The 115,343-nt window shown below is 34.1% G+C and carries 125 protein-coding genes and 4 pseudogenes (2 of these 129 only partly in view); 85 read left to right on the forward strand and 44 right to left on the reverse strand.

All coding sequences use genetic code 11. The annotated features are described in order from the left end of the window. From rsgA to PQF83_RS04520, 4 genes are all read left to right on the forward strand, one after another. A protein-coding gene (rsgA, locus tag PQF83_RS04505; protein ID WP_001073059.1) for a ribosome small subunit-dependent GTPase A crosses the window boundary here: on the forward strand, positions 1–830 show its 3' portion. It extends 220 nt beyond the left edge of the window; 830 of the gene's 1,050 nt are visible here — the last part of the coding sequence; its start codon lies beyond the left edge, outside the window; it ends in the stop codon at positions 828–830. Positions 831–1,033: 203 nt separating this feature from the next. Then, positions 1,034–3,016, forward strand: coding sequence for a HAMP domain-containing methyl-accepting chemotaxis protein (locus tag PQF83_RS04510; protein ID WP_000533111.1), 1,983 nt, complete (start codon positions 1,034–1,036; stop codon positions 3,014–3,016). 194 nt (positions 3,017–3,210) lie between these two features. Next, positions 3,211–3,516 carry a hypothetical protein gene (locus PQF83_RS04515; protein ID WP_000539566.1) on the forward strand — a complete coding sequence of 102 codons (306 nt, stop codon included), beginning with the start codon at positions 3,211–3,213 and terminating at the stop codon, positions 3,514–3,516. A 251-nt stretch (positions 3,517–3,767) separates the two neighbouring features. Further along, a complete protein-coding gene (locus PQF83_RS04520) occupies positions 3,768–4,136 on the forward strand; it encodes a DUF3979 family protein (RefSeq protein ID WP_000965072.1) in 369 nt (122 codons plus the stop codon). Positions 4,137–4,172: 36 nt separating this feature from the next. Here PQF83_RS04520 and PQF83_RS04525 read toward each other — a convergent pair whose 3' ends face one another. Then, entirely contained in the window at positions 4,173–5,213 is a 1,041-nt protein-coding gene (locus PQF83_RS04525) for a YkvI family membrane protein (protein ID WP_001990330.1), read from the reverse strand. Between the two features lie 241 nt (positions 5,214–5,454). On the opposite strand from PQF83_RS04525, the gene PQF83_RS04530 reads away from it, so the two are divergent. The 3 genes from PQF83_RS04530 to PQF83_RS04540 all read left to right on the forward strand — a co-directional run bounded on the left by PQF83_RS04530 (position 5,455) and on the right by PQF83_RS04540 (position 7,679). After that, a complete protein-coding gene (locus PQF83_RS04530) occupies positions 5,455–5,898 on the forward strand; it encodes a Dps family protein (protein WP_000105198.1) in 444 nt (147 codons plus the stop codon). A 155-nt stretch (positions 5,899–6,053) separates the two neighbouring features. After that, the gene (locus tag PQF83_RS04535) at positions 6,054–6,509 is read left to right on the forward strand and encodes a DUF3939 domain-containing protein (RefSeq protein ID WP_000488187.1); all 456 of its coding nucleotides are present in this window, start codon (positions 6,054–6,056) and stop codon (positions 6,507–6,509) included. A gap of 225 nt (positions 6,510–6,734) precedes the next feature. Continuing rightward, on the forward strand, positions 6,735–7,679 hold the full coding sequence (locus PQF83_RS04540; protein ID WP_000788436.1) for an alpha/beta hydrolase: 945 nt from the start codon (positions 6,735–6,737) through the stop codon (positions 7,677–7,679). A gap of 45 nt (positions 7,680–7,724) precedes the next feature. Here PQF83_RS04540 and PQF83_RS04545 read toward each other — a convergent pair whose 3' ends face one another. After that, positions 7,725–8,726: an LLM class flavin-dependent oxidoreductase gene (locus tag PQF83_RS04545; protein WP_000594065.1), complete on the reverse strand. Its 1,002-nt coding sequence runs from the start codon at positions 8,724–8,726 to the stop codon at positions 7,725–7,727. Between the two features lie 105 nt (positions 8,727–8,831). Further along, the gene (locus PQF83_RS04550) at positions 8,832–9,023 is read right to left on the reverse strand and encodes a DUF3896 domain-containing protein (RefSeq protein ID WP_000805515.1); all 192 of its coding nucleotides are present in this window, start codon (positions 9,021–9,023) and stop codon (positions 8,832–8,834) included. Positions 9,024–9,200: 177 nt separating this feature from the next. Between PQF83_RS04550 and PQF83_RS04555 the strand changes: the two genes are divergently transcribed. Beyond that, positions 9,201–10,673 carry a flavin monoamine oxidase family protein gene (locus tag PQF83_RS04555; RefSeq protein ID WP_001168144.1) on the forward strand — a complete coding sequence of 491 codons (1,473 nt, stop codon included), beginning with the start codon at positions 9,201–9,203 and terminating at the stop codon, positions 10,671–10,673. 75 nt (positions 10,674–10,748) lie between these two features. Then, positions 10,749–11,333 carry a GNAT family N-acetyltransferase gene (locus tag PQF83_RS04560; RefSeq protein WP_061184784.1) on the forward strand — a complete coding sequence of 195 codons (585 nt, stop codon included), beginning with the start codon at positions 10,749–10,751 and terminating at the stop codon, positions 11,331–11,333. A 24-nt stretch (positions 11,334–11,357) separates the two neighbouring features. Here the strand turns inward: PQF83_RS04560 and PQF83_RS04565 are convergent, their stop codons facing one another. After that, complete coding sequence (locus tag PQF83_RS04565; RefSeq protein WP_000442825.1) at positions 11,358–12,260, reverse strand: aldo/keto reductase; 903 nt, start codon at positions 12,258–12,260, stop codon at positions 11,358–11,360. A gap of 163 nt (positions 12,261–12,423) precedes the next feature. Here PQF83_RS04565 and PQF83_RS04570 point away from each other — a divergent pair. Further along, a pseudogene (locus PQF83_RS04570) lies at positions 12,424–13,374 on the forward strand (CobW family GTP-binding protein). 96 nt (positions 13,375–13,470) lie between these two features. Here PQF83_RS04570 and PQF83_RS04575 read toward each other — a convergent pair. The 5 genes from PQF83_RS04575 to PQF83_RS04595 form a co-directional block, all read right to left on the reverse strand. Next, positions 13,471–13,941: a GNAT family N-acetyltransferase gene (locus tag PQF83_RS04575; protein WP_000172420.1), complete on the reverse strand. Its 471-nt coding sequence runs from the start codon at positions 13,939–13,941 to the stop codon at positions 13,471–13,473. A gap of 373 nt (positions 13,942–14,314) precedes the next feature. Beyond that, positions 14,315–14,719 carry a hypothetical protein gene (locus tag PQF83_RS04580; protein ID WP_000617398.1) on the reverse strand — a complete coding sequence of 135 codons (405 nt, stop codon included), beginning with the start codon at positions 14,717–14,719 and terminating at the stop codon, positions 14,315–14,317. An 87-nt stretch (positions 14,720–14,806) separates the two neighbouring features. Further along, positions 14,807–15,217, reverse strand: coding sequence for a hypothetical protein (locus tag PQF83_RS04585; RefSeq protein WP_000621152.1), 411 nt, complete (start codon positions 15,215–15,217; stop codon positions 14,807–14,809). A gap of 16 nt (positions 15,218–15,233) precedes the next feature. Further along, the gene (locus PQF83_RS04590) at positions 15,234–16,775 is read right to left on the reverse strand and encodes a WXG100 family type VII secretion target (protein WP_000249913.1); all 1,542 of its coding nucleotides are present in this window, start codon (positions 16,773–16,775) and stop codon (positions 15,234–15,236) included. Positions 16,776–17,079: 304 nt separating this feature from the next. Beyond that, positions 17,080–18,030, reverse strand: coding sequence for a metal ABC transporter substrate-binding protein (locus tag PQF83_RS04595; protein WP_001126173.1), 951 nt, complete (start codon positions 18,028–18,030; stop codon positions 17,080–17,082). Between the two features lie 267 nt (positions 18,031–18,297). On the opposite strand from PQF83_RS04595, the gene PQF83_RS04600 reads away from it, so the two are divergent. Both PQF83_RS04600 and PQF83_RS04605 read left to right on the forward strand, forming a co-directional pair. Next, complete coding sequence (locus PQF83_RS04600) at positions 18,298–18,447, forward strand: hypothetical protein (RefSeq protein WP_000540927.1); 150 nt, start codon at positions 18,298–18,300, stop codon at positions 18,445–18,447. 115 nt (positions 18,448–18,562) lie between these two features. After that, on the forward strand, positions 18,563–19,222 hold the full coding sequence (locus PQF83_RS04605; RefSeq protein WP_001042754.1) for an oxidoreductase: 660 nt from the start codon (positions 18,563–18,565) through the stop codon (positions 19,220–19,222). Between the two features lie 29 nt (positions 19,223–19,251). Here PQF83_RS04605 and namA read toward each other — a convergent pair whose 3' ends face one another. Continuing rightward, a complete protein-coding gene (gene namA / locus PQF83_RS04610) occupies positions 19,252–20,289 on the reverse strand; it encodes an NADPH dehydrogenase NamA (RefSeq protein WP_001107026.1) in 1,038 nt (345 codons plus the stop codon). Between the two features lie 133 nt (positions 20,290–20,422). On the opposite strand from namA, the gene PQF83_RS04615 reads away from it, so the two are divergent. The 6 genes from PQF83_RS04615 to PQF83_RS04640 all read left to right on the forward strand — a co-directional run bounded on the left by PQF83_RS04615 (position 20,423) and on the right by PQF83_RS04640 (position 25,288). After that, complete coding sequence (locus PQF83_RS04615; protein WP_000283894.1) at positions 20,423–20,875, forward strand: methylated-DNA--[protein]-cysteine S-methyltransferase; 453 nt, start codon at positions 20,423–20,425, stop codon at positions 20,873–20,875. Positions 20,876–20,900: 25 nt separating this feature from the next. Further along, on the forward strand, positions 20,901–21,884 hold the full coding sequence (locus PQF83_RS04620; RefSeq protein WP_002163686.1) for a DUF2628 domain-containing protein: 984 nt from the start codon (positions 20,901–20,903) through the stop codon (positions 21,882–21,884). Between the two features lie 83 nt (positions 21,885–21,967). After that, a complete protein-coding gene (locus PQF83_RS04625) occupies positions 21,968–23,629 on the forward strand; it encodes a peptide ABC transporter substrate-binding protein (RefSeq protein WP_000824541.1) in 1,662 nt (553 codons plus the stop codon). Positions 23,630–23,687: 58 nt separating this feature from the next. Continuing rightward, complete coding sequence (gene fosB, locus PQF83_RS04630; protein WP_000911688.1) at positions 23,688–24,104, forward strand: FosBx1 family fosfomycin resistance bacillithiol transferase; 417 nt, start codon at positions 23,688–23,690, stop codon at positions 24,102–24,104. 14 nt (positions 24,105–24,118) lie between these two features. After that, positions 24,119–24,664, forward strand: a complete 546-nt coding sequence (locus PQF83_RS04635) for a short-chain dehydrogenase (protein WP_000543147.1) — start codon at positions 24,119–24,121, stop codon at positions 24,662–24,664. Between the two features lie 12 nt (positions 24,665–24,676). Further along, positions 24,677–25,288 (forward strand): phosphoserine phosphatase 1, encoded by a 612-nt coding sequence (locus tag PQF83_RS04640; protein ID WP_000859181.1) that lies wholly within the window; start codon positions 24,677–24,679, stop codon positions 25,286–25,288. A 55-nt stretch (positions 25,289–25,343) separates the two neighbouring features. On the opposite strand, the gene exsB is transcribed toward PQF83_RS04640, so the two are convergent. Beyond that, on the reverse strand, positions 25,344–25,922 hold the full coding sequence (gene exsB / locus PQF83_RS04645) for an exosporium protein ExsB (protein WP_000817501.1): 579 nt from the start codon (positions 25,920–25,922) through the stop codon (positions 25,344–25,346). A 181-nt stretch (positions 25,923–26,103) separates the two neighbouring features. Here exsB and cotH point away from each other — a divergent pair, with 181 nt between their 5' ends. The 8 genes from cotH to PQF83_RS04685 all read left to right on the forward strand — a co-directional run bounded on the left by cotH (position 26,104) and on the right by PQF83_RS04685 (position 33,957). Continuing rightward, positions 26,104–27,180: a spore coat protein CotH gene (gene cotH, locus PQF83_RS04650; protein ID WP_000937982.1), complete on the forward strand. Its 1,077-nt coding sequence runs from the start codon at positions 26,104–26,106 to the stop codon at positions 27,178–27,180. Between the two features lie 105 nt (positions 27,181–27,285). Next, a complete protein-coding gene (locus PQF83_RS04655) occupies positions 27,286–27,903 on the forward strand; it encodes an NUDIX hydrolase N-terminal domain-containing protein (protein WP_000216914.1) in 618 nt (205 codons plus the stop codon). Positions 27,904–28,007: 104 nt separating this feature from the next. Continuing rightward, positions 28,008–28,610: a DedA family protein gene (locus PQF83_RS04660; RefSeq protein WP_000881208.1), complete on the forward strand. Its 603-nt coding sequence runs from the start codon at positions 28,008–28,010 to the stop codon at positions 28,608–28,610. A gap of 96 nt (positions 28,611–28,706) precedes the next feature. Further along, the gene (locus tag PQF83_RS04665; RefSeq protein WP_000678833.1) at positions 28,707–30,086 is read left to right on the forward strand and encodes a putative polysaccharide biosynthesis protein; all 1,380 of its coding nucleotides are present in this window, start codon (positions 28,707–28,709) and stop codon (positions 30,084–30,086) included. A 335-nt stretch (positions 30,087–30,421) separates the two neighbouring features. Further along, a complete protein-coding gene (locus tag PQF83_RS04670; protein ID WP_000932396.1) occupies positions 30,422–31,363 on the forward strand; it encodes a magnesium transporter CorA family protein in 942 nt (313 codons plus the stop codon). A 198-nt stretch (positions 31,364–31,561) separates the two neighbouring features. Beyond that, the gene (locus PQF83_RS04675) at positions 31,562–32,458 is read left to right on the forward strand and encodes a permease (RefSeq protein ID WP_000418725.1); all 897 of its coding nucleotides are present in this window, start codon (positions 31,562–31,564) and stop codon (positions 32,456–32,458) included. Between the two features lie 3 nt (positions 32,459–32,461). After that, positions 32,462–33,331: a TIGR03943 family putative permease subunit gene (locus PQF83_RS04680; RefSeq protein ID WP_000488047.1), complete on the forward strand. Its 870-nt coding sequence runs from the start codon at positions 32,462–32,464 to the stop codon at positions 33,329–33,331. 119 nt (positions 33,332–33,450) lie between these two features. Continuing rightward, the gene (locus PQF83_RS04685) at positions 33,451–33,957 is read left to right on the forward strand and encodes an acyl-CoA thioesterase (RefSeq protein ID WP_000141167.1); all 507 of its coding nucleotides are present in this window, start codon (positions 33,451–33,453) and stop codon (positions 33,955–33,957) included. Between the two features lie 126 nt (positions 33,958–34,083). On the opposite strand, the gene PQF83_RS04690 is transcribed toward PQF83_RS04685, so the two are convergent. Next, entirely contained in the window at positions 34,084–34,170 is an 87-nt protein-coding gene (locus PQF83_RS04690) for a YjcZ family sporulation protein (RefSeq protein WP_000505094.1), read from the reverse strand. 160 nt (positions 34,171–34,330) lie between these two features. Between PQF83_RS04690 and cls the strand changes: the two genes are divergently transcribed. From cls to PQF83_RS04710, 4 genes are all read left to right on the forward strand, one after another. Then, on the forward strand, positions 34,331–35,515 hold the full coding sequence (gene cls, locus PQF83_RS04695; protein ID WP_000680141.1) for a cardiolipin synthase: 1,185 nt from the start codon (positions 34,331–34,333) through the stop codon (positions 35,513–35,515). A 30-nt stretch (positions 35,516–35,545) separates the two neighbouring features. Further along, a complete protein-coding gene (locus PQF83_RS04700; RefSeq protein WP_000340560.1) occupies positions 35,546–36,004 on the forward strand; it encodes a spore coat protein in 459 nt (152 codons plus the stop codon). 186 nt (positions 36,005–36,190) lie between these two features. Beyond that, complete coding sequence (locus PQF83_RS04705; protein WP_001045960.1) at positions 36,191–36,370, forward strand: hypothetical protein; 180 nt, start codon at positions 36,191–36,193, stop codon at positions 36,368–36,370. Positions 36,371–36,471: 101 nt separating this feature from the next. Beyond that, positions 36,472–37,092, forward strand: a complete 621-nt coding sequence (locus PQF83_RS04710) for an NAD(P)-dependent oxidoreductase (protein WP_000861632.1) — start codon at positions 36,472–36,474, stop codon at positions 37,090–37,092. Between the two features lie 24 nt (positions 37,093–37,116). Here PQF83_RS04710 and PQF83_RS04715 read toward each other — a convergent pair whose 3' ends face one another. From PQF83_RS04715 to PQF83_RS04725, 3 genes are all read right to left on the reverse strand, one after another. Next, entirely contained in the window at positions 37,117–37,599 is a 483-nt protein-coding gene (locus tag PQF83_RS04715; RefSeq protein WP_000215659.1) for a DUF456 domain-containing protein, read from the reverse strand. A gap of 1 nt (position 37,600) precedes the next feature. Continuing rightward, the gene (locus tag PQF83_RS04720) at positions 37,601–38,908 is read right to left on the reverse strand and encodes a hemolysin family protein (protein WP_000353728.1); all 1,308 of its coding nucleotides are present in this window, start codon (positions 38,906–38,908) and stop codon (positions 37,601–37,603) included. 208 nt (positions 38,909–39,116) lie between these two features. Next, positions 39,117–39,986, reverse strand: a complete 870-nt coding sequence (locus tag PQF83_RS04725; protein WP_000055301.1) for a hypothetical protein — start codon at positions 39,984–39,986, stop codon at positions 39,117–39,119. Positions 39,987–40,230: 244 nt separating this feature from the next. Here PQF83_RS04725 and cbpA point away from each other — a divergent pair, with 244 nt between their 5' ends. The 4 genes from cbpA (at position 40,231) to PQF83_RS04745 (ending at position 43,600) form a co-directional block, all read left to right on the forward strand. After that, the gene (gene cbpA, locus PQF83_RS04730) at positions 40,231–40,878 is read left to right on the forward strand and encodes a cyclic di-AMP binding protein CbpA (RefSeq protein WP_001220513.1); all 648 of its coding nucleotides are present in this window, start codon (positions 40,231–40,233) and stop codon (positions 40,876–40,878) included. Between the two features lie 443 nt (positions 40,879–41,321). Next, complete coding sequence (gene brnQ4, locus PQF83_RS04735; protein ID WP_406644238.1) at positions 41,322–42,659, forward strand: branched-chain amino acid transport system II carrier protein BrnQ4; 1,338 nt, start codon at positions 41,322–41,324, stop codon at positions 42,657–42,659. Positions 42,660–42,725: 66 nt separating this feature from the next. Next, complete coding sequence (gene csaA, locus PQF83_RS04740) at positions 42,726–43,055, forward strand: chaperone CsaA (RefSeq protein ID WP_001263033.1); 330 nt, start codon at positions 42,726–42,728, stop codon at positions 43,053–43,055. Positions 43,056–43,072: 17 nt separating this feature from the next. Beyond that, positions 43,073–43,600: a DUF1572 domain-containing protein gene (locus PQF83_RS04745; RefSeq protein ID WP_000351110.1), complete on the forward strand. Its 528-nt coding sequence runs from the start codon at positions 43,073–43,075 to the stop codon at positions 43,598–43,600. Here the strand turns inward: PQF83_RS04745 and PQF83_RS04750 are convergent. Beyond that, entirely contained in the window at positions 43,573–43,878 is a 306-nt protein-coding gene (locus PQF83_RS04750) for a hypothetical protein (protein WP_002091944.1), read from the reverse strand. The two genes, PQF83_RS04745 and PQF83_RS04750, sit on opposite strands and share 28 nt — an antisense overlap. Position 43,879: 1 nt before the next feature. Further along, positions 43,880–44,179, reverse strand: a complete 300-nt coding sequence (locus tag PQF83_RS04755; protein WP_000770755.1) for a hypothetical protein — start codon at positions 44,177–44,179, stop codon at positions 43,880–43,882. An 88-nt stretch (positions 44,180–44,267) separates the two neighbouring features. Between PQF83_RS04755 and spoIIP the strand changes: the two genes are divergently transcribed. From spoIIP to PQF83_RS04780, 5 genes are all read left to right on the forward strand, one after another. After that, positions 44,268–45,422 (forward strand): stage II sporulation protein SpoIIP, encoded by a 1,155-nt coding sequence (gene spoIIP, locus PQF83_RS04760; protein WP_001079296.1) that lies wholly within the window; start codon positions 44,268–44,270, stop codon positions 45,420–45,422. A 229-nt stretch (positions 45,423–45,651) separates the two neighbouring features. Next, a complete protein-coding gene (locus PQF83_RS04765) occupies positions 45,652–46,149 on the forward strand; it encodes a GNAT family N-acetyltransferase (protein WP_000617586.1) in 498 nt (165 codons plus the stop codon). An 11-nt stretch (positions 46,150–46,160) separates the two neighbouring features. Next, positions 46,161–46,901 (forward strand): M15 family metallopeptidase, encoded by a 741-nt coding sequence (locus PQF83_RS04770; RefSeq protein ID WP_000747656.1) that lies wholly within the window; start codon positions 46,161–46,163, stop codon positions 46,899–46,901. Between the two features lie 23 nt (positions 46,902–46,924). After that, positions 46,925–47,371, forward strand: a complete 447-nt coding sequence (locus tag PQF83_RS04775) for an NUDIX hydrolase (protein ID WP_000217581.1) — start codon at positions 46,925–46,927, stop codon at positions 47,369–47,371. 184 nt (positions 47,372–47,555) lie between these two features. Continuing rightward, positions 47,556–49,031, forward strand: coding sequence for an amidase family protein (locus PQF83_RS04780; protein ID WP_000405427.1), 1,476 nt, complete (start codon positions 47,556–47,558; stop codon positions 49,029–49,031). 45 nt (positions 49,032–49,076) lie between these two features. On the opposite strand, the gene PQF83_RS04785 is transcribed toward PQF83_RS04780, so the two are convergent. Then, the gene (locus tag PQF83_RS04785; RefSeq protein ID WP_001172138.1) at positions 49,077–50,294 is read right to left on the reverse strand and encodes an MFS transporter; all 1,218 of its coding nucleotides are present in this window, start codon (positions 50,292–50,294) and stop codon (positions 49,077–49,079) included. A 273-nt stretch (positions 50,295–50,567) separates the two neighbouring features. Here PQF83_RS04785 and PQF83_RS04790 point away from each other — a divergent pair, with 273 nt between their 5' ends. The 6 genes and pseudogenes from PQF83_RS04790 to PQF83_RS04815 all read left to right on the forward strand — a co-directional run bounded on the left by PQF83_RS04790 (position 50,568) and on the right by PQF83_RS04815 (position 58,009). Continuing rightward, a complete protein-coding gene (locus tag PQF83_RS04790) occupies positions 50,568–50,996 on the forward strand; it encodes an NfeD family protein (RefSeq protein WP_000741985.1) in 429 nt (142 codons plus the stop codon). A 2-nt stretch (positions 50,997–50,998) separates the two neighbouring features. Continuing rightward, positions 50,999–51,523: pseudogene (locus PQF83_RS04795) on the forward strand (SPFH domain-containing protein); the annotation flags it as partial. A gap of 168 nt (positions 51,524–51,691) precedes the next feature. Continuing rightward, positions 51,692–52,906: a tyrosine-type recombinase/integrase gene (locus tag PQF83_RS04800; protein ID WP_048540258.1), complete on the forward strand. Its 1,215-nt coding sequence runs from the start codon at positions 51,692–51,694 to the stop codon at positions 52,904–52,906. A gap of 14 nt (positions 52,907–52,920) precedes the next feature. Then, positions 52,921–55,596 (forward strand): hypothetical protein, encoded by a 2,676-nt coding sequence (locus PQF83_RS04805; RefSeq protein WP_048540260.1) that lies wholly within the window; start codon positions 52,921–52,923, stop codon positions 55,594–55,596. Between the two features lie 5 nt (positions 55,597–55,601). Further along, a complete protein-coding gene (locus PQF83_RS04810) occupies positions 55,602–57,323 on the forward strand; it encodes a site-specific integrase (protein ID WP_073531289.1) in 1,722 nt (573 codons plus the stop codon). Then, entirely contained in the window at positions 57,305–58,009 is a 705-nt protein-coding gene (locus PQF83_RS04815) for a hypothetical protein (RefSeq protein ID WP_048540266.1), read from the forward strand. The genes PQF83_RS04810 and PQF83_RS04815 overlap by 19 nt, the downstream gene beginning before the upstream one ends. Positions 58,010–58,111: 102 nt before the next feature. On the opposite strand, the gene PQF83_RS04820 is transcribed toward PQF83_RS04815, so the two are convergent. The 3 genes from PQF83_RS04820 to arsB all read right to left on the reverse strand — a co-directional run bounded on the left by PQF83_RS04820 (position 58,112) and on the right by arsB (position 60,751). Beyond that, positions 58,112–58,870: an adenylate/guanylate cyclase domain-containing protein gene (locus PQF83_RS04820; RefSeq protein WP_048540268.1), complete on the reverse strand. Its 759-nt coding sequence runs from the start codon at positions 58,868–58,870 to the stop codon at positions 58,112–58,114. After that, the gene (locus tag PQF83_RS04825) at positions 58,870–59,445 is read right to left on the reverse strand and encodes a Pycsar system effector family protein (RefSeq protein WP_048540270.1); all 576 of its coding nucleotides are present in this window, start codon (positions 59,443–59,445) and stop codon (positions 58,870–58,872) included. Before PQF83_RS04825 ends, PQF83_RS04820 begins: the two co-directional genes overlap by 1 nt. A 253-nt stretch (positions 59,446–59,698) precedes the next feature. After that, positions 59,699–60,751, reverse strand: a complete 1,053-nt coding sequence (arsB, locus tag PQF83_RS04830) for an ACR3 family arsenite efflux transporter (protein WP_048540272.1) — start codon at positions 60,749–60,751, stop codon at positions 59,699–59,701. A 218-nt stretch (positions 60,752–60,969) separates the two neighbouring features. On the opposite strand from arsB, the gene PQF83_RS04835 reads away from it, so the two are divergent. From PQF83_RS04835 to PQF83_RS04865, 7 genes are all read left to right on the forward strand, one after another. Continuing rightward, positions 60,970–61,614 (forward strand): hypothetical protein, encoded by a 645-nt coding sequence (locus PQF83_RS04835; RefSeq protein ID WP_048540273.1) that lies wholly within the window; start codon positions 60,970–60,972, stop codon positions 61,612–61,614. Between the two features lie 425 nt (positions 61,615–62,039). After that, the gene (locus PQF83_RS04840; RefSeq protein WP_048540277.1) at positions 62,040–62,369 is read left to right on the forward strand and encodes an ArsR/SmtB family transcription factor; all 330 of its coding nucleotides are present in this window, start codon (positions 62,040–62,042) and stop codon (positions 62,367–62,369) included. Between the two features lie 25 nt (positions 62,370–62,394). Next, the gene (gene arsC, locus PQF83_RS04845) at positions 62,395–62,796 is read left to right on the forward strand and encodes an arsenate reductase (thioredoxin) (protein ID WP_048540279.1); all 402 of its coding nucleotides are present in this window, start codon (positions 62,395–62,397) and stop codon (positions 62,794–62,796) included. A gap of 56 nt (positions 62,797–62,852) precedes the next feature. Next, positions 62,853–63,212, forward strand: coding sequence for an arsenite efflux transporter metallochaperone ArsD (gene arsD / locus PQF83_RS04850; protein ID WP_048540281.1), 360 nt, complete (start codon positions 62,853–62,855; stop codon positions 63,210–63,212). Between the two features lie 19 nt (positions 63,213–63,231). Continuing rightward, positions 63,232–64,998, forward strand: a complete 1,767-nt coding sequence (arsA, locus tag PQF83_RS04855; protein ID WP_048540300.1) for an arsenical pump-driving ATPase — start codon at positions 63,232–63,234, stop codon at positions 64,996–64,998. A gap of 27 nt (positions 64,999–65,025) precedes the next feature. Further along, a complete protein-coding gene (locus PQF83_RS04860) occupies positions 65,026–65,307 on the forward strand; it encodes a HesB/IscA family protein (protein WP_048540283.1) in 282 nt (93 codons plus the stop codon). 278 nt (positions 65,308–65,585) lie between these two features. Continuing rightward, entirely contained in the window at positions 65,586–66,038 is a 453-nt protein-coding gene (locus PQF83_RS04865) for a DUF4362 domain-containing protein (RefSeq protein WP_048540285.1), read from the forward strand. A gap of 78 nt (positions 66,039–66,116) precedes the next feature. Here the strand turns inward: PQF83_RS04865 and PQF83_RS04870 are convergent, their stop codons facing one another. The 3 genes from PQF83_RS04870 to PQF83_RS04880 form a co-directional block, all read right to left on the reverse strand. Then, complete coding sequence (locus PQF83_RS04870) at positions 66,117–66,248, reverse strand: hypothetical protein (RefSeq protein ID WP_095209521.1); 132 nt, start codon at positions 66,246–66,248, stop codon at positions 66,117–66,119. A gap of 18 nt (positions 66,249–66,266) precedes the next feature. After that, the gene (locus tag PQF83_RS04875) at positions 66,267–67,133 is read right to left on the reverse strand and encodes a permease (RefSeq protein ID WP_048540287.1); all 867 of its coding nucleotides are present in this window, start codon (positions 67,131–67,133) and stop codon (positions 66,267–66,269) included. Between the two features lie 70 nt (positions 67,134–67,203). Further along, on the reverse strand, positions 67,204–67,650 hold the full coding sequence (locus PQF83_RS04880; protein WP_048540290.1) for a MarR family winged helix-turn-helix transcriptional regulator: 447 nt from the start codon (positions 67,648–67,650) through the stop codon (positions 67,204–67,206). A gap of 97 nt (positions 67,651–67,747) precedes the next feature. Here PQF83_RS04880 and PQF83_RS04885 point away from each other — a divergent pair, with 97 nt between their 5' ends. After that, the gene (locus PQF83_RS04885) at positions 67,748–68,245 is read left to right on the forward strand and encodes an arsinothricin resistance N-acetyltransferase ArsN1 family A (protein ID WP_048540292.1); all 498 of its coding nucleotides are present in this window, start codon (positions 67,748–67,750) and stop codon (positions 68,243–68,245) included. Positions 68,246–68,291: 46 nt separating this feature from the next. Here PQF83_RS04885 and PQF83_RS04890 read toward each other — a convergent pair whose 3' ends face one another. Further along, complete coding sequence (locus tag PQF83_RS04890) at positions 68,292–68,480, reverse strand: hypothetical protein (RefSeq protein WP_048540294.1); 189 nt, start codon at positions 68,478–68,480, stop codon at positions 68,292–68,294. A 419-nt stretch (positions 68,481–68,899) separates the two neighbouring features. Between PQF83_RS04890 and PQF83_RS04895 the strand changes: the two are divergent. The 4 genes and pseudogenes from PQF83_RS04895 to PQF83_RS04910 all read left to right on the forward strand — a co-directional run. After that, positions 68,900–69,349: pseudogene (locus PQF83_RS04895) on the forward strand (SPFH domain-containing protein); the annotation flags it as partial. A 313-nt stretch (positions 69,350–69,662) separates the two neighbouring features. Further along, the gene (locus PQF83_RS04900; protein ID WP_000715294.1) at positions 69,663–70,967 is read left to right on the forward strand and encodes a hypothetical protein; all 1,305 of its coding nucleotides are present in this window, start codon (positions 69,663–69,665) and stop codon (positions 70,965–70,967) included. Between the two features lie 210 nt (positions 70,968–71,177). Then, complete coding sequence (locus tag PQF83_RS04905; protein ID WP_001166460.1) at positions 71,178–71,768, forward strand: histidine phosphatase family protein; 591 nt, start codon at positions 71,178–71,180, stop codon at positions 71,766–71,768. A gap of 6 nt (positions 71,769–71,774) precedes the next feature. Then, a complete protein-coding gene (locus PQF83_RS04910) occupies positions 71,775–72,551 on the forward strand; it encodes a Cof-type HAD-IIB family hydrolase (RefSeq protein WP_000278955.1) in 777 nt (258 codons plus the stop codon). A gap of 7 nt (positions 72,552–72,558) precedes the next feature. Here the strand turns inward: PQF83_RS04910 and PQF83_RS04915 are convergent, their stop codons facing one another. Continuing rightward, positions 72,559–73,020, reverse strand: coding sequence for a DinB family protein (locus PQF83_RS04915; RefSeq protein ID WP_000498029.1), 462 nt, complete (start codon positions 73,018–73,020; stop codon positions 72,559–72,561). A gap of 171 nt (positions 73,021–73,191) precedes the next feature. Here PQF83_RS04915 and alr point away from each other — a divergent pair, with 171 nt between their 5' ends. Continuing rightward, on the forward strand, positions 73,192–74,367 hold the full coding sequence (gene alr, locus PQF83_RS04920; protein ID WP_000054188.1) for an alanine racemase: 1,176 nt from the start codon (positions 73,192–73,194) through the stop codon (positions 74,365–74,367). A gap of 20 nt (positions 74,368–74,387) precedes the next feature. On the opposite strand, the gene PQF83_RS04925 is transcribed toward alr, so the two are convergent. The 3 genes from PQF83_RS04925 to PQF83_RS04935 are packed head-to-tail and all read right to left on the reverse strand — an operon-like array spanning position 74,388 to position 76,883. Continuing rightward, complete coding sequence (locus tag PQF83_RS04925; RefSeq protein ID WP_000038489.1) at positions 74,388–75,101, reverse strand: class I SAM-dependent DNA methyltransferase; 714 nt, start codon at positions 75,099–75,101, stop codon at positions 74,388–74,390. Beyond that, positions 75,094–75,981, reverse strand: coding sequence for a GNAT family N-acetyltransferase (locus PQF83_RS04930; RefSeq protein ID WP_000405441.1), 888 nt, complete (start codon positions 75,979–75,981; stop codon positions 75,094–75,096). Before PQF83_RS04930 ends, PQF83_RS04925 begins: the two co-directional genes overlap by 8 nt. A gap of 23 nt (positions 75,982–76,004) precedes the next feature. Continuing rightward, the gene (locus PQF83_RS04935; protein WP_000941346.1) at positions 76,005–76,883 is read right to left on the reverse strand and encodes a hypothetical protein; all 879 of its coding nucleotides are present in this window, start codon (positions 76,881–76,883) and stop codon (positions 76,005–76,007) included. 386 nt (positions 76,884–77,269) lie between these two features. Between PQF83_RS04935 and PQF83_RS04940 the strand changes: the two genes are divergently transcribed. Both PQF83_RS04940 and PQF83_RS04945 read left to right on the forward strand, forming a co-directional pair. After that, positions 77,270–78,478, forward strand: coding sequence for a macrolide family glycosyltransferase (locus PQF83_RS04940; protein WP_000024477.1), 1,209 nt, complete (start codon positions 77,270–77,272; stop codon positions 78,476–78,478). Between the two features lie 167 nt (positions 78,479–78,645). After that, entirely contained in the window at positions 78,646–79,491 is an 846-nt protein-coding gene (locus PQF83_RS04945) for a YitT family protein (protein WP_000755132.1), read from the forward strand. 46 nt (positions 79,492–79,537) lie between these two features. Here PQF83_RS04945 and pdxR read toward each other — a convergent pair whose 3' ends face one another. Next, on the reverse strand, positions 79,538–80,938 hold the full coding sequence (gene pdxR / locus PQF83_RS04950; RefSeq protein WP_000366296.1) for a MocR-like pyridoxine biosynthesis transcription factor PdxR: 1,401 nt from the start codon (positions 80,936–80,938) through the stop codon (positions 79,538–79,540). 130 nt (positions 80,939–81,068) lie between these two features. On the opposite strand from pdxR, the gene PQF83_RS04955 reads away from it, so the two are divergent. Beyond that, positions 81,069–81,491, forward strand: a complete 423-nt coding sequence (locus PQF83_RS04955; protein WP_001021919.1) for a GNAT family N-acetyltransferase — start codon at positions 81,069–81,071, stop codon at positions 81,489–81,491. A 147-nt stretch (positions 81,492–81,638) separates the two neighbouring features. Further along, on the forward strand, positions 81,639–82,766 hold the full coding sequence (locus PQF83_RS04960; RefSeq protein ID WP_000411328.1) for a metallophosphoesterase: 1,128 nt from the start codon (positions 81,639–81,641) through the stop codon (positions 82,764–82,766). A 29-nt stretch (positions 82,767–82,795) separates the two neighbouring features. Here PQF83_RS04960 and PQF83_RS04965 read toward each other — a convergent pair whose 3' ends face one another. Continuing rightward, positions 82,796–83,413 (reverse strand): DUF1648 domain-containing protein, encoded by a 618-nt coding sequence (locus tag PQF83_RS04965; RefSeq protein WP_001065180.1) that lies wholly within the window; start codon positions 83,411–83,413, stop codon positions 82,796–82,798. Between the two features lie 136 nt (positions 83,414–83,549). On the opposite strand from PQF83_RS04965, the gene PQF83_RS04970 reads away from it, so the two are divergent. The 6 genes and pseudogenes from PQF83_RS04970 (at position 83,550) to PQF83_RS04995 (ending at position 86,855) form a co-directional block, all read left to right on the forward strand. Next, positions 83,550–84,116, forward strand: coding sequence for a GNAT family N-acetyltransferase (locus PQF83_RS04970; protein ID WP_000843679.1), 567 nt, complete (start codon positions 83,550–83,552; stop codon positions 84,114–84,116). 6 nt (positions 84,117–84,122) lie between these two features. Beyond that, the gene (locus PQF83_RS04975; RefSeq protein ID WP_000270871.1) at positions 84,123–84,683 is read left to right on the forward strand and encodes a 2'-5' RNA ligase family protein; all 561 of its coding nucleotides are present in this window, start codon (positions 84,123–84,125) and stop codon (positions 84,681–84,683) included. After that, positions 84,680–85,165: a GNAT family N-acetyltransferase gene (locus PQF83_RS04980; RefSeq protein ID WP_000222822.1), complete on the forward strand. Its 486-nt coding sequence runs from the start codon at positions 84,680–84,682 to the stop codon at positions 85,163–85,165. Before PQF83_RS04975 ends, PQF83_RS04980 begins: the two co-directional genes overlap by 4 nt. Positions 85,166–85,177: 12 nt before the next feature. After that, a pseudogene (locus tag PQF83_RS04985) lies at positions 85,178–85,517 on the forward strand (cupin). Next, complete coding sequence (locus PQF83_RS04990; RefSeq protein ID WP_000570290.1) at positions 85,514–85,942, forward strand: GNAT family N-acetyltransferase; 429 nt, start codon at positions 85,514–85,516, stop codon at positions 85,940–85,942. Before PQF83_RS04985 ends, PQF83_RS04990 begins: the two are co-directional and overlap by 4 nt. A gap of 31 nt (positions 85,943–85,973) precedes the next feature. Further along, entirely contained in the window at positions 85,974–86,855 is an 882-nt protein-coding gene (locus PQF83_RS04995) for a phosphotransferase family protein (protein ID WP_001224479.1), read from the forward strand. A gap of 28 nt (positions 86,856–86,883) precedes the next feature. Here the strand turns inward: PQF83_RS04995 and PQF83_RS05000 are convergent, their stop codons facing one another. Next, complete coding sequence (locus PQF83_RS05000; RefSeq protein WP_000984765.1) at positions 86,884–87,669, reverse strand: GNAT family N-acetyltransferase; 786 nt, start codon at positions 87,667–87,669, stop codon at positions 86,884–86,886. Between the two features lie 132 nt (positions 87,670–87,801). On the opposite strand from PQF83_RS05000, the gene ytfJ reads away from it, so the two are divergent. The 4 genes from ytfJ to PQF83_RS05020 all read left to right on the forward strand — a co-directional run bounded on the left by ytfJ (position 87,802) and on the right by PQF83_RS05020 (position 89,818). Next, positions 87,802–88,227 (forward strand): GerW family sporulation protein, encoded by a 426-nt coding sequence (gene ytfJ, locus PQF83_RS05005; RefSeq protein WP_000349987.1) that lies wholly within the window; start codon positions 87,802–87,804, stop codon positions 88,225–88,227. A gap of 160 nt (positions 88,228–88,387) precedes the next feature. Continuing rightward, entirely contained in the window at positions 88,388–89,164 is a 777-nt protein-coding gene (locus PQF83_RS05010) for an oxalate:formate antiporter (RefSeq protein ID WP_000014090.1), read from the forward strand. A 51-nt stretch (positions 89,165–89,215) separates the two neighbouring features. Beyond that, positions 89,216–89,536, forward strand: coding sequence for a hypothetical protein (locus tag PQF83_RS05015; protein ID WP_000761169.1), 321 nt, complete (start codon positions 89,216–89,218; stop codon positions 89,534–89,536). Positions 89,537–89,605: 69 nt separating this feature from the next. Then, positions 89,606–89,818 (forward strand): hypothetical protein, encoded by a 213-nt coding sequence (locus PQF83_RS05020; RefSeq protein ID WP_000711202.1) that lies wholly within the window; start codon positions 89,606–89,608, stop codon positions 89,816–89,818. Positions 89,819–89,847: 29 nt separating this feature from the next. Here the strand turns inward: PQF83_RS05020 and PQF83_RS05025 are convergent, their stop codons facing one another. Then, complete coding sequence (locus tag PQF83_RS05025) at positions 89,848–90,186, reverse strand: hypothetical protein (RefSeq protein WP_001253203.1); 339 nt, start codon at positions 90,184–90,186, stop codon at positions 89,848–89,850. Positions 90,187–90,391: 205 nt separating this feature from the next. Between PQF83_RS05025 and PQF83_RS05030 the strand changes: the two genes are divergently transcribed. The 6 genes from PQF83_RS05030 (at position 90,392) to PQF83_RS05055 (ending at position 96,128) form a co-directional block, all read left to right on the forward strand. Beyond that, positions 90,392–91,102, forward strand: a complete 711-nt coding sequence (locus tag PQF83_RS05030) for a class I SAM-dependent methyltransferase (RefSeq protein ID WP_000160036.1) — start codon at positions 90,392–90,394, stop codon at positions 91,100–91,102. 63 nt (positions 91,103–91,165) lie between these two features. Beyond that, on the forward strand, positions 91,166–92,854 hold the full coding sequence (locus tag PQF83_RS05035; RefSeq protein ID WP_033671992.1) for a formate--tetrahydrofolate ligase: 1,689 nt from the start codon (positions 91,166–91,168) through the stop codon (positions 92,852–92,854). A gap of 90 nt (positions 92,855–92,944) precedes the next feature. Beyond that, entirely contained in the window at positions 92,945–93,472 is a 528-nt protein-coding gene (locus PQF83_RS05040; RefSeq protein WP_000460208.1) for a hypothetical protein, read from the forward strand. 19 nt (positions 93,473–93,491) lie between these two features. Next, positions 93,492–94,661 (forward strand): DEAD/DEAH box helicase, encoded by a 1,170-nt coding sequence (locus tag PQF83_RS05045; protein WP_000588613.1) that lies wholly within the window; start codon positions 93,492–93,494, stop codon positions 94,659–94,661. A gap of 218 nt (positions 94,662–94,879) precedes the next feature. Further along, entirely contained in the window at positions 94,880–95,689 is an 810-nt protein-coding gene (locus tag PQF83_RS05050) for a sugar phosphate isomerase/epimerase family protein (protein WP_000375197.1), read from the forward strand. Positions 95,690–95,744: 55 nt separating this feature from the next. Continuing rightward, positions 95,745–96,128: a VOC family protein gene (locus PQF83_RS05055; RefSeq protein ID WP_000581474.1), complete on the forward strand. Its 384-nt coding sequence runs from the start codon at positions 95,745–95,747 to the stop codon at positions 96,126–96,128. 44 nt (positions 96,129–96,172) lie between these two features. Here PQF83_RS05055 and PQF83_RS05060 read toward each other — a convergent pair whose 3' ends face one another. Together PQF83_RS05060 and PQF83_RS05065 are read right to left on the reverse strand one after the other, a co-directional pair. After that, entirely contained in the window at positions 96,173–96,811 is a 639-nt protein-coding gene (locus tag PQF83_RS05060; RefSeq protein ID WP_000535596.1) for a zinc dependent phospholipase C family protein, read from the reverse strand. Positions 96,812–96,840: 29 nt separating this feature from the next. Beyond that, positions 96,841–97,827, reverse strand: a complete 987-nt coding sequence (locus PQF83_RS05065) for a quinone oxidoreductase family protein (RefSeq protein WP_000644145.1) — start codon at positions 97,825–97,827, stop codon at positions 96,841–96,843. Positions 97,828–98,033: 206 nt separating this feature from the next. Between PQF83_RS05065 and PQF83_RS05070 the strand changes: the two genes are divergently transcribed. Together PQF83_RS05070 and PQF83_RS05075 are read left to right on the forward strand one after the other, a co-directional pair. Continuing rightward, on the forward strand, positions 98,034–98,612 hold the full coding sequence (locus PQF83_RS05070; protein ID WP_000651119.1) for a sigma-70 family RNA polymerase sigma factor: 579 nt from the start codon (positions 98,034–98,036) through the stop codon (positions 98,610–98,612). Continuing rightward, positions 98,609–99,292: a DUF3600 domain-containing protein gene (locus PQF83_RS05075; protein ID WP_001277668.1), complete on the forward strand. Its 684-nt coding sequence runs from the start codon at positions 98,609–98,611 to the stop codon at positions 99,290–99,292. The genes PQF83_RS05070 and PQF83_RS05075 overlap by 4 nt, the downstream gene beginning before the upstream one ends. A gap of 57 nt (positions 99,293–99,349) precedes the next feature. On the opposite strand, the gene PQF83_RS05080 is transcribed toward PQF83_RS05075, so the two are convergent. The 3 genes from PQF83_RS05080 to PQF83_RS05090 form a co-directional block, all read right to left on the reverse strand. Continuing rightward, positions 99,350–99,784, reverse strand: a complete 435-nt coding sequence (locus PQF83_RS05080; protein ID WP_001174553.1) for a hypothetical protein — start codon at positions 99,782–99,784, stop codon at positions 99,350–99,352. A gap of 85 nt (positions 99,785–99,869) precedes the next feature. Further along, the gene (locus PQF83_RS05085; RefSeq protein ID WP_000754987.1) at positions 99,870–100,841 is read right to left on the reverse strand and encodes an MBL fold metallo-hydrolase; all 972 of its coding nucleotides are present in this window, start codon (positions 100,839–100,841) and stop codon (positions 99,870–99,872) included. 97 nt (positions 100,842–100,938) lie between these two features. Beyond that, on the reverse strand, positions 100,939–101,148 hold the full coding sequence (locus PQF83_RS05090) for a DUF3925 family protein (protein ID WP_000844978.1): 210 nt from the start codon (positions 101,146–101,148) through the stop codon (positions 100,939–100,941). Between the two features lie 224 nt (positions 101,149–101,372). Here PQF83_RS05090 and bsaA point away from each other — a divergent pair, with 224 nt between their 5' ends. After that, positions 101,373–101,855 (forward strand): glutathione peroxidase, encoded by a 483-nt coding sequence (gene bsaA / locus PQF83_RS05095; RefSeq protein ID WP_000219435.1) that lies wholly within the window; start codon positions 101,373–101,375, stop codon positions 101,853–101,855. A gap of 83 nt (positions 101,856–101,938) precedes the next feature. Here bsaA and PQF83_RS05100 read toward each other — a convergent pair whose 3' ends face one another. The 5 genes from PQF83_RS05100 to PQF83_RS05120 form a co-directional block, all read right to left on the reverse strand. Next, positions 101,939–104,167 (reverse strand): DUF4129 domain-containing transglutaminase family protein, encoded by a 2,229-nt coding sequence (locus PQF83_RS05100; protein WP_000209724.1) that lies wholly within the window; start codon positions 104,165–104,167, stop codon positions 101,939–101,941. Continuing rightward, a complete protein-coding gene (locus PQF83_RS05105) occupies positions 104,164–105,378 on the reverse strand; it encodes a DUF58 domain-containing protein (protein WP_000831664.1) in 1,215 nt (404 codons plus the stop codon). The genes PQF83_RS05100 and PQF83_RS05105 overlap by 4 nt, the downstream gene beginning before the upstream one ends. Next, a complete protein-coding gene (locus PQF83_RS05110) occupies positions 105,378–106,340 on the reverse strand; it encodes an AAA family ATPase (protein ID WP_000553986.1) in 963 nt (320 codons plus the stop codon). The genes PQF83_RS05105 and PQF83_RS05110 overlap by 1 nt, the downstream gene beginning before the upstream one ends. A 389-nt stretch (positions 106,341–106,729) precedes the next feature. After that, on the reverse strand, positions 106,730–107,071 hold the full coding sequence (locus tag PQF83_RS05115; protein WP_000877041.1) for a hypothetical protein: 342 nt from the start codon (positions 107,069–107,071) through the stop codon (positions 106,730–106,732). 116 nt (positions 107,072–107,187) lie between these two features. Continuing rightward, a complete protein-coding gene (locus PQF83_RS05120; RefSeq protein ID WP_000764323.1) occupies positions 107,188–107,688 on the reverse strand; it encodes a hypothetical protein in 501 nt (166 codons plus the stop codon). Positions 107,689–108,166: 478 nt separating this feature from the next. Here PQF83_RS05120 and PQF83_RS05125 point away from each other — a divergent pair, with 478 nt between their 5' ends. Genes PQF83_RS05125 through narI form a run of 4 tightly spaced genes read left to right on the forward strand, consistent with a single transcriptional unit; the run spans position 108,167 to position 114,572 of the window. Then, on the forward strand, positions 108,167–111,850 hold the full coding sequence (locus PQF83_RS05125) for a nitrate reductase subunit alpha (protein WP_000729079.1): 3,684 nt from the start codon (positions 108,167–108,169) through the stop codon (positions 111,848–111,850). Further along, entirely contained in the window at positions 111,840–113,315 is a 1,476-nt protein-coding gene (gene narH / locus PQF83_RS05130; protein WP_000692685.1) for a nitrate reductase subunit beta, read from the forward strand. Before PQF83_RS05125 ends, narH begins: the two co-directional genes overlap by 11 nt. A 19-nt stretch (positions 113,316–113,334) precedes the next feature. Continuing rightward, entirely contained in the window at positions 113,335–113,865 is a 531-nt protein-coding gene (gene narJ / locus PQF83_RS05135) for a nitrate reductase molybdenum cofactor assembly chaperone (protein ID WP_000814203.1), read from the forward strand. 17 nt (positions 113,866–113,882) lie between these two features. Further along, the gene (narI, locus tag PQF83_RS05140) at positions 113,883–114,572 is read left to right on the forward strand and encodes a respiratory nitrate reductase subunit gamma (RefSeq protein WP_000969219.1); all 690 of its coding nucleotides are present in this window, start codon (positions 113,883–113,885) and stop codon (positions 114,570–114,572) included. Between the two features lie 93 nt (positions 114,573–114,665). Here narI and PQF83_RS05145 read toward each other — a convergent pair whose 3' ends face one another. After that, positions 114,666–115,343, reverse strand: the 3' portion of a protein-coding gene (locus PQF83_RS05145; protein ID WP_000013859.1) for a Crp/Fnr family transcriptional regulator. 15 nt of this gene lie beyond the right edge of the window; 678 of the gene's 693 nt are visible here — the last part of the coding sequence; its start codon lies beyond the right edge, outside the window; its stop codon occupies positions 114,666–114,668.

Genomic DNA, 115,343 nt, shown 5'->3' on the forward strand with positions numbered 1-115,343 from the left:
AAATAGAGAATGAAAAGAAAGCAATTATTCATCGTATTTTTCCAAGAAGAAGCTCTTTTTCTAGACAAGAGGCTGGTACTCGAACGGAAGAACAAGTAATAGCAGCAAATGTAGATTATCTATTTTTAGTGAATGCACTTAATCATGATTTTAATGTAAGAAGAATGGAACGTTATTTACTATTAGCGTATGAAAGCGGTGCAATGCCTGTAATTGTTTTAACAAAGAGTAGCTTATGTGAGGACATAGAGCAGAAAATTGTTGAAACGGAAGCTGTGGCAATTGGTGTTCCAATCTTCGTCGTTGATAGTGTAGAGCATACCGGTATTGAATCGTTGCAGCAATTCGTTACTTCAGGAAAAACAATTGCTTTAGTCGGGTCATCAGGGGTTGGGAAATCTACTTTGTTAAATGCACTTATAGGAATTGAAGTAGCAAAAACGGGAGATATTCGTGAGGAAGATAGTAAAGGAAGGCATACGACAACTCATCGTGAATTGTTCCGATTACCGAGTGGTAGTTTAGTTATTGATACTCCGGGTATGAGGGAGCTGCAGCTTTGGGAAGGAAGCGATGCGATTCAAACAACATTTTCTGATATTGAAGAACTAGCAAATACATGCCGTTTTAGGGACTGTAAGCATGAAAATGAGCCAGGGTGTGCAGTGCATAAGGCAATTGATAACGGAATGATTACGATAAATCGATTGCAAAGCTATAAAAAATTACAAAGAGAACTAGCCTATTTTATGAGAAAACAAGATGCTGTTCTTGCAAGAGCAGAGCGTGATAAGTGGAAAAAGATTTCTAAACAGCATAAAAAAATGTAAAAAACCAAAGGTATATTCCTTTGGTTTTTTACATTTGTAAATTTTATAATAATATTATTCAAATATATAGACAAATAGAATTTATTTGTTTAAACTTTACAAAGTATTCATCATAATAGGTTATGAAAATAATAATTCGGGAATGGGAAATATTTATAATTCACAATATTTATCTTATAAAATTGAAAAGCAGGAGGTTTGTAATGGGTAGACTATTAAATTGGTTTCGTGATATGAAAGTAGCAAAAAAACTACTAATTTCATTTTTCGTCATTCTAATTGCGGCGGTCTCTATTATCGGAGGCATGTCTTATCAAACAGCTAAAAAGAATTTTGAATCACAAATTACGAGTAGTGCTCACGACAATATAAAAATATTAGATAATTTAATCAATCAAATGATTGAGGCAAAATTTAATGATATAAATAATTTTGCGCGAGTGATTCAAGGGAATATGTATCAAGGGGAAAATCAAGATGAATTAAGGAAGATGTTATCTCAATATATTAATTTAAATAAAGATGTTGAACAAGTATACGTTGCTGGAAATGATAAGAAATTTGTGCAAGAACCAAATATACAAATGGCAGCGGACTATGATCCAACAGAACGTTCTTGGTATAAAGATGCAGTGGCAAAACAAGGTGGTATTGTAATTACTGAGCCGTATAAGGCAAAAGGAAATGGACATATTGTCGTAACGATTGCAAAACAAGCAGAAGATAAAAACGGTGTTGTAGCGATAGATTTAAGTTTAGATAATTTATTAAAAACAACGAAGTTAATTAATATTGGTAAAAAGGGATATGCTTTCATTTTAGATGGGAAACAAAAAATAATTGCACATCCTCAAGAGAAGTCAGGAGAAAAAGCATCTGATTCTTGGGCGAAGAAAATTTATGAAGATAATCATGGTGCTTTTTCATATATGTATGACGGTAGCGAAAAACAAATGGTATTTGCTACAAATGTAAAAACAGGTTGGAAAATCAGTGGGACGATGTACTCAAATGAAGTAATTGAAGCTGCGCAGCCTGTATTTTATAATATGTTAATTGTTATGTTCATTTCATTAGTTATAGGCGGGGCACTTATTTATTTTGTGACACTTTCTATAACGAAGCCATTAAAAAGATTAGTTGTCACTTCTAAAGAAATAAGTGAGGGAGATCTAACGCAAACCATCGAAATTCATTCTAATGATGAAATTGGTCAACTTGCAAAAGGATTTAATGAGATGACTGATGCATTGCGAACATTAATCGGAAGAATTAATACTTCGGCTGGACATGTTGCAGCAGCATCAGAAGAGCTAACGGCAAGTGTAAGACAAGCGAGTGAAGCGACTGAGCAAATTACAATGGCAATGGATGAAATATCGAGCGGGGCAACAACACAAACAACAAGTGTAGAAAATGGTGCAATGTTACTATTTAATGTAACAGAAGGAATTCAACATGTAGCAAATAGTTCATCATCAATTAGTACGGCTTCTGCGCATACTCGTGAAAAAGCAGAAGATGGTGGAAAACTAGTAGGAAAAACAGTAAATCAAATGCAGTCTATTGCAGAATCTGTTTCACAGTCAGATGAAGTTATACAGTTATTAAATAATAAATCAAAACAAATTGGTGACATACTGGAAGTCATTCAAAATATTGCAGATCAAACAAATCTTCTAGCTTTGAATGCGGCAATTGAAGCTGCAAGAGCAGGAGAGCACGGAAGAGGATTTGCAATCGTTGCAGATGAAGTACGTAAATTGGCGGAGAAGTCTAGCGTATCTTCTAGTGAAATTAGTAAATTAATAAGTGAAATACAAGATGACATGAGTAAGACGGTAAAATCAATGGGGCATGTAAATGAAGAAGTTCAATCTGGACTTGTAATTGCGAATGAAACGAAGCAAAACTTTACTGAGATTTTACAATCTACAAACGAAATTGCCGATCAAATTAAAACGATGGTTGAAACGGCTAACGGGATGTCAAAAGGTGCAAATGAAGTGTCTATTTCGGTAGGACAAATTGCAATGACAGCGCAGAATAATGCGACGAGTACTCAAAACGTTGCAGCATCAGCGGAAGAACAATTAGCTTCGATGGAGGAAATTGGTTCTGCAGCTGGTACGCTTTCTCAAATGGCTGAAGAGTTACAAGTATTAATTGAAAGATTTAAAGTTTAATAGAGAACAGACTACTCCAAGATAGCAGTATGCTATTGGAGTAGTCTGTTTTTTTTGTAAAATTAAATAGAAATACACAATACTTTTATGAGGTTTAAATATATATTTTGTATAATATTTGTCGAAAAATAAAGGTATTTGTTAACTTTGTGTATAATTATAATCATATAGAATACAAATAAAAGGAGATTCATATGGGAGTGTATTGGGGGACAAAAAGACATTCTTGGCTTAGTTATGTCTCATTTTGGTTAAGTATTTCATTTTTTATTGTTTTTCTCATTGAAGTGTTTATTTTTAAAACACTTTCAAATAGTTCAGTGCAAATTGTTAAATATTTTTATTTTATATTTGTACCAGTAAACATCTTTCTTAGTTTAAAGTTACTCTTTAAGAAGAATGAAAAGAAAGCATTACCTATTTTTAGTTTTATAGTATCATTATTATTTACAATTCTAATACTAGTATTAGCGTTAGCAGCTACTGGGAAATTCTTTTAAGGAGAGTGATGTAAATCACTCTCCTTTTTTGATGTGAGCAAATAATGATTGGGAATAGGTTTAAAATTTAAGGAGGATTAAGTAATAAAGTAAGCCACATAATAATGAAGACTGAATAAAGTATTTTATATACTTATGAAGCAAATGAATACGGTTAGAACGTTGATATATGGTACAATACATATGGATAGTGATAGAGATAAAGAGTATATAAAATACTCATCGTTTTTTAGTAAGAGAGGGGTTATCTTATGCTATACGAGGATTTGATGACATTATTTCAAGCAGCTCCGAAAGAAGAAGGTAAAGGCGCTTGGAAATATATAATCCAGGAACGAAATGATAAATATGAAATTGTTAATGAAATGTTGAAAAATCAAATGAGTGTTGAATTGTATTTTAATGAATATGATGAGGTGAAAATCACTTTATATAAAGATGGAATGCCTATTTCGACGATGCAAAGAATTGCGATTTCAAAAGTTGAATTAGATGAAGAAGAAGAAGGGATTCAATTCGTTTTAGAACGTATGCCTAGTCGAATGATTCGGTTGCAATTAAAGCCATATTTGGCACTCGAAATGGGGCCGTACTGGGAAGTATGTGATGATTGTGAGTAAATATATATAAAAAGCATCCAATAACATGGATGCTTTTTATGTTTTTTGAAGTTGTTTAAAAGCAATAATCGGAAGTAAAATGATGCTAACCCACCCGATTACTGGATATAGAATATGGAGTAATTCACTGTAACCAACGTAACTAAAGCAATAACTTATTAGTAAAATGAAGAAAATAATATTGTTATTTTTCCAGCCAGTGATGGATTGCATTTGTTTTGTCATTCCGAACACATTGCCAACTAAAGTTGTGAATACTTCACCGAAAATGATAAGAACAAAGAAAAAGTGAAAAGTGGCATTGAATTTTCTTATGACTTCAGCCATTGGAATGTTATATTGATAAAATTGGTCGACTGATAAGATAGCTAAATGGCTACATAATAATATTAAAGAAAGTCCTGCCCCACCTAAAATACCGCCCCATAAAATGGCCTTTCGATCTTTTACTTCGCTGGCTAACGGGACGAGGACGCTTTGGGCGAGAGAAAGATTTAAGGCGACATATGTAATAGGACTAGTTATCCACTTCATATTCCAGCTTTCTGCAGGAATAGTGTTACTAATAGGAGTTGTACCGTGAAAAAACGTTGTAATAGCAAGTCCGATAATGAAAATCATCATAATAGGTACGACAAGTGTATTAACTTCAAAAACCCCTTGTAATCCGCGACTACCTATAATGAGACAGGCGATTACTGTAATGAAAATACCGAGTTGTCTTGGTAAACGAAGTTGCTCTTCGAATACCGCCCCAGCTCCTGATAACATAACGCTCGTTACACCAAATAATACGAGCAATAATAATGTGTTTACGACATTTCCAAATACATCCCCAAATAAATATTTGTTAAATTCTTGCGCTGAAAATGCACCGATTTGTGAGGAGAGTAACATCATTTTTGTACCGAGCCAAATAAAAAAAAATCCACTTATACATATGCCAATTGTTCCATAAAAGCCATTCACTGTAAAAAATTCAACAATTTCTCGTCCAGTAGCAAATCCAGCTCCAACGACTGTTCCAATATAAGTAGCAGCGACTTTCTTTGCTACTTGCCATTGTTGATTGTCCATGTTATCCCTCTTTCTACTACGATGAGCTTGATTTACTATTATGCATATGTATGAGCTTGGACAATTAGACGTATGAAGTGTTTGAAAACATACATGAATTAATACATATTAGGGAAATATTAAAGGTGTTAAAACTTTGTTACATATAAGCTAATCGTTCGAAAGGATAGGAAATGTATGGTAACATGTAACTAGGTTATGAAAAGATAATCATTACAAAATGATAAGAGGAGTGGATTGTATGAGTACGAAAACAAATGTTGTTGAAGTATTAAACAAGCAGGTAGCAAACTGGAATGTGTTATATGTGAAACTACATAATTATCACTGGTATGTGACAGGACCACACTTCTTTACATTACATGAGAAATTTGAAGAGTTTTACAATGAAGCTGGAACGTATATTGATGAATTAGCAGAACGTATTTTAGCATTGGAAGGTAAGCCGTTAGCGACAATGAAAGAATATCTTGCAACATCTAGTGTGAATGAAGGGACAAGCAAGGAATCTGCAGAAGAAATGGTGCAAACATTAGTAAATGATTACTCAGCACTTATTCAAGAACTAAAAGAAGGCATGGAAGTTGCTGGTGAAGCTGGAGATGAAACATCAGCGGACATGTTGTTAGCAATTCATACAACATTAGAACAACATGTATGGATGCTAAGTGCGTTCTTAAAATAAAGTGAAACTTTAATCAGTGGGGGGCTTATTGCCCATTAAAGCGGGATAAATATAAGAATATAAAGAAAAAAGTCATTGAAAAATTCTTTCAATGACTTTTTTGTGATTTTTCAGTTTTCTTTTATGCTATAATATAGTAAAAAGGAGGCGATGCGATGTTTCGCTTTTTCAAAACTGGAAAAGAAGAGCGTGAAATTACGAAAGATGAATTGGAACAAGCGATGGCCAAGTTTCTAGAAAAGAATGCTAATATCGTTTATACAGTATTAGTAAATGATGATTATACAGTGAATTATGATTTGTTAAAGCCGTATTTACCTGCATTTCCAACAAACCATTTTCTTATTACGAAGGAAACGCTTGAGGTATTTGAACATACAGAAGAAAACTTAAACCTAGTGAAAGAAATTGATATTGTACAAAAGGCAGTAGATCAGTATGTAACAGAAAAAGAAATGTTTCCAATTGTAGAAGGTAGTGAAGATCGCCTCATATGCGGAATGAAACTAGGACCTTACTTAGATCGTATATTAAAAAGAGACTTATATATTTCAGAAAAACATTATTTAGTTTCAAGTAAACCAGATAGAAAAAAACAAAAGAGTGGGTAGATGTATTGAGAACAACAATAAATATATTGTTGTCTTTTTTTGGTTGTAAAAATATTTGTTTTTCAGTCTATTCAACTTTATACTAAATTTTTTGGGCAAAGAGGAGTAATAATTGAGTATCATTTTAAGAATAAAGTTATTGTTAGCTTGAGTTATATAACGATTACAGAATGATATAAAGGTTTGAGACATAAATATTATAACAGGTTACGGGGGAGTAGATGTATGAAAAATGGTATGACTTACATTCAATTATTAAATGAAACGTTACATTGCTATGCAAGTAAAGGAAGTTTAGAAGCGTACACTTATATAATGGAGCATGCTAAAGGTATAGTAGGGAATGAGGCTCAAATATATAATTTTAAATATGCATTAGCGAGTGCAGCAGGACTTGAAGAAGAAGCGTTGCATTTAATGAAGGAAGCTATTATAGAAAAAGGTTTTTGGTATGGATATGAGTATTTAATTTCGGACGATGATTTAAAACCACTACATAAATTTGAAGGGTTTCATCAAATGGTTCAATTATGTAAAGAAAGAGAAGAGTTAGCAAAGAAAACAGAACGAGCAGATGTGAAATATATAGAAAGTAAGAAAAAAGAAAAACTATTTATTGCAATGCACGGTGATCAAGAAAATATAGGAATAATAGAACCATATTGGAAATCTGTTTTGGTACAAAATTATACGTTAGCTTTACCACAGTCTTCGAAAATCCAGTTTTCAGATGGGTTTGTATGGGATGATTTACATAGAGGGAAAGAAGAATTAAAAGAGCATTACGATAAGCTTATAGAGAACCGTACAGTAGAACATGTAATAATTGGCGGTTTTTCTGCTGGAGCAAGAGTAGCTCTATATACAATTTTACAAAAAGATATAGCTGTGGATGGGTTTATTTTTATGGCACCGTGGCTTCCAGAGGTTGAAGAATGGAATGAGTTGCTGGGAGTAATACAGGATAAACATATAAAGGGATATATAGTCTGCGGTGATCAAGATGAAGATTGTTTCGAATGCACACAGCAATTTGTACAATTATTAAGAGATAAGAATATAGAACATAAGTATAAAATTATACCTAACTTAAATCATGATTATCCTATTCACTTTGAAGAGGTATTGAAAGAAGCTATTGAATATATAGGGAATGAAAACAATAAGTAGTAAGAAAAGGAGATGCATCATATGTGATGTATCTCCTTTTTAAAATTATAAATTAAAAGCATTTGCCAATAAGCGATAAGAATTCAATTTATCTTCAAATCGATGAGTAATAGTGACAATCATAAATTCTTCAGTATTGTACGCTTTGCTTAAGTTTATGATTTTTTCTTTTACAGAAGACGGATCGCCTACTATCATACGTTGACGATTTTCTTTTATACGGAATAAATCATACGTGCTATATGAATAATTTTGAGCAGTTTCGATAGAAGGAGTGCCAGTTGTACGTTTTCCTTGTTCTAGTAATAAGATTGATAAATCTAAACTAGAAGCAATTTTTTCCGCCTCTTCATTTGTTTCTCCGCAAATAACAAAAATAGCGACGATTGATTTTGGTTTATCTCCTAAATAGGAAGGCTGGAATTGTTCTTGATAAGCTTCCATTACTTCAGGGCCGCCGTATCCGTTAATGAACTGTGCGAATGCAAAAGAAGCACCTTGTTGTGCGGCAATCTTTGCACTCTCTCCGCTAGAGCCAAGCAACCACATGTCAGGAGATGTGGGAATTACAGGAGTAGCCTTTAAATTTGCATAATGATGGTTTTCTGGTACTTGATCATGTAAGTACATTGCAACATCTGCAATTTGCTCTGGATATTGATCAAGTGAGACCATTTTTCCTTCTTGAAGTGCGCGAGTTGCAATGGGCATACCACCAGGTGCTCTGCCGACACCAAGGTCAATACGATTTGGATAAAGCGCTTCTAAAACACGGAAATTCTCAGCAACTTTATACGGGCTATAGTGAGGTAACATAACACCACCTGAACCAACTCTCATACGCTCCGTTTTCGCTGCAATATGAGAAATAAGTATTTCTGGACTTGAACCAGCAAGGCTTACAGAATTGTGATGCTCTGATACCCAAAAGCGTGTATATCCGAGTTTTTCAACTTCTTGCGCAAGCGTAACTGTATGTGAAAAAGCTTGGGTTGCTGTACTACCATCTGAAATAGGGGATTGGTCTAATACACTTAATTTGATCATAGAATATACCTCTCAATCTTAATGTACATCCTATTATATATTTACTTACGAAAAATGCGTAATGAAATGCTCAAAATAAAAAGTGGATAAATTATATATCCACTTTTAATGTGAAAATCCTCGTTCATAATGATTCATTTCGACTACATTTAAAATATATTCGTAGTTATCAATCTCAAGTTTTATTTGTTCACGCTCTTTTTTAGATAGATGCATATTACTAAGTTTGTTGCATAGCTGTTGTTTCTTTTCTTCTAAATACTTTTTTGTAGCATTGTAGTCGTAAGTTGGTTTCATTTTTAACCACTCCTTATTTGCTGTTGCTATATTATACGAAGCGTGAAGAGATGTGAGAGCGATCTCTTATGTATTTTCAGTGAATATTCAACTTGCTCTGTTGTTATGTTTATGGAAATTTATGAATAAAATGCACTAAACGACTAATGCCCATTTGATGAAGTAAGGGGTGGAATTGTGCAGAAAGATATAATGTATAACACGGAGATGGATGAAACGTTAAAAATTATAAATAAAGGATTAAAGAAGACGACGAGTCCAAAGCAAATTATTGTAGTAGGGGCTGGCATGGCTGGATTAGTTTCGGCATCTTTATTAAAAGCTGCGGGACATGAAGTGAAGATTTTTGAGGCAAACAACCGGGTAGGTGGCCGCATAGAGACAGTTAGAATGGAAGATACCGGTTTATATTTGGATGTAGGGGCGATGAGAATTCCGTATTCGCATACATTAACGATGGCATATATAAGAAAATTTGGGCTACAGGTAAGCCCTTTTATTAATAGGAATGAGACTGATATTATTTACGTAAACGGCCGAAAAACGACATTAAAACAATATGAAAAAGAGCCAAGTATATTAAAGTATCCTGTGGAAATGAATGAAGTTGGGAAAACGTCTGAGGAGCTATTATTGTTAGCGGTACAGCCTATTATAAATTTTATTAAAAAGAACCCAGAGAAAAATTGGGATGTTGTAGTAAATGATTTTGGCAGATACTCTACAGGACAATTTTTAAAGTATCACCCTTATCAATATAATACTTACTTTTCACCAGTAACAATTGAGATGATTGGCGTTTTGTTGGATTTAGAAGGTTTTTTAGAAAGGTCATTCGTTGAGACATTACGTTTTTTATACATTATGCAAGAGGAGAGCGGATTTTGTGAAATAATAGGCGGTAATGATAGATTGCCAAAATCTTTTTTACCACAATTAGAGGAAGATATTATATATAATCAAAAATTAATGAAGCTACATCAGCATGATAATGGTGTGACAGCTTTCTATCGAAACGAAGAAACGTTTGAATATAGTAGTATTACAGGGGACTTAGTTATTGTTACCATTCCGTTTTCGACAATGCGGTTTGTAGAAGTAGATCCATTTGATTCTATATCTCATGAGAAATGGAAAGCAATTCGTGAATTGCATTATATGCCAGCGACAAAAATAGGAATTCAATTTAAAAGTCGATTTTGGGAAGAACAAGGACAGTTAGGTGGCAGAATTATAACAGATTTGCCAATTCGTTACGCCTATTATCCAAGCTATGGAATTGGAGAGAAGGGACCAGCTATGATGCTAGGAAGCTATACATGGTCTTATGATGCGTTGTTATGGGATGGCTTATCAAAGGGTGACCGTATTTATTACACATTACAAAACTTAGCAACGATATTAGGTGGTCAAGTATATGATGAATTCTTATCTGGTATATCAAAAAGTTGGACGTTGGATCCATATGCACTTGGAGGGTTTGCTCTATTTCAGGCAGGTCAAGAATCAGAGTTGCAACCAGCGATTGTCAAACCAGAGGGAAGAATATTCTTTGCTGGAGACCATACAACGTTATATCACGGATGGATACAAGGGGCAATTGAATCTGGCGTTCGTGTTGCGGTAGATGTAAATGAATTAAATGTATAAAATTCAGAAATTTCTTTACTGTATAGTTTGAGATGGATATTATTATATATAAAAGAATTATAGGGAGTGTTTACAGTGAATCCATTATTATTCGATTTTCCTTCTGAATTTTATACTGAAAGGTTATTGATTCGAATGCCGAAACCAGGTGATGGTAAAGTTGTATACGATGCCATTCAAGCTTCTATGAAAGAATTAAAACCATGGATGGTTTTTGCGCAAAAAGAGCAAACAGAGGAAGAAGTAGAAGTGAGCATTAGAAAATCACATATTCAATTTTTACAGCGTGAGGACTTAAGATTACTAGTTTTTTCGAAAGAAACAGGTGAATTTATTGCATCGGCTGGATTACATCGCGTTAATTGGAATATACCACAATTTGAAATCGGATATTGGATTGATTCAAGGTTTAGTGGAAAGGGCTATATGGTCGAGGCTGCGAAAGGCATAACAGATTATGCTTTTTCTGAACTGAAAGCAAACCGCGTAGAAATTCGTTGTGATTCTTTAAATAAGAAAAGTAGAGCGATCCCTGAGAAATTAGGTTTTAAATTAGAGGGTGTTTTAGAAAGTGCGAGTGTTGCAGTAGATGGAAATGGATTAAGGGATATGTGTGTATTTGCGATGACTAGAAATACATATGAAAAAGAAGAGCTGTAGAGAAACGGCTCTTCTTTTTGTGTATTATGGTACAGGATGTCCGTTAGAGCTTTCGAAAATTGTAAACCATTGTTGACGGTCTAAGTTAACTTTTGTAGCAAGAGCGGCTGTTTTAACACGATCTAATTTACCAGATCCGATGATTGGCAACATTTTAGCTGGATGTGCAAGTAACCAAGCATACATAACCGTATCGATACTAGAAACACCTAGCTCAGTAGCAACTTTTTGCACAGTTTCACGTACACGTACAGCACGTTCTGATTGACCAGTAAAGATTTCTCCGCCAGCAAGAGGTGACCAAATCATTGGATTGATTCGTTTTTCCTGACATAAATCAATTGTTCCCTTTTCAAAATGCTCAAGCTGCAGAGCTGATACTTCAATTTGGTTCGTAATAAGCGAGAAATCTAAGTATGAACTTAACATATTGAATTGGGAAGGTAAAAAGTTAGATACACCGAAATGCCGAACTTTTCCTTCTTGTCTTAAGCGTGAGAACGCTTCTGCCACTTCATTTGGATCCATGAAAGGATCAGGACGATGGATAAGTAATACGTCAATATAATCTGTATGTAAATTTTTAAGTGAAGCTTCTGCACTTTGAATAATATGTTTTGCACTAGTGTTGTAGTGAGCAACATAACGCTCTGGAAATTTCGGTGATGGGGGAGCGATTCCACATTTTGTGATGATTTGCATGTTTTCACGTAAGGAAGGCTTTAGTTGTAATGCCTCTCCGAACAGTCCTTCACACGTATAACCGCCATAAATATCAGCATGATCAAAAGTAGTAATTCCCATATCCATACAATCTTCAATGAAAGAAAGTAATTCTTGTTTCGTCATATTCCATTCTGCTAAACGCCAAAAACCTTGAATCATACGAGAAAATTCGAGTGCTTCGGTCATTTGAACTCGTTCCATTATAGTACCCCCTTGATGAATGATTATTTTTTGAAAAGGCTTTCTTACTACATATTATTATATAGTTAGAGGGGCGTACAAACAATAAATATGTTTTGCTACAAAAACGATTATTTCTATATGATATAATGTAAAAACATATAGCTAGAAGGAGAGGTACAAAATGATTCCAGTAACAATATTAACTGGTTTTCTTGGTTCAGGGAAAACGACATTATTAAATCGTATTTTATCAGAGAATCACGGTCAGAAATTGGCGGTGATCGTAAATGAAATCGGGCAAATTGGTATTGATAATCAGTTGATTATGAATGTTGAAGAAGAAATTATGGAAATGACAAACGGCTGTTTATGCTGTACTGTACGTGAGGATTTACTCGTTGCGTTAAAACAATTACTGGACGTAAAAGCAGAAGGGAAAATGGACTTTGATGGATTAGTAATTGAAACAACGGGTCTTGCAAATCCAGGTCCTATTATTCAAACATTCTTTTTAGATCCTGTTATTCAATCTGCATACCAAATTAATGGTGTTGTAACAGTAGTAGATAGTTATCATATACATAAACATTTTGAAAAAGGGCTAGAAGCAAAAGAACAAATTGCATTTGCTGATGTTGTATTAGTGAATAAGTTAGATTTAATTGAAGAGAGTGAAAAAGAAAATCTCCTACATGAATTGTAAGGAATAAACCCGACTGCAAAGTTAATTCAGTCGACTAATTGTGATGTGGATATTCCATCGTTACTACAAATTCAAACGTTTAAAACGAAAGATACGTTACAAATTTATCCTCATACAGAGCATAATCATTTAGAAGGTGTAAAATCGTTTGTACTACGCGAAGAGCGTCCGTTAGATTTACAAAAACTAAATGAGTGGATGTCAGCTGTCGTTCAAGAACTAGGAGAATATTTATATCGCTACAAAGGAATTTTATCGATTGATGGAGTGGATAAACGTATCGTTTTCCAAGGCGTACATACGTTATTTGCTGCTTCGTATGATAGAGAGTGGCAAGAGGGCGAAGATCGAGTAAGTGAAGTTGTTTTTATCGGAAAAGATATTAATAAAGAATGGTTCCAAGCACATTTCGAGGAGTGTGTGAAATAAGTCTGCGTTTATTGCAGGCTTATTTTTTGGACTTAACTAAGTGTTTTGTAGAAAAATACTAGATTGCCAAAAACGAAGGACTAAAAAAACCTGTTTTCACAGGTTTGTATGTTCATCTAAAAGTAACTCCATTACAACACCTACAACAGGACCTTCATCATCAATATCGCCATTTAAACGGAAGCCAAATGACTCATATAATCCCATTGCAAGTTTGTTGTCTGGGTGTAAACTTAAATAAATTGTTTTACATTCAAATTTATTTTGTAAGAATTGAATAAGCAAGCGAAGGAAACGTTTTGCGTATCCTTTTCCTTGATATTGTTGGTCAATCATAAAGCGGTCTAACCATATGCTTTTACGTTTTTCACAATACCATCCATACATTGCATATCCTACAAGTGTTTCTCCATCATATAAACCTACTGACGTTCCGTTTCCCTCATATAATGATTCTGCTAAAGAAAACGCATTGCTTTCAATAAATTGCTGCTGGTCTTTTGCGACGTTTAAAGCAGCTACCGAACGCCAATTTTTTTCTGTTACTTCACAAATGTGAAGAGTCATAATTCCAACTCACCTTCTAAATTAATATAGCTTAAAAGCTAATATGGATAATTTTACTTGTTATTTTGGTCAAGTCAAGCAGAAACACATAAACATTATGCTAATAAGAGCATCTCCATTGGTGAACTCAATATTTTTATTCACTGCACATTGCACTCGTTGAAGGGGCACTTGGTTTTGTATTGTCTGCTGTATGTAATATCCTACAGGAGAAATTCTGGATTGTGTTTTTAGGAACATATTGATCCTTATATTTATCAATTTGGATAGCTAGTTAAAATAAAGATGCTGGTTTAGGATTTGCTATTGTTACAAAATAGGTAAGGATTATAAAAGCAGAACCCTTATACGGTTCTGCTTTTATTTGGTGTAATTAATTGTCTATATCTAGTGTAAATCCCCATATAGGTTTTTTTTCTTCAATTAACTCAACATCTGTCCTATTTACTTCCATATGAAATTCCCCACGACCTGGTACAGACATATTTAGTTTGTGTCCTACCTGTGGATTATTTGTAGCAATAACTACTTTTAATTCGCTTGCAGTTAGTACTCCGAAATTATGTCCTTTATATTTTGCGTATGTTGTAATTTCATAAGCGGTATCCAAGTCTTCTTTTTTTATTTTTTTAAAGAAAATATTTTCATCCCAATCATCTTGAATAAAACCATTTAATAGTTCAGCTGGATCATTCGATATAATTTCTAGATCATCTTTCTTTCCAGCTAACATGTATTCTTGTCCATTATATAATCCATATTTTCCATCTCTAATCATTGAGTCACCTAATCTACTGTTTTTCGGTTGCCGGTATTAAACGGCAGAACCTTTGTGCTTATAAGGTTCTGCTGTTATCTATTGTAATTAATTCTCTTTATTTAGTGTAAATCCCCAGATAGGTTCTACTTTTTCAATTAACTCAACATCTTCTAGTCTTACATCTTTTACGAATTCCCCACGACCAGGTGAAGACATTCCTAATTCTTTTCCTACTTTGGGATCAATCGTATATATTGAAACAGTTCCCTTGTCTTTATTTTCTCCAATAATTCGAAACATAATTTCTTTATGCTTGGCAAAAGGTGTAATGTCATACGCTGTTTCTAACTCGGATTTTTCAACTTCTTTTATAAATAAATTGGGATTTCGTTCGTAGGGTGTAAAACCGTTTTGTAAGTCCTTTTGATTTGTAGAAGTTAATATAAACCGATTACCGATTTTGGATATACTATATTCTGTCCCTTTATAAACTGCATACTCATCTCGTCTAATCATTTCCATAATTCCTTTCTTAGTTCTTAGTCACAGCTGGAATAAATTTTTTATCTAGCTCGCTATATATTCCTACCAATCGTTCCTTTCCGTTTACAACTTCATATATTTCTGCTCCATCATGTGGTCTTAATTTCTGTGGAAATTGAGATTCATATTCTGGAATAATACGTCCGTTTTCAGACATTACAAATCCATTTCCTGTTTGAGGATATTGTAAGTAATCGCTAGGTTTTTTATTTATTGGGTCATTAAAATTATCGCCATAAGGAATATATAGTTTTTCCGCATCATCCGATGTAAATCTAATAACACCAAAATCACTTTCGGTAGTAAATTTGGTTTTGTGATAATCTAAACGTAATGAGTGAAATAAGTCATGTGATGATTGAATGTCTGCTACATCTTCAAATTTTGCAACGCATCCCCCGACTTCATTGAATCGCTCATCCATTAAGTATTTTTTTATATCTTCTAACGGAATTGCTTTCTGCATCATTGTAGTAGAAGTTGGTGCGGGAACACTGTCTCTAATCTGTTTCATGGCTACTACTTCTTCTGGACTAAGTTCATGATACATTTTTGTTTTTAGCTCATTAAACTTTTCACGTGATATATCTACATCCCGCAAAACAGAATCTATTTGATTTTCAAAGTTACTTTCAGCTAGATGTTCGATTTGTTCACGTGTATATCTCGGTTTGATTTCTGCCACTGTTCCGCCAGTATTCTCTAAATAACGTTTTACTTGTGCTTCACCTACACTTGTGACAGGTTGGGACCTATCACCTTTAGCAAACTGGTAGGTTGAAAGTTTTTCTTCGGCTTGTCTAAAACTAGCACTATCAAATACAGATCTACCACCATTACCGCCTGCGAAAGCCAAATTATCGCCTTTATTAAATAATTGTCCAGCTTTCGAGATACCTTGAGAGAATTTAGCCCCTTGTGCTAGCTTTGCAGCCTTACTGACCCCTTTATCTCCAAGAAGACCTAATCCAATTTGTGTTAAAGCGTAAGATCCCCATCTTGCACGGGTCTCTGCATCTCCATTTATCACATCTTTGTTAAAGGAATCTGATAACGCATTCCACATAGCAGGTAAAGCTTCATCTAAATGGGTGACAGTGTAGCCCATGCCTTTCCAAGTTTCCCAGTCACCTAATGCTTTTATACCGTCGATTGTATCTCCAACAGCATCTCCCGCACCGTCTACTATACCATCCCATACTTTTCCTAAGAAAGATTTTTCAGGTGCTTTACTAGACTTAGTCGTTTTTTGGGATGTTACATCTTCACTATCTGCAACGCGGAATTTCTCAGCAATTCTCTTTAATTCTTCTTCAACATGCACAAGCGCATTAATAGCTGTGAATGCGGATGGTCTTGCATTGTTAAACATTTGAACGAAATTTTGATTTGATGCGCCTGTCCATTGAAAACACATGTAATCAATTTGATTGCATAAGTTATTATGTATAGATTCTAATGCATGCTTTGTATCGTTTGCCCGTTTTGCAACTCGTTCCAATTCTTCGGGCGTTACTTTTATTTGAACCATTTTTTTCCTCCCTTTCCCGATTAAAATTATGAGGTAAGGAAGGGGAAATATAAATACTTAATATTAAGAAAAGACAGCTAAATTATATGAAATAATTATGGATGAATCTAATGTAAATGTGAAGTGGATATAGAGTTTTTATGAGCATGAAAAGATGTAGTTTCAATTGAAACTACATCTCTAAAATGAACTACTCTTGATTCTTAAAGATTTTCTCATCCATATTAAAGTTAAAATAAAAAACTGTCTCCAAAAGGTCTTGTTTAAAGACCTTTTGAGACAGCCTCTTCTTATCAAAAGTTGATTAGTTAGTAGCTTCTTTCAATGTATTTACGTTTTCTTCCATTAAAGTGAAGTAATCTTTATTATTTTTCGCATCGTCTTCAGAAATAGTAGCTAAGTGATTTAAGCGTAAAATCTTTGTACCTGTTTCTTTTTGAATAACGGATGCTACTTTTGGAGTAGAAAATGTTTCAAATAAAATATATTTTAGATTATGTTCTTTTACTGTTTTTGTAATGTCAGCAAGTTGTTTTTGAGATGGTTCATCAGAAGCTGAAATACCGGCGATAGCAATTTGTTTCAGGCCATAGCGTTGTTCCCAGTATCCATAAGCCGCATGAGAAACTAAAATATCTTTCGTTTTTGCATTCGCAACTGCTGCTTTAAATTGATCATCTAAATCAGTAAATTTTGTTTGAAGTGCTGCAAAGTTTTTTTCGAACTCTTGTTTATGGTCAGGTTGTAATGCTACAAGTGCATTTTTAATTTTTTCTGCTTGTTTCATTGCTAGAGTAGGGTCTAACCAAATGTGTGGGTCTTTATCGTGATGATGTTCATCCTCTTTATGGCCGTCTCCGTGATCATGATGCTCTTCTTCAGTAGAAGTACGCAGTTCAATACCTTTTGATGCATTTACAATTTTAACGTTTTCTTTTTGTAATGTTTTTTCCATTTTTTCAGCAAATGGTTCTAATTCAGCACCGTTATAAACGAATAAATCGGCTTTTGCAACTTGTACTGTTTGTTTCTGACTTGGCTCAAATGTATGAGAATCGGCACCAGGCGGATAAATTGCTTCAACAGTTACATAGTCGCCACCAATTTTTTTTGCGAAATCTGCAAGAGGAAAAATAGTTGTATAAACAGTTAGCTTTCCATCTTTCTTGGCATTACCTTCTTTTGTATTTGAGCAGCCAGTAAAAATTAAAGTGAAAATAAGTAAGAATGAAAATATAGTCAATCTTTTAGGCATGAAGTTCTCCTCTTTTCTTTTTTTACGGATATATTTTCCCCAATTATAGAAGAAAAATATCATTTTAACACAAAACGGAATAATTACGTTTTAGTTTGCGAACTTAGTATAATACATCTTTTATAAAGTTGCAATAAATAATAATCATTCCGATTTGATTTTGTTATAAAGTTGTCAAATATAGGTGTGTTATTTTTGCGAATACATGCATATGTGACAACGCTGTGTTCATATATATGAAAGGAGGGTGTAGAGGGGGCTGAGTGTTTGGGTTACTTAATGGAAGCTATTTTATTGATATTAGCGGTAGTATTACCATTAGCCGTAGTCTTAATTTTTTTAAGAAGATTAATAAGTAATTTAGGAGATGCATCAACCGTAACAAAATTACGAGAGAAAGATGAGAAAAAAGAGTGAGTAAAGCACTATGCGTACGCATAGTGCTTTACTTGTGGTAAAATGAGAGAAGGAAACTCCTAAAAGTTGTATGTTACTAAAGGAGAGAAAAGTAAAATAAGAGGTATATGCATATATGAATAAGCGAACAGCGTTAGTACTTGGTGCAAGTGGTTTAGTTGGGCAAGAGATAACGCGTCTATTACTTGAATCAGATTACTACGATTCGGTTACTATTTTTGTAAGAGAACCAATGCAATGGCAACATGAAAAGTTACAGCAAAAGCAAGTAGATTATTTGGCATTAGAGGAATATAAAGAGTTCTTTGCTGTAGATGACGTATTTAGTTGTCTAGGAACAACAATCAAAAAAGCAAAAACGAAAGCTAATTTCAAAAAGGTAGATTATGAATATACGTTACGAGCGGCTTGTTTAGCTGAAAAACAAGGGGTGCAAAATTTCCTTGTTGTGTCCTCAATGGGAGCGAATCCTAAATCGTTTTTCTTTTATTCACAAGTGAAAGGAAGAATGGAAGAGGAATTGCAAAAGTTAGTAATTGGTGGTATTCACATTTTTAGGCCATCTTTATTAGTAGGAAATCGACAAGAATTTCGCTTTGGTGAAAGAATGGCGGAAAAATTATCTCGTATGATTCCTTTTATATTTAAAGGAGCCTTCAAAAAGTATAAACCAATTTCCGCTAAAGATGTGGCAAAAGGGATGTATATAACTGCATTGCGAGAAGAATCAGGTATCCACATTTATAATTCGAATGAAATTACAACGATAGAATAAATAAAACCGAGAAGAAAAGCTTCTCGGTTTTATTTATTTGTACTGATTTTCCCAGGCGCTCGCTCGTATTGATACGGTTCTTCTAATTCAAAGCCAAGTTCATTGGCGGCTATTCTTGGGAAGTAAGGATTGCGAAGTAACTCACGTCCGATAAAAATTAAATCTGCTTCGTTATTATTTAAAATTTGCTCTGCTTGTGCCCCGGTCGTAATCAATCCAACTGCACCAGTTGCAATGTTAGCATGCTCTTTAATATGTTTAGCATATTGTACTTGATACCCAGGGTAAACATCGATGCGCGCAGGTACAACAGCCCCAGAGCTACAATCGATTAAATCTACTCCTTGTTCTTTCATCCATTTTGTATATTGTACATAATCTTGAACTGTTAACCCGTCAGGATGATAATCATTTGCTGAAATACGAACAAATAGCGGTCCGTTCCAAACTTCATTTATCGATTCAATGATTTCGCGTAAGAAACGATATCGATTTTCAGGTGAACCACCATATTCATCAGTCCGCTTATTGGTAAGTGGAGAAAGAAATTCATTAATAAGATAACCGTGAGCACCGTGTATTTCAATAACGTCAAATCCAGCTTGTTTGGATCGTACTGCAGCTTGCTGAAAAGCTAATACAGTATCTTTAATTTGGTGTTTGCTCATTTCTATTGGCATTTTCATTGTTTCATTAAATGGAATGGCTGAAGGAGCTAACGCATTTGTTTCTAATTCTGCTTTTCTTCCAGCATGAGCGAGTTGAATGGCAGCTTTTGCACCATTATCGTGTATAAAAGTTGTCGCTTTATGTAAGCCTTCAATTAGACTGTCATCCCAAATGCCTAAGTCTTTATTTGAAATTCGACCTTCAGGTAACACGGCTGTTGCTTCAATCATAACTAAACCAACTTGACCAGCAGCTCTTGTTCCATAATGAATGAGATGGAAATTCGTTACTTGGCCATCCTCGTTTTTCGATGAATACATGCACATAGGTGACATAACAATCCGGTTTTTTAATGTAACGTCTTTAATTGTATAAGGTGAAAAAAGTTTGTAATTCATCCAATAGCCTCCTAGATTGAATTTTCTTACATTGTATCATTCTCGTTTTTGTTTCTCGAATAAAACGCTTATACGAAAAATTTTGTCTATTCGTGTTACAATAATGAATATGAATTGAATTGGAGGATGACATATGTACCAAGCTTATTATGAAAGTGAATTAGGCTTGCTAGAAATTACAGCGAACGATAAAGGAATTACGTCTGTTATATTTGTTGATGAGAGACAAGAAGAACATACAAATGAAATGATAGATCAATGTATAAATGAGCTCGATGAATATTTTAAGGGGAATAGAAAAGAGTTCACAGTCCCGTTGTCTCCTGAGGGAACAGCATTTCAAAAAAATGTATGGGATGCGCTCTATACGATTCCTTATGGCGTAAGTGCTTCATATTTAGATATTGCAGAGAAAGTCGGAAATACGAAAGCTGTACGAGCAATAGGAGGAGCAAATAGTCGCAATCCGATTTCAATAATCGTTCCATGTCATCGTGTAATAGGAAAGAGCGGGAAACTTGTTGGGTATGCGGGCGGTTTATGGAGGAAAGAGTGGTTATTAAAACACGAAGGTATTTTGAAATGACGTATGGATGGGAAGAGGGATTGTTTTGAAATGTATAAATTGTGGGCAACTTTGCGAGGGAAATCAGCTGAATTGTGAAAGTTGCCAGCGGACTTTGCATACTGAACAGAGTGAAGGAAGTTCGCTAATAGACAAGGAATTAGAAGTATATGTAGGGAGACAATATCCGTATTACAAAAGGAAATGGGAGCTTGAGGAAAAGCGGATTGCTAGGTGGAGCTGGAATGGTTGGGCAGCTATTTTCAATGTAGGTTGGCTCGGATATCGTAAGTATTATTTACCTGCAGCTTTATTTGTAGTGTTATTATTAGCGTGTGATGCGTTTTCTTATTATATGGGCTTCAACGTAGCATTGCCGATCATTAATATGGTGCCTCTTACGTTTCTATTACTCGTTTTTATTTTATTTGGAATGGCGATTTTTGCGAATGGATTATATTATCAATTTGCAGAAAGGCGTATATATCGAATAAAAGCAAGAGAAATTCAAGATGGATCGGTTGAAAAGTACCTCATTCGTGATAGTGGTGGAACGAGTAAAATGGGAGCAACAATTGTTACGATTTTAGCGGTTGCTAGTATTTTTATCAGCCATTTCTTTTTCCCGACTGATCGAGATATTATTCAAAAAGTTCGTACAAGCTCGCTATATGAATATCCATTCCTTTCAATTGGTGAATCGTTTGAAAATTATTTTAGAAATCCGGGTTGGGCATATTATCGTGGCACGGAAGGATTAGAATTGGTAGAGTTCCAAGGGGATAGTCCGGATATGTCGAAGAAAAAGGTTACGATCCAATTTGTTGTTGATTATAAATTGGGTGAGATTGAGCCATACTCACTTATGATTAATGGCGAATCTAAAAATGAGGAAGAATTTTTAAAGATAATGGACGAAATATTTAAAGTTCAAAATCCATTTGACATAGAGGATGGATTACAAGTAAAAGAAAAAGAAGTGGATAGTAGAGCTCTCTATCCGCTTCTTTTTTTGTATATACGAAAATAATATTTGAAATAATCTGAATCTTTTGTATAATAATATGTATTATACTGGCTTTCATTTATACATATAGATTGGGGGAAGGAACAATGAAGAGAAAGGTAACAACGATTGCTGCAGTTGCATTATCGACTAGTATATTAGTTGCGGGTTGCGGAAATGGGGAGAAGGCATCTACAACGAAGAAAGAAACAGGTAAGGGGGCAGCAGATAAGCAAGTATTAAACTTACTAGAAACAGCTGAAATTCCTTCAATGGATACGTCAAAATCAACAGACTCTGTATCATTCCGTGCCTTTGTAAATGCAATGGAAGGATTATATCGTTTAGATAAGGATAATAAACCAACTCCAGGTATGGCAAAAGACGTGAAAATTAGTGAAGATAAAAAGACATATACATTTGAATTACGTGATGCAAAATGGTCAAATGGTGATCCAGTTCGAGCGCAAGATTTTGTATATGCATGGCAACGTACATTAGATAAAGCAATGGCAGCTGAGTATGCATTTATTTTATTTGATGTAAAGAATGCACAGAAAGTAAATAAAGGAGAGTTACCGTTAGATCAATTAGGAGTGAAAGCGAAGGATGATAAAACTTTAGTAGTAGAATTAGAACAACCAGCACCATATTTCCTTGAGCTTACTTCATTCCCAACATTTTTCCCTTTAAATGAAAAATATGTGAAAGAACAAGGAGATAAATACGGATTAGAAGCAGATAAATTATTATATAATGGACCATTTACGATGAGTGAATGGAAACATGAAAGAAGTTATCAGTTAAAGAAAAACCCTAATTATTGGGATAAAGATACTGTGAAGTTAGAAGAAATTAATGTGAATATTGTGAAGGAAACAAGCACAGGAGTAAATTTATATGATAGTGATCAAGCTGATCGGGTTATTTTAACTTCTGAATTTGTTGATAAATATAAAAAGAATAAGCCAGATGAATTTAAAACGAAGTTAGATCCACGTATGTATTTCTTACGTTTTAACCAAAAAAATGCAACGTTTAAAAACCAAAAAGTTCGTGAAGCAATTGATCTAGCATATGATAAAAAAGGAATTGCAAATGTTATTTTAAATGACGGATCATTGCCAGCGTATTTCTTAGTACCTGAAAAATTTACGACAGGACCTGATGGGAAAGATTTCCGTACTGTAAATAAAAATTTCCGTGACAGTAAAGATAATGCAGCAAAAGCGAAAAAATTATGGGAAGAAGCGAAGAAAGAACTTGGTCAAGATACAATTACAGTCGAATTACTAAATGATGATAACGGTAGTCGTAAAAAAGTAGGAGACTTTATTAAAGAAGAGTTAGAGAAAAACTTACCTGGTATTAAAGTGAATTTAAAACAACAGCCATATAAGCAGAAGTTGGATTTAGAAAAGAAACTTGAATATGAATTCTCTTTATCTGCATGGAGTCCAGATTATCCAGATCCAATGACTTATATTGATATGTTTGTTACTGGAAGCTCATTTAATGAAATGGATTATTCTAATCCGAAGTATGATGAGTTAGTAGCGAAATCAAAAGGAGAACTATTAAAAGATGATAAAGCACGCTGGAATGCACTTGCAGAAGCGGAAAAAATCTTAATTGGTCAAGATGCTGCCATTTCTCCTACGTACCAACAAAGTACCGCATACTTAGAAAAACCATACGTAAAAGATATTGCAAATCATACGTTTGGTGGGGACTTCAGTTATAAATGGGCATATATTACAAAAAAATAGTATAATAAAAGATGAGTGAATTTTCGCTCATCTTTTATTTGTATAGGAGGAATTAGAGTTGTTAAAAGGGATCAATCATCTTTGTTTTTCAGTATCTAATTTAGAAGATTCTATTACATTTTACGAAAAAGTATTGGAAGGAGAATTATTAGTTAAAGGAAGAAAACTTGCATATTTTAATATATGTGGAGTATGGATAGCGCTTAATGAAGAAATACATATTCCAAGAAACGAGATTCATCAATCTTATACACATATTGCGTTTTCTGTTGAACAGAAAGACTTTAAACGTATACTGCAGCGATTAGAAGAAAATGATGTTCATATTTTACAAGGAAGAGAACGTGATGTAAGGGATTGTGAATCTATCTATTTTGTTGACCCAGACGGGCATAAGTTTGAATTTCATTCAGGGACATTGCAAGACAGGCTTAATTATTATAGGGAAGATAAACCTCATATGACGTTTTATTAAGGGGGCAAAGAAAGTTGCATGCGCTAGTAATTGGTGGAACAGGAATGTTAAAGAGGGTGTCTATGTGGCTTTGTGAGCAAGAGTTTCATGTTTCTATTATTGGAAGAGATGAAGTGAAATTAGAAAATGTTAAACGAGAGAGTGCTATACCAGAAAATATCACATGTCTTCCGTTAGATTATCATAATGATGACGATGTAAAGGTAGCTATTAAAAGCGCAATTGAGCGGAATGGCCCAATAACATTAGTTGTCGCATGGATACACTCAAGTGCAAAAGATGCGTTATCACTTATTTGTAGAGAATTAGACTTATCGTCTGAAACATACGAAGTTTTTCATATTTTAGGCAGTAAAGCGTCGAGAATAGCCTCACAAAAAATAGGCGGTACGCGATGTAGCTATCATAGAATAATTTTAGGTTTTATATTAGAAGATACATACGCAAGATGGCTTACTCATGAAGAAATATCGGATGGGGTAATAAAAGGAATTGAAAGTAAATGTAATGAATGGATTGTAGGACGAGTAGAACCGTGGGAATTGCGGCCAACATGGTAAGGGGGAATTGAAGTGAAGACAACGGTATATGTAACAAGGCATGGTGAAACGGAATGGAATGTAGCGAAGCGAATGCAAGGACGAAAAAATTCTGCTTTAACTGAAAATGGTATACTGCAAGCTAAGCAATTAGGAGAGCGAATGAAAGATTTATCTATTCATGCAATCTATAGTAGTCCGAGTGAAAGAACCCTTCATACTGCAGAGTTAATAAAGGGAGAACGTGATATACCGATAATCGCGGATGAGCATTTCTATGAAATTAGCATGGGTATATGGGAAGGACAGACAATTGATGATATAGAAAGGCAATACCCAGACGACATACAGTTATTTTGGTATGAACCACATCTTTTTCAGTCAACATCAGGAGAAAATTTTGAGGCTGTTCATAAAAGGGTAATTGAGGGGATGCAGCTTCTTTTGGAAAAGCATAAAGGAGAAAGTATATTAATTGTCTCCCATGCGGCAGCAGCAAAATTACTTGTAGGACATTTTGCGGGTATTGAAATAGAAAATGTGTGGAATGATCCATTTATGCATAGTGCTAGTCTCAGTATAATAGAATTTGAAGATGGTAAAGGTGAAGTGAAGCAATTTGCAGATATAAGTCATTTTCAATAAAGCGGGATAAACGTAAAAAAGGCCGCAAAACGGCCTTTTTTTGTAGGCATAAAAACTAACAATTACGTTTTTTATACCAGAAGTGATCAAATTTCTTGTGTTTGCAAGATGGGAATTTATGTCCGCCTTTGCAATCATTCCATTTGTGTCCATCATCGTGACAGTCTTTACCATGATCGCATGAATCATCGCAAGAGCCGCCGTGTCTATGCGGGAAGAATTCGCACTTTTTACAGAAACTTCGTTTAGTCCAGAAAAATTTCTTTTCAAAGCGTATGCATTTTGTAATGAATGTACAATGTTTTCTGCGAGTACGTTTTGTAACTAAAACGCATTCTTTTCTACGCGTCACTTTCGTAACGAACGTCCATTTTTGAACGCGTACACGAGTACATTTTGTAACAAATGTCCATTTTTTCACATGTGTACATTTTGTAACGAACGTACAATGTTTCACGCGAGTACATCTTGTTCTTGGACATTTACCCCCAGTTGTACATTTACATCCAGTTGTACAAGTATGATGAGTGAATTTATCATCATCGCATTCAAAAGTACTTGGATCTTGGTGTAAGAAATCCTCCATCCCAGCACTTTTGATTTCTTCAACCGCTTTTCTAATATCACGTTTCATAGAAATCCTCCTTATCATGTATTAAGTTGAAAAGGTATTCTTTTTCCTTAACAGGATATGTATGTAGGTATCTTTCTGAACAGGACAAGAGTGTAATTTTATATAAATAGATGATAGCGGATGTATGGACAAGGCGAGTTGCATACATTGAATGAAGAGAACTGAGAAGGGATGAGAAAACATGCTACCTTCATATGATTTTTTTATTCATCCAATGTACTTAGTGGAATTGAAAAAAGACATTTGGTCAGACAGTCCAGTACCAGCAAAATTAACTTATGGAAAAAAGAAGTATGATATTGATATCGTATACCGTGGTGCTCATATTCGTGAATTTGAGAAAAAATCTTATCATGTTATGTTTTATAAGCCTAAAAAATTTCAAGATGCGAAAGAGATTCATTTAAATTCTGAGTTTATGGATCCGTCTCTCATACGAAATAAATTATCTTTAGACTTTTTTCATGATATTGGTGTACTTTCACCGAAATCACAACATGTGTTTATAAAAATTAATGGTCAAATTCAAGGTGTATATTTACAGTTAGAATCAGTTGACGAAAACTTTTTGAAAAATAGAGGATTACCGAGTGGTTCTATTTATTATGCGATAGATGATGATGCGAATTTTTCTTTAATGAGTGAGAGAGATAAAGATGTTAAGACCGAGCTCTTTGCGGGTTATGAATTTAAATACTCGAATGAAAATAGTGAAGAACAGCTGAGTGAATTTGTATTTCAAGCGAACGCTTTGTCGAGGGAATCTTATGAAAAAGAAATTGGGAAGTTTTTGCATGTTGATAAATATTTACGATGGTTAGCTGGCGTTATTTTTACACAAAACTTTGATGGTTTCGTTCATAACTATGCACTATATCATAATGATGAAACAAATTTATTTGAAGTAATACCGTGGGATTATGATGCGACTTGGGGGCGAGATGTACAAGGGAGACCACTTAATCATGAATATATTCGTATTCAAGGTTATAACACGTTAAGTGCAAGATTGTTAGATATACCTGTATTTAGAAAGCAATACCGAGGTATTTTGGAAGAAATATTAGAAGAACAATTTACCGTTTCATTTATGATGCCGAAAGTAGAAAGTTTGTGTGAGTCGATTCGTCCTTATTTACTACAAGATCCATATATGAAAGGAAAATTAGAAATATTTGATCAAGAAGCTGATATGATTGAGGAATATATAAATAAAAGAAGAAAGTATATACAAGATCATTTACATGAATTGGATTAATTTTGAAAGAGATTGGAACATTATCAATCTCTTTTTTTGTATAATAAAGAAGTATTGGTAGAATTGGCGTAATATATACTTAATAAAGGATGGAGATGTGGAAACATGACGGTAAAATGGATTGATTGGGTAAAACAAATACAATCTATAGCTCAAGCGGGTTTAACGTATTCTAAGGATGTGTATGATATAGAACGTTTCCAACAATTACGGGATATTTCCATTTCGATGATGTCACATTATACAAAGACAGATTGGGAAGTTGTAGAGAAGTTATTTGCAAGTGAGACAGGCTATCAAACACCTAAAGTCGATATAAGAGCAGTCGTTTTTCAAAATGAAAAGTTATTATTTGTGAAAGAAAAAAGTGATGGGAAATGGGCATTGCCAGGTGGATGGGCTGATATCGGTTATACGCCGACAGAAGTAGCAGCAAAAGAGGTTTTCGAAGAGACAGGTTATGAGGTAGATCATTTTAAGTTACTCGCTATATTTGATAAAGAAAAACATCAACCATCGCCTTCAGCAACGCATGTATATAAAATTTTTATTGGCTGTAAAATTATTGGCGGTGAAAAGAAAACTAGTATTGAAACAGATGATGTGGAGTTTTTTGGTGAAAATGAATTGCCTAATTTATCGATTGCTAGAAATACAGAAGAGCAAATTAAACAAATGTTTGCCTACATAAAAGAACCTCAGAAAGAAATAGTAATAGATTAATAATGCGTATGCCTGTGATATTGTCGGCATGAAGATATTGGCAGAATGCAACCTTTATGTAATAATGAGATGGTATGTGAAGAAAAAAGGAGATAGAAAATAAGATGTTAGCAAGCATAATAGATCAGTTATTGCAATTTTTTGCAAGTTTAGGTTACTTTGGAGTAGCGCTAGCTTTAATGATTGAAATTATCCCAAGTGAAATTGTACTTTCGTATGCTGGCTTTTTAGTCGCAGATGGTAAAATTAGCTTTGTCGGTGCAGTTATTGCTGGAACAATCGGTGGTACTTTAGCCCAAATCTTTTTATATTGGCTTGGATACTATGGTGGACGTCCAGTTGTAGAGAAATATGGGAAATATCTGCTTATTAATAAACACCATTTAGACATAGCAGAAAATTGGTTTAAGCGTTACGGAGCAGGAGTAATCTTTTCGGCACGTTTTATCCCAGTCGTACGTCATGCAATTTCTATTCCAGCAGGATTAGCTAAGATGCCATTAAAACTATTCACACTGTATACAGTAGTTGCGATTATTCCGTGGTCAATACTATTTATATATTTAGGTGAAAAGCTTGGTGGAAATTGGCGACATATTAAAGAGTATGCATCTGACTACACACATTACATAATTATAGGAGCGGTTCTCTTTGTTGCTCTATACTTCGGTTTAAAGTATTTCAAAAAGAAAAAAGCAGCGCGTTAAAGTCAATGATTTTTCATTGGCTTTTTTATTTGTTTTGGTTCTAAAAAAAAGGAGTTGTCCATAATGTGTAATAATAAAGCGTAGCGGAGGAATGTGATGAAAGGGTCACCGTTTATACGTGGAACGATATTTTTAACAATGGCAACGATGATATCTAAAATGTTAGGGTTTATATATGTTATACCATTTACAGCTATGGTCGGTACGAGTGGGTACGTTTTATACACGTATGCTTATCGTCCATATACAATTATGCTTAGCATTGCGACGATGGGACTACCACTTGCAGTTTCAAAGATGGTATCAAAATATGATCAATTAAATGATTATCATACGGTTAAGAGAGTGCTGAAAAGTGGAATTGTTTTTATGTTTATAATGGGAATTTTTTCGTGTTTTACGTTGTATATGCTAGCTCCGCATTTGGCTAAACTTGTAATCGATGGAAATGATCAAACGGGGAATAGTGTAGCGGCGGTCACTACTAATATTCAAATTGTCAGTTTTGCGTTAATACTCGTACCAGTAATGAGTTTATTAAGAGGCTTTTTTCAAGGATTTCAATCGATGGGGCCTTCTGCTCTAAGTGTAGTTGTAGAGCAATTTTTTCGAGTCTTAACCATCTTGATAGGAAGCTTTGTCGTTTTATATGTTTTAAAAGCTTCTATCTCACTAGCTGTTGGTATTTCAACGTTCGGTGCTTTTATGGGAGCGATAGGTGGACTAACTGTTTTAAGTGCGTATTACATAAGGAGGAGAAAGCACTTAAAGAAAAAAGAAATGGCAAGTATACCGCAAACAACGAAATCTTTTTTTTCACTATATAAGGAGCTCTTTACATATTCAATACCATTTGTTGTGGTTGGTTTAGCAATTCCGTTGTATCAGACGATTGACACATTTACAATTAATAAATTACTTATACAAATAGGATATATGCAAGGAGAAGCGGAGAAGATTAATGCGATAATTGGACTTGTTCAGATGGTTGTACTTATCCCAGTTTCCGTTGCGACTGCTTTTAGTATGTCACTCGTACCTGAGATGACAAAAGCTTATACAGCAGGAAATGTGAAGTTACTGTACAAACATTTTACGAGGACGAATCTATTAGTAGTAGGTATTACGGTACCCGCGGCAATTGGAATGATGGTGTTAGCAAAACCAGTGTATACTCTTTTATTTGGTGCCGGAAATGATCCGGAGATGGGAAGCGTTATTTTACAGTATTACGCTCCTGCTTGTATACTATTTTCGCTTTTTACAGTAACGGCTGCAATGTTGCAAGGAATTAATCAACAACAGAAAACAGTGCTAGGGTTAGTGATTGGCATTATTGTGAAGATCGTTTTAAATATTGTATTGCTTCCGTATTTTGATTATGTAAGTTTTATTATTTCAACATACGCTGGTTATACGATTTCAGTTGGCTTTAACTTGTGGATGCTTTCTAAATATGTTATAAAGGCAACATAAGCTTTTTAAGGCAGAGAGCACTCTGTCTTTTTCTTTGTTTATCCCGCTTTAACGGGCAGTAAGATCCTCACCTCAAAATTCAGCGAAAGAAAAGAAGTTTGGTTGGGGGCGGGCTGCCCGTAAAAGCCCGATTGGTGAGGGCTGAAAATCAGTGGGGGGATGAAGCCCCCCACTGATTAAAGTTTCACTTTATAATATTTTTCTTATAAAAACGTTTTCAAAATAATTTTTCTATTGAAATTTAAACGTATGTTTCATATGCTGAGAATGGCGGTTCAAAAACTGTTATGTAAGAGAGGTAGATTCCTACATGTAAAAAGAATCGGGGTGATAGTATGTTAAATATTTATTTAACAGACCGAAACGGAAAACTACAAGAGGTTGAGGAAATGCAAAAGGGTTGCTGGATTAATGTACTTCATCCAACGGAAGAAGAAATTCAATATCTAGTACAAACTTTAAATGTGGACTTAGATTTCATTAAAGACCCTTTAGATGATGAAGAACGCTCTCGTATTGAAAAGGAAGACAATAATACTTTAATAATCGTGGATATTCCAACAGTTAGACATGATGAAGAAGGAAATTCGATTTATGACACGATTCCAATAGGTATGATTGTAATGCCAGATTGCTTTGTGACAATTTGTTTAGAAGAAAATCCAATTTTTGAACGTTTTATTAATCAACGTATTAAAGAATTTTATACGTTTAAAAAGACACGCTTTGCACTTCAGCTCTTATATACGATTTCTACTTACTATTTAAGATACTTAAAGCAAATTAACAGAAAGACAATCGATTTAGAGCATCAATTAAATCAGTCGATGAAAAATAAAGAGATTTTCACATTGCTAGGTCTTGAAAAAAGTTTAGTTTACTTTACAACATCATTGAAGGCGAATAAAATTGTAATTCAAAAATTAATGCGTAACAGTACATTTTTAAAAATGTATGAAGACGATCAAGATTTATTAGAAGATGTATTAATTGAAAATAAACAGGCTATTGAAATGGCGGAAATATATAGTCATATTCTAAGTGGAATGATGAATACTTTTAGCTCTGTTATATCGAATAATTTGAACAGTGTTATGAAACTGTTAACGTCTATTACAATCATTTTATCATTACCAACAATGGTCTCTAGTTTCTTCGGAATGAACGTAAAGGTTCCATTTGAAGGTGAGGCTCAAGGTTTTGTAATTGTACTCATAATATGTGCAACATTATCTTGCGCTTTAGCATTTGTATTTTGGAAGAAACGTTACTTTTAACGATAAGAAAGCTGCTCTAGCATAGTTGTGTAACTGCGCTAGAGCAGCTTTTTTGCTATGAAATCCCAAATTTTGAATAGAATATAACTTATAAAATGTAATGTATATGAAAGGGATGAATTCCGTATAAGTCTTGTCCAATCAATAAAATGGGGTTAAAATTACATATTGTTAATGAAAAGTTGGAGGAAATACATCATGGAATTGTTTCAATTACCGAAAGCATTCCTGCAAATGAATACAATCTTTATCTCCATATTGATCGAAGCACTTCCTTTTGTGCTCATTGGTGTATTTATTTCAGGATTCATTCAAATGTTTGTGACAGAAGATATGGTAGCAAAATGGATGCCGAAAAACCGATTTCTGTCTGTTTTAATGGCTACTTTTTTAGGGATGATGTTTCCAGGTTGTGAATGTGGAATCGTTCCGATTGTTAGGCGATTAATTGGAAAAGGGGTTCCGCCATATGCCGGGATTGCATTTATGTTAACTGGTCCAATTATTAATCCGGTCGTATTATTTGCAACATACGTTGCCTTTGGAAGTAGTATGCACATGGTATGGTATCGTTCTATTGTAGCGATTATCGTAGCAATCATTGTTGGAATTATATTATCATTTATGTTTAAAGAACATCAATTACGAGATGATCACTTCCCAGAAGTGAATCATAAGCGTCCATTACGTAAAAAAATGTGGGATGTATGTACGCATGCTGTTGAGGAATTTTTCTCGATGGGAAAATATTTAGTATTAGGTGCATTAATTGCAGCTGCAGTTCAAACGTTCGTACAAACTTCAACACTTCTTGCTATAGGACAAGGTCCGTTTTCTTCACCAGCTGTTATGATGGGACTTGCTTACATTTTATCACTTTGTTCAGAAGCAGATGCATTTATTGCTTCGTCATTCCAAAGTACATTTTCAACAGCATCACTTGTCGCGTTCCTCGTATATGGACCGATGGTGGATATTAAAAATATGTTTATGATGCTTGCGACATTTAAAACAAAATTTGTAATTGTCGTTACAGTTACAGTTACAGTTGTTGTTTATGCAAGCTCACTACTCATTTATGCGATGGGGTGGTAGGTTATGTTTCGAGCATATATATTATTAGGTTTTACAATCTTAATCGCGCAGCTTCATATTTCAGGTAATATTACGAAGTATATCAATATGAAGTATGCCTATTTATCAACAACAGCAGCTATTATTTTAGGTTTCTTAACGATTGTTCAAATTATTATTGTTTTCCAAAAAGAACATGAGAAAGAACAAGGAAAACAGGATTGTAGTTGTGATCATAGCCATTGCGGGCATGACCATTCAAAAGATGAGAATACATGGTGGAAAAAAGCATTCTCGTACACATTGTTCTGTTTTCCAATTGTTTCGGGATTATTTTTCCCAATTGCAACGTTAGATTCAGATATTGTTAAGGCAAAAGGGTTTCATTTTCCTGTTGCACAAGCAGAAAGTACAGATCCATTTATGAGAAGGCAATTTTTAAGACCTGATACGAGTATATATTACGGAAAAGAAGGATACCGTGGTGTAATGGAGAAAGGGAAGAAAGAGTTTGTAACAAAGGATAGTGTTACTTTAAATGATGAAAACTTCCTAAAAGGAATGGAGACGATTTACAATTACCCTGGTGAGTTTACTGGGAAAAAATTATCATTTAAAGGTTTTGTTTTCAAAGATGATTCTTCTAAAAAAGAACAATACTTCTTATTCCGTTTCGGTATTATACATTGTGTAGCGGATTCTGGTGTATATGGTATGTTAGTGAAAAAGCCAGAAGGTGTAGAATGGAAAAACGATGATTGGATTCAAATAGAGGGAGAAATTTCTACTGAATTTTATCAGCCGTTCCATGCGAACATTCCTGTTTTAGAAGTAACGAAATGGAATAAAGTTGAACAGCCAAAAGAACAATATGTATTTAGAGGAGCCGATTGATAACATCGGTTCTTTTTTATGGACTAAAAGTTCTGAATGTTGTTAATATTAAACGTGTAGTTCATTTAGTCTAGTGATTATTGAGATATTAGGGATACATCATTAAAGGGGTGATAACAATGACAGAAGTAAAGGGGAAAACAGCCAATGAATCAAGGGTGTTCAAAACGAGCCGAGTATTTCCAACAGATTTAAATGATCATAACACGTTATTTGGTGGAAAGATATTAGCCGAGATGGATATGGTTGCTTCTATTTCAGCAACGAGGCATGCAAGAAAAGAATGTGTAACAGCCTCTATGGATTGGGTTGATTTCTTACATCCAGTTCGCTCTTCAGATTGTGTTAGTTATGAATCCTTTGTAATTTGGACGGGTAGAACGTCTATGGAAGTATTTGTGAAGGTAGTAGCGGAAGATTTAATTTCAGGTGAGAAGCGTATCGCAGCAACGTCTTTTGTTACTTTTGTTGCACTGAGTAAGGAAAATAATCCAGTTCCTGTGCCGCGAGTAATCCCTGAAACAGAAGAAGAGAAAGAATTACATCGCATTGCAGTGTTGCGTGCAGAACAACGTCATATACGTAAGGCAGAGAGTAAGAAAGTAGCTACATTACTAACTTTTTGAGTTGAATATTTAGTCGTTAATGGCATTATAACAGACCGAAATGTTTTTCATATGAAAAGCGGACACCTAAAAGTAGGTGTCCGCTTTTATAGTTTTTCTATCCGCATATCATGTGACAATAACTACTTAGCAGAAGCAAGCAGCACCGACGATGATTAAGAGGATAAATAATACGACTAATAGCGCGAATCCATTACCATGTGCGAAGCCCATTGTTATTTCCTCCTTTTATTTTAAGATACAACATACAATATGCAAATGAGCTATCGTTTGATATGGACATATATCATGCAATGACATATTTTCTTGAATGATATTGTATTAAAAAAGGGAAGATATAGAAATAACAGTAAGTGGAGAAAGGAAAATATCCATGAAACACTTTTTCGTTGTAATCCTTTGTGTAATAGGTGTATTCATTTGGATGAACATCGATGTGGAAATGGGGAAAAAAATGGCTAGTGAATATGAAGTAGGACAAGTTAGATTAGGTGAATTTCAACTGTATACGAACGGTGAAGAGTTATATACGAATTTATTTGAGGATATACGTAATGCGGAGAAGTACATATATATCCATTTTTATATTGTAGGTAAAGATGAAATAAGCAAAGAGTTTTTGCAGTTGCTCGAGAAAAAGGCATCTAGCGGAGTAGAAGTGAAATTGTCAGTCGATCGAATAGGTGGATATAAGCTGAAGAAAAAGGTAATTCGTCAACTACAAAGCAATGGTGTCCAGTTTACGTTTAGTAAAAAACCTAAATTGAAACATTTATTCTATTCGTTGCATCAGCGAAATCATAGACGAATTGTTACGATAGACGGAAAAGTATCATATATCGGCGGCTTTAACATCGGAAAGGAATACCTTGGACAAGATCCGAAATTTGGCCAGTGGCGTGATTATCATGTGCGGGTTAAGGGGAATGGTGCCACGGATATGGAAAGAAAATTTGCTGCTGACTGGAAAGAAGATACGGGAGAAAAAATGCCTGTACATGAAAGTCTACCTGCAATTGGGAATGTAAAATATCAATATTTATTTTCAGATGGAAAAGGGTTATGGGAAAAATATGGAGCGTTTTTAAAGCAGGCTAAAAAGTCTTTAATTATTGCTACACCATATTTTGTACCAAGTAAAGAAATGATGAAAGAGTTAAAAGGTGCATTAAACCGCGGTGTCAATGTGAAAATTCTCGTACCATTTAAAAGTGATGCAGTATTGTTAAAACAAGCTGCCTATCCGTATTTGAGAGAGATGAACCATGCTGGAGCGGAGATCTATCAATATCGGAATGGTTTTTTTCACGGGAAAGTAACAATCATTGATGGAGAAATTGTTGATATAGGTACAGCGAATTTTGATAATAGAAGTTTTTATTTAAATTGTGAATCTAATTGTGTCGTATATGATAAAACAGTTGTTGCTGACGTATGGGATCGACTAAAAGAAGACTTCCATAAATCAAAAAGATTTTCGGAAGAAGATTTTGAGGAAATTAGTAAATGGGATTGGTTTTTAGCAAGAATAGCAAATGTTATAGCATCATATTTATAGCATATAGACAAAAAGTAGGGAGGCACTTTCATGGATTGTATGAAAGAATTGATGAGGTATAGTTATATGCTTATATATAAGGTTGGGGAGTATACAGGACAGGTAAGAGACGAAGAATTAAAGGAGCTATTACAGCATCATTTACCATATATGTTGCAAGCATATAATGAACAAGTGAACTTTCAAGAAGGAGAGAATGTACAGCATATAACTTGTGAACCAATTTCATTTCATTTTCATGAAATGGAAAAGGAAACTGATAGTAAATATACAGGTGATATGTATATTGCAACTTGTTATATTTCGCATTTGAAACGGTTAGCGTTAAAGTTTGCTCAAGTGGCAGTTGAAGTTGCAAATCCAGAATTTCGCTCGTTTTTAGAAAACTGCTTCCTGAAAATGAATCGTTATGCCTATAGTGTATGGCAATATGTCGTGAAGAAAGAGTATAAGATTAAACATGTATATGAAAATGAGAAATTTGCATAAGAGACTAAGGCGGAAAGATAGGCGCCTTAGTTTTTTACTTTTCGTGGAGAAAAATGAATATATGTACATATTTATTATCAGAAAATTTACAAATATTTACCGTTTATTTACTATTTTTCAATCTTTCCTTTAAAAATAGAGAGTAATATGGGATTGTACATATTCTATCAAAAGGAGGAAACGCAAATGAACAAATGGGTTAAATCATTAACTGCTATGGCACTTGCAAGTTCTTTATTAATGGTAGGTTGTAGTAAAGGTGAGGACAAGAAGAAAGAGGACGATACAACAACACAACAAGAGGATAAAAAGGATAAAGAAACAAGTGGAACTGAGAAGTCTACGGATTCTAAAGAAAAGAAATAATGTAATAATAGAGCTTCCTCTTTTATGTGAGGAAGCTTTTTTGTTGTAAATTGATTGAGATTATTGAAAAATAGAGAAAGAATGAAAGAGGGGGAAAACAAATGAAAGTATGTATATTGGGAGCAACAGGGCGAGTAGGTTCAAACATAATTAAATTAGCATTAAAAGATTCAGCAGAAGTGACTGCATTAGCGCGTGATTCAAGTAGGGTAGAAATAAATCATGAAAGATTACGAGTTATAGAAGGTAATGTATTAAATGAAAATGATATAAAGAAAGCGATAAAAGGAAGCGATATAGTAATTAGTGCACTTGGAACGGATCAAAATGGGACGTTAGCGAAGAGTATGCCACAAATTATAAAGAAAATGGAAGAAGAAGGCGTTCGTAAAATCATTACAATAGGAACAGCCGGTATTTTACAAGCAAGAACAAATCTAAATTTATATCGTTTTCAATCAACGGAATCAAAGAGAAAGTCGACAACAGCAGCAGAAGATCATTTAGCTGCATATAAGATACTTAGTAGTAGTAATTTATGCTGGACGGTCGTTTGTCCGACGCATTTAATTGACGGTGATGTGACAGGTATATATCGAACTGAAAAAGATGTATTACCAGAAGGAGGAGCAAAAATAACAGTTGGTGATACAGCGCAATTTACATGGAATCTGTGTAGTGAAAACAAATATGAGAATAGTCGAGTAGGTATTTCATATTAAAAAACCATCCCGAAATTGGGATGGTTAAAAGACGATATAACATACAAATATGATAATCATAATGATTTGGAGAATGGCTTTCGCTACTGTACTGCTTAAAAAACCAACTACAGTAGCAACTCCTACTAGAAAAGCGTCTTTTGGCGCTTTTTTATGCATTAATTCGGTTATAAATACCGCTAAGAACGGTATGATAATAAGTCCGAATGGTGGGAAGAAGAAAGATCCGGCAATGATCGAAATCATTCCGACACGTTCGCCCCATTTAGAACTACCGTATTTCTTTAAGAAATATCCATTTGCAATAAAATCAGCAACGAAAATGAATAGTGTGAAAATAGCTTGAATAATCCAAAAAGAAATCGTTAGTTCTCCGCCATTTATACCAAAATGGTAAATGAAATATCCAGCCCAGACAGCTAGGATGCCCGGGATAATAGGATAAATAAAAGCTAGAAATGAAATAATGAAACAGGCAATGATACAGATTGTTAAGAAAACAGTCACTTTATAACTCCTTTTGTATATCTAATTTATGTACAGCAATTTTTTTGACTTGATGTCCATCAAGTTCTAATGCCTTAAATTGAAAACCGGCATATTCGATGGAGTAGCCAGCTTCAATATTTACGTCAACTGCTTGCGATAATAGCCAGCCTCCAATTGTATCTAAGTCGCTCTCATCAATATGTAAGCCAAACATATCATTTACTTCAGAAATAAGTACTTTTCCATCTAGAACAGTAAGTTTAGGTGTACGTTTTTCAATCATAGGTGATTCATCTGCATCAAACTCATCTTGAATTTCTCCAATGATTTCTTCAAGAATATCTTCCATTGTTAAAAGTCCAGCAGTACCACCATATTCATCCATAACGATTGCCATCTGAACGCGATTCTTTTGTAGATGTACCAGTGTTTTACGAATTGGAACAGTTTCAAATACAGTTAGTACTGGATGTATGTAAGATTCAAGTGGCTTATGAATGCCTTTCGTTTGATCGTGAAATACTTCTTTCGTATTGATCATACCGATAATATCATCTTTATCTTTTTCGATGATAGGGTAGCGTGTATACTTTTCAGTTGCGACGATATCCATATTTTCTTCTAACGTATTTTCAGTAGATAAGCAAATCATTTCTGTACGAGGGACCATAATTTCTTTCGCAACTCGGTCGTCAAATTCAAAAATATTATTTACATATTTATATTCGGTTTGATTTATTTCGCCGCTTTTGAAACTTTCACCTAAAATGAGTCGTAGTTCCTCTTCAGAATGGGCAAGTTCATTTTCTTTCGCAGGTTCTAAACCGAGTAGTTTTGTGAAAAAGATAGCAGTACTATTAAGTAACCAAATGAACGGGTACATAATTTTATCAAATAAAATAAGTGGTCGTGCAAACTTAAGCGTAATCGCCTCTGCTTTTTGAATTGCGAATGACTTTGGAACTAATTCACCTAATACAACATGGAAAAATGTAATCACACTAAAAGCAATAATAAATGATAAAGTATTTGCCATTGTTCCAGTAATATTAATCTTTTCAAAGAGCGGTCGTAGTAAATGTTCCACAGTCGGTTCACCAAGCCAACCAAGCCCTAAAGAAGTAATTGTAATCCCGAGCTGACAAGCTGATAAATAAACATCTAAATTAGAAATGACACTTCTTGCAGCTAAAGCTTGTTTATTGCCTTCGTTTGCAAGCTGGTCAATTCGACTTTTTCGTACTTTTACAACAGCAAATTCTGATGCAACGAAAAAGCCGGAAATAAGGATAAGAACAAAGATGAGAAAAATATTTAATATGTCCAAGTGTATTCTCTATTCCGTCGTTTGGAATAAAGATGTCACCTCCTGCAATTATGTTATACTTTTATAATAAATCCAAATGAAAAGAATAGTCAAAGAAAAAGGGTAAATATTGGTATGTTTCTGCAATGGTTTTTGAATTTGCTGTTATTTTGTCCGCTATACAAAAGGAATAACCCTCTACTTTCAGATTCTAGAGGGTTATTTTAAATTAAGGTTTTGGAATACTTCTCGTTAAAGCGTATGATTGTTGTTTAAAGTGGTTTGTCGTCCATAGCGTTTGAAGGAATGAGAGTATACAATACGGGATATACAAAAGTAATAAGCTAATTGTAACAATAATAGGTGCATTTCCGCCGAATTGAACGATAAATTGCAATAGTCCACTTGCGTGAAAAACGCATTCCATAAAAACGAATGAAAGAATAATGGAACCTAAAATAGATTTATGATTCGAAGTAAGCGCTAAAAACAATGTATCTACAAGGAAAGAAGCTTGTTTTATTTCATATTCATTTGTATTACTTAAGAAAGGAATCCATTTTTTTATTGCTTGCATAACGATAATCATGGAAGTACTACAAACGATGATAAAAGATGAGTAGTAAGGAATCTTTATAAATTTTGTGATGTATAGGAGTAGTAATAAGACTGCGCATTGTAATAATACAGTACATAAAGAATAAGGAATCCATCTTAATAAAGAAGCGAACTTTTTAACCGATTGAGGTGCTTTAAAAAATAAATGGCCAATCCCTAAGCTGATGAAGAATCCGATTGCAAGAGTAAAGGTAAAACGAACAATCGATAAAAAATATATTTCCCACATGTAAGGGAATAACGGTGTTGATTGATTAGCAGTATGTACCATCTCATTTGCTGAGAAAAAGATAGATTCGTGCATCCAATCAATCTTTGGAATTGTCATCGAAGAAAGTTGTGCGAAGTTATGGAAAATGCTTATAAAGCCGGTGATGTATGAGTATTTATGTGTAATGAATAAAGTTGGAATAGGACTAATGATAAATATAATGAGAACACCAACGATAAATTTATATATATGTGAGCGCAATAAAGACATGTAATCACCTACTCTTTGAATATTCAGAAAATTCTTATTCTTATTTTAGCTTTTTTCGGAGTAAGTTACAATATATTTTTCTTAAAGAAGTTTAGTATTGTAGTGGATAGAATTGAATGAAACGTGAATAAATTATGACAAGAAAATGAATAATTTTCAGAAAAATAAAATAAATTATTTATTTTTTTCTGAAAATATAATATAGTTATGGCACAGAAAGTATTTTAACATAAGGAGGCTGTTTATGAGGATTAAAGGGAATTATGTGCCGAAAAGGGAAGTTTTATTTTGCTCAAGTTCAATTACAGTAGGGGAAGCGCTAGAGCATTTAAATAAAACTGGTTATCGTTGTGTACCAGTTTTAGATGAAAAAAAAGAGAAATATTTAGGGAATATATATAAAGTAGATATTTTAGAATATAAAGGTTCACTGGAAGAGAGTGTATTAAAACTATTAAACGATAAAGAAGGATATGTTAGAGAAGATTCTTCGTTCTTTAAAGTATTTTTTACAATAAAAAAATTACCTTATTTATCAGTAGTTGATGAAAAAGGAGTCTTTCTTGGGATTTTAACGCATAAAAAAGTTTTTGAGCTATTAGAAGATGCTTGGGGCGTTCATTCTAGTAAATATTCTGTCATGATTGGGACACAAGATTATAATGGGGCTATTCAAAAATTATCGACAGTATTAAAAAAATATACAGGTATCCAAAGTTTAATGACTTTTGATAATGATGCCTTATTAGTTCGTAGAATTATGTTTACATTAGGAGAAGAGTTTAACGATGGTGAATTAGAGACGTTATTGAAAGATTTAGAAGATCACGGATTTAGAGTGGTGTATGTGGAAGAGATGAAAAATCCACGTGAAGTTGAAACGATAGAATAATATGCAAAAGCCGTCTAATTATGTTGGATGGCTTTTGTTATGTTGCGTATATAAAATTATTTGAAAATAACGATAGGATAATAAGTGAGTTTGAAACAATATTTGTGCAAAAGAATAAAAAATGTAGATAATTTTGATTTTCAAAAAAGTCAATTTGAAAATATGTTTTTATTTTTCAACTAAATATGTTACTATATGTGTGATAAAAACAAAGAGGTCTGACAACTATACTCCGCGCAATACCACTCTAATGATTTAAAAATTCAAAAAAATCAAAAATCAAAAATTAATAATTAGAGTAAAAATAAGGGGACTGGAGAAATTATGGAGAAAGACACTGCTTTGTAAGGGGCATATTTTATCAGCTTGAACAGAGAGGAGGATGCATAGCATATTGTGAAAATAGAGATAAACAATGAAAAAGTGCTATGCAAATGAAAAGCATGAAGGGACGTTTAAGGCCAGGTGATACGGTAGCAATTGGTTTAATGTTATTTGCACTATTTTTAGGAGCAGGAAATTTAATTTTTCCACCAGTTTTAGGGCAACAAGCTGGAGAGAATGTTTGGGTTGCTACAATTGGATTCCTTGTAACGGGAGTCGGATTACCCCTATTAGCTGTAACAGCTGTCGCGTTTGTAGAGGGGGACTTGAAAGCGCTATCTTCTAGAGTTCACCCTATATTTGCGTTTGTTTTCCCATTAATTAGTTATTTAGCGATTGGACCTTTTTTCGCGATTCCGCGTACGGGAGCCGTTTCATTTGAAATGGGTATGAAGCCATTTTTATCAGAGGCATTAGTTTCCGAATGGTACATGCTATTTCTTTTCACTATAATTTTCTTCGGAATAACTTGGTATTTATCTTTAAATCCATCAAAATTAGTGGATTGGTTCGGGAAATTTCTTACACCATTGTTAGTATTAATTGTTGCTGTAATTGTCGGAAAGGCAATTGTTGATCCGATTGGAGAACCAGTTGCACCGCTAGAAGCATACAAGGAAAATGCTTTCTTTGGTGGATTTATTCAAGGATATTTAACGATGGACGCAATTAGTGCGCTTGTATTTGGAATTGTAGTTGTACAAGTTATCCGCTCTAAAGGAATAAAAGAGAGTAATCAAATTGCAAAAATAACAGTAGTATCAGGTATTATCGCTGTACTTGGTTTAACGTTAATCTATTTATCACTTGCTTATCTTGGTTCAACAAGTACATCACTTGGGGTATCAGAGAATGGTGGACTTATTTTAACGAATGTTGTAAATGAGTTATATGGAACAAGTGGTAAAATTTTATTAGGACTTGTTATTGTACTTGCTTGTTTAACAACTTCTGTTGGATTAACATCAGCTTGTGCTGGCTTCTTTACAAACTTATTCCCAAAAATTTCGCATAAAACGATTGTAACAATGGTATGTGTATTTAGTTTAATTGTATCTAACCTAGGTTTAACACAATTAATCGCAGTTACTTTACCAGTGTTAATGATTATTTATCCAGTTGCAATCGTATTAATTGTACTTTCTTACTTCCATAAATGGATTGGGAAGCGTAATACCATTTATATTGGAGCTATTTTAGGTGCGTTGTTAATTAGTTTCTTTAACGGTTTAGAAAGTGCGAATATTAAAATTGACGCGATTTCTAACGTACTACAAATGTTACCATTATATAAAGAAGGAATAGGATGGTTAATCCCATCATGTATTGGCGGGATCCTCGGTTTCTTCTTCTATAAATCAAATGAATCAAGTGAATTACAAAAGAAAGGTGCTTAGGCGCCTTTCTTTTTTTAAAGGGGATTTTTTTGTTTTGTCTAAGTAATAAATGAAAGGAGTGATAAAATGGCTAATTTTGAAGATTTTTTAACTTTGGATTTACGGATTGGGACTGTAACACATGCAGAGGAATTTAAAGAAGCGAGAGTTCCAGCGATTAAACTAGAAATTGATTTTGGAGAGCTTGGAATGAAACAGTCAAGTGCTCAAATTACGAAGAGATATAACCCAGAAGATTTAATCGGTCAGCAAATCGTTGCTGTTGTAAATTTTCCGCCAAAGCGTGTAGCGGGATTTAAATCAGAAGTACTTGTTTTAGGAGGAGTACCTGAAGCGGGTGATGTCGTATTACTGCAGCCTAATATGGAATTACCAAATGGAACAAAAATTAGTTAATGTAAAGGCGGGGGAACATGGATATTGGACGCGAATACGTACAGTGTGCCATTTCGAATTTTGAAGCAACAAAGAAACAAGGGGAACGGGTGCTTTCACAATTATCATATGAACAGATTGAATGGTCTTCTCATGAAGTAACAAATAGCATAGCAATTATAATTAAGCATCTGCACGGTAATATGCGTTCTAGATGGACGGATTTTTTAACATCTGACGGTGAAAAAATAGATCGTAACCGAGATGCTGAATTTGAAGGTGGTTATTCTTCTAAGAAAGAGGTACTCGCAGCATGGAATGAAGGTTGGGAATATGTTTTTAAAACGATGAATGCACTAACGTCAGAACATTTATTGCAGACGGTATATATTCGCGGTGAAGCACATACTGTCATGCAAGCAATTGAAAGACAAATTTCTCATTATGCTTTGCATATTGGACAAATGATTTACATTGGTAAAATGTTAAAAGAAAATGAGTGGGAATGTTTAAGTATTCCTAGAGGAAAGTCTAACTTTCATTTAGAGAAAAAACGTTCAACATAATAATAGGAAAGAAACCGATATAAAATTGGAAGTAAGAAAACAAGCCAAATGATAGATGGCTCTACAGTCATAAGAATGCTACCAACAATCAGCCCATATATAATAAGAAAGAAATTAATAAGTGTATTCACAGGGATAAATCGTGAGATAAAAACTTGCTGTCGTTTAAAACAATCACTATGAAATACATAAAAGCGGAAGTACCATGTGGTAGTAATAAGATCTTTCTTTCGCGTAATTCTTTTTTTGCATGTATGACAGATGAACGGTGGTTGCATTTCATTGCGCTCCATTTTCTATATTTGTAATAATGTAGGACAAAAGTAGGTACAAAGTGTATATCCCTATATACGCTCCTGATATAAGAAAAAATGGATTTAGTAAAATCCCATGAATACTTGTCATAAAAACTAAGTCTTGCATTAAAACATCATATATATGAATAGAAATGATTGTACCGAGTACATAAAGTGCTAGATATGCTGAAATATGTAACACAACACGGATGGTAGGATGCTTAGCAAGCCAATAAAAAATAAATGATAGTACAACGGGGAGTGTTCCTATTAGTAGTTTCAATTCATTTCACCTCATTAACAATATAGCCTGAATTTAGACGGTCTATTCTCTAGAGCTTGTACATAACTTGAAATAGAGAGGTGATAGTATGAATCGAGGCTTTTTTTATGTGAAATTCACGAGTGTACGTAAGTTAGTATTATTTATTATTGCTACAGTACTGGCGACTTTTTTTCTTATTAGTATGATGGTAACTTCTATGAAAGAGACAAAGTCAACGTATTTATATAATTGGTTAAATGAGTTATCAATGAATGGTTACATGTACGTTCTTGGGAAAGAGAATCATTATTTTACACAGGAATATAGAAATTTAAATCAAGATTTTTCAATATCTTCGTTTCTCTTTTCTATGGCTACGAATATTCGTTTTAACGATGTACGCAGTTTTGTCGGCAAAGAGCTACCTGGTTTCGGTAAGTACGATACAGAAATTGTTATTGCGGGTGAAGGAACAAATTATTCTAACTTGCCTATAGAGTCGAGCGTTCCACTTGAAGAAGTAGTAAAAGAACGGACTGGAGAAGGTGGACAGGCTCAAAAGCCGGATACGAATAAAGAGAAAAAGCAACCAGCTCAAACGACAGGAAAACGACAAGTTGCATTTATTTATCATTCGCATAGCTGGGAATCTTATTTGCCATTATTGAATTTAACAAATGATCCAAATCCGAATAAAGCCACAAGTTCCGTAACGAATATTTCAATAGTCGGCGACCGATTTCGTGAACAATTAGCAAATGAAGGAATCGGAGCAACTAACGACAAGACTGATGTTGGTCAAAAGTTGATTAGTAAAGGGTTAAATAGTAATAGTTCATATAAAATGTCACGGGAAATTGTACAAGAAGCAATGGCCGGCAATAAAGAATTACAATACTTCTTTGATTTACATCGTGATAGTGCTCGGAAAAATGTCACGACAAAAATAATCGGTGATAAATCATATGCGAAGCTTGCGTTTGTAGTAGGGAAAGGTAACAAAAACTATGAAAAAAACTTGCAATTAGCAACGGCTTTACATGAGACGATTAGTAAGAAATATCCAGGCGTTAGTCGTGGTGTCATTCAAAAAGGATTCCAAACAGGAAATGGTGTCTACAATCAAGATTTGTCAGGACAAGCGATATTAATTGAAGTTGGTGGCGTAGATAATACAGAGGAAGAACTAAATCGATCGATTGATGCGCTAGCTAAAGCGTTTGGTGAATATTTCTGGCAGGCAGAAAAAGTGAATGGATAAAGTGAAACAGAAATGAATGCGAGAGTCTGAAAAAACGTGAGTGTAATGTAAAGCTTGCGTTTTTTTGTAATTAATGATGCGTCACAGAATAGACATAATTTGTCGATGTTATAGTAAGATCGAAATTTGTCAAATTATACTGGGAGATTTACAAAGGGATTTTCGGGAAAGTAGAGAAAATCTTTTTACAAGGAAAGCTTTTTATTATGAAATTGGTAGGGTGATTGAAGTGATTAGGGAAATCAAAGTAGAAGATGCAGCATCATTTTTGCAATTAAGTAAGCAATTAGATGAAGAAACAAAATTTATGTTGTATGAACCAGGAGAAAGGAAATTCACAGCCGAGCAACAAGAGCAAATGATTCAGCGTTTTGTAGAAAATAAATATGCAACAATATTGGTAGCAGTTGAAGAAGAGAGAATAGTAGGGTTTATTTTAGTGAATGGAAATCATATTCAAAGAAAGAGACATGTAGCAAGTATTGTAATTGGGATTTTGCAAGAGTATAGCGGGCGAGGTATTGGGACTAGATTGTTTAAAGAGGTCGAGAAGTGGGCAAGATTACATGATGTATGGCGTTTAGAATTAACGGTAATGGCCCACAATACAAGAGCTCAGGCACTATATAAAAAAGCTGGATTTGAGAAAGAAGGTGTCAAAAGAGCTGCTCTTATTATCGATGGAGAGAACATCGATGAGTATGAAATGGCCAAATTATTAAAATAAGAGGTCGTTATATGAAAAAAAGATGGATACTACTTGGTATCGTAGCGGCGATACTCATTGTTGGAGTAGCAGGAATCAATTATAAAATGTATAAGGATAAGCAAGCGCGCGAGGTGAATGTAAATAACATATTTCCGAAAGCGAAAGAAACGATTGCGAATATGGATGGAGATATTGCAGTAATTAGTAATCCGAATTCAATGCTTGTGCTTGTGAATAAAAGTAGGCGTTTACCAGACGGGTATAGACCGCCAGATTTAGTTATTCCGAAAGTGCGCTATTCTAGTGAAGGTGATCAAGAAAAGAAAAAAATGAGGAAAGAGGCGGCCGGTGCGCTTGAGGAAATGTTTCAGCAAGCGGATAAGGAGCGTGTTTTCTTATTTGCAGTCTCTGGATTTAGATCTTTTGATCGGCAAAAAGCGTTAAATACAATGTATAAAAAACAAGATGGAGAAGCCAAAACGGCAATGTCGAGTGCAGTTCCTGGAACGAGTGAACATCAAACAGGACTAGCTATGGATATCACATCACAATCTGCTAAGTTTCAGTTAGAGACAATTTTTGGTGAAACGAAAGAAGGGCAGTGGCTTTCTGAAAATGCCTATAAATTTGGTTTTGTCATTCGATATACAAAAGAGAAAGAATCGATTACGGGCTATCGATTTGAACCATGGCACGTGAGGTATGTGGGAAATCCACAAGCTACATATTTATATGAAAATCAACTGACACTTGAAGAAGTAGCGCAGTGAACAATTGAGGGGAGAGAAGGATTATGACGGTGTTATATAAGAAGAAAGTACACGCATATGTGACAAGAGAAAAAGAAGGAGCTATGCAACTGCTTGTTTTTAAACATCGCGATACACCTGAAGCTGGTATACAAGTGCCAGGGGGAACAGTTGACGAAGGGGAAACGCTAGAAGCAGCGATTTTACGTGAAGTACAAGAAGAGTCTGGGTTACGTCATTTATGCATAGAACGATTCCTAGCTGATTACATCATACATGTGAGAGAAAAAAAGGAATATGAAAAACGCCATTTCTTTCACGTAACATTACTAACAGATGTAAAAGATCGTTGGGAACATATTGTAAGTGCTGGTGAGGAAGATGAAGGCTTAGTATTTTGCTACGAATGGATTGATATTGCGAAATACCCTGAATTAGCAGGGAAACAAGGTGAGTTTTTACATTTGTTAGATGAGGTATACGTGCAGTAATAATAGGGTCTGAGGCGAAGGTGAAATCGTTTCAGACTTTTTTTATTTTTCAGGAAATAAAAGGTTTTTACATCGGTAAGTTGAATTCTTATAGAGGGATTGTAGTTGTATATGTGAGGAGCGGAGAAAATGAAAAAGTAATAGAGATATGCTATCAATAAAGGTTTATAGAAGGAGAATGAAAATGGAGATTCAGTTCAATACACTACTACAAAAAGAATTAACAATTCATGATATACAAAGAGCGATGGAAGATGGAAAGTTAACTTCAAAAGAACTAGTTATGTATTACCTTCATAGAATCGCAAAGTATGATCAAGATGGACCGGAAATTAATTCTATTTTAGAAATCAATCCAGACGCCATCTTTATTGCTGAAGCGTTAGATTATGAAAGAAAGATTAAAGGTAAAAGAGGTCCATTACATGGTATACCGGTTTTACTTAAGGATAATATTGAAACGAATGACTCTATGCATACAAGTGCAGGTACAATTGCGCTAGAACAACATATAAGTAGTGAAGATGCATTTCTCGTTACGAAGCTGCGAGAAGCAGGAGCAGTGATAATAGGGAAAACAAATATGACAGAATTAGCAAATGCAATGTCATTTGAAATGTGGGCTGGATATAGTGCAAGAGGTGGGCAAACAATAAACCCTTACGGTACGGGTGAGGATGATATGTTTGTTGGTGGCTCAAGTACAGGATCTGCCATAGCAGTTGCTGCTAACTTTACAGTAATATCGGTTGGAACAGAAACGGATGGTTCTATTTTGAGTCCAGCTGTTCAAAACTCTGTAGTCGGTATTAAACCGACTGTTGGTTTAATTAGTCGTAGAGGTACTATTCCATTTACGTATTCGCAAGATACAGCAGGACCATTTGCTAGAACGGTAACAGATGCGGCTATTTTGTTAGGGAGTTTAACTGGGGTAGATGAGAAAGATGTAGCCACTTATAAAAGTGAAGGGATAGCAGAGCATGATTATACAAAATACCTTGATGTTAATGGTTTAAATGGAGCGAAAATTGGTGTATATAGCAATGCACCAAAAGAGTATTATGAAACTGGTGAGTATGATGAAAAATTGTTTAAGGAAACGATTGAAGTATTGCGTATTGAGGGAGCGACAGTAGTAGAGGATATTAATATTCCGTCTTTTCATAGAGAATGGAGCTGGGGTGTATCGCTTTATGAATTAAAGCATAGTTTAGATAACTATCTTTCGAAATTGCCTTCTACTATACCAGTGCATTCTATTTCAGAGTTAATGGAGTTTAATGAAAACATAGCAGAAAGAGCTCTGAGATATGGACAAACTAAGTTAGAAAGAAGAAAAGATTTTCCTAATACGTTAAGAAATCCAGAGTATTTAAATGCAAGATTAGAAGATATATATTTTTCACAAGAACAAGGCATTGATTTTGCACTGGAAAAATATAATCTTGATGCGATTCTATTTCCTTCTTATATAGGCTCCACTATATGTGCGAAAGCAGGTTATCCGTCTATAGCAATACCTGCGGGATATATGGATAACGGGAGACCATTTGGAATTACGCTTGCAAGCACTGCTTTTCGTGAGGGGACTTTAATTAAACTCGCATACGCTTTTGAACAAGCGACAAAGCATCGGAAATCTCCTAACTTATCATAAATAAAATAAATAGGGCAGGAAATCCTGTCCTATTTATTTTGTTCATTAAAGTGACATGTTTTTTTGCTTTGTCTTATCATATTTTAATAAGTTAAATGATAAACAAGCAGAGCACAATATAAGGATTGAAGCGAGAATATAGATCGTACGAACACCGAACAAATCGGTAATAATGCCAACACTCAGCATAGAAAGGCCAGAAGCTGTTGAGAGAAGAGCGCCGTGAGCTGTATACATCTTTGATAATAAAGATGGAGCGACGCTGGATTGTAAAACAGTTGTTTGAGAAATATCTCTAATTTGGTAACATGGGCCCATTAGAATGCATAGGAACAGCGCAATGAATCCGCTACTTGTTATACCATATAAAAATGTAAGAATACTAAACAGAAGAGAGCCTATCGCCATAGAGCGTATTAAATTGTTTTGAATGTATGTACTCATTTTCCACGCTAATAGACCGCCAATTAACGTCCCAACATAATAACTTGTATTAATAAATCCCCACCATTCTTCTCCTTTATGAAGGACAGTTGTTACATAAGCCATCGTAATAGCACCGATCCATATCGTCCCTGCAAAAGTTTCAATTAAGTCCATACATGTAACAGTACGGAGAGAAGAGTTTTGAAATAAGAGCTTCCAACCTTCCAATAAAGCAGCACCTTTTGAAGAAGAAGGCTCTATTACTCGTTCAGTATGTATGGACCGTAAGGAAATATGTAATGCAACACATCCGAAAATCATCAAAATATTATTCATCATGAGTGTAGAAGAAGCACCGATAAGAAGCACAATAACACTTGTAAATGAATAAGCAGCGGCTTGTGCAATTTGTGTGGAAAAGGAAAAAATACTATTTACTTTTACTAATTTTTCTTTCGGTGTAAGGCGCGGAAGAATACCGTATAGTAATGGAGCGCTCCAGCCACTACATAATGAAATGAAAAAAATGAAAATGAATAGTACTACAATGTTTGTGGAAAGGACCGGGAATAATATCATGAATAAAAATAATAGAGCAGTTTTTATCCATTGTAGTGTAAACAGTAATGAATAAGATGAAAAACGATTCATTATAAGTGGTGCAGATGTATTTGCTATAAGATTAGTTATGACTTGTAATAATGGAAAAAGAGCAGTTAATGTAGCTGATTTCGTTGTGATATACATATGAGTTGTAATAATCATTACGTATACGATGTCAGCGAGAGTAATGCATATTTTCGATCCTAAATAGTAAGTCAATGAACGTTTTTGCAATAAGTATACACCCTTTCTGGGGAAAATATGACAGTAGTTATAATCATTATAATTTGAAAAATAAATTTTGAAAGAATTAAATTTTTTGTCACTTTTTGAAAGGGATTTTCATGTATAATGAAGAATATATTAATATAGTATTTTAATAATACTCATTGTAACAGTGAAAATGTACAATAGCTTGTAGTAAGCGCCCACGTATGAGAAAGGGCGGATAAACCATTCTTTTCTTCATATACATATAGAAAATGAGAAAGAAAGTGAGGGTTGCAAATGGCTGCTTGGGTAATTTGGTTTATAATAGCTGGTATTTTATTTATTGCGGAAATGCTGTCGATTACATTTTACATGCTTTGGCTTGGAATTGGAGCTGTTGTCGGAGGTCTTATTGCTTTGTTTGCTCCTGAAGCACTACTGTTACAAGTTGTTGCTGGTGCGATTGTAAGTTTAACGTTGACTTTCTTTACGAAAAGAATATCAAAAAACTTTCGAGAAGCAAAAGGTTTTACTGATACAGTAGATATGTTAGTCGGTAAAAAAGGGATTGTTATGCAAGCGATTACAAATGAAACGAACGGTATTGTGAAGGTGAATGGAGATACTTGGACAGCTGTTGCAGATGCTCCAATTGATACTGGAGAAAAAGTTGTTGTTATAAAGAGAAATAGTACTATATTACAAGTGAAAAAGGAGAGTGAATAAATATGGTAGCATTAACGTTAACGATTATTTTTGCACTAATTGTTGTTACATTTATCGCATTAACAATTAAAATTATTCCACAGCAAAAAGTTGGAGTCGTTGAAAGATTTGGTAAGTTTCAGCGTGTGATGCAGCCAGGATTAAATTTATTAATCCCGATTGTGGATCGCGTTCGCGTATATCACGACTTGCGTATTCAACAAACGAATGTACCACCGCAGAAGGTAATTACGAAAGATAATGTACAAGTGGAAATTGATACAATTATTTTCTATCAAGTCGTTGAACCGGAACTTGCGACATATGGTATTTCGAACTATGAATACGGTGTACGTAACATTACTTCAGCAACGATGCGTCAAATCATTGGTAAAATGGAACTGGATGAAACGTTATCTGGTCGTGAAAAAATTTCAACAGAAATTCGCTTAGCACTTGATGAAGCTACAGAAAAATGGGGCGTTCGCATTGAACGTGTTGAAGTTGTCGATATTAATCCGCCGAAAGATGTGCAAGCATCAATGGATTATGCGGATAGCTTTTTGGGAATTAAGAAAATTGATAGATTAATTGCCTGGATTTGTTGATATATGAAGGGTTTTGTAATTTCCTAAAGAATAATAGAATTAGTGATATAACAAGTAACCCTATGGAAGAGGAGTTGCTTTTTTTCGTTTTATGGGGGAGGAAGAAAAATGAGATATAAGGTTCAAGAAGATAATATACCTTCTATTAATGGAGAAGGGGGATATGAAAGAGTCATTACTATAATGATAGAAAGTAAAGAAACAGGAAGAAAATACCCTAGTCCTGTAACAGATTTTATTAAAACCATGTATGAGTATAGAGGGAAGTCATTTAACTATCAAAAGGATGTAGCAACTACTATATGTATATTTTTAAATTTTATAGGAGATAAAGTAAAAGAGGAGGATAAAACATTTCTTTCTTTAAGAGATAAGGGATTATATGGATTGAAATATATCCATGGAAGTAGATTTATAACCAGTCTTTCTGTAGAGAGAAAAAATAGAAGAGAGACAGTGGAAAAGAGAGAACTTATTTTAACTGCTTTTTATGAATATCTGATAAAGCAAGGCATAATTGAACCTGAATTTGAATTAGAGAGAAAACTCATAAAAGGTTCAAATAAGCAAACATTAGAGTCACCTTTCCGCCATCCTGCATTTAGTACTGTTTATCCGCCAAAAAATAAAAAACCAAGTAATACTTTAACACATTTAAATGATAGATTGATAAATGAGTTCCTGCAATTAGCTAAAATAATGTATCCATCTATGGTATTAGGCATCTATATGCAAATGTTTGGCGGTTTGAGAAGGGGAGAAGTAGTTAATCTAACGATTGATGCTGTACATCGAGAAAGTAAATCGGTGACACTGGATGTGTTTGATAGACAAGACTTATTATTTGGGAATGTAAATACTGCACATTCACAGGTAAAGAAAGAACGTAAACAACCACTATTTTATAATCCTTTATTTGAATTACTATTTGAAGATCATATGAAACAATTGTTAAAAGTAAAGAATAGACATAAAAAGGCACTCTTTATTAATAAAGAAGGAGCTCCAATGACAGGTGAAGTGTATTCAAAATGGTTTAATGACATTAAAAAACATTTTATAGCATTACTTAAACAAAATCCTAGCCGATATGGTGATTATCTATTACTTAAAGACTCCAGTTGGTCTACACATATAGGTAGAGGAGTATTTACTAATTTATTATTTACAAAAACAAAATTGTCTCCAGCTCAAGTAGCTGCGGCCCGTGGTGATAGCACATTAGATGCAGTAATGTCATATGTAGATCAATTAACAATCAAAGAGGAACTATCAGACGCAATCAATAATTTGTCTCTAGTTGAAATCTATGTAGAGGATTGAAAAGGAGTGGAATAATGGAGAGAGACTACATCAAAATAAAAGAATTGCTAACGAATCCAAAATATAAGCATATTCAAAATAAAAAGTCTAGAGATCAACTTCGAAGTTTAGTTGTAAAAGGTTTAGTGAAATATAAAGGTAGAAAAATAGAATTAAATAGTTTAGAAGCATTTATAGAGGAAGAAAACGACATTATTCAAAATCATTATAATCTTAAAGAAGCAACCCAATTGCTAGGGATAAAAAGTGCGAAAGGAGATAAAATAGATGCAATTTTTAGTAATTTAGGATTACCCATAAAGACCATTAATTATACAATTGCTTCTATTAGAAATCACAGAAGATTTATAAGAAAAGAAATCCTTCATCAATTTTTAGAACATCACAAAACAAGATTAGAGCTAATGAAAAAATTTCCTAAAATAAGTACGAGTGCGTTACTTTATATTGAAGCAAGGTGCAATATTACTCCTATTCAGATTAATGGAAGGGTTTTTTTCTATCGGAATGAAGATTTTAATCAAATAAAGGAAGAAATAATAAGAAAACAGGAAGAAGAGAAATTATCTGGATCAAGAGTTACTTTAACAAAAGAGAAAACATTACAGTTGTTGAATATGACAGAACCGCAATTTAGAAGAATGTTAAAAGAATACCGTATTAATTCAATAAACCCCACTAATCGAGCTGTTTTTTATTTAAAAAAAGACGTACAGTATTATGTTCAAAAACAAGAGGAATTTTGGAATAGACACTATACTAATGCAGAAACTTTAGAAATTCTTGGTTCAAGGAGTGCTTTAGAATCCCCCTGTTCGTTGGAGCGACATAAAATTCCAAGATATGCTCGTTATAAGGGGTTATCAACCATTGAACATGCCTTTTTAAAACAAGATGTTGAGAAACGAAGAGAACAACGTCAAGTAGAACAGCAATTAGAAAATACTTCGCTAGAAAGCCACTATGAAAATTTTAAGTATAGGCTGAAACTGTTAAAAATATCATTTGGGGAGCAAACAAAATATACAAAAGAAAAATGGTTTACACATGTTTTTGAAATACTACATTCCTCTCATGCCGCAGAAAAAACAATGAATAGCAAAATTAAAAATTTCGTAAAAGTAACGCAACTTATTATTAAACTCCTAAAGGAGAATGAAGTGACAGAAATTTATGCTCTTACTTCGAATGATATTAATTTATTTATGAATCATAGTATGAGTGATTCGACCCCAAGAAGAGCTATCTTGTGTAAGTTTTTAGAAAAGGTGAATTATGATGTAGTTGAAGATGGGTATGCGAAAAAATCATTCAATATAAATAAAATCAACATACCAAAACAAAAGAAAAAAGACCCCTTGAGTGAAGGGGAACAAGAAATATACAAATACGATATATATAAGGATTTAAAAGAGTATGTAAATGAATTTGATATTCATTTGGAAAAAAGTGTTCGTATGTTGATTGAAGAAAATGATAGTACATATGCTTCAACATGGTTGTATGTAATCATTCATTTAAATAACGCATGGAGGCATGGAGACGTCACATCATTTAAACGAATAGATTTGACGAATATATATATTCCTAGCGTCCAGGACATGATTAATTATAGAGTTGATTTCCAAACGGCACGTTTAATTGTAAATCGAGTGCGACAACAAGAATTACTTATTTCTAAGACACAAGTAAAAGGATATTTTATTTGTTCTGACGATTTAGCAGAAGCATTTGCTACAGTTGTTTTATTGTTGGAATCTTATTATCAACAACAAGGTTCTAATCATCCTTTTCTAATAAACTTTAATACGAAATATAATATGTTTACTGATCGACATCATAAAGTGTTTTTTTCTAATTTTAAACATAAAGATAATTTTTCTTTTTCATCAAGAAAAATGAATGAAACACTAATGACAATTATTTATATTCTCCTTGCACAACAAGAGAAAGGTGAAAAATCGGCAACATTGGTGAAATTAATGAGAAGACATAAGGATGTAGAAACAATTAAACATTATGTTCATATTCCGAAAGAAGAATTTCATTTTTTAACTAAACAACTGTTTCAAAGAGGAGAATTCGGATTTATTCCTGATCTTTTTCTTGAGAAAGTATTGGGGAAATCATCAAATAGAGAAAAAAGAACAAATGAAATTATAGAATTAACTCAAAAATTTGGTGACATATTTAAAATTGAATCAACCGCAGGATTTATGAATGAGTTTGATGAGAAGCAAAAATCAGTAGTCGATTATATTAGAGGGAAAACATTAGAAGAAGCAACGAGAGAATTACATTTATTGTATACAGAACAATTACCAAGTCGAAATGAGAATGTGCACTGTTTGTTTGGAAAATCTGGTTGTAAAAATACTCATCTAGAAAACTGCTTTCATTGTCCTTATGCTATTCCAACCTTTTATGCATTAAGTTCACTTGGGGAAAGTATTGTTGCAAGAATCAAGGATTATGTGAATGAAACAAGAACAGGGATGAAATTAAAAAAATCGAATCTTATTCATTTGGAATTGAAGCTATTATCAGAAGCGATAAAAGAATTCGGAAAAGAAATAGTTTATGATTTTATAAAACCAAACGCAGAAGAATTTCGTGCACTTGTCAATCAAGTACCATATCCAAAAGAAATAGATTCTCGTTTTATGACCTTATCAAGTAAAAGGAAGTGAGACATATGCAAGATATAGAATTTGATTTTTTTGAGTATGAAATAGACTTTGATAGTTTCTCAGATGAACGTTTTGATTTGAAGAAAAGTATAGAAGAAGCAATAATTATTTATGAAAGTTTAGTTGAAGAAGGTATTGTTTTACAGGGGGATTTTGAAAGCGAGAAATGGATTTGGTTGATGGAAGAAAGAGCTGCAAGAGCTCACTTTAATTTTGAAAGATTACAGAATATGATTAAATTTCAAAGTCATATTTCAGAGGATTTTGTACTTATCGTTAAGTGTTGGATTCTTAATTTGAGTAGACAATTTTCAATTAAACACATTCGTGGTATATATGCTAATATTTTGGTTTTTTTACAAATTACAAATTATTTTAAAGACTCACCTGATGTGGTGGAAGAAAGAATTCGTGATTTAGCTGAAGTTTCTAAAACTAAGAGAAGTAAGGTGACAAGTTGGTTGTTTTTTCTTGACTTCTGTGAAATAGAGCAGTTACAGAAATATAAGAACCTATTTATTTCTTTAAAAAACAGTCTTTCCGCCGAAACGAGAGTCAGGGAACTTCCTAGAGCAATAGACGTTTTTAAATTGGCTAATTGTATAGAAAAATATTTTAAAGAGGATTTATCAAAAGAAGAGCTTTTGTTTTTCCTTCCAGTGAAGTTGTGGTGGAAAATAACAAATATTATACCTATGCGGCCTATAGAGTTTTGTAATATAAAAAGAGATTGTATCAATCGTGATGGGAATCGCTTCTTTTTACGACTACCTCGTAGAAAAAGAAATCCTAATTTTGAAAAAAAGACGTTAGGTGTAACTGATACGTTAGAAATAGATAAGGAAATGTACGAACTAATTAATAATTATATCAATTTAACAGTAGGCTATGGAAAAACCAAAACACTTATTTCTTACCCTTCTATTGTATTCGCTGCTAAAAAATTTAAACTAACAGGCAGAGAAAATAAAATATACCATGAAATTTTTAATTGGCAAGCTTTATCTACGTTAGTAGGAAGATTTTATGAAGATATAGTGTTCAAAAAATATAAATTAACAGTAGAAAAGAAAGTAAATTTAAATGATACTCGGCACATTACGTTTACTTCATTACTTTTGCAAGGTATATCACCAATAGAAATTGCGAGACTGGGTGGACATACAACATTAAAAGCACAATATCATTATCAACAAAATATCGGGTTCTATGTGGATACAGAAATTTATAAACTATCGAAAGATGGTATAAAAGGATTAGATTTTGAAGATATCGTAATAAGAGAAAAGATAAACAATATGCCAGTTTCTCCTCCAGTTCCCTTAAATGAATGTGTTGAAATGGATTTAGGTCACTGTACAGATTTATCAATGCCTTGTGAACATTCTAGACACTGTGTGTTTTGCTCCAAATGGTGGGTGGAACCAAAGCGGGAAAATATTGAAAAACAAAAAGAGATAATACGTCAAGAAACCATTAAACCTTCTGTAGAAAAAATTAAAGAAAAGGCAGCTTTTATTTATCAAATGCATCAAGAACTTAAATTAGAGAGCTTTGGTAAAGAAGTTGATATAAGACCACATACAGAAAGAAAAATAAATGAACAAGCAAACGAATTAAATGCTTTAATACAGCAGTTATTTGTAGCATTAAAGTCAAATGAAGACGTATTAGAAGTAAGTAATTTAATTGAGAAAGAGGAAGAAAAATGGCTGGAAAACCAATAGTATTCGATGAACAAGAGTTACATGAAATTATTCAATTACGATTAAAGGAGTTAAATGGTAACCATTTAAAGCTAACATATAACAGTGTGTTTCAATTAAATAAACAATTGGTAAAAGATAAGAAAATAAGGGCAAATGGTGTCCCTTTTAAAGGATATTCACAGGATTTTTGGTCAAAGGAATATCGAGGTTCTCCATATCGAGGAAAAGAACTAATCGACGAAATGAAAAATAAGACATTAATTGAAGTGGTTGATGGTAGTTTTGGAAAGGATTTTGTTGATATCGCAAAATTAGTAGATGATCATCATACTAACCCACAACAATTAGCAAAAAAAATTATGCGTTTAATGGAGAAAGACAGAAAATCAATCAAAGAATTAAACAAAGAAAATATAGAACTTTTAAAAGAAAAACGTAAACTTCAAGAGGAAATCGAACAACTGCAAAAGGGGATAATAACACTTTTTCATCATAGCAAATCGCATAAAAACTCTCTTGTCAATGTTATGAACATGGGAAAAACGGCTGACCCTGTTGTGAAGGATGTATTAATGTCTATGTTTGCTGGTGATATGACTCTTCTTTATAATTTTAATGATAATGAAACAAAAAAAGAGGAAATGAAAGTAGTTCCATTAAAAGAAAGCAATTCAGGTTCTATTGCAGACGATTATGGTTTTTAAAGAAGAAACTGCTAACAGAATAAAAAACAAAAGAGCTTAGAACTTCTAAGCTCTTTTATTTTTGTAATGTTGAAAAGTATAATTAACAAATTAATCATACATTCAGTCCTTCATTCCATCATCAATCCATTTATTAAAATGTGTTTTGACTGGTTTGCCATGATAATACGTTCCATAAGAACTATCGTATACTCTTGTCCACCAGTTCTCCACACCGTCATTGGGTTGTAATTTTTTTTGGACTTCTATGTAGTTTGAATAAAACGTACTAGACATTACAATTGCACCAATTCCATTTTTATTACCTAAATCAGACAATTTAGCGGCTATCGTTACAGATTCACCAATCCAAACTAAGTTATTAATTGCAGAGGATTTTCTACCTGCTTTAACAGCTAAAGTTTTATTTGTTGCTAAACCAATCCCTGCTTTTATCGTAGGAAGGCTTCTTTCCTCTAGTAGTTTATTCAACATTTTCATATAAGTATTTATATGAAAAGCTCGATTTGCAATATCATAAAGATCTTTTTGAAGCGGTGTTGAATATACCGCATATACACAGTCTCCGCGTATTCCAATTTCTTTTAAATCATTATCCGTATCTTTTCTTAAAATTTCTATAATTTCAGAAGTAAATCCTCGTATTACTTTCGCTATATCTACATCATTTTCTCCTGAAAACAGAGTCGTTGAATCTCTTAAATCTACAAAAATAGCACCAGCCCAAGCTTTATAACCATTAGTATAGGTGAAATCTTCATCTCGTGGGAATTTATCTACTTCATTAACTTTATCTGTATTATCAAGAATTTCTTCTACTTTTTTCTTACGTTCCTTATAGTCATAATCTTTGAAATCCATTACTTAAATCCCCCTAGCATCACTAAAATCATTCCCATTACATATAAAATTAGTACGCCTCCAATTCCAAGAGCAGCACATTTAATACCTTTACTGTAATAAGAATACTTAATTGTACAAATTTTGGCGTTTACATAAATTTGTGACAAAATATCTGTTATTTCGTCATCGTCTTGAGAGTTATTCATTTTATCTTTAAATTCTCTAAAGTTATTTTTAGCTATACTTTCGAAAAAATAAAGTGAATCATTATAAATGCCTTCATATGCTAGTGTATCTTTACTTAATCGAGGAACCAGCACTCTAACTAAGCAATAAACTCCATATATAAAAATAACCCACGAAATAACAAATAATAATAGATATAAAAGATTTGCAAAATTAATGTGTTGAAGGGGTTGTGAAAGAATCTGTTTTAACATTTTAATAGAATTCTCTGATGTAAATATTGTAAGAAATACACCAAGTACTGCAATTACAATAGATGCTTTAGTATCACAACTTTTAATCCAGTCGAGATGTCGATCTAAACGATCGGTCAGATTGCTTTTATCTAAAGAATTATTTCCTGCCATAAATATTCACCTCCTAAAAGCTTATTATTTATATTATATAATATCTTTAAGAAGATTTAACAACATTTAACAGCATTTGCATTGCTTTTATTTAATTTTTATTGGTTCAATAAAAACTTAATTGCTAAAAAACGAATGAAATTATATTGTAGTAAAAAAGATAGATAAAGAAAATAACGCTTTATCTATCTTAATTGTTTATTTATATAATGTTTTAATTTTATATAAATTCTCTTTTTAGTACCACATAAAATTATAATGATTTTCTATGCGAAAACTTGTCTCTTAATTTTAAAGCTACGTTAACCAGTGCAATTAATACAGGAACTTCTACTAATGGGCCGATAACTGCTGCGAAGGCTGCACCTGAGTGAATGCCAAATACTCCAACTGCAACTGCGATAGCTAATTCAAAGTTGTTACTTGCTGCTGTAAATGATAAAGAAGTAGCAACAGGATAACTTGTTCCCATTTTCTTAGATAAGAAGAATGAAACAAAGAACATTAAGATAAAGTAAATAAGTAATGGGATTGCAATTCGTACAACATCCATTGGTAACTGAACAATCATTTCACCTTTAATAGAGAACATCACTACAATCGTAAATAGTAAAGCGATTAAAGTTAATGGACTAATACGAGGGACGACCGTCGATTCATACCATTCGCGTCCTTTTGTTTTTACAAAAATAAATCGTGTTAACATACCTGAAATAAATGGAATACCTAAATAAATACCAACACTTTTTGCGATTTCACCCATTGAAATATCTACAACAAAGCTATCCATACCTAACCATCTCGGTAATACTGTGACGAATACATATGTGTATACAGAGTACAGTAAAATTTGAAAAATGGAATTAAAGGCAACAAGACCTGCAGTATATTCACGGTCACCTTGTGCGAGATCATTCCACACAATCACCATAGCAATACAACGTGCTAAACCAATCATGATTAAACCAACCATATATTCTGGATAGTCTTGTAGAAAGACGATTGCTAATACAAACATTAAAATCGGCCCAATGACCCAGTTTTGAAATAAAGATAATAATAGCACTTTCCAGTCCTTAAATACGCGCCACATTTCCTCGTAGCGAACTTTTGCTAGTGGTGGATACATCATAATAATGAGTCCGATTGCAATTGGAATAGACGTTGTTCCTACTTGTAAAGAATTTAGGTGATCAACAAAACTTGGTGATACATAGCCAATGAATACACCTAATGCCATAGCTAGGAAAATCCACAACGTTAAATAGCGGTCTAGAAAAGATAAATTCTTACTGACTTTCCCCACTCTATTCTCCTCCTTGATACATATTGTTGTTCACTTATATAAGTATACGCTTATATTAGCGTTTGATTATATGTTTTTCAAGTATTTTGAATGGACAAGAAATTTTTAGTCAGAGAGATGAATATTGTAAAATATGAAACTAATGTTTTTTCGGATTTTTATATTATTAATCGGAGGGAAGAGATATAATTATTTAAAAACGGTAAAGGGAGTTATCCATGAAGGGAAAAGAATTTTTGGATTATATATTAGTGCAGCAATATCAAAATAGTGCTACATATAAAATTGGTAAGACTAATAAACAAAGTCATTTAAAATATAGCCTTAAACATACATCAGTTTTCAATTTAACAGATATGGATAGTGAGGGAAGTAAACCAGGTAATTATAAAACAATCGCACATGAGGTAGGGCATTTGGTTAATAATATTAATAATCCCAGTTGGTTTAAAAAGTTATTATTATTTCAATACTTATTTTTTACTTTTGCAGGTATAAGTATAATTTATGCTCTTTTTTACTTAGGTTATATTTATATACAAGGATTCTCGTATGATGTATTGTATGTTTTTTTGGTAGTCATGAGCTTAGTATCAGTAACATTGGGTGGTTATTTTGCTGCTATAAAAACGAAAGATGAGGAGTTTGCAGATCAAAATGCTGAATTGTTAATTAATAAATATTTAAAGGATGCACTCAAACATTATGGGAATTCTGGAAATGTACTACAAATCTACAACAGTACCTTAAAAGTATTACAGGAAGAAAGCAAGAAGTTTCGAAATAATTATAGAGTCATAATTACTGCTGTCTCACTAGTACCCTTGATAGGGTTAGTTATCGCACATGTTACTAACATGTAATTAATATTTTAGTTTTATATATAATGTTATTAATAAGTGTAAAAATATCAATAAAAAGAAACTAACCAAAAATATTAGATTTTGATAAATGATATAAATATAGAGGATGAAAAAATATGTGGATAACATACTAATGTAATACATTGCTTTGAATAAACTACTGAAATATAAGTTATTAATCCTAATACGACAATAACTGAACAGTAAACAAGCATATAAAGAAAATAAAATGAATAATAAAATATATTTCAAAATCATCCCTCCTTTTTTTGAGAATAATTAATTGGATTGAATTGTCAAGGTAATCCTTATAAAAACGTTCTTATAAATTTATAAGAACGTTTTTTAGTGAATAATGGGTTCTTTTTGGTTGAATATATAAGCAAATGCTTATATACTTATGATGTAGAAAAGGAGGTTGAGATATGCAAAAAACAACATTAGAAATTGAAAAGGTATCAAGTATCCTGAAATTACTAGGAGATAAAACGCGATTAGCAATAATGCGAATGGTATATGAACAAGAATATTGTGTTTGTAACTTTGTAGATATATTTAAAATGAGCCAACCTTCTATTAGTCAGCATGTACGCAAGCTAAAAGATGCGGGACTTGTAAAAGAAGAAAGACGTGGACAATGGATTTATTACTCCATAAATATAGAAAGTGAATACTATGAATTGGTTCAAGATATGATTCGTCATGTAGACCTACCTCAAGGTGCAACTACTTGTGATGATAACTGCTGTAACTAACAGAAATATTAGGAGATGAACAAACATGACAAAGAAAACAATCTATTTCTTATGTACAGGTAACTCTTGCCGTAGCCAAATTGCTGAAGGATTTGGAAAAACATACTTAGGAGATACATGGAATGTATACTCTGCAGGAATTGAAGCACATGGTGTGAACCCAAATGCAATTAAAGCAATGAATGAAGTAAATATTGATATTACAGGTCAAACATCAGATATAATCGACCTCGACATTTTAAATAAAGCAGACCTTGTTGTGACATTGTGTGGACATGCGAGAGATGTATGTCCAACAATTCCTCCACATGTGAAACATGAACATTGGGGATTTGATGATCCAGCAGGACAAGATTGGTCAGTGTTTCAACGTGTGCGTGACGAGATTAGTGCACGCATTAAGAAATTTGCAGAAACAGGTGAGTAATCAAAAACATAGCCGAGAATTCGTTCTCGGCTTCTTATATAGGAGGGGAAAGAACTATGAAAAAAATTGAAATTTATGATCCAGCAATGTGTTGTTCAACAGGTGTTTGTGGTCCAAGTGTAGACCCTGAGTTAATTCGAGTTTCTGTGGCTGTTAACAATTTAAAAAATAAAGGTTTTGATATTACACGTTACAACCTAGCAAGTGAACCAGATGCATTTGCTTCAAATGAAATGATTAGTAAATTGTTAATGGAAAAAGGTCCTGAAGTACTTCCTGTTACTCTTGTTGATGGTGAAGTAGTGAAAGAACAAACACACTTATCAAATGATGAATTTGTTACATTAACAGGATTAACAGAAGAAGAGTTAAGTCAAAAGCCTCGTGTACGTTTAGGTTTAAACGTGAAAAAGTAAAGAGAAAGAAGGTATGGACATGACTCGTTTATATAATCCACAGACAATAGAATTTACGCCATTTTTATTTTTTACTGGAAAAGGTGGTGTGGGGAAAACATCAACTGCATGTGCAACGGCAGTTACATTAGCTGATAAAGGAAAACGTGTGTTACTTGTAAGTACAGACCCAGCTTCAAACTTACAAGACGTGTTTAATATGGAACTAACGAATCATCCAGTAGAAATTCCTAGTGTAAACAATTTATTCGTAGCAAATTTAGACCCTGAAACAGCGGCAAATGAGTATAAAGAGCGTGTGGTGGGTCCGTATCGTGGAAAACTTCCAGAAGCGGTTATTAATCAAATGGAAGAACAACTATCAGGAGCATGTACTGTAGAAATTGCTGCATTTGACGAGTTTTCATCGTTATTAACAAATAAAAAACTAACAGAACAGTACGATCATATTATTTTCGATACAGCACCAACAGGTCATACATTACGTCTTCTTCAACTTCCAACGGCATGGAGTGGGTTCTTAGAAGAAAGTACACATGGTGCTTCTTGTCTTGGGCCACTTGCTGGATTAGGTGAGAAGAAAAAATTGTATGAAGCAACAGTTACCGCTCTATCTAGCGGGAAACAAACAACGTTGGTGTTAGTAACCCGACCAGATATATCTCCATTACAAGAAGCGGCAAGAGCCTCAAAAGAACTTGGAGACATTGGTGTACAGAATCAAATGTTACTCATTAATGGTATGATGCAAAATCATGTGAAAGAGGATGAAGTATCAAAAGCGTTCTATGAGAGACAAACAAAGGCATTAGAACAAATGCCAAATGAATTGAAACAAATTATAACTTACGAGGTTCCTTTAGCGCCATTTAATATCACTGGTATTGAAAATCTTCGCAAGTTATTCATGGATAATGCTACTTTTAATGTAGGTACATTAGAAGAAAAAGAAATAAAAACAACACCTTTAAAAGACTTGATTGAGAATATACACCAAACAGGACAACGGGTGATTTTCACAATGGGAAAAGGCGGTGTAGGTAAAACAACGGTCGCATCTACAGTCGCGGTTGGTTTGGTAGAAAAGGGACACAAGGTTCATTTAACGACTACTGATCCAGCGGCTCACTTAGAACATGTTATGCACCATGAATCCCTACATGGAAATCTATCTGTAAGTCGTATTGATCCTAAGGTCGAGGTAGAAAATTACCGAGAAGAGATTCTAAATCAGTCAAGAGAGTTGTTAGGCGAAGAAGGTTTAGCATATTTAGAAGAAGATTTACGATCTCCTTGTACAGAAGAAATTGCAATCTTCCGTGCGTTTGCCAATATTGTAGAAAAAGCAAATAATGAAATTGTTGTTATTGATACAGCACCAACAGGACATACATTATTACTTTTAGATGCGGCACATTCATATCATAAGGAAATTGAACGTTCTACGGGTGAAGTTCCAGTTTCGGTACAGCAATTGTTACCACGTCTTCGTAATCCGAAAGAAACAGGAGTTGTGATTGTTACGTTAGCAGAAGCTACACCTGTATTTGAAGCGAGTCGTCTACAAGAAGATTTAAAACGTGCGAGTATTACACCAACTTGGTGGGTTATTAATCAAAGTTTATATGCAACAAACACAAAAGACCATATTTTACAGGGTAGAGCGATGTCCGAAATAGAGTGGATGCGTGAAATTGAAAAAAAATCGAATGAACAATATGTGGTGATTCCTTGGAAAGCACAAGATATTGTTGGCTATGAAAATTTGAAACACTTAACAGTGTAAAAATAAAAAAGAAGAGGAGAGAATACTATGATTATTACAGATGGAGCAAAGGCATATATTGAAGAGGTTATGAAAGAACACGGTGTATCCACATTACGTTTTTCATTTGAAGGTGCAGGATGTTGCGGGCCGAGTTGGGGAATGGCGTTAGCTACAGCACAGGAAGATGATATTGTACAAACAATTAATGGGGTAGAGATCGCAATTGATAAAAAAATTGTAGATACAGTAGATAAACTGACTATTGATTTTGAAGGAAAAGGCGAAGAATCAGGGTTAGTCTTCCACGGTGGAGAAAGCTGCTGTTAAATATTAAATAGTTCTTTTGTTTTAAAGCAAAAGTAATCATATAAAAATAAAGACCAAATCATTATGCGATTTGGTCTTTATTTTTGCTGATAAATCAATAAAAGTACTTGTGTGTAATCCAGTTCGTATCTTTTTAATAAGGTAATGTTATTAAATCATTATTTAAAATAGCTAAAGGGAAATGTAATTATATTTTAGAATTAAAGCAATGAAGGATGAATGTTGGAATATATTAAAGGTTAAGGGGATGAACCTAAATAATCAGTTTGGAGGAGAAAATGAAAAAATTGTTCTTCACTGTGATTCTATTTTTGATTGTTATTACTACCTTCGGTTGTTCAAATAGTAAAGGCTATAGTTCTAAGGAAGCAATAAAAAGAGGCGACATTGTGTATCAACAAAGCAAAGTTGCTAATTTAGCAAGATTTGAACAGTTCTTAATGAATCTATCTAACAAAAAAGAAGATACGATACGAGTGACAAACTATACACATGAAGGAGACCCGATATTTCAAGATTTGAAATTTGATGGAAAATCCTTGAAATATACTTATGACAATTTAAGCGATCAATTTGCTGGGGAAAATAAAAGTGTAGAGACTGATGTTTGTAAAGAAATAATTAAGAAAGAAATTGAACAGGGAGAAATTGAGTTTTTTGTAAGTGGTTGTGCAAAACAGCAGGATTCCTTTCTTTTTCGTGTGGAAAAAAGTAAATTAAAACATGATTGAGTAATGATATAAGAAATGATATTACGCAATAGAAAAACATCTGACGCATAGGCAGATGTTTTTCTTATTATATATTTATTATTTACAGCACTTTGATTTATTATCAGTGTTTTTAGAAGTTGAATCATTCTTTTCTTCTTTTACTTCCTCAATTTTAATACTGCAACAATCTTTTTCTTTGCTCTGAAATAGTTTTTTAAAGATACTCATGGTAATTCCTCCTCTGTTTTATATGAAATAAAATAAAAATCCTGAAAGTGTTGCCATACTCATTACTGAAAGAATAAATGCTACGACTAATTTCTTTTTGAAAATACTGTTTAGCAATGTTATCTCTGGTAAACTTGCACCCGCAGAACTAATCATTAATGCCATAACTGGACCTAATGCCATTCCTTTTGCAATCATGATTTGCGAGATTGGAATCATCGTAGAAAGACGAATATATAATGGGATACCAATAATAGCAGCAATCGGAACAAGCCACCAATTATCACCTCCTAAATAGTTTGTAATCCATTCAGTAGGTACAGCTCCGTGAATAACAGCTCCAATTAGTGCACCAAAGATTAGGTAAGGATATACTGTCTTCATTAATTGAAACACTTCAACAAAAGCGTTTTTTAAGCTAAATGATTGTGTTTTTTCTTCATATCCACTCATAATTACCTGTTTGACTTCTGTTTCGAATCCTAATTTTTCAAGTGTGTAGCCAATGATAATGGATAATAGGGATGTAATGACCGTATATGTAAGCGTCACTTTTACACCTAGCGTTGCAGTCATAAGTGTTAATATCGTTGGATCAAGGACTGGTGAAGAGAACAGAAATACCATAACTGTTCCAAATCGAATTTTTTTGTTCAATAAGTTCACAACAATTGGAATCGTTGAGCAAGAGCAAAATGGTGTAATAAAAGCAAATACGATAGCAATGAAAGAACTGTATAGAAAGTTTGATTTAGAGAGCAATACGTCTAGCTTGTCGTATGGCAAAAAGCTTTGAATGACTTGAATAAAGAACGAAATACCAACAAATAAGAGCGTTAATTCAAGTGCGATAGAAAAGAAATCGCGAAGAATGGTTTCCCACATGTTAATTCCCCCTTTTAAAATAGTTGCATTTTGCAAGTATTGGTTTAAAATAAAGAGCAAAATACTTTGCTCAAGCAAGTGGCTTACAGCAAACATCAGTATCTTGCATTGCGTTGTTTAACAACTGAATAGAATTTAATATCATATCTTTTTCAAATGGACTCATTTTTGAGAACACTTCATTTAAATATTGATTCATTTGTTCATTGATTGTAGTAACAGCAAATGTTCCCTCTGTGGTTAGGGACAAGGTATAAATTCTTCGGTCTTGTGGAGAAGGCGTTTTTGTAACAAATTTTCCTTTCACAAGTGTTTGGATTTGTCTGCTAAATGTTGTAATATCCATACCTAGAGTTTCTGATACGGTTTGCATAGAGGGTTGATCACGTTTGCTAATTTCATATAAGATGTGGCTTTGAACAAGTGAAATCTCTACCCCACCAATACTACAACAGTTTTTATTTAAAAAACCAAAACGTCTTGCGAATACTTGAAATAGTTCTCTTGCATCGTTCATTACTAATTCCTCCTTTGCTATAGTTATACTATACAATAATATTTGCAAAATGCAACTATTTTCCTTTATAATTTTCTTATAAATTTGAAAAAGGGGTATGAATATGGAGATAAGGAAGTGTCAAAGTACTGATATTGAAGCGATAACACGCATTTATAACCAAGGAATAAAAGATCGAATTGCTACATTAGAAGAAAAGGAAAAGACCATTCATGATATGGAAGAGTGGTTCGTAAAACGCGGAGAACGATATGCGGTATTAGTGGCGGAAATGGAAGGACAAATTGTAGGGTGGGTGTCTTTAAATCCCTATTCTCATCGTTGTGCGTATAACGGTGTTGCTGACTTATCTATTTATATTGACCGAGAGCAACGAGGTAAAGGGATAGGAAAACGACTATTACAAAAGATTGAAGAGGTTGCTATACAAAATGATTTTTATAAGATTGTATTGTTTACGTTTCCTTTTAATGCATTAGGGCAAGGTTTATATCGTTCTATGGGGTATCGTGAAGTAGGAGTTTTTAAAAACCAAGGTAAGTTAGACGGAGAATTTGTAGATGTTATGGCAATGGAAAAAAATATTGATTTATAAAAAGAAAAAATGCCTTCGAATTAAATTATTCGGAGGCATTTTAATATTAGTATCCTAGTTCTTTTTTTAATCTAGCTGTTTTTTCTTTGAGGACTTTTAGTTTGTCTTCAAATGTTTGTTGTTCTTGTTTTCGTTGTTCACGTCGTAGTTTTACATACTCTGAAATGGGGATTGTTTTTAATTCAATTCCTTCATCATCGTCTTCTAGAAAATTGTCCTCGTCATTAAGAGACATAAAAAAGAACCTCCCAGTGTTAATGCAGAATGCACCCATAATAGTATATGCGGGTATCCTAACGAAATGTAGGATGCCGAGTCCCACTATATGATATGCATATTAACACTTGAAAGTGAGTTGAAATAAGTGTTTTAAGAGGGGACAGCTAAGAGGGTTTGCTTAGTAGCCTAAAAGTGTAAATATAAATATTCCAGGGGTGTTTGTATAAAGAAACATCTTTATTAATCGTGAACAATTGTTAGAGTTTAATACAGGTTAAATTTAAAATTCAAGAATAGGCAAATTAGGATGACCATTGAAAATATGATTGCTGAGAATTTGATGTTCTATTTCCCTAATAAAGTTAGGGAAATAGAACATCATCGTTGATATAACAACATTTATGTCATTTCACTAACTGTTTACGTTCGCATAAAATCGAAAAACAAATGAAAGCAGAGCGTAATAAACGTGCGATCATATTAGAAGCTGAAGCTGCAAAACAAGATAAAGTCCTTCGTGCTGAAGGGGAAAAGCAAAGTAAAATCTTAATGGCTGAAGGGGATAAAGAAGCACGTATTCGAGAAGCAGAAGGTATTAAAGAAGCAAAAGAATTAGAAGCGCAAGGGGAAGCAAGAGCGATTGAGGAAATTGCAAAAGCAGAACAAAATCGAATTGAATTACTTCGCGAGGCGAATTTAGATGAACGTATACTTGCTTACAAATCATTTGAATCATTAGCTGAAGTTGCGAAAGGGCCAGCAAATAAAGTCTTTATTCCATCTAATGCAATTGAAACACTTGGTACTCTCGGGGCAATTGGAGAAATCTTTAAAGAAAAACAAGCGAAGAAACTGCCTTTAAATAATACAGAAAAAGAACAATAAGAGTGAAAAAGAGAAATGGGATGCCATTTCTCTTTTAATTTTTGATTCGTGTAATAATAGTAGACAGTTTTTTCATTGTTTTGATGCACAGAGTTGTAAGTAGTTTCCTATCTGTTTTTAAGTAATATTTTTCAAAGATTTTAATCTATGTCTGTATTTTTTTACATAAATTTAAAAATATTCAAAATAATGGTTTTGAATGTTAATAATATGTAATATATTTTAAATGTCTTAGTCAGTTATAAATAAAAATAGTTATGAAAAGTAGAAAAGAAAGAGAAGTTATTAAGGATTATAGAATTGAGGGGAATTTGTGAAAAAGGGAATTATTATTTTTATAGGGATTATAATTGTGTGTATGTCTGCATTTTTTGTGTATCAATCACAGGGGGGGAAAACGAATACAGAGCGACAACAAATTGAAAAGAAACAAACAGCACCGAAGAAAGAAGAACAAAAAGCAAATGTGAATGTAGAAAAAGCGGATGCAAGTATAATAGCCAAGGAACTTATTGCAAATCTCAATGAAGTATCACTGAAGCCTGGTGAAGAAAAAAACATTGATTTATCCTTAAGGTTATACGATGAAGGAACAGCAAAAGAAAATACGATAAACTTAGGAGCGGCTGAAAAAGAATTTCTATCGGTTAAATCAAAAGATGAAAATGTTGCTAAGGTGAAAATAACCGAAAGCGGGCAAGTGAATATCATTGCAAGCGAGTCACCTTCAAAAATAAGTATAGATATTGAAGTTAGTTATAAAAATAAAAAGCAGAATGGAGATTTAACCAGAAAGATACCTATCACAATTAAGGATTATGCCTCAGATGCAACAAAAGGGCTAAAAGGAATGTGGCAGAGTGAAAAGGATAAAACATATTTCTATAAGATAGTTGAAAAAGGTCAAAATATAATTGAAGTTTCTGCAATGGCTTTATATGAAACTGACTACACAGCGGTAGTGAAGTTTACAAATATACAAAAAAATGTTCTTTCAGGGAAACCGGAATATACATTTATGTATCCTGGTACTCATCAGGAACCGGCTTTAGAATTTAAGATAGAAAAACTTGGTAATGATAAAATACGCATTACTAGAGGGGATTATCCAATTGTCCTAACAAGATCGTCAGAAAAAGTAATGGAGGAAGAGAGAGAAAAACAAGCAATGCCAAGTTCTGATAGCAACGCAGGAGTAAGTCAAACGGATGAAAATAACCCAAATGATGGTACTAAAAACAATACGGAACAATCAGAATCACTAAAGGCGTTCTTCGATCCTGTTGATAGTAACAGTGAAAATCAGGTAAGTGTATTCATTCAAACATGGGGAACTACTGAATCTAATCCGAAAGTAGATAAAGCTACGCTGCATGTAGAACAGCGCCTAAATAATACACTTACCGGTATGTTCGAAACGCAGGCTACAAAACAAAATGAAACAACTTGGATATTTGCTTGGACAGATGACACCGGTACAAAAGGCACTGGAATATTAGTTATTAACGGTGAGGATGCAACAATCGAACTCAAAAGTGAACGTAAAAGTGCGACAGAAGGAAAAGGAATTGTATCTTACAAAGCCCAATTGATGAAGACAGCTCAAGCTGAATTTTAATAAATAAAAGAGTCCTATACGTATGGATAGGACTCTTTTGTACGTCATTTTTGAAAGAGTTATAAGTCTAGAGTGCATGGAATTATTAAGGGAAATTACGCTTTAACTAAAAGGGATTGAACAATTGTTAAAGCAACCTATTTTTTTATAGAAAATTCAGAGTATGATATAATGGAATTTTGCGAATATTAAATAGGGGAGTGAAGAAACATGCAAATACTACTAATACGCCACGGAGAATCAGAAGCTGATATTTTAAACGTACATGAAGGACGAGCTGACTTTGAATTGACAGAAAAGGGAAGAGAGCAGGTGCAAAGACTTGTACAGAAAGTGAAAGCAGATTTCCCGCCAGATTTCATTTGGGCAAGTACATTAAAACGTGCTCGTGAAACTGGTAAAACGTTAGCAGAGGGAATTGGGTGTCCAATTCAATTAGAAGAGGAATTAATGGAGTTCAATAATGGAGTGCAAGCAGGTCTTTTATTTGAAGAAGCAAAGAAATATCCCGAGCCAAAGTTTCTTCATGATCGATTTGAAAATGGGGAGTCATTTATTGAGTTTCGAATGAGAATAGAAGGCATCTTTTCTAAAATCGTGACGGAGAATACATATGACCGAATTGCAATTGTTGCACATGGTGGTGTAATAAATAGTCTATTACGTGCGTTTTTCAAAATGCCCATTTCAATGGACTATTATTTTAAAATGGGAGATACGGGAATAAGCTTAATTGAAATTGATGGCGAACAAAAAACAGTACATTTCATTAATGATACGAATCATTTGGACGGGATGTAAAGATCTATGTACAAAGTAGTATTTTTTGATGTTGACGGTACGCTTTTAAGCGAAATTGATAGAAGTATGCATGAGAGCACAAAAGAAGCAATACAAAGATTAATAGAAAAAGGGATTCACGTAGTTGTTACTACAGGGAGACCATATAGCTTATGTTCGCAATTTAAAGAGCTGGGCATACATACAATTATTTCTGCAAATGGTGCACATATTAAGTGTGAGGAAACGGTTCTACATAAATCAGTACTTTCAAGTGAAATCGTTCATGATATCTCAGAGTTTGCAGAATTACATGGTCACGGTATTTCTTATTTTACCGAGGATTTTGCAATGAACGGAATAGCTTCGGATAATGAGCGTGTAATGCAAGCGCTTAGCGAGACGTTGAATTTAGAGAAGTATCCAGAAAAAAGCAGGGATTTGTTAGAAGAAATTTATTGTTTATGTCTGTATGCAGATGAAATAGAAGCTCAAAAATTTCTTGAAAGATATCCTATGCTTACATTCGAGCGTTTTCATAATTACGTTATAAATGTATTAGAAGATAGTAAAGTATCGAAATTAACTGCAATTCAAAAGGTATTAGAACACCTAAACATTTGCAAATCAGAAGCCATTGCTTTTGGCGACGGTAGAAATGATATTGAGATGTTAGAGTATGTAGAATTAGGTATTGCGATGGGGAATGGCGGAGAAGAGTTAAAAACAAGAGCAGATTTTGTTACAAAGAAGGCGAGTGAAGGTGGTATTTTATTTGCCTTAGAGAAGTTTCATATCGTCTAACATACCTTTATTGAAATAAAGGTATGTTAGGATCTTTAATGTGCTCGCATAATAAAATATGTATTTGTCCACGATGATGATAAAAGTGTGCAACAATTTCAAGTAACCATTCAAACCGAGAATAAGAAACACCCCAATAGGCAGTCATAACTGCCGCTAATTCTTCATGGGAATAGGAAAGAAATGTTTTAGAGAGAAGGTTGTATCCTTCAAGCATTATTTGTTGCATGTACGCAATTGTTTCTGGTGTATGTTCTAAATAAAAGGTACGTAACTCTTTTTCCGTACTACCATTTAAAATGAGTAAATCAGCATGGCAAATAAGAGAAAGATGTGCACACATTTCAAATAATGATCGCTTCGAGTGAATTGGTTGTATTTTTAATTCGTCTTCTTTATATCGGTTAAGCATTTGAATAGAAGTATCAACAGCAACTTGTAGTTGGTGTAATGCAGATTGTACAAACATTGTAATTCTCCTCTTCTACGTATATAATAGTTTCTTGAGGGTATTATATCGTACTCAAAATTCCGAAAATTCTAGTAGTTTGACTAGCATATTGAAAAGTATTATATTGTAAAAGGTCATATGAAACGTGAAATAGAATGGAATGCAATTATTGAGTTAGGAGTTAGACCAATGAGTTTGAAATATGGAAGAGATACAATTGTTGAAGTTGACTTAAATGCAGTAAAACATAATGTAAAAGAATTTAAAAAAAGAGTGAATGATGAAAATATTGCAATGATGGCTGCTGTAAAAGCGAATGGGTATGGTCATGGGGCAGTTGAAGTTGCAAAAGCTGCTATTGAAGCAGGAATAAATCAGCTTGCAGTTGCGTTTGTAGATGAAGCGATAGAGTTAAGAGAAGCAGGAATTAACGTGCCGATTTTAATTTTAGGCTATACGTCAGTAGCATCTGCGGAAGAAGCAATTCAATATGACGTTATGATGACTGTTTATAGAAGTGAAGATTTACAAGGTATAAATGAAATCGCAAACCGTCTACAAAAGAAGGCGCAAATTCAGGTGAAAATTGATACAGGAATGAGTCGCATTGGTTTACAGGAAGAAGAGGTTAAACCATTTTTAGAGGAATTAAAACGTATGGAGTATGTAGAGGTAGTAGGAATGTTTACACATTACTCTACGGCAGATGAAATCGATAAATCATATACGAATATGCAAACAAGTTTATTTGAGAAAGCTGTCAATACAGCAAAAGAATTAGGAATTCATATTCCATATATTCATAGTTCAAATAGTGCGGGTTCAATGGAACTTAGCAATACATTTCAAAATATGGTTCGTGTAGGTATTGGAATTTATGGAATGTATCCTTCAAAAGAGGTAGATCATTCAGTTGTTTCTCTGCAGCCTGCGTTGTCGTTAAAATCAAAAGTAGCTCATATTAAGCATGCAAAGAAAAATCGCGGTGTAAGTTATGGGAATACGTATGTAACGACTGGTGAAGAATGGATTGCCACTATACCGATTGGTTATGCTGATGGCTATAACCGTCAGTTATCTAATAAAGGGCATGCATTAATAAATGGAGTTCGAGTACCTGTTATTGGTCGTGTTTGTATGGATCAGCTCATGTTAGACGTTTCAAAAGCAATGCCAGTACAAGTGGGAGACGAAGTAGTATTCTACGGTAAACAAGGCGAAGAAAACATTGCAGTAGAAGAAATAGCGGATATGTTAGGTACAATTAACTATGAAGTTACATGTATGTTAGACAGAAGAATTCCACGTGTATATAAAGAAAATAATGAAACGACTGCTATTGTAAATATACTAAGAAAAAACTGAATCGTTATGATTCAGTTTTTTTATTTTTGACAAATGAAAAATGTTCTATTTGTACCGTGTGATTGAATGTCCTTAAAACCTACGGACTCTAGCAAAGAAATTATTTCTTCATTGGAATAACAAGCTTCTTCAAAAGAAAAGTCACTTCTTGTCCAATTATTATCTATGTCATGTTGAAATAGTATAAAGTTCATGACTGCTTTTTTATTGTCATTATCATATGTAGAATCGATTGTACAAACATATTCCGTTTCTGAAATGTGAAAGGAAGCGCTCCAGTTTTCAAGAAAACCTTTTTCCATATTCATATCAAATACGAATGTACCTTCACTATGTAATATAGAATAAACATTACGAAAAACACTTTTTAATTCATCTAATTTTAAAATATGGTTTAAGCTATCGCCAGTAGAGATAACATATTGAAATTGCTCATTTATATTGAAATAGCGAGCATCATCGACGATAAAGGCTGCGTCTGGAGCGTTTTGACGTGCGTATTCAATCATTTGAGCAGAACCATCTATACCAGTTACTACAAAATGATTCTCAATTAATTTCTTAGTAAGGTGACCAGTCCCGCAGCAAAGATCTAAAATATGAGAATGTGGTGGTGCATATTGTAAAATGAGTTTTTCCAAAAGTAGATAGGAGTGTTCAGCATAATGCCCCCAATGTTTATTATAAATGGATGCGAAAATATCATAATCAGAATAAATTAGTTTTTTAGACACATGCATTCACCTCGAAATTCATTACATTATAATAATCATACTTCGTTTTCATTTCAAAACCACATTGTGTATACAATTTTAAAGCATGGTTATTTTTCGTTTCGACGTCTAATTTAATTGTTGAAACTCCTTTTGTAATAAGGGTATGTATCATGGACGTAAGAATATCTTTACCGTATCCTTTCCCTTGATAAGAAGGGTGAACGGCGAATCCTGATAGTGTAGTAGATTGGTCTTCTTTAGAAACTGTAATTGTTCCTATCACTTTTTTATCGATAAGAGCACTGTAAACTTGATGGGAAGATGAATCCATCATCTTTTGTAACCATGTAGCGGTGTTTTCTACTGAATCTCCAAACGCTTTACTAGAAATTTCAATCAGATCAAGCAGTGATTTTGAAGATGCAAGAGTAAGTTGTATAGCATTCTTCGTTCTTTTTTGCGCTTCATTTGCTTTGAACTCCATACTATATTCACTATATAAATAAGGCAGCTTCATATGTATTGCAAATGCTTTCCCAGAAGCAGACTCCCCATTCATAATAAGAAGAGCTTCGTCTGCCTCTCTTAATCGTATTTCTTTCATTGCGGTTTGTAAAAGAGTAGTACCTATATGTTGTTTCCTATAGTTCGGATGAACAAAGCCTATTAACTCAAGTTTGGTAGGTCTTTCAAAGTCATACATACTTAATGCACCGACTAATTGAGTATCGTCATAGAGTAAAAAGTCATGTATCTCTTCTTTATTACGAGCAGTTAAAAAGTTTACATGTAAATCTGAAGAGTAATCAATTTGATCGTGTTGCCCGCAAATATGAGCTAAATCTTTCATTTGTTGTATTTCACATTCTGTTAAAGAACACTTTTTCTGAATTTCCATTTCATAACCCCTCACCTTCGTATTTAAAAATAGGATGGATGATTTAGCCACTTTCCTAACTCCACACTGCCCTGAACAGATAATAAACGGTACAAATATCGATAGGGACGTCTACATGCTACAAGATTAGGAATAGGCATGATGGTTTCATAACCTTGTTTAAAAGCATGAGCTTCCTTTTCTGTAAATACATATTCTAAGCCGATAAAATCAAATTCTCGGGGAGCAACTGCGTAAGCTTCTGTATCTACTAAACCTGTAATAGTTGTACCATCTGATAAAAACTGAGTAGGGTCCATATCAATTAAAACGAGCGTAGATTCCTTTGGTACCGGTAAGGAAGAAAGTTGTTGTTCAAAAGTAGGAAATGCGTTACGGATGCTCGCATTATTGGAATAAAATCTATTTACAAGTTCTTTACTGACTTTTAATATGTGAGACTTACATTCTTCTAGTGGAACTTGGAAAGTACCTGGTGGGTTTCCTATAAACTTTGCTTGAAACGAATGAATTTCTGCTAGTCCTTTTCCAAGGCTGAATAAAATTGAATCAGATTGTCCGATAAAGGATTGCAGCGTATTTCCTGTTAGTTTTTCGACACTAACAAACTTCCGGCCATTTAAAACATGTTTTTGCAAAATAGTGGGGATGGGCAAGTTAGTATGCTTTTTCAATAATTCGTGTATATGCTCTAAATGATGTACGTTCCTTGGATCGATTCCAAAAAGGTTTTTACATCCCCACCAAAAATCATTATTTGGTTCTTCAGTCATTTTTGAGGAACGAACAATAACTTCTTCAAATGCTGTTTTAACAAGAAACACATCGCTTGCATGTTCTTCATAACCTGGGTGTAAAGTTTGAATAGATAAAATAGGTGAAGCGAATAGTTGTTGTAGCATGAAATTGATCCTTTTTCTGTAAATTCGATAAATTTATTATATAACAGAATATGTTGCAAGTGGATAATGATAGGGACAACATAGAATTTAAATAAATTTAAGGTGAGAAATCAGTTTGGAAATTATATTTTTCTACTTTTGTATGAATTATCAAAATAATGTTTTTGATGATAAATCTGTAAAAATACCCAAATGTAAATCTCATATTTTTCAGTAAATGAAGAGTTAAGCGCACTTTCAATAGGGGGATAACGTAGGTTATGAAAAATATTTCTCAATAATAAAATGAAGAGAAAAATGTGAAGAAATAGAATAGATTCCTTTATAATAGTTTTAAATTAATTAATATAATTAATTATTAATAATATTAGATAGGAGAGAATATGATGGCAAACGTACTCGTAATAAATTTCCCTGGAGAAGGTCATATAAATCCGACTTTAGCTATTGTAAGTGAGTTAATTCGGCGAGGGGAGACAGTTGTTTCGTATTGTATTGAAGATTTTAGAAAGAAGATTGAAGCAACAGGTGCAGAATTCCGAGAGTTTGAGAATTTTCTCTCTCAAATTAATATTATGGAGCGAGTAAATGAAGGTGGGAGTCCTTTGACGATGCTGTCTCATATGATGGAAGCATCAGAACGTATTGTTACTCAAATTGTAGAAGAAACAAAAGGGGAAAAGTACGATTATTTGATATATGATAATCATTTTCCAGTAGGACGTATTATAGCCAATGTTTTACAATTACCTAGTGTTTCTTCTTGTACAACGTTTGCTTTTAATCAGTACATTACTTTTAACGATGAACATGAATCAAGAGAAGTAGATGAAATGAATCCATTGTATCAATCTTGTTTAGCGGGAATGGAAAAATGGAATAAGCAGTATGGAATGAAGTGTACTAGTATGTATGATATTATGAACCATCCTGGTGATATTACGATTGTGTATACTTCAAAAGAATATCAGCCGCGTTCAGATGTATTTGATGAATCATATAAGTTTGTCGGTCCATCAATTGCTACTCGAAAAGAAATAGGTAGCTTTCCTATTGAACATTTAAAAGATAAAAAAGTGATTTTCATTTCTATGGGAACAGTTTTCAATGAACAACCTGAGCTATATGAAAAATGTTTTGAAGCTTTTAAAGATGTAGAAGCGACAGTCGTATTAGTTTTTGGTAAGAAGATAAATATAAGTCAATTTGAAAACATTCCGGATAACTTTAAGTTGTATAATTATGTGCCACAATTAGAAGTATTACAGCATGCTGATGTATTCGTGACACACGGTGGTATGAATAGTTCGAGTGAAGCACTGTATTACGGTGTCCCGTTAGTTGTAATTCCGGTAACAGGAGATCAGCCTTTAGTTGCGAAACGAGTAAATGAAGCAGGGGCTGGAATAAGGCTAAATCGTAAAGAACTCACTTCTGAATTGTTACGTGAGTCTGTAAAGAAAGTGATGAATGATGTAACGTTTAAGGAAAATAGTCGTAAAGTTGGAGAGTCACTTCGAAAGGCTGGTGGATATAAAAGGGCAGTTGATGAAATATTTAAAATGAAAATGAATTCGTACTTGAAACTTAAATAAATGTTTGAGGCACACTTACTACAATGGGTAAGTGTGTTTCAATAAAAAATTACATAAAAATCACTATAAAGGTGAAACTTTTGTGTATATAAACTGATATCTTTGTATTAGTAGAGAAATTACGTTAAAATAATACTAAGAAAATATATAAGTTTTGGGGGTAATGAATGAAGAAAGTATTTGAATACGTATTATTAACAATTGGCTCAATTATTGTAGCAGGTTCATTAGAGCTTATTTTAGCGCCTAATGGATTAGTAGATGGCGGGGTAACAGCCATTGCTATTATGGCGAATAAAGTTGCAGGATTGCCGCTTTATGGAGTGTTCTTGGGGATTAATATCCCGATTTTATTATTTACTGCAAAAGTAATGGGAAAGAAGTTCTTTATCCGTACGTCCTATGCAAATGTTGTGACAACACTCGGATTGATTTATTTGAAACCATTTCCAGCAATTACAACTTCTGAATTGTTAATTGTTCTTTATGGAGGAGTTCTATTTGGTGTTGGCGTAGGAATTGTAGTAAAAATGGGCGGAGCAATTGATGGATCAGAAATGTTAGCTGTTTGGATGAATAAACATTTTAAAGTGCCGATTAGTACATTTTTACTTGCTGTAAATGCGGTTATTTTCATCTTTGTTGCCATTTTGTTTTCAATTGAACAAGCGATGTTCTCATTAGCAATTTTCTATATTGTTACGAAGATGATTGATTTCATATTAGATGGCATTAATCAAGGAAAGAGCGTTATGATTATTTCTGGTAAAAATAAAGAAATAGGCGATCTACTTATGAAAGAATTGCAATTATCCGTTACGTATCTACATGGAGAAGGTGGTTTTTTAGGAGAACATAAGAGAATTATTTATTGTATTACAAACCGTTTCATTTATCCGAAAATGAAAGATCTCGTTCTCTCTGTAGATCCAACTGCTATTATTGAAGCTTCCTATTCAACAGAAACAACTGGTGTCAAACGTCCGGGAAGGGCAATGAGATCAGAAAAATAGTGCATAAAAATAGCTCCACGTAAGTATAACTTGCGTGGAGCTATTTTTATTTAGGGAACCACGCTTTTTTCAGTAATTTGACAACAGTTTCAATACATTCCTCTCGAATACTGCCAAAACCGAGCAATACATATGACTCCTCCCTTACATTATAAACAGAATCGTATGTGGAGAGAGGGTATAACTTAATACGTTCTTTTGCAGCTGCATGAATAAGTTCTTGTTCATTCATCCCGTTATGAACGTGAAGTACAATATGAAGCCCGGATTGTTCACCGAGTATATGCACGTTATTTCCCATTTCGCTTTTAATAGATTTAATTAAAGAAATATGTTTTCTTTTATATAACGTACGACTTCGGTTAAGATGACGTTCCCAATCCCCATTTTGAATAAAGGTAGCAAAGGTAAGTTGTTGCATTGTAGAGACAGTTTGTTTAAACATACCACCAAGTTCTTTATAGACTTTTAAAAGATGAGGTGGTAAAACGATATATCCCATTCGTAAAGAAGGTAAAAAAGATTTCGAGAAAGTTCCCATATAAATAACACGTTCATTTGAATCTAGCCCTTGTAAAGAAGGAATAGGTTTTCCTATATAGCGAAATTCCCCGTCGTAATCATCTTCAATAATATAACCATTACAATCATTCGCCCATTTTAATAACTCGAGTCTTCTAGATAATGGCATAATGATTCCGAGTGGAAATTGATGAGATGGAGTGACATATGCCACATTGGAACCGGATTCACGTAAAGCGGAAATATGAATCCCTTTATCGTCTAAAGGGATCGGGTGAACAGGAAGGCCACAACTTTGAATCATAGCAGGTATACGGTGAAATCCAGGATTTTCGATTCCGTATTCTTTTTTTGAACCAAGTAGTTGAAGGAGTAGCCAAAGAAGAGGCTGCGTACCTGCTCCAATAATAATTTGATCAGGTGAAGAATGTACCCCGCGAGCATGATATAAATACTTTGAAATATGTTCTCGTAGAACGAGCTCACCTTGTGGATCTTCTTTAGCAAATAATTCATTTTCATACTGCAATAAAGTTTCGTGTAACGCTCTTTTCCAGTTTGTTATGGGAAAAGCTTTTTGATCAATAAGTCCTTGACTACAATCATAATCATATTGTTCTTTTTCTTTATTGTTAGTACTGCTTGACGCAATTTGTTGTTTCTTTTGAATGACATCAATATCTACTTCCGCAACAAAAATCCCGCGTTTCGGTTTGCTTTCTACGTAACCTTCAGCTAGTAATTGTTGATAAGCGGATTCAACTGTAATACGACTCACATTAAGTTGCATAGCTAAATTTCTGTGAGAAGGAAGACGTGTACCGGCACGTAGTGATCCATGAGAGATTTCTCGTTTCATATATTCGTAAATTTGTAAGTAAATAGGTGTTTTATTTTGTAACACTAATGGGATAGTCAGATCCATTTGTAGACGCTCCTTTTTATACTGGCCTTATAAAAAAGAATAGAACTGTCACTTAAGTTAAGGGCAGTTACTTTCTATAATGATGATATAACATTTAGAAAATTTTATAAATAGTAAGGGGAGAATCATAATGAATATTAAAGAAGTAGTAACAGAAGCTGATTTACATGAAGTATTTCCCGTATTACAGCAATTACGAACAAAACTTTCAAGAGAAGAAGCAAGTTCTTTATTTCAAAAAATGAAAGAAGAAAATTATAAACTATTTTCGCTGCGTAACGAAGAGAATGAAGTTGTTAGTCTAGCTGGTGTAGCAATTTGTACGAATTTTTATAATGAGAAACATGTTTATGTATATGACCTTGTAACCGCGGAAGCTCATAGATCAAAAGGGTATGGTAATGTTCTGCTGTCATATGTAGAAAAATGGGGGAAAGAAGAAGGGTGCAGTTCTATCGTACTTACATCTGCATTTCCAAGAATTGATGCACATCGTTTTTATGAAAGAGAGGGCTTTAATAAGGTAAGCTATTCTTTTTATAAAGAGTTATAATACTAAGTAGGTTCCGTGTGTAAAAATATATGGAACCTATTTTCTTTTTCAGATTTGAGCTAGGGATAGGTCTAGCGATATGATTTGTCGAATATTAGAAATTTAAAATGGAATCTTGAATTTAGAGAATGTTAGGGGCGTTTATACTTGGAAAAAATAAAGAAATTATCTATACCAAATGATGTAAGAGTCATCATTATTTCTGATATTCATGGAGAATTAGACCTTTTTAAGGAACTACTACATAAAGTTAATTTTCAAGATGAAGATTATTTAATTATTAATGGCGATCTTTGTGAGAAAGGAAGAAATAGTATTGGCGTCGTAAACTATGTGATGGATCTAGTAGTTAGTAAGCCAAATGTGTATGTAATAGAAGGGAATTGTGAAGTTGTAGTTGAAGCACTTGTAAATGAAAATCCTGCTTTAATAAATTATTTGTGTACGCGAAAAAATACAATTTTTAATGAATGGCTAGCGCAATTGAATATTAACGTTCATAAAGAAAGTGATATCCGTGAATTGAAAACAAAATTAATGAGCCATTTCTCAAAAGAAATAAAGTGGCTAACAGAATTACCAACAGCGATTGAAACGGAGGATTATATCTTTGTACATGCTGGCCTTGAAGATAGAGAAGATTGGAAAGAGACAGAACGAAAAAATGCGATAGCAATGCCGGAGTTTTTCAATCAATCACATAAAGCAAATAAGTATGTAGTTGTCGGTCATTGGCCTGTTGTAAACTATTCAGAGAAGGCACCATCTAACAATCCTGTTATTGATAAGGAAAAAAAGATTATTGCAATTGACGGTGGAAATACGATTAAAGAGGCAGGACAATTAAATGCATTTATCATTCAGAGGACAAGTGCAAGTGATAAGTTTTCTTATACATATGTAGACTATTTTCCAGAATATGAAGTAATAGCAGATTTTCATGCCGATGCAACAATGCAGGGCGGGGTTACCTATCCACATTATTACATAGAGCCTATGGAGAAGAAGCAAGATTACACAATATGCAGGCAAAGGGAAACGAATACATTACTTTATGTGAAAGATGAATATATTAAGCAACTTGATTCAGGTGAATACACAGTGAAAACGGATATATCTTGTGCGCAAATAAGCGTAAAAAAAGGGGATATTGTTTCTCTCATTGATGGTAGCTGCTCAGGATATGATTTAATTAAAAAAGATGGAGTAGAAGGCTGGATAGAGAAAGGGATTTTAGTTGAGATAGAAAAGACGAAAAAGAAAATATTTAGCTGAAATAGGAGGGATGTAACCTCCTATTTTTTTTAAGAAGTAGATTGCTTGCTATCTTTAATAAGTAAATAAATCGTACTCGGTAAAATGACAAGCGTCATTCCTAAAATAATTGTTAGTATAGCATAACCTCTATAAGGAGTAGAAACGATAAATGGAAGCCCCGCTAGTAAAATACCTGCTATTATCATTGAAATACTACAAATATTTGAAGCTCTTTTTTCGAGGTGCTTATCATTCCATTCCAATGAAACAGTTGATTCAGTCGTATCAATTTTGGAACTGAAATAACCTATTAATATAAATAAAAGCCCTAATCCTAAAAATATAAAATGATCAAGAGGAAGTGAAAAGCCAAGAGCGATAAGGGCAATGACAATATCGACAAAAAATAAGAATAGTAAAATAGTATTGCCGATCCAAAGGAGAAATTTCTGATTACTCGCTGCTTTAGATAAAGCTAAAAATAAAAAGAATACGAAAGAACATATAATTATATTTACGATAACAAAAGTAGCTTTATCCATTGTTGATGTAGGCGTTCCATTGAAGTCCCATTTCGTAACAATATTTGATGGTAAGAAGAAATAGAGAATAATATTTGCCGTAACAATAGTGAGAAATAAAGTAATACTAAATCGATTATTCATTGAATCACCAGCTTTCTACATGAATAATTGGTATCTTATAACAAAATTATACAATATAATAAACGATATCTGTTTTGATTTTTCAGAAAAAACATTATAATTATATATGAAATAAAGAGGAGTGTAGGAGGAAATTATGAAAAGCGTAATCATAAAAGGGGATAGAGTAACAATTCGTACAATTGAAGAATCAGATATAAAAACATTATGGAATCTCGTGTTTAAAGAAGAAAATCCAGAATGGAAAAAATGGGATGCACCGTATTTTCCGTTTTCGATGCAAGAATACTCAGCCTATAAGGAAAAGATGCAAACTCGTTTAAAAGAAGAACCGCTATCCAATTTAATTATAGAACATAACGGTCAAGTTATAGGGACGGTCGGATTTTATTGGGAGTATAAACCGACGCGTTGGTTGGAGATGGGAATTGTCATTTATAATCCGGCTTACTGGAATGGCGGTTACGGTACAGAAGCGTTAACGTTATATCGGGATTTACTATTTGAAAAGATGGAGATTGGTAGAGTAGGGCTCACGACTTGGTCTGGTAATGAACGTATGATGAAAGTAGCGGAGAAAATAGGAATGAGCTTAGAAGGTAGAATGCGAAAATGCCGTTATTATAACGGAACGTACTATGACTCTATTCGAATGGGAATGATTCGTGAAGAATGGGAAGCGCTATGTGTAACAAAGGGGTGAAGGGATATGTACGCTATTATTGCTACATTTGATCGTGTATTTACTAATAAAATTACAGAATTGCAAAATGAATTAACAAATATCATTGGCACAAATCAATTAGCTGGAGCAGAACCTCATATTATGTTAGCTGATTATAATGAGTTAAATGTTCATTTGTATAAGGAGAAATTAGGGGAGTTTGTAGCTATTCAAGAAAATATGGATCCAGTAACTTTTCCTTCTATTGGAACTTTTCCTACTAACGGAACGGTCTTTCTAGCACCGACTGTTACTGATGCATTGTTAAAATTTCATCATTCTTATCATGATTATTTTAACAATTTTCATGACAACCCAAATTCATATTACGTACCGGGAAAGTGGGTTCCGCATTGTACGATTGCAAATAGATTATATACAAATCAGTTTTTAAGCGTAATGGAATATATTTATGAAAAATTTGATCATGCAACAGCTTCAATTGAGAAATTAAAATTAATAAAGGTGAATTATGAAAATGGTTCTGCCATTTCTTCTCGTATATTAGCAGAATATAATTTAAAGAGAATGGAGACATCGAGATGACATATGTAATTAGAGAAATGAAGCAGGAAGATATTCATGCTGTACAATCAGTAGCGAAAATAGCTTGGCATGATACATACGAAGGCATTATTCCGAGAGAGATTCAAGACAGTTTTTTAGACGAGGCTTATTCTGATGAAAAAATGAAATATCGTCTTGAGAATACACATTTATTCGTTGCAGAAGAAGAGGGAGAAGTCATTGGCTTTGCAAATTTTTCACCTGTTAGACTGCAAAACGAAGCAGAATTAGGAGCAATTTATTTGTTACCAGATCAACAAGGGAAAGGGATAGGAAGTGCTTTATTACAAAAAGGGTTAACAGTATTAAAAGGAATTCGGAAACTATACATTCATGTAGAAGCAGCGAATGAAAAAGGAAAACGTTTTTATGAAGCGAAAGGTTTTGCACAATTAGAAGAATTTGAAGAAGATTTTGAAGGACATATGATGCAGACAGTAAGGATGGTTTTATACATATAAGGAGGACTAGAAGTGAAAATCTTTGATTTTAGTGAAAAAGTAGGAAAGCAAATTACAGCATTTCAATCTAATTTCATAATGTCGAAAATAGTAAACCATCAAGGGAATATACATATCGGTGCTATGCATTTAAAAGAGAATGGAATAATTGGATATCATGAAGCAGTTGTATCGCAACTGCTTCTTATTGTGGACGGAGAAGGATATGTATGCGGGACAAGCTGTGTTTTGGGAAAAGGGGGAGCTTCATGAGACAAGTACAGAAAAGGGATTGATGGCAATTGTTATGGAAGCGGAGGATCTTGAACGAGCGATATTAATGCCTATTAAAGAGGAGAGTTGTAAAAAATGATAGAAAAGGCAAATCGGGAAGAAACGGACGAAATAATACAATATGCAGCTCAATCGCTTTTTGAAGGTACGAGGGGAAATTGTCGTTTAAATACAGAGAAAGCGATTGAAATTACAAGGCCGATTGTAGAAAAGGGAGCGTATTATTTAGTCGTTAAAGAAGAAAACGTTGTAATGGGTTGGATATTAATAGGGGAAAATACGGACTATTTTTCTCATGAAAAACTAGGGTTTATATACGAATTGTATGTTTTTCCAGAGTACCGCGGGAAAGGATTGTCAAGAAAGTTAATGGAGGCTGGTATTAAGGAATTACAAAAGAATTATTCAGAAATTCGTTTGAATGTATTTGCTGGAAATTTTGCAAAAGAGATGTACGAACAGTTTGTTTTTGTTGAAAGACAGGTCATTATGACTTTGAAGTGAGAATAATAGTTTGAACGGGAGAAGAGAAAGAATGAGAAAAGAAAATGAGTATGTTGCGTATTTACAAAGGTTGTATCCTGAATTGCAAATAAATTCTGTTTATATAAATGAAATAGGTCAAAATAATGATGTGTTAATTGTAAATGATAATATAGTATTCCGGTTTCCGAAATATGAAAAAGGTATTCAGAAACTTCGAATAGAAACACAGTTACTAGAGAAAATAAGACCCTTCATTACGCTTCAAATTCCCAATCCAAGTTATCAAGGGTTTCAAAATGAAGTACCAGGGAAAGTATTTGCAGGTTATGAGATGATTGAAGGAGACCCGTTTTGGGAAAATGTTTTTACAGAAATAAATGATGAAAAGCAATTACAGAAACTTGCGTACACATTGGCGAGATTTTTAAAAGAGTTGCATGAAATTCCGTTATCTACATTCGAAGGTATTATGCAATGTGATAGTACTGATATGTATTCAGAAATAAATAGTTTATATAGCCAATTAAAAGAACATGTTTATCCATTCATGAGAAATGTAGCGAGAAAAGAGGTCTCAACATCGTTTGAGTTATATTTAAATGAAAGTAGTCATTTTAACTTTACTCCTAGTCTTGTTCATGGGGACTTTGGCATGACAAACATTTTATATAGTGCAACAAAAAAGAATATTTCAGGGGTCATAGATTTTGGTGGGGCGAGCATTGGAGATCCAGCTTATGATTTTGCTGGCATATTAGCTAGTTATGGAGAAGAGTTTTTACAACTATTTGAAGCCTATTATCCTAATTTAGAAGCAGTAAAGGAGCGAATGTATTTTTATAAGAGTACATTTGCGCTTCAAGAAGCATTATTTGGCGTACTAAATAATGATAAGAAAGCTTTTGAAGCTGGAATAGCACAATATGTATAAAAGCCGATTTTAAATCGGCTTTTTATTATTATCGATACATCGTCCACATCCCAATGTCTTTAAACCCTAGTCGTTTATAAATTCGTCCAGCAGTTGGATTGTTATAAAACAGGCAAAGTGTTCGGCTTTCTTTCGTAAAGTCTTGAATCATTTTTTGTAATATGAGTGAAGCAAATCCATTTCCGCGGTAATTCGGGTGTGTACATACGCCAACAACCATTGCAGATAATGAATTTTCAGCGGAAGTAGAGGCGGATGCGATGATTGCACCGTCTTTTTCAATATAATATGTACGTCCTGTATTTGTTTCGAGAGCTTGCCTTAAAATTTTTTCTGATTCATGAGCAGTCGGGAATTCATCGATGCTACTTCTTAATTGCATAATTCGCTCTACATCATCTAGTGTGGCAAGTTTAATTGTTTCTTGGGCAGGCGTACTAGGCAAGTTGTCGGCATCTATACATTCGCAAAAATACATTTCATTTTTGGAGCCTAATTGTAGACTGGAAGCAGTTTCAAACCTTTCTACAATAGTTGACTTACCAGAGAGTTTAAGCGGCTTATATGCGGAAAGAATTGTCTCATAATCAGTGGTAACAAGTTCTTCTTTACTATAGGGTATAAATGAATCGTGGAATCGGAGTAGAATTGATTTTAATGTTCCATTCTCTTTAAATACGCCCCATAATTCTTGAAAATCTGTGTCATAACCGAAAGCTTCAATATCTCCAATAATAAACAAGTTAAGGGCTGCTTCTTCTTTTAGGTAAGCGAATACTTGTTCATGATCTTTCTTTGTTAATTTTCGCATCATAACGAATCGACCTCTTTTTTTATTTTTCTAAATATTACAACTTAAGTTTTTTGAAATCAATATAAAATTTTATGTTTAGTTCACAAACTTTCGGAAAAACTAGGAAAGATATGACAAAGGAGGTTATGAACGGTGGATCATCCAATTCAAGGATTAATGAAAGCGGCAATGGAAAATTTAAAAGAAATGGTCGATGTAAATACGATTGTTGGAGAGCCTGTTCAAACGGCTGACGGTGGTGTAGTGTTAACGGTTTCTAAAGTAGCGTTCGGTTTTGGAGCAGGAGGTTCTGATTTCCAAACGAATGATGGACAAAGAGCGAACGGTAACCCTGCATTTGGTGGCGGTAGCGCGGGTGGTGTTTCTATTACACCAGTAGCATTTCTTGTGGTGAATAAAGATGGAGTAAATATTCTTCATTTGCAAAATGCGACACATTTAGCAGAGAAAATGATTGAATTAGCTCCACAAACAATTGATAAAATTCAATCGATGTTCCAAAAAGATGAAAAGAAAGAGGGAAATCATCATCCTCAAAACCCAGATGAAATCCTTTAAAAACGCCTGCTTACAAGCAGGTGTTTTTTCTTGTAATCACTATGTAATAAAACACATGAAATTGTAAATAGTTTTTGAAGTTTTTTCTATGTTTCTAAAATTTTTCATGTTAAAATATGCTATAGAATTGAAACATATAAAACGAAGGTGGCTAGGTGCTTTGTCTGGAGGATCTGACCAAGTAAAGAATATGATATATATTAATGGTAATCGTCGAGGTCATTGTTTTATTACATCAGGAATTACGTTTAAAGAGTTTGCAAGTAACATCCCTTCACCGCTTCATCAAGTGTTGCTTTTAAAGCATAATTTTGAATGGACAGATTTTCATTATCATACTTTATTTGAATATGTTGAGGAAGAAAATATACATAAGTTAATTCAAGCAGAGATTGATGAATTTGATGAATTTTGTTGGGTAGATTTTGATGATGCAAGCGATTTAGATGAACTAGAGCCAAAAGAAATTGCAGAGCTTTTATATTTGGCTCACAAAAAAGAACCACTTGCAAGAACGTTCTTTCCGTTATTGAAAAATAGATTTGTTTATTTTTCACATGATGACGGATGGTACAACAAAGTGTATTATCGTAGAATTGCTGATTTTGTAGGAATGTTAAGTAAAGTTATTCCTTATAAACTCGGTGCTTTCGGTAAGAAACGTTTTTCTTTCTTCCAAAAATCAAAAATTTTCCCAGCAATTTCAAAAGAAGTGATTATGGGGCTTATTCCATTAATGGAAGATGGTCTTTATATTGATCTGGCAGGGAAAATTGAGTCAAGAAGGGGTCTTGAAATTCCAGTTTATGTAGTCGGTTCGTATGAAAGTACGGATGAGGTACTAGATAATATCGATGAATTGAAAGAAGAAGCAACAGAGACTGGTTGGCTTATTTTTGATAAGAAAGAACAAGAGTGGCAATGGGTTGTGGACTAAGAAAACTTGGCGCATGCAGTCAAGTTTTCTTGTCTTTTGAAAGGAGTACAAATGAAGAAATATTATACAATTGCGGGTATTGTAAGTATTATTCTTGTGGCAATTTTACTTATCACTTGTCCGAAAGAATCAGATTTTAAATTGTATCTAGAAGATAAGTATGCATTGAAATGTGACGAGGGTAGTTTTGAATGCACACAAAATGTAGATGGTAAAAAAGAAAAACTAAAATTTGAAAGTACAGATGCACGAAATGGTGTATTCTTTATGACTGTAAAGCAAACATTTAAAACAGAAGCTGATGTTACAAAAGAATATAGCGGGGTAGGAATGTTTGGTACATTTCTTTTTGTTTCAGAGAAGACTTTCTAGTAATAGAAGGTCTTTTTTTTATGCTTATGTTCATATAGATGAAGTAAGACAAGCATAGGAGGGATATTGATGAAGAAGGAATGTATTGTTTGTGGCGGTGAGGAGTTTTTCTCTTCTACATTATACGCACGTACGAAACAAGATTGGGCATATGCGCCAAATATGTATCGATTTGAAAAGGTATTTATTGAGCATCGGGATGAAGAAAATTATCCAGTGTTTCAAGAAATTACAGCGAAGCATTGTTGTGGATGCGGTCATATTATGTTGTATCATGAATGAACACACCAAGTATAACTTGGTGTGTTTTTTTAAAACGCTGACAAAGCAAGCGGATAAAGTAAAGTAAATAAAACAGAAAAACTACCAAAACCAATTGCGGTATATCCAAGGGTTCTTGCTCCAAAATTGACAGCTAATAAGCCGACTAAAATCGCAAGAGAACCGAGTGTAACTGGATAAAATGCAATGGAGAAAAGCGAAAGAAATAAAGCGACATAGCCTATCATTGCACCGGTATTTGTACCTTCTATTTCATTTGAAATTTCTTTACGTTTATGTCTAATTGGAATGCCAGCTGGTGATATTTCAGCTGCATACTCTTCGTTTTTTTCACCACTTTTAAAATGATGATTTCTCTTTCTTCGCATGTACATCCCTCTCTTTCAATTGGGTGTACTTATATTATCTTTCATAAAGAGAAGAACATGAGTATGAGTTAAACCCAAGTAAAGCAAAAATTGGAGAATAAAGATTCCTTTATTAGCATGTACATTTCCTAATGAAGATAAAACAGGAATTTTGGAAAATGATGTAGAATGAAATGAGTGATAAAGCGTGAAGGTAGGGGAATGTATGACGAAATTTAATTGGCATGAATCAGCAGAGAAGAAATGGGATAGTAGTGCAGAGTTTTGGAATCAAAATAGTCAGGAGATGTGGGATAGTGGGAGTAGGAGTACGATTATTCCATTTTTTGAACAATATGTGAAGAAAGAAGCCAAGGTGCTTGACGTTGGTTGTGGAGATGGATACGGTACATATAAATTAAGTCGCGCGGGCTATAAAGCAGTTGGAGTAGATTTATCAGAAGTGATGATTCAAAAAGGTAAGGAGCGCGGAGAGGGACCGGATTTATCCTTTATAAAAGGAGATCTTTCTTCCTTACCGTTCGAAAATGAACAATTTGAAGCAATTATGGCAATTAATTCTTTAGAATGGACCGAGGAGCCATTACGAGCATTAAATGAGATAAAGCGTGTTCTAAAAAGGGATGGATATGCATGTATTGCAATTTTAGGACCGACAGCAAAGCCGCGCGAGAACAGTTATCCTCGTTTATACGGCAAAGACGTTGTTTGTAATACGATGATGCCCTGGGAATTTGAACAGTTAGCAAAAGAACAAGGTTTTAAAGTTGTAGATGGAATCGGTGTATATAAGCGCGGAGTAAATGAGAAGATGTTAGGTCAACTTCCTATAGAGTTACAACAATCGTTAACATTCTTATGGGTATTTATGTTAAAAAAGCATAAAGAAATGAAAGAATTTTTAGGAGGTAAATAAGTGCAGAAAATACAAAAAACTGATACAATATCATCAGAACCAATTAAAGGGGGACTAGGGTATATGACAACTACTACAACAGTTAAATCCGACATTGAAATCGCACAAGAAGCAAGTATGAAGAAGATTCAAGAAATTGCAGCTGAATTAAATATTTTAGAAGATGAATTAGAGCCATACGGTCATTATAAAGGTAAGTTATCTCTTGATATTTTTAAGCGCTTACAGAATAAGAAAGACGGTAAAGTTGTTTTAGTAACAGCGATTAACCCAACTCCAGCTGGAGAAGGTAAATCAACAGTAACAGTTGGTTTAGGTCAAGCTTTTAATAAAATTGGTAAGAAAACAGTAATTGCACTTCGCGAACCATCTCTTGGACCAACGATGGGGCTAAAAGGCGGAGCAGCAGGTGGTGGTTTTTCACAGGTTGTACCAATGGAAGACATTAACCTTCACTTTACTGGAGATATCCATGCGATCACAACTGCTAATAACGCGTTAGCGGCGTTTATTGATAATCATATCCAACAAGGAAATACACTTGGAATTGATACGCGTAAAATCGTTTGGAAACGTTGTGTTGACTTAAATGATCGTGCCCTTCGTAACGTAGTAATTGGTCTTGGTGGACCGGTTCAAGGTGTACCACGTGAAGACGGTTTTGATATTACAGTAGCATCTGAAATTATGGCCGTATTCTGCCTTGCAACAGATATTCAAGATTTAAAAGCACGTCTATCACGCATCGTAGTTGCTTATAATTTTGCAAATCAACCTGTAACGGTTAAAGATTTAGGGGTAGAAGGTGCGTTAACATTATTATTAAAAGATGCATTAAAGCCAAACTTAGTGCAAACGTTAGAAAATACACCAGCTATCATTCACGGCGGACCATTTGCGAATATCGCTCACGGTTGTAACAGTGTTATCGCTACTACAATGGCAGCAAAATTAGGTGATTATGTTATTACAGAAGCTGGATTTGGTGCAGATTTAGGTGCTGAGAAGTTTTTAGATATTAAAGCTCGTGCAGCTGGCATTAAACCAGAAGCAGTTGTTATTGTTGCGACGATTCGTGCGCTTAAAATGCATGGTGGCGTAGCAAAAGATCAATTAAAAGAAGAAAATGTAGATGCATTAGCAAAAGGTATGGAGAACTTACAGAAGCACGTTGAAACAATTCAAAGCTTCGGTGTGCCTTTCGTAATTGCAATTAATAAATTCATTACAGATACAGATGCAGAAGTTGCATACTTACAAGAATGGTGTAATGAGCGTGGCTATGCGGTATCCTTAACGGAAGTTTGGGAGAAAGGCGGCCAAGGCGGAGTTGACCTTGCTGAAAAAGTGTTAAAAGAAATTGAAAAAGGTGAAAACAACTACGCACCACTTTATGAATTAGAATTACCATTAGAAGAGAAAATTCGTACAATTGCTCAAAAAGTGTACGGCGCAAAAGATATTGAATTTGCTCCGAAAGCACGTAAGCAATTAGCTCAATATGAAGGCGAAGGTTGGAGTAACCTACCAATTTGTATGGCGAAAACACAATACTCTCTTTCTGACGATGCAACGAAATTAGGTCGTCCATCTGACTTTATCGTTACAATTCGTGAGCTAAAACCATCCATTGGTGCAGGCTTTATCGTTGCGTTAACAGGAACAATGTTAACAATGCCAGGCCTTCCAAAACAACCAGCAGCACTACAAATGGATGTAAATGAAGATGGAAAAGCAGTAGGTTTATTCTAAAAGGTTGTAATTCATCTCGTTTATCTGTAAACTATATATACATCAAGTGGCGCCTTTCCATCGAAAGGCGCCTGTTTTTTGGAGGAAATTATGTTTGATCCAACTGCTTTTGATAATTTAAAAGTAATCGTAGAAGGCGCTGTTTATGATTTTGATTTACATGGAGATATTCTTGTAACTGATCGAAAAGATATGATGGACCTTGCTTCATTAAGTCGTATATATCATATTTCATTTCAATTAACAGAACCATTCGAACCGTTAGTAGAAGCAACATTTTCACTATCTGTAGATGCAAAGAACTTGTCTGGTGAAATATTAGAAGTACCACAATTTACACCAGGTTGTGAAATGAAATTAGCATTTTCATTCCCGATAGAAAAACCAGAAGTAATGTGCGAAGAAATTGAAACTTTCATGCATTCTATATGGGGAAAAGAAAGAATGATTACGCAAAAACTTTCATACGAATATAATAAGCAAGCGATTTCATATCATAATAAGGTAGAGGTTCTATTTCAAAAAGCGATTACAGAAGACCATGTTGATGATTTAATAGCTGTTATTTCACACATGATAGAAACGGTGCGAACAATACAACATTTTCTTCAAAAATAGAGATAAAGGAGAAAAACAAATGATAAAAGATATGCAACCATTTTTACAACAAGCTTGGGAGAAGGCTGGTTTTAAAGAGTTAACTGAAATTCAAAAACAAGCGATTCCAACTATTTTAGAAGGACAAGACGTTATAGCTGAATCTCCAACTGGAACAGGAAAAACATTAGCGTACTTATTACCCCTTTTACATAAAATTAATCCTGAAGTAAAACAGCCACAAGTTGTTGTTTTAGCACCAACACGTGAACTTGTCATGCAAATTCATGAAGAGGTTCAAAAGTTTACAGCAGGAACTGAAATTTCAGGTGCATCTTTAATTGGTGGTGCAGATATTAAGCGCCAAGTAGAAAAATTAAAGAAACACCCAAGAGTGATTGTCGGTTCACCGGGACGTATTTTAGAATTAATTCGTATGAAAAAGCTAAAAATGCATGAAGTGAAAACAATTGTATTTGATGAGTTTGATCAAATTGTAAAACAAAAGATGATGGGCGCTGTACAAGATGTAATTAAATCTACGATGCGCGATCGTCAATTAGTATTCTTCTCGGCTACAATGACAAAAGCTGCAGAAGATGCGGCACGTGACTTAGCAGTTGAACCACAATTAGTACGTGTAACACGAGCAGAGTCAAAAAGCTTAGTTGAGCATACGTATATCATTTGTGAGCGACGCGAGAAAAATGATTACGTAAGAAGAATTATGCATATGGGCGATGTAAAAGCAGTTGCTTTCTTAAACGACCCATTCCGTTTAGACGAAATTACAGAGAAATTGAAATTCCGTAAAATGAAAGCAGCGGCTCTTCATGCAGAAGCAAGTAAACAAGAGCGTGAAGCGACGATGCGTGCTTTCCGCGGAGGAAAATTAGAAATTTTACTTGCTACTGATATTGCAGCACGCGGTATCGATATTGACGATTTAACACATGTAATTCACTTGGAATTACCAGACACAGTAGACCAATATATTCACCGCTCTGGACGTACTGGACGTATGGGTAAAGAAGGAACTGTTGTATCTCTTGTAACACCGCAAGAAGAGCGTAAATTACTACAATTTGCGAAAAAACTAGGTATCGTATTTACGAAGCAAGAAATGTTCAAAGGATCATTTGTAGAAACAAAACCGAAAGCACCAAAGAAAAAGAAACCAGCATTTACTGGGAAGAAAAAGCCTAGATAAATGATGAGGAAGGCGTAACTATTTGTAGTTACGTCTTTTTTATTTGTAATCAAGTGATAATGGGAATTGTATTAGTGTTTTTTATGTGCCTATCATATATATGCTTTTACTGGGAGTATCGAAAAAAGGGTAGTTTATTTATTTCGTTTATACGAGGAAATAATATAAAAAAAGTCGAATATTAAACTGATACGAAATAATAAAAAGAAGGTACACATATGGATAGGAAATTAGGAATGTTTTTAAATACGAAACATATTGAAGTAAACGAAGGAATAAAGAAGGCGAGAGAATGGGGGTTAGAATATATTCAATTATATGCTATGAATTCGACTTTCAACTTAGCTAACATTTCAAAGGTACAATGGAACACATTAAAAGAAAACTTATCTTTTAATGAGATTCAAGTCCCGTCATTAGCAATTAGCTTCGGAGAAAATGGAATGATAGGAACTGAAGCTGGATGTGCAATAGAGAGTCTTAAATATATTACTGATAAAGGGTTAAGGTTAGGAGCTAACATAGTAACTGCCCATATTGGGAAAATCCCTGATGATGAAAATAGTGAGTACTATGATAAAATGATACGTGTTTGTAATGAAATAGGAGACTTAGCGTTCAGATTTGGAGGATTTTTCGCTATTGAGACAGGATCTGAAAAAGCGATAGTGTTAAAGCGATTTATAGAAAATATAAATTCAAAAGGATTAGCGGTTAACTTTGACCCAGCAAATTTAATTAGTGATGTAAATGAAAATCCGGTAGAAGGTTTATTGCTATTAAAAGATTATATAGTACAAACTCATATTAAAGATTGTACAAAAGTGAAAAGCGATAGTTCAAGTAAGTATATTGAAGTAGCAGTAGGAAATGGTGAAGTGGATTTCGATATATTCTTCAAGGTATTAGATGAAATTGGATTCAATGGATATAACATGATTGAAAGAAATGATTATTTTGATGAACTGGATGGGATGAGTCAGTCGATAAATTTTGCAAAGAAGTACATACCAACTCAAAAGGAATAACGATAGTATTTGTAGAAAGCTACATAGAATATAAAAACCATTAGGGGGAAATGCAATGATCCATAAAGTAGGACAAATTATGTTATATGTAAATAATCAAGATGAGGCAGTAAATTTTTGGACGGAAAAGGTAGGATTTCATGTAGTTGCAGAGGAAGATAATAAACAAGGAATGAGATGGATTGAAATCGCTCCAACTAACGGTGCTGAAACGAGCATTATATTACATAATAAAGAAGTTATCTCTAAGATGAGCCCAGAATTGAATCTTGGTACACCGTCTTTAATGTTCTTCTCAGAAAATCTTGATCAATTATATGCAGATTTAAAAAATAAAAATGTTACTGTTGGCGAAATGGTAACTATGCCTTCTGGTAAAGTATTTAACTTTGCTGATAGTGAAGGGAATTATTTTGCGGTTATGGAAAAGAACCGATAATAATATTGTTATGTGAAAATCCCCCTCAAACATATTGAGGGGGATTAAATCTTTGAAATGAATTTATCATGAGAGAGTTGTTTAATAAAAAATGTTCCTTTTTCAATAGCGGTTTCCATATAACCGACAATTTGATTAAACGTAAACACCTGTAAGTCTTCATGCAAATGTTGCTTTGGATACAACATATCTTCAAAAAGATATTTTCGAAATTCTAAAACATTTTCTTTAGAAACCTCTTCAATATCGACAATGTGAGCATCTTGATTGAGAAGCGAGAAGAGCTGTTGTTCTTTATCGTAATGATGAAGCAATTTTGCATTTAACAATTTAAAATCGTTATAGTACATAGGTGCGATCGTTTCATCATTTTCTATTCTATTTTTTAACCAAGGAAGAAAAAAGCCGCTTAGCCAATTATCATCAGCAATGAGGTGAGTGTAATAGCCTAAGAGAAAAGGGGAATCCATTTGAGCTTTATATTTTTGAAAAAAAGAATTAAAAGCTATCCTTCTCGTATAATTTTTCGTTGTGCCAGCGTAAAAGTGTGAAGTTCCTTTTTCTTCTGCTGAATGAACCGCATCAGGGGCTACACCTCCGAGTATGAAAGAAGTTCTATCTTGAATACATAGTTTTTCGGCAATACCGTTAGCGATAATAGCATGCATAATTCGTGATCCCATGAATGACACCTCGGTTTCAAGTATTCATTTCAGGAGGAGGACTGAACAGTTAGTATTACTTTCCCTGTACTTTTTCTACTTTCGACCCATTCATGTGCTTTCCCTGCATCTTGAAGTGGAAAAGATTTCGTAGCCTTGATTTGCAAACGTCCGTCACGCAAATAACGGAAAACTTCATTTGCAGTTTCTTGGAGTAGTTCAGGACGTTTTTTTCGTGTAGTTCCAAAGCTAAAACCGAGTATAGAGCGGCAACTTGCATGTAAATCTTTCGTTTGAAAATTGCCAATTTCACCACTAGCATTACCGAAATGAACGAGGCGGCCGTAATAAGCAAGACATTTTAAACTTCTTTCCGAAACAGTTCCAGAAATAGAATCTAAAATTACATCAACCCCTTCACCGTTTGTCAGCTCATTGACTTTCTCTACAAAATCTTCATTCTGATGACAAATTACATAATCAGCTCCAGCATATAAAGGAATTTCTTTTTTTGCTTCACTTCCGACAGTACCGATAACTTTTCCAGCCCCTAATAGTTTTGCAAGTTGAATAGCTGTAGTACCAATTCCACCAGCAGCCGCATGAATGAGTACAGATTCACCTTGTTGAAGCCTTGCTACATTTGCGAGTAAATTATAGCTTGTGAAAGATACGATAGGGCATGCTGCTGCAGTTTGAAAGTCGACTTCATCAGGTAAAACGAAAGTAAGATTTTCATTTGAAACAACGTATTCTGCGTAAGATCCATTTTGAGGAAAAGCAATGACACGTTGTCCAGGGTTTATATTTTTCACATGAGAGCCGACACGTTCTACTATACCAGCGACATCTATCCCTGGAATAAAAGGTAGTACTTTATTTCCTTTTTTGCCATAACGTGATTTAATATCAGCGAAATTTACACTTGTAGCAACAACGCGAATTAAAACTTGATTTTCTGAAATAACCGGCATATCCACATCTGTATATTTCATCACTTCAGGACCACCGAACGATGTTACAATGATAGCTTTCATTATTTATCCCCCTAAATTTGACTATATAAATCATTTTAAATCTTTATCAGGAATTGGAAAATTATATAATAGTTATGCAAGGTTATAAGTGAAGCTTATGAACGTATTGAATCATTATATTAATTTATATAAAAAACTTTTGAAAAAATCGAACGAAATATAGATTACTTGCCAATATAAAGTGTAAGACAAAGGAGGGGTGGTATATGAAGGATGAAACAGTGTATACAGATTTGATCCAATTAACTTTATCAGGAAATAAAGAAGCGTATAGCGAATTATATGATGTAACGATTCACGAAGTATATAAGACAGCACATTTTTTAATAGATGATAAAGCGGATGTAGATGATGTCGTTCAAGAAATATACATACAGCTATATGAATCGCTTCGTAAGTATGATAGCGAGAAGCCATTTCGTCCTTGGCTAATTGGACTTGTAATTAAACAAATTCACTCTTATAGAAGAAAGAGGTGGATGCGACTACGAATTATAAAAAAAGCAGAAGAGCAAAGAAAACCGGTACAAAGTGATTTTTCTAACGATGTTGTAAGTAAAATATCAAATCGAAAACTAATCGAACTTATTCATAAATTACCGTATAAATTGAAACAAGTTATTATTTTAAGGTACTTGCACGACTACTCACAAGAAGAAGTAGCAGAAATATTACATATTCCAATTGGTACTGTGAAATCTAGAATTCATTCGGCTTTAAAGAAACTACGTCAAAAAGAGCAAGTAGAAGAAATCTTTTTAGGAGAGGTAGGGAATGTGAAATGAGTTGTTTAGATTGTAGAGTTCGAGAATCTATACAAGAAGAAGCGAAGGGGATTGTTGCGCCGCCGGAGTTGAAAGAAAAAGTAATCGTTCAAATAAAAATGAAGCGTGGGGGAAGTAAGAAGAAGAAACGCCTTATCGCAGGAGTACTTGCAGCGGCGTTTTTAATCCCGACAACTGGTTTTGCATATCAATCTATTATGGCAGATGGTATATACGGGTCTTTTGAAAACTTAAAAAAACATGCTGGAACGATGACATTAGAGGCGTACATGCGTTTTAGTGCAAAGCTATCAAAAGCGAAAGATGAAATGAGTACAAAAGAATATGAAGTGTTTACAAAAGAACTAAAGAAATTAACAAATGCAAAGCTTGCGTACGGAGATTCGAACGGCAATATTGATTATGATGCATTATCGCCAGCAAAAAGAGAAGAAATGAAAAAGGTAAGTATGGGCCTTCAACCATACTTTGATAAATTAAATGGTCATAAATCAAGTAGAGAAGTATTAACGCAAGAAGAGTTTGATCGCTATATGGAAGCTTTAATGACACATGAAATCGTACGAGTGAAGACAAAATCAACCGGTGCAATAAAAGTAGAAGAAGTACCTGAGGCATATAAAGAAAGATTTATGAAAGCGGAGCAGTTTATGGAGTATGTAGACGAAAAGGTGAGATAATTAAAAAAAGCTCAAAGCTTTCGCTTAGAGCCTTTTTATTGAAATAAAATAGAGTATTCAATTATATTTTTTCATATTTGCAGTATCTTTTTGTATAAAACAATCTAAAAGGGAATAACCAGCTATTAAACTAATTATCGTAACAAAAGTTGTATTGATAAGAATAATATTAGTTATATAAGGTAGGTATGCACCAACTGGTGAAAAGAGTAGAGCTGGAGAAAAGGAAATGAATAGTGTAGGCACAGTAATGGCGATAAATTTATCCGGTTGAAAGCGCCAGTTTTGTTTACTCGTTTCACGATTAGTAGATTGAAGGAATCGTAATAAAATGCCGACTATAAGAGGGAAGAGTGTAAAGTAGAATAATCTTGGATAAACGTTAAAGTTTACTTGTGCGTCTGTATCTAAATAAAATTGAATTTTCACTCCGATAAATAATAATAAGACGATCAATAATGTAAAGCAGAGGTATAGCATCACTTTTTGCATTATATTCCACCATCCTTTACTCAAAATATATTCAAAAAAAGAAGAGATATACAATAACTACTGTTGTACATCTCTTCTTTTACGGTTATTTAATAGTGGTGTTTGCTTTTTCTTGCTTCGTGAAATAATCTATAATGCCCATCGCACTAATTTCTATATCTAGATGTAAAATGTTATAAACGGAATGATCTGATGGAACGTTTAACTTTGTAAGGTGAGAAGAGACCTTATCCATTAATACAGTTTGCAAAGCTTTAGTAGCTTCATCGAAATCATTATATTTTTCAAAGACCTCTTTACCAGTATGAACGAAAATAGGTAACCAATGTTCTAGTTGCTTATATACTTCTGTAACATTGGATGATGCGCCGTAATGGCCGAAATAAATAGTATCTACATTCATACTTTGAATATGATTTTTAGAAGCAATCATCGCATCTGGTTGGAATTGTGAAGGGGACGTTGATGGTAGATACAGTTCTACACCAAGGTCTGCGAGTTCTCTATAATAAATTCCAATTGTATCGCCAGTAAAAATGCCGTTTGTTAATGAATCGTGAATGCTAATATGGTGCTTTGCATGTCCCGGTGTATCATAAAATGTAAGGATGCGGTCTTCTGCAATTTGTAACGTATCACCATGTTGTACAATATGAACACGTTCTTCTTCAATTGGAAGAATTGGATCAAAAAGTTTATCGAAATCTTCTTTGTACACAGCTTTTGCACCTAAAATGAGTTTTGTTGGGTCAATCATATGACGAGCACCGCGAGAATGCACATATAAAGTAGCATTTGGACATTTTTCCATCATTAAACCAGCAGCACCGGCGTGATCTAAATGAACATGTGTAACGATAATGTTTTTAACTTCGTTTAAATCAATATGTAATTGTTGTAAGCCGTCTAAAATATACGGAAGAGAAGGGGCTGCACAAGTTTCAATTAAAGTAATATCATCACCTAATAAAACGTACGTACCAGTTCGTTCATTATGTTGTAAATCAAAATCATCAATCAGATATAGGTGAGAAGATAATTGTTCTACTTTTTTCATCTTTACCACTCCTTATATACGGTATGTAACTATTATACGCTAAAAATACAAAAAGGCAGAAAACGAAAGTTTCGTCTTCTGCCTTTTTGTAATGTTCTTATTGTCTTTGTTGTTTATTAATAGACATAACGAATAGTCCAACAATGCCGCCAACTAATGGAAGCATAATCTCTCCCGCTAAATTAAAGTAGGAGCTTAAAAATAAACCATTTACATCGATTACCCAGCCAATCACATACAATAACATCATATATAGTACGAAATAAAACTCGCGATTTGAAATCGTTTCATGTTGTGCAGTTTTCATATTGAACACCATCCTTTTCTATAATAATAGAATATAAACTGTCACATTTTGTTCACAATTCAATTGTAAAACTTTCCATCATAAAAGTCTAGTAATTTGTGTCGAATTTTCGAACGAAAATAAAGCGCTTTCAATTGTAGAGAGAAATACGTAATAAGAGCTGTAAATTCACGAATGTAGTATAGTATAAACATGGAATGATAGTGAAGAGAGGGGTAAGGACAATGACAGTTTATGACTTTTCAGCTAAAACAATTACAGGTGAAGAAAAATCGTTAAAAGATTACGAAGGAAAAGCACTTCTTATTGTAAATGTAGCTAGTAAATGCGGGTTTACACCGCAATATAAAGGATTACAAGAAGTATATGATAAATATAAAGAACAAGGGCTAGAAATACTCGGTTTCCCTTGTAACCAATTCGGAGGGCAAGAACCAGGAACAGAAGCAGATATTACTAGTTTTTGTGAATTAAACTACGGTGTAAACTTCCCAATGTTTGCAAAAATTGATGTAAAAGGTGATAAGGCTCATCCTCTGTATACATACATGACAGAACAAGCACCAGGTTTACTCGGTATGAAAGCAGTAAAATGGAACTTTACAAAATTTCTAATTGGAAAAGACGGAAAAGTAGTAGGGCGTTTTGCACCGCAAACGAAGCCGGTGGATTTAGAGGTTGAGATTGAGAAGGTACTTGGCGAATAACTAGGAGTTTCACTTTATTAAAAAATGCCTCAAAGAACTATTTTGTTCTTTGAGGCATTTTATTTACATTCACATTGTCAATATTAAATCGCTGAATGGAAGTCATTTGATTTAGGTGGAGAAGCAGCTTTTTTCATAAGCACTTCCCATAAGTGTACGGATTTTTTCCATTCTGCTGCGGCTTGTCCTTTTTGATATATAGCATTCTCATAACTGAAAGTAAGTTGTTGCATATCGGCCGAGTTGTAAAGTGTATCAACATGGAGAGCATATTCTCGGAATGTTTGACTCTCATCTCGTCGTATACCAATTCGCGCAAATTGTTTTAGGAGTGAATCGTAAGCTTTTGTATAAACGGCATCATCTTTTCGATATTTATAGAAATGAATGATAAAAAACGTAATCCATTTCATTCTAGTGATGAATAGAATGTATCCTATAATACTAATCGGTATCGTAGAGAGGAATACGTACCACCAAGAAAATCCATTTTTAGAATTTGGAATCTTTTTAGTAGAAGCATCTTCTGTATCTTCTATTAAACTTTTGAGCTTTGCTTCATTGTTTCGTTGTTGTATGGGTTCGTTATTAGAATTATATACTTCGTTATTTTGTAAAGTAGGAGCAGGAGTATTATTTGTGAAATTATAGGGATTCGTAAATCCTTTTGTCGGTTCGAATGGAATCCATCCATATCCAGGGAAATATACTTCGACCCAAGAGTGTGCGTTATCGTTCGCGACTTTATAAACATCCTCACCTTCCGCACCCACCAACGTATTATCAAGTGTTCCTTCTGTATAACCTTTTACCCAACGAGCTGGAATCCCGGCAGAACGAAGTAAAACAATCATAGACGTCGAAAAATTATTACAGTAGCCGCTTTTTGTATCGAAAAGAAATTGATCTACATAATCTTGGTGTTTGGTAGGGAATGAGACATTCGTTGTTTCATATACAAAAGAATGGTCAGTAAAGTAGTTTTCAATAGCTAATACTTTATCATATCGGTTGTTTTTATCATTTGTTAGATTAACAGCTAAGTCTCTTACTCGCTGCGGTAATGATTCGGGAAGTTGCGTGTACTTTGTCATGAAATAAGGATTTGTTTCTTGACCTTCATTCGTTTTTACAGCTTTCAAGTTTTCTATGGAAAACTCCGGGACCTCATATGTTACTTTATATGAATGTAAAGTAGTGGAAGAGTCTGCGTCCATCGTATAGATTTTTTCTGAAAATGGGTCAACGCTGTATGATACATCGGAAGAAGCCTCAACTGATACTAAACCTGCTGGATAGGTAAGGTGCGGATAACTTTTTTGCATGGTGATTGTTGCCGTAGTTGTCTCTGTTTTTGTATTTTGTTCGTACCAACTCACGACGTCGTTTTTATTTTTAAAAGTAACCTTCTTTTGATTTTCAGAAACTTCCCAACCTTTTCCGGTATAAAAATCTTTCGTTTCTACTCTCCAATATTGTTTGTTTTGCGTTTGTGCTGTGAAAACAATTGTAGGATCTGCCGTAAAAGGACCGCCTAATTTTGAGTCATCAAGACCATATCCAATTTTAGAAACTTCTTGTTTTTTACTTGATTCGGATGTGTTGAATTTTAAAAAATCCATTGGGTTTGGCCATTGAGGGCCAAATTTTGGCGCAAAGTATGCGATGGTTGCTGACAATACAATAAATATTGTAAGAGGTTTAAGTAGTTTTGAGATTTCTCTAGCATAATTTTGTAAGTGCTCACTCTCTTTTATATGTTCTATGCGAAGAAGACTCAGCATAAAAAAGCCGATGACAACGGTACGAATAATAGCGTAGTTTGCATTGTATACATGTAAGTTATGAAAAGCGGTGATATAAATAATAGTCAATATAAGAAATAACAATCCACGCTTTTTATGAATCATCCAAAAAGAGATGAAAGCACTCAAAAACCAAAATGATAAAAAAAATAAAAGTGTAGGAAAAACAGGAGAAATATCTAGTAAATTCCCCTGAAATAACAGGGAGGAATTTCGAGAAATATCAGTAAAAAATTTTGTTAGCCAAGTTGGATTAATAAAAGCATTTTTATAATACAGGAAATGAATGATGAATAAAATCGTCACGATCTTTAGTGGAATTTGCCACCTTATTTGAAAAAAAGAAAGAGTGAAGCAAATTCCTATAAATATTACAAAAATATCTAATCTACCTACGTTTGTAATACCTATAAGGGGTCGTATCCATTCTAGTAAAAGTAGAAATGCGCATGCATGCATGAAGAATCTGCTCATATCCCATTTGTATTTTGTTTGTAATGTTGTCATTTGCTCACCTCAAAAAACACATTTGTATATCGGTTTTCATAAACCACATTTACAAATATTTTTCGTTTTTGTAGAGTTTCTAAAATACTTAGTTCTCGATGTGAGAGTTGATTCGGTTTTTCTTTTACAATAAAAACTAGTAATTTTCTATTTTGTATAGCGGCATAGTCAGCCGCCTTTTGAATATCGGGAGAAAGATCGCTTGTCACGAGTAGTATCGTTACGGGTTCATAAACTTTTCTTAATTCCATTTCTACACTCCGGGAGAGCGGGAATACACTGTCCGCTTGTACTTTCGCTAAATGACAAAAGATTTGCTGCAACTGACTATCTCCATTGTCTAAAGGGAAAAAAGTTCGTTCTTTTCCGACAGACACAAATGACGCTGGTGAATTTTGCTTCAATACAGCCCTGACAATAGAGGCAGTAAATGTGACGACTGATTCGAATAGAGGGGACTCAGTTCTGTCTATGAATATCATAATATTATGGCTACGCTGTTGTTCAAACTCTTTCGTCATAATGTTGTTTGTTCTTGCAGTTGCTTTCCAATCAATCCATGAAAAGCGGTCACCAGGTTTATAGTCTCTCACACCGACAGAAATGGTAGAGTCTTTTGTGAAATTTATATTTGCTGAGAGCGCTCCTTGTTCGAAATGGTTTTCCAATTGCTGATACGTTATATCTACATACTGAGGATAGACTAAAAATGTATCCGGAACTGAAAAAGTTACTTCTTTCTCCATCATACTGAATAGATCACCAGTTTTGACTCGTACGCTTGAAAAAGTGTGCTCTCCTCTAGGGATTGTGTCAATTGCATATTGAAACGAAATATTTCGTTTTAATCCTGGAAAGAGTATTGTTTTATTCATCTTTGTTTGTCTACAACTTGTAAGGTGTGGTGGCAGTTCATCTTCTATAACTAAATAAAGTAAGGGGAAAGGAAATTTTCTTTTTATTGTAATCGTGCTTACAAATCGTTCTCCTGCTACATAATCGTTTTGATTTGTTATTCTTTTTACTTCAGCACCCCGTAAAGCGTAGAAGGGGAGTAAAAGTGAATAAAGACCAATAGGAACCATACTGTAAAATAAAAACCAACTTACAAATCCTCCTTGAAGCATAGCATACACAAATGTTAACACTAGGCATAAAGGGATTAGTAATAACTTCGTAACGTGATATAGTGCTCGTAGCGTGCGTTTCATTAAAGGTTCATCTTCCTTTGAGTCGGCACGGTAGTTCGTGCAACGATTTTTGAAATAACTTGTTCCCCTGTTATTCCTTCAAATTTTGCTTCCATTTTTAGAATGAGTCTGTGAGCTAACACGTAAGGAGCTAAAAATTTAATATCGTCTGGAATAACATAATTTCTGCCATGGATGAATGCATAAGCTTGTGAAGCTTTCATTAAAGCAATCGAGCCACGCGGACTTGCACCTAGTTGTATAGAACTATAAGAACGAGTCTGACTAACAAGCTTTACAATGTAATGCTTAATTCCTTTGTCCATACTTACTTCCCGTACGCTTTGTTGCAAATAAAGTAATTCTTCTATTGTAGTAATAGCTTGTAAATGGGAGAGGGGATTTGTTTTTTCCATCCGGTTTAAAATTTCAAATTCTTCTTCTGGCGAAGGATATCCCATTTTTAGCTTCAATAAGAAACGATCGAGCTGGGCTTCTGGTAAAGGATATGTTCCCTCATATTCGACCGGATTTTGTGTAGCCATTACAAAGAACGGTTTTGGTAACGGTCTTGTCATACCATCTATTGTAATATTGCCTTCTTCCATACTTTCAAGTAAGGCAGATTGTGTTTTGGGAGATGTACGATTAATTTCATCAGCAAGTATAAAATTCCCCATAATTGGTCCAGGCTTGAACTCGAATTGAAGCTCTTTCGGATTATAAATAGAAACACCTGTTACATCTGATGGAAGTAAATCAGGTGTAAATTGAATACGTTTGTAATCAGCATCAATAGATTTAGAAAGTGCCCGTACTAACATTGTTTTCCCGACGCCAGGAACATCTTCTAATAGTACATGACCTTCAGCTAAGAGAGCTGTCAAAGCTAAGATCGTTTCTTTTCGTTTTCCGACCATTAACTTTTCAATATTGTTGATTATTTTTTCTATAATGGGATGTAATGAATCAAGCTGGTGCATCGTAATCCTCCTAATGTGTTATTATCGTTTTCTAATCTATTTAGTGGAAAATAGAACGTACCTCTCTATGTGCGAGTATAAAACTATTACCTTTAATTCTAAGAATATTCAGATTATTTATTCTGATTACATCTAGTATAATTGTTTCAGTAACTAAGGGCAATATGGTAAATAATGATTTCTCTTTTTATGTGAAATATGTCTTGATATAGAATAGTATCATCGGTAAAAGTAGAAGAGGGGAAGGAAAGATTGACCTCAATGAGCAAAATAAATAGCGTAGGAAACCCTACGCGTATAGTTTGGAACATATATTAATACCCCTTTGTGAATAAAAAATAAAGTCGACTTCTCATGAAGAGGCCAGTTATTTAAATTATTACACTCCTTTATTTTTTATCTTTCTTATATTCTTTTCGTTTATTTAACCAAATATGAATTAATTCTACCAATTCCATTGTTTCAATCTCACAATATTCTCCTTTACCATCTTCGGCTAAATTGTCTAACACAGTAGTTGTGTCGTTCCGAATTTCTAAACTGCAAATGTTGCCATTTACTACTACATAATTTTTTTCTCCGTTTAAAACATTATGTATTTCTTCTAAAATCCAATCTCCAAAAGATGTAACTTCAATTCCTAAAAAAGTTTCAACAAGTTTAATTTCTTGAGGAAGTCTCATAACTAAATCACTACTGTTAAGCACTTCAAAACTATATGGATATTTCATGACTATTTTACTCCTTTATTTCTGGCTTTAGTGACTCTATTTACTTCTCTATTAATCTCATAAGCTCTATTAAGGTAATAAATTCTTATACTATCATCTCTATTTTCCTACTTAAATTATAGTAAAAGTAAATTATTATTAAACTTATCTATCCAATATTTCTCTGATGTAGGTATGAATTCAGTGAAATCTTCATATGTACCACTCCAATCTTTTGGTACATAGTTTTCATATGATGCCGGTTCTGGAAACATTGAATATAGTATTTTATTATCAAAGTTAATTAATAAGATTGGACTAAAATCTAATAGATCTTCTCCTGCATTTTTCCTTTTAATATTTTCAAGTAGTAAATAATTTAATTCTTCTTTAGTTGTTTTATATTTATTAATCCTTACTAAAAATACTTCTACATTTTCATGATCTAATACTTTTATTCCATTTCTTTCTTCTGTTTCGTCATTATCTTCAATGCTTATACCTAAATTTTTATATGCATTATCTAATTTATTATAATCTAAAAACCATAGTTCTTTATCTGTTACATACCATCTAAACTCATTTTTATATATGACGGCTACGATAATGTTTTCTGCATAAAGCGGTTCTAATTTCATAATATACTCCTTTTATTATTATCTTAAAATCCTGACATTCTTGGTGTATTCTTCTATTGATTCAATCCAAGTTGCTGACAATTCATATGGATTTCCTGGCGTTTTTTGTTCAACTATTTTCAGGATAGTTGCCCTTGATATGGTGAATTTAAAGTATTGTATTTTCATTTATTAACTCATCTAACGATTTAGGTATATCAAATTTAACTACTCCCAAATTACTTCCTCTATTATATAAGAAATTTTTTTACAAGCTCATTATTATCTGTACTTCATCTTAAACTTTGCTAGAAGCAAGGAAGTAACTTAACAGTCAGTGAAGGATGTGAGCCCTCCACAATGATTAGATTTTCACCTTTTTATATTTTTTTCGGAATTTTTGACAATCTCTTGAACTGTGCGAAATGTCACATCTGTATTTTACAACCTCTCTTATAGTAAGGGTATGTAAGAGAGACGTATTAAAGGAGTGAACAGTATGAAGAAGAAACCTTCAGCACTAATGAGACGTTTAAAATATTTTTCACCAATAGATCGTTATAACGATAATCATACACAAGAAACATATGAAGATCGTGAATGGGAAAATGTGTATAGAAAGCGTTGGCAGCATGATAAAGTAATTCGTTCTACACATGGTGTGAACTGTACTGGTTCATGTAGTTGGAACATTTATGTGAAAGATGGAATTGTAACTTGGGAAGGACAGGAGCTTAACTATCCAACAACAGGTCCAGATATGCCTGACTTTGAACCACGAGGGTGTCCACGTGGAGCGAGTTTTTCTTGGTACATTTATAGTCCACTTCGTGTGAAATATCCGTATGTACGTGGTGTTCTTTGGAGTATGTGGCTAGAGGAATTACAAAATAATGGGTCACCATTAGATGCTTGGAAAAGCATTGTGGAAAACCCTGAAAAAGCACGCAAGTATAAGCAAGCACGTGGTAAAGGGGGATTCGTTCGTGCGAATTGGGATGAAGTGTTACAACTCGTTTCAGCTTCATTATTATATACAGTAATGAAATACGGTCCAGACCGAAATGTTGGCTTTTCACCAATTCCAGCTATGTCGATGTTAAGTCATGCTGCAGGCAGCCGCTTTATGCAACTTATGGGTGGACCGATGCTTAGTTTCTATGATTGGTACGCAGATTTACCACCAGCTTCTCCGCAAATTTGGGGTGATCAAACAGATGTACCAGAAAGTAGTGACTGGTATAACTCTGGTTACATTATGACATGGGGTTCAAATGTACCGATGACAAGAACACCAGACGCACACTTTTTAGCGGAGGTTCGATATAAAGGAACGAAAGTCGTTTCTGTCAGTCCTGATTTTGCTGAGTCAACAAAGTTTGCGGATGATTGGATTAGTGTGAAACAAGGTACAGACGGTGCACTTGCGATGGCAATGGGGCACGTGATCTTACAAGAATTTTACGTAGATAATCAAGTGGAATACTTCACAAAGTATGCGAAGCAATATACTGATTTTCCTTTCTTCGTTACATTGAAACAAAAAGGAGACCAATTCGTTGCGGATCGATTCTTAAATGCTTCTGATATTGGACGCGAAACAAAGTTAGGAGAATGGAAACCTGTACTTTGGAACGAGAACACGAATGATTTTGCAACACCTCATGGCACAATGGGGTCACGTTGGGATAACGAAAAGAAATGGAATTTACGTTTAGAAGATGAAGAAACAGGCGAAAAGATTGATCCACGTCTTTCTGTACTTGGAATGGAAGATCATGTTGGAACTGTACAAATCCCGTACTTCTCTGATAATGGAAACAAAGTATTAGAACGTACAATTCCAGTGAAAAAGGTTATGACAGAAGAGGGCGAAGTGTTCGTTACTACTGTATATGACTTAACGTTAGCAAATTACGGTGTGAACCGAGGGCTTGGTGGACAAGAGCCGAAAGACTTCAATGATGACGTGCCGTTTACACCTGCATGGCAAGAGAAAATGACAGGAGTAAAACGTGAGCTTATTATTCAAATCGCTCGTGAGTTCGCACAAAATGCTGTTGATACGAATGGTCGCTCAATGATTATTGTCGGGGCTGGTATTAACCATTGGTTTAACTCTGATACAATTTATCGCGCCGTTTTAAATCTTGTACTTCTCGTTGGAGCACAAGGTGTAAACGGCGGTGGCTGGGCGCATTACGTTGGGCAAGAAAAATTACGACCAGCAGAAGGATGGCAAACAATCGCAATGGCAAAAGATTGGCAAGGGCCACCGAAATTACAAAACGGTACATCTTTCTTCTATTTCGTAACAGATCAATGGCGCTATGAAGATACACCAGTGGGACATTTAGCATCACCAGTCGAAGGCAACTCTCGTTATCAACATCACGGTGATTACAACGTATTAGCGGCGCGACTTGGCTGGTTACCTTCTTATCCGACATTTGAGAAAAATGGAATTGAACTATATAAAGAAGCTGTTGCTGCTGGTGCAACAACACAAGAAGAAATCGGAAAATATGTTGCACAAAAATTAAAAGAAAAAGAACTAAAATTTGCGATTGAAGATCCAGATAACAAAAATAACTTCCCGCGCAACTTATTCGTTTGGCGTGCAAACTTAATTTCAAGTTCTGGTAAAGGACACGAATATTTCTTAAAACATTTATTAGGTACAACGAACGGATTAATGAATGATGATAGTGATTCATTACGACCAGAAGAAATGAAATGGCATGAAGAAGCGCCAGAAGGGAAGCTTGATTTGCTCATTAATTTAGATTTCCGTATGGCTGGAACAGCGCTTTATTCTGATATCGTCTTACCGGCTTCAACTTGGTATGAAAAACACGATTTAAGCAGTACAGATATGCATCCATTTGTACATCCATTTAATCCGGCAATCGGTTCGCCATGGGAAGCACGTTCTGACTGGGATATTTTCACTTCACTTTCTAAAGCTGTGTCAGATTTAGCAGAGAAAATTGATCTTGAACCAATGAAAGAAGTTGTTGCAACACCACTTCTTCATGATACACCGCAAGAATTAGCACAACCACTTGGTAAGATTAAAGATTGGAGCAAAGGTGAGTGTGAACCAATACCAGGTAAAACGATGCCGCAAATTCATGTTGTCGAAAGGGATTATAAAACGATTTATGACAAAATGACAGCACTTGGACCAAATGCCGGGAAACAACCGATTGGTACGAAAGGAATTTCTTGGTCGGCAGAAAAAGAGTATGAGCAATTAAAAAGCCGATTAGGAGTTGTTCGAACAGATTCTATTGCGAAAGGTTGTCCAGACATAAAAGAAGCAATCAATGCTGCTGAAGCGGTATTAACGCTTTCTTCTACAACAAATGGTCATATGGCTGTAAAAGCATGGGAAGCACTTGAAAAACAAACAGATTTAAAATTACGTGATTTAGCAGAAGAACGTGAAGAAGAATGCTTCACATTTGAACAAATTACAGCGCAGCCCAAAACAGTAATTACTTCTCCAGCCTTTACAGGTTCTGAAAAAGGTGGGCGCCGTTACTCACCATTTACAACAAATGTAGAACGTCTCATCCCTTGGAGAACAATCACTGGACGACAATCTTTCTATTTAGATCATGACATGATGAAAGAATTTGGTGAAACGATGGCAACATTTAAACCAATTCTGCAACATAAACCGTTCCGTAAATCACGACCTGAAGTAGAAGGGAAAGAGATTACACTAAACTATTTAACACCGCATAATAAGTGGTCCATTCATAGTATGTACTTTGATTCATTACCGATGTTAACGCTATTTAGAGGTGGTCCAACTGTTTGGATGAATAAAGAAGATGCTGAAGAAGCTGGTGTTGCAGATAATGATTGGATTGAGTGCTTTAACCGTAACGGTGTTGTTGTAGCACGTGCAGTTGTAACGCACCGTATACCGAGAGGAATGGCGTTTATGCACCATGCGCAAGATCGCCACATTAACGTACCTGGAACGAAATTAACAAGTAATCGCGGGGGAACGCATAATAGTCCAACTCGAATTCACGTAAAACCGACACATATGATTGGTGGATACGGTCAATTAAGTTATGGATTTAACTATTATGGTCCAACTGGGAACCAGCGCGATTTAAACGTTGTAATTCGCAAACTGAAGGAGGTAGATTGGCTTGAAGATTAAAGCACAAGTCGGAATGGTAATGAACCTAGATAAATGCATCGGCTGCCATACTTGTAGCGTAACGTGCAAAAACACCTGGACAAATCGTCCAGGTGCTGAATATATGTATTTCAATAACGTAGAAACGAAACCTGGCATTGGTTATCCGAAGCAATGGGAAGATCAGGAGAAATATAAAGGTGGCTGGGAATTGAAAAATGGTGAAATTCAGCTGAAATCCGGTTCGAAAATGAAGCGCCTTATGAATATTTTCCACAATCCAGATCAACCAACAATTGATGATTACTTTGAACCGTGGAACTATGATTATGAAACGTTAACAAATAGTCCGCAGCGTAAGCATCAGCCAGTTGCTCGTCCGAAATCAGCAATTACAGGCGAATTTATCGACAAAATTGAATGGGGTCCAAACTGGGAAGATGATTTAGCTGGTGGACATATAACAGGATTACAAGATCCGAACGTAAAGAAAATGGAAGAAGAAATTAAAACCGATTTTGAAAATGTCTTTATGATGTATTTACCACGCATATGCGAACATTGTATGAATCCATCTTGCGTATCGTCTTGTCCATCTGGTGCGATGTATAAACGGGAAGAAGATGGGATTGTTCTTGTGGATCAAAACGCATGTCGTGCATGGAGATTCTGCGTATCGTCTTGCCCATATAAAAAAGTGTACTTTAATTGGCAAACGAATAAAGCGGAAAAATGTACAATGTGTTTCCCACGTATTGAAGCTGGTATGCCAACAATTTGTTCGGAAACATGTGTAGGACGTATCAGATATATTGGGGTAATGCTATATGACGCTGACAAAGTAAAAGAAGCGGCTTCTGTTGAGAATGAAAAAGATTTATATGAATCTCAGCTTACTGTTTTCCTAGATCCAAATGATCCTGAAGTAGCAGCTGAAGCGAAAAAACAAGGCATTCCTGAAGAGTGGATTAAAGCGGCACAACAGTCACCAATCTATAAAATGATTATCGATTGGAAAATTGCTCTACCACTTCACCCAGAGTATCGTACAATGCCAATGGTTTGGTATATCCCACCGCTTAGCCCAATTATGAATATGGTGGAAGGGAAAGGTAGTAACTGGCAAGCAGAAGAGATTTTCCCTGCTATCGATAATATGCGTATTCCAATTCAATATTTAGCGAATTTACTCACTGCAGGAGATGAATCACACATTCGACTTACATTGAAAAAAATGGCTGTTATGCGAACGCATATGAGAGCACTGCAAATTAATAAAGAACCAAATGAAGCGGTATTAAAAGAACTTGGTTTAACAAAACAAGATGTAGAAGACATGTATCGTCTGCTTGCTATCGCAAAATATAAAGATCGTTTTGTTATCCCGACGTCTCACCGCGAACAAGTTGCAGATTTATACAATGAACAAGGAAGCTGTGGTTTATCATTTGCAGGTGGTCCAGGCTCTTGCATGACAATTTCTTAAATAATGGGGGCGGAAAAATATGAAACAAAGTCTACAAATTGCTTTTTCTTGTTCTTCATTCCTTCTCTCCTATCCGGAACTCGGGTGGAGAGAAGCTTTAGCTGAATTGCAAGAAGAGATTGAAGCGATTGAACAGGAAGAAGTTAAAACTTCACTTACAGCATTTATAAAACAAGCACTGGATAAAACGAACGATCAACTTATTGATAGTTACGTATATACATTTGATTTTGGTAAGAAGACAAATATGTATTTAACGTATATGAACACCGGTGAGCAAAGGGAAAGAGGTATTGAATTACTAGAGTTAAAACAGCATTATAAAAAATCTGGTTTTGAAGTAACAGATAAAGAACTACCTGATTATTTACCGCTATTACTAGAGTTTTTTGCAAATGCAAATGAGCAAGACAGTGAACCAATTATGAGTAAATACAAAGAGAACATCCAAGCATTACACGTTCAGTTAAAAGAAGCTGATAGTATGTATGAACCAATTCTTGCGGCTGTTCTACTTGCTATCGATACATGGGGTGTACAGACAAATTAGAAAGGAGAGTTGTCAAAATGATGGATCAATTTCTATGGGTGTTGTTTCCCTATATCATTTTTGCAATCTTTATCGGTGGACATATTTTTAGATACAACTATGATCAATTTGGATGGACATCAAAATCTAGTGAACTATTAGAAAAGAAAATGCTCCGAATCGGAAGTCTATTATTCCACTTTGGGATCATGTTCGTAATTGGCGGTCATGTTATGGGAATTTTAATTCCAGAAGCTGTATACCGTTCCATAGGTATTTCTGAGCATACGTATCATGTAGTAGCAATTAGTTTTGGGCTTCCAGCAGGGGTTGCTTCAATCATCGGTTTAATTATATTAACGTACCGCCGCGTAACGGTAAAACGTATCATTGCAACGAGTACAAAGGGAGATTATATTGCGCTTATTCTATTACTTATCGTAATGCTAGCAGGACTTTCTTCAACGTTTTTAAATATCGACTCAAAAGGATTTGATTATCGTACAACGATCGGTCCATGGTTCCGAAGCCTCTTCGTTTTTCAACCGAAAGTTGATTATATGAAGGAAGTACCTGTATGGTTTAAAATTCATATTCTTGCGGGAATGGGGCTTTTCGCAGTATGGCCATTTACTAGACTGGTACACGTATTTAGTGCCCCCATTAAATATGTAAGCCGTAGCTATGTAATTTACAGAAGACGTATTCCAAATGAATTGAAAAAATAAATTAGTTTTATATGTTTCGTAATTTATAAGGAAAGCCGAGATCTAATTGGAGACCTCGGCTTTCCTTATAGGTATAAGTACCTAAATAAGACGCTAATCAATACTACAAACAGAAGCAGAACAATCTTCACAAGCAATTTCACATTTTAAAAATTGTAAATCGTGTATTGTAATCTTTCCTTTATGAATAGAAATTGTACCTTGCTTTTTTAATTCATTTAACATTCGATTTACACTTTCACGTGAAGTTGCACAGAAATTAGCAAGTTCTTGATTCGTTAACGGTAAATCGATGAGAATACCATTTTCCTTTAAAACACCATAACTATTTGTCATTCGTATGAGAGTAGAATATAAGGCACCTTTTTTGCCGTGTAATACTAAATCTCGGAACTTCGTTTGCATTCTTCTTAAATGTTCACTAATCCATTTCATAAATTCAAATACAAGAGCTGGTTTTTGGAGTAATTCTTTTTCTAACGCTTCACGCTTTATAACGCCTACTTCAACATCTTCAAGGCATTTTGAATTTAATAAATACTTCGCATTATCCGTGAACAATGTTAATTCTCCAATAATGTCGTATGCCGAACAAATTCGAAGTGTTAGTTCTTGTCCGTCAGCACTAAGTTTACTAATTTGTACTTTTCCTGAGTGGATGATATAGAGTTCGGTTGCCTCCATACCTTCTTGAAAAATAAAACTACCTTTTTTTATCTGCATTTTATATTCAACAGATGCAAGTAATTCTTTTAAATCTTGAGATAATGT

The sequence above is a fragment of the Bacillus sp. FF-1 genome, from assembly GCF_028548245.1.
In the GTDB taxonomy this organism is placed as follows: Bacteria; Bacillota; Bacilli; order Bacillales; family Bacillaceae_G; genus Bacillus_A; species Bacillus_A paranthracis.

Coding starts and splice junctions, on each gene's coding strand:
- PQF83_RS04680 (WP_000488047.1), top strand. CDS start 32,462: ATGTTTCGAGCATATATATTATTAGGTTTTACAATCTTAATCGCGCAG.
- PQF83_RS04815 (WP_048540266.1), top strand. CDS start 57,305: ATGGCTGGAAAACCAATAGTATTCGATGAACAAGAGTTACATGAAATT.
- PQF83_RS04685 (WP_000141167.1), top strand. CDS start 33,451: ATGACAGAAGTAAAGGGGAAAACAGCCAATGAATCAAGGGTGTTCAAA.
- PQF83_RS04745 (WP_000351110.1), top strand. CDS start 43,073: ATGGATATTGGACGCGAATACGTACAGTGTGCCATTTCGAATTTTGAA.
- exsB (WP_000817501.1), bottom strand. CDS start 25,922: ATGAAACGTGATATTAGAAAAGCGGTTGAAGAAATCAAAAGTGCTGGG.
- PQF83_RS04595 (WP_001126173.1), bottom strand. CDS start 18,030: ATGCCTAAAAGATTGACTATATTTTCATTCTTACTTATTTTCACTTTA.
- PQF83_RS04990 (WP_000570290.1), top strand. CDS start 85,514: ATGATAGAAAAGGCAAATCGGGAAGAAACGGACGAAATAATACAATAT.
- PQF83_RS04535 (WP_000488187.1), top strand. CDS start 6,054: ATGTTTCGCTTTTTCAAAACTGGAAAAGAAGAGCGTGAAATTACGAAA.
- PQF83_RS04790 (WP_000741985.1), top strand. CDS start 50,568: ATGGCTGCTTGGGTAATTTGGTTTATAATAGCTGGTATTTTATTTATT.
- PQF83_RS04520 (WP_000965072.1), top strand. CDS start 3,768: ATGCTATACGAGGATTTGATGACATTATTTCAAGCAGCTCCGAAAGAA.
- PQF83_RS04910 (WP_000278955.1), top strand. CDS start 71,775: ATGTACAAAGTAGTATTTTTTGATGTTGACGGTACGCTTTTAAGCGAA.
- PQF83_RS05120 (WP_000764323.1), bottom strand. CDS start 107,688: ATGAAATTAGAACCGCTTTATGCAGAAAACATTATCGTAGCCGTCATA.
- PQF83_RS04930 (WP_000405441.1), bottom strand. CDS start 75,981: ATGGAAATTCAGAAAAAGTGTTCTTTAACAGAATGTGAAATACAACAA.
- brnQ4 (WP_406644238.1), top strand. CDS start 41,322: ATGAAGGGACGTTTAAGGCCAGGTGATACGGTAGCAATTGGTTTAATG.
- PQF83_RS04995 (WP_001224479.1), top strand. CDS start 85,974: ATGAGAAAAGAAAATGAGTATGTTGCGTATTTACAAAGGTTGTATCCT.
- arsD (WP_048540281.1), top strand. CDS start 62,853: ATGAAAAAAATTGAAATTTATGATCCAGCAATGTGTTGTTCAACAGGT.
- PQF83_RS04970 (WP_000843679.1), top strand. CDS start 83,550: ATGAAAAGCGTAATCATAAAAGGGGATAGAGTAACAATTCGTACAATT.
- PQF83_RS04540 (WP_000788436.1), top strand. CDS start 6,735: ATGAAAAATGGTATGACTTACATTCAATTATTAAATGAAACGTTACAT.
- PQF83_RS04660 (WP_000881208.1), top strand. CDS start 28,008: ATGTTAGCAAGCATAATAGATCAGTTATTGCAATTTTTTGCAAGTTTA.
- PQF83_RS04725 (WP_000055301.1), bottom strand. CDS start 39,986: ATGTCTTTATTGCGCTCACATATATATAAATTTATCGTTGGTGTTCTC.
- PQF83_RS05090 (WP_000844978.1), bottom strand. CDS start 101,148: ATGAAAACTGCACAACATGAAACGATTTCAAATCGCGAGTTTTATTTC.
- PQF83_RS04580 (WP_000617398.1), bottom strand. CDS start 14,719: ATGATTAGAGATGGAAAATATGGATTATATAATGGACAAGAATACATG.
- PQF83_RS04575 (WP_000172420.1), bottom strand. CDS start 13,941: ATGACTCTTCACATTTGTGAAGTAACAGAAAAAAATTGGCGTTCGGTA.
- PQF83_RS04700 (WP_000340560.1), top strand. CDS start 35,546: ATGGATTGTATGAAAGAATTGATGAGGTATAGTTATATGCTTATATAT.
- alr (WP_000054188.1), top strand. CDS start 73,192: ATGAGTTTGAAATATGGAAGAGATACAATTGTTGAAGTTGACTTAAAT.
- PQF83_RS04860 (WP_048540283.1), top strand. CDS start 65,026: ATGATTATTACAGATGGAGCAAAGGCATATATTGAAGAGGTTATGAAA.
- PQF83_RS05040 (WP_000460208.1), top strand. CDS start 92,945: ATGTTTGATCCAACTGCTTTTGATAATTTAAAAGTAATCGTAGAAGGC.
- PQF83_RS04590 (WP_000249913.1), bottom strand. CDS start 16,775: ATGGTTCAAATAAAAGTAACGCCCGAAGAATTGGAACGAGTTGCAAAA.
- PQF83_RS04965 (WP_001065180.1), bottom strand. CDS start 83,413: ATGAATAATCGATTTAGTATTACTTTATTTCTCACTATTGTTACGGCA.
- PQF83_RS05020 (WP_000711202.1), top strand. CDS start 89,606: ATGAAGAAGGAATGTATTGTTTGTGGCGGTGAGGAGTTTTTCTCTTCT.
- PQF83_RS04665 (WP_000678833.1), top strand. CDS start 28,707: ATGAAAGGGTCACCGTTTATACGTGGAACGATATTTTTAACAATGGCA.
- PQF83_RS04545 (WP_000594065.1), bottom strand. CDS start 8,726: ATGATCAAATTAAGTGTATTAGACCAATCCCCTATTTCAGATGGTAGT.
- PQF83_RS04800 (WP_048540258.1), top strand. CDS start 51,692: ATGAGATATAAGGTTCAAGAAGATAATATACCTTCTATTAATGGAGAA.
- PQF83_RS04780 (WP_000405427.1), top strand. CDS start 47,556: ATGGAGATTCAGTTCAATACACTACTACAAAAAGAATTAACAATTCAT.
- PQF83_RS04890 (WP_048540294.1), bottom strand. CDS start 68,480: ATGTCTCTTAATGACGAGGACAATTTTCTAGAAGACGATGATGAAGGA.
- PQF83_RS04605 (WP_001042754.1), top strand. CDS start 18,563: ATGAATAAGCGAACAGCGTTAGTACTTGGTGCAAGTGGTTTAGTTGGG.
- PQF83_RS04840 (WP_048540277.1), top strand. CDS start 62,040: ATGCAAAAAACAACATTAGAAATTGAAAAGGTATCAAGTATCCTGAAA.
- PQF83_RS04690 (WP_000505094.1), bottom strand. CDS start 34,170: ATGGGCTTCGCACATGGTAATGGATTCGCGCTATTAGTCGTATTATTT.
- cotH (WP_000937982.1), top strand. CDS start 26,104: ATGCTACCTTCATATGATTTTTTTATTCATCCAATGTACTTAGTGGAA.
- PQF83_RS05115 (WP_000877041.1), bottom strand. CDS start 107,071: ATGAAATATCCATATAGTTTTGAAGTGCTTAACAGTAGTGATTTAGTT.
- arsA (WP_048540300.1), top strand. CDS start 63,232: ATGACTCGTTTATATAATCCACAGACAATAGAATTTACGCCATTTTTA.
- narJ (WP_000814203.1), top strand. CDS start 113,335: ATGAAACAAAGTCTACAAATTGCTTTTTCTTGTTCTTCATTCCTTCTC.
- PQF83_RS05000 (WP_000984765.1), bottom strand. CDS start 87,669: ATGATGCGAAAATTAACAAAGAAAGATCATGAACAAGTATTCGCTTAC.
- PQF83_RS04935 (WP_000941346.1), bottom strand. CDS start 76,883: ATGCTACAACAACTATTCGCTTCACCTATTTTATCTATTCAAACTTTA.
- PQF83_RS05070 (WP_000651119.1), top strand. CDS start 98,034: ATGAAGGATGAAACAGTGTATACAGATTTGATCCAATTAACTTTATCA.
- PQF83_RS04870 (WP_095209521.1), bottom strand. CDS start 66,248: ATGAGTATCTTTAAAAAACTATTTCAGAGCAAAGAAAAAGATTGTTGC.
- PQF83_RS04530 (WP_000105198.1), top strand. CDS start 5,455: ATGAGTACGAAAACAAATGTTGTTGAAGTATTAAACAAGCAGGTAGCA.
- PQF83_RS04975 (WP_000270871.1), top strand. CDS start 84,123: ATGTACGCTATTATTGCTACATTTGATCGTGTATTTACTAATAAAATT.
- PQF83_RS05065 (WP_000644145.1), bottom strand. CDS start 97,827: ATGAAAGCTATCATTGTAACATCGTTCGGTGGTCCTGAAGTGATGAAA.
- PQF83_RS04825 (WP_048540270.1), bottom strand. CDS start 59,445: ATGGCAGGAAATAATTCTTTAGATAAAAGCAATCTGACCGATCGTTTA.
- PQF83_RS04670 (WP_000932396.1), top strand. CDS start 30,422: ATGTTAAATATTTATTTAACAGACCGAAACGGAAAACTACAAGAGGTT.
- PQF83_RS04805 (WP_048540260.1), top strand. CDS start 52,921: ATGGAGAGAGACTACATCAAAATAAAAGAATTGCTAACGAATCCAAAA.
- PQF83_RS04820 (WP_048540268.1), bottom strand. CDS start 58,870: ATGGATTTCAAAGATTATGACTATAAGGAACGTAAGAAAAAAGTAGAA.
- PQF83_RS04750 (WP_002091944.1), bottom strand. CDS start 43,878: ATGCAACCACCGTTCATCTGTCATACATGCAAAAAAAGAATTACGCGA.
- pdxR (WP_000366296.1), bottom strand. CDS start 80,938: ATGGATCTGACTATCCCATTAGTGTTACAAAATAAAACACCTATTTAC.
- PQF83_RS04905 (WP_001166460.1), top strand. CDS start 71,178: ATGCAAATACTACTAATACGCCACGGAGAATCAGAAGCTGATATTTTA.
- PQF83_RS04880 (WP_048540290.1), bottom strand. CDS start 67,650: ATGAACGATGCAAGAGAACTATTTCAAGTATTCGCAAGACGTTTTGGT.
- PQF83_RS04585 (WP_000621152.1), bottom strand. CDS start 15,217: ATGATTAGACGAGATGAGTATGCAGTTTATAAAGGGACAGAATATAGT.
- namA (WP_001107026.1), bottom strand. CDS start 20,289: ATGAATTACAAACTTTTTTCACCTTATACAATTAAAGACGTTACATTA.
- PQF83_RS05125 (WP_000729079.1), top strand. CDS start 108,167: ATGAAGAAGAAACCTTCAGCACTAATGAGACGTTTAAAATATTTTTCA.
- cbpA (WP_001220513.1), top strand. CDS start 40,231: ATGAGGATTAAAGGGAATTATGTGCCGAAAAGGGAAGTTTTATTTTGC.
- PQF83_RS04955 (WP_001021919.1), top strand. CDS start 81,069: ATGAATATTAAAGAAGTAGTAACAGAAGCTGATTTACATGAAGTATTT.
- PQF83_RS04980 (WP_000222822.1), top strand. CDS start 84,680: ATGACATATGTAATTAGAGAAATGAAGCAGGAAGATATTCATGCTGTA.
- PQF83_RS04515 (WP_000539566.1), top strand. CDS start 3,211: ATGGGAGTGTATTGGGGGACAAAAAGACATTCTTGGCTTAGTTATGTC.
- bsaA (WP_000219435.1), top strand. CDS start 101,373: ATGACAGTTTATGACTTTTCAGCTAAAACAATTACAGGTGAAGAAAAA.
- PQF83_RS04915 (WP_000498029.1), bottom strand. CDS start 73,020: ATGTTTGTACAATCTGCATTACACCAACTACAAGTTGCTGTTGATACT.
- PQF83_RS05015 (WP_000761169.1), top strand. CDS start 89,216: ATGAAGAAATATTATACAATTGCGGGTATTGTAAGTATTATTCTTGTG.
- arsC (WP_048540279.1), top strand. CDS start 62,395: ATGACAAAGAAAACAATCTATTTCTTATGTACAGGTAACTCTTGCCGT.
- PQF83_RS04770 (WP_000747656.1), top strand. CDS start 46,161: ATGAAAAAAAGATGGATACTACTTGGTATCGTAGCGGCGATACTCATT.
- PQF83_RS05105 (WP_000831664.1), bottom strand. CDS start 105,378: ATGAAACGCACGCTACGAGCACTATATCACGTTACGAAGTTATTACTA.
- PQF83_RS04615 (WP_000283894.1), top strand. CDS start 20,423: ATGTACCAAGCTTATTATGAAAGTGAATTAGGCTTGCTAGAAATTACA.
- PQF83_RS04940 (WP_000024477.1), top strand. CDS start 77,270: ATGGCAAACGTACTCGTAATAAATTTCCCTGGAGAAGGTCATATAAAT.
- PQF83_RS05030 (WP_000160036.1), top strand. CDS start 90,392: ATGACGAAATTTAATTGGCATGAATCAGCAGAGAAGAAATGGGATAGT.
- PQF83_RS05060 (WP_000535596.1), bottom strand. CDS start 96,811: ATGGGATCACGAATTATGCATGCTATTATCGCTAACGGTATTGCCGAA.
- PQF83_RS04885 (WP_048540292.1), top strand. CDS start 67,748: ATGAATATGGAGATAAGGAAGTGTCAAAGTACTGATATTGAAGCGATA.
- narI (WP_000969219.1), top strand. CDS start 113,883: ATGATGGATCAATTTCTATGGGTGTTGTTTCCCTATATCATTTTTGCA.
- PQF83_RS04710 (WP_000861632.1), top strand. CDS start 36,472: ATGAAAGTATGTATATTGGGAGCAACAGGGCGAGTAGGTTCAAACATA.
- PQF83_RS04525 (WP_001990330.1), bottom strand. CDS start 5,213: ATGGACAATCAACAATGGCAAGTAGCAAAGAAAGTCGCTGCTACTTAT.
- PQF83_RS05035 (WP_033671992.1), top strand. CDS start 91,166: ATGACAACTACTACAACAGTTAAATCCGACATTGAAATCGCACAAGAA.
- PQF83_RS05045 (WP_000588613.1), top strand. CDS start 93,492: ATGATAAAAGATATGCAACCATTTTTACAACAAGCTTGGGAGAAGGCT.
- PQF83_RS04875 (WP_048540287.1), bottom strand. CDS start 67,133: ATGTGGGAAACCATTCTTCGCGATTTCTTTTCTATCGCACTTGAATTA.
- PQF83_RS04655 (WP_000216914.1), top strand. CDS start 27,286: ATGACGGTAAAATGGATTGATTGGGTAAAACAAATACAATCTATAGCT.
- cls (WP_000680141.1), top strand. CDS start 34,331: ATGAAACACTTTTTCGTTGTAATCCTTTGTGTAATAGGTGTATTCATT.
- PQF83_RS05085 (WP_000754987.1), bottom strand. CDS start 100,841: ATGAAAAAAGTAGAACAATTATCTTCTCACCTATATCTGATTGATGAT.
- PQF83_RS04775 (WP_000217581.1), top strand. CDS start 46,925: ATGACGGTGTTATATAAGAAGAAAGTACACGCATATGTGACAAGAGAA.
- PQF83_RS04550 (WP_000805515.1), bottom strand. CDS start 9,023: ATGAAACCAACTTACGACTACAATGCTACAAAAAAGTATTTAGAAGAA.
- PQF83_RS04865 (WP_048540285.1), top strand. CDS start 65,586: ATGAAAAAATTGTTCTTCACTGTGATTCTATTTTTGATTGTTATTACT.
- PQF83_RS05075 (WP_001277668.1), top strand. CDS start 98,609: ATGAGTTGTTTAGATTGTAGAGTTCGAGAATCTATACAAGAAGAAGCG.
- PQF83_RS04705 (WP_001045960.1), top strand. CDS start 36,191: ATGAACAAATGGGTTAAATCATTAACTGCTATGGCACTTGCAAGTTCT.
- PQF83_RS05055 (WP_000581474.1), top strand. CDS start 95,745: ATGATCCATAAAGTAGGACAAATTATGTTATATGTAAATAATCAAGAT.
- PQF83_RS04675 (WP_000418725.1), top strand. CDS start 31,562: ATGGAATTGTTTCAATTACCGAAAGCATTCCTGCAAATGAATACAATC.
- PQF83_RS05050 (WP_000375197.1), top strand. CDS start 94,880: ATGGATAGGAAATTAGGAATGTTTTTAAATACGAAACATATTGAAGTA.
- PQF83_RS04945 (WP_000755132.1), top strand. CDS start 78,646: ATGAAGAAAGTATTTGAATACGTATTATTAACAATTGGCTCAATTATT.
- spoIIP (WP_001079296.1), top strand. CDS start 44,268: ATGAATCGAGGCTTTTTTTATGTGAAATTCACGAGTGTACGTAAGTTA.
- PQF83_RS05025 (WP_001253203.1), bottom strand. CDS start 90,186: ATGCGAAGAAAGAGAAATCATCATTTTAAAAGTGGTGAAAAAAACGAA.
- csaA (WP_001263033.1), top strand. CDS start 42,726: ATGGCTAATTTTGAAGATTTTTTAACTTTGGATTTACGGATTGGGACT.
- PQF83_RS05080 (WP_001174553.1), bottom strand. CDS start 99,784: ATGCAAAAAGTGATGCTATACCTCTGCTTTACATTATTGATCGTCTTA.
- PQF83_RS04835 (WP_048540273.1), top strand. CDS start 60,970: ATGAAGGGAAAAGAATTTTTGGATTATATATTAGTGCAGCAATATCAA.
- PQF83_RS04625 (WP_000824541.1), top strand. CDS start 21,968: ATGAAGAGAAAGGTAACAACGATTGCTGCAGTTGCATTATCGACTAGT.
- PQF83_RS04810 (WP_073531289.1), top strand. CDS start 55,602: ATGCAAGATATAGAATTTGATTTTTTTGAGTATGAAATAGACTTTGAT.
- PQF83_RS04565 (WP_000442825.1), bottom strand. CDS start 12,260: ATGGAACGAGTTCAAATGACCGAAGCACTCGAATTTTCTCGTATGATT.
- PQF83_RS05110 (WP_000553986.1), bottom strand. CDS start 106,340: ATGCACCAGCTTGATTCATTACATCCCATTATAGAAAAAATAATCAAC.
- PQF83_RS05100 (WP_000209724.1), bottom strand. CDS start 104,167: ATGACAACATTACAAACAAAATACAAATGGGATATGAGCAGATTCTTC.
- PQF83_RS04510 (WP_000533111.1), top strand. CDS start 1,034: ATGGGTAGACTATTAAATTGGTTTCGTGATATGAAAGTAGCAAAAAAA.